Source organism: Promicromonospora aerolata, assembly GCF_042682255.1.
Classification (GTDB): domain Bacteria; phylum Actinomycetota; class Actinomycetes; order Actinomycetales; family Cellulomonadaceae; genus Promicromonospora; species Promicromonospora aerolata.
The window spans coordinates 4,683,507-4,798,100 of sequence record NZ_JBHUHF010000001.1 but is presented as its reverse complement, the minus strand read 5'-3'; the positions used below and the strand labels follow the sequence as shown (position 1 = coordinate 4,798,100).

Genomic DNA, 114,594 nt, shown 5'->3' with positions numbered 1-114,594 from the left:
ACGTGACCATGGACTGGCGCCACCGCGCAGCATGCCTCGAAGAGGACCCCGAGCTGTTCTTCCCGATCGGCAACACGGGCCCCGCCCTGCTGCAGATCGAGGAAGCAAAGGCAGTGTGCCGTCGCTGCGACGTCGTCGATACGTGCCTCAAGTGGGCGATCGAGTCCGGCCAGGACGCCGGCGTCTGGGGCGGTATGAGCGAGGACGAGCGCCGCGCGCTCAAGCGCCGCACTGCGCGCGCACGTCGCGCGGGCTGATCTCCGCACCACCCTTCTCCGCGAGCCGCGCCTGAGCACTCCCCCTTCGCCCAGGCGCGGCTCGCGTCATTCTTTTCCGCCGGCGCCGGCCACCCGCAGCACCAGCTGCAGCTCCACCTGGGTGCCGCCACCCGCACGGGTCGACCATTCGATGGTCCCGCCGAGCTCGTTGGTGACGAGCGTGCGCACGATCTGCGTACCCAGACCGCTGCCAGGACCCCGTCCGCCGGCGCTGCCGTTCTCGGGCAGCCCCACGCCGTCGTCGGCCACCACGACGCGCAGATCCGACTGCTGCCGCTCCACGCCGATCTCGATGGTCCCCACCGAGCGGCCCACGAACCCGTGCTCCACGGCGTTCGTGACCAGCTCGGTCAGGACGAGGGCGAGCGGTGTCGCGTCCTGCGCGGGCACCATGCCGAACGAGCCGTTGCGCACCGTACGGACCGACGTGCCGGCGGAGGCGACGTCGGCGGTGAGGCGCAGCGCCCTGCCCACCATGTCGTCGAGCTCCACCTGCTCGTCCAGGGTCTGCGACAGGCTCTCGTGCACCAGGGCGATGGTCGAGACGCGCCGCATGGCCTCCTCGAGGGCTTCCTTCGCGGCCGGCACGTCCATGCGCCGGGCCTGCAGCCGCAGCAGCGCCGCCACGGTCTGCAGGTTGTTCTTCACCCGGTGGTGGATCTCCCGGATCGTCGCGTCCTTGGTGATGAGCTCACGCTCGCGCCGGCGCAGCTCGGAGACGTCGCGGCACAGCAGCACGGCGCCGATGCGCTGACCACGGTCGGTGAGCGGCATCGCGCGCAGCGACAGCGACACCCCGTGGGCCTCGATGTCCGTACGCCAGGGCGCCCTGCCCATCACCACGAGCGGCAGGGACTCGTCGACCGGCTTGAGCTGTTCGACCATCTCGGCCGTCACCTCGACCAGCGACTGCCCCACGAGCGGACCGATCACGCCGAGCCGGTGAAAGCACGACAGGGCGTTGGGGCTCGCGTAGAGCACCTCGCCCTCGGAGTTGAGGCGGATCAGGCCGTCGCCCACGCGCGGGGCGCCGCGCCGCGAGCCGGTCGCCGCGTTCGGCAGGGGGAACTCACCCCGCGGGATCATCGCGACGAGGTCGTCGGCGGCCTCGACGTAGTTCAGCTCCAGCCGCGACGGCGTGCGCCCCGAACCGAGGTTGGTCTGTCGCGCGATCACCGCTACCGCCGTGTCCTTGTGGACGACGGGGATCGCTTCCTCCCGCACCGCGTACGCGCCGAACCAGCGCGGCTCACGGGCGCGCTGCGCCTTGGCCTCCGCCATCGCCTTCGCGAGCTGCGGCCGCTGCCCTTCCGGCGCGAAGGAGCCCACGATGTCGTCGTAGTGCACCGTCGCTCCCGTCGAGGGGCGGCACTGGGCGATCGCGACGAACCGGCCGTCGTCGGTGGGCAGCCACAGCACCAGGTCCGCGAACGCCAGGTCCGAGACCACCTGCCAGTCGCCGACCAGAAGATGCAGCCACTCGACGTCGGCCGGCTCGAGGTCGGCGTGCTCAAGGATCAGGTCACTCATCGCGGACACGCACCCAGCCTATGCCGGAACCGTCCATGGCCCGTTGCAGGCGCCGGCCGCACCCCCGCCGGTGGCGCCGGCTCCGCAGACCGGACGCGCGCAACGCGTCGGTTAGAGTTCCACCACCGGCATGCTCCGTCGGCGCGAGGAGGAAAGCCCGTGCACCTGACAGTGGACCTGACGTTCCCCGCGAACATCGAAGACGTCTCGGCGATGCTCGCCGACGAGTCGTTCGTGCGATGGCGTGCCCAGCGTTCCACCGGATCCGTGAACGGCGCGGTCGAGCAGGCCGACGTCACCGGTACCGCTGCCACCGGCTTCACCGTGGTGGTCCGGCGCACGCTCCCGACCGACATCATCCCCGTGCAGGCCCGTCCGTTCGTGGGCGCCCACCTGGAGATCCGCCAGGCCGAGGCCTGGGAGGCGGCGTCCGAGGGACGGCGCACCGGCACCGTGGCCGTCGAGATCCTCGGGGCCCCGGTGCGCGTCACCGCCACCGCAGCCCTGACCGCCCTGCCCGACGGCGGGACGCGGCTCACCTACGCGGGAGAGGTACGTGCGACCGTGCCACTGTTCGGCACGGTGATCGAGGAGGCGGCGGTCAGCGCGGTGCGCACCACGCTCGAGACCGAGGCGGAGGCAGGCCGGGACTGGCTCGCGGCCAAGCACCCGGGTACGGCCTGAACCGACCCGCTCCGGACGCCCCTCGGGGGTCGCCCGCCGCCGGCCGCATCGAGCACCACGGCCGGATTCACCCCTGACCAACGCTGCCCTCGACCTGGCGCAACCTCGCCATTTCGGACATAGTTTGCCAATCGCAACCTATGGTTCGTTCAGCCTCCGCCCATCTCGCCGGCGAGTGCTGGAACCTGAGCGAAACATTCGTGTCGGGCAGGGCAACTTTGTGCTCTCATATCGCTTTCCAGCCCCGACACACAGCGTCCCGAACACGAGGAGTCCCAGTGCCCAGCAAACACGGACCGGTCCGAAGCCGGACCGTCGCCCCCAGACACGCGGCCGTCGCCGCCGTCGCGGCCGTCGTCCTGCCCCTCACCGCCTGCGGCTCGCTGCTGGGCGAGAGCCCCGCGAGCACCGAGGACGACGGGGCGCCGATCACGCTCACGGTGTCGACGTTCAACGACTTCGGCTACACCGACGAGATGCTCGCGGCATACACCGAGGAGCACCCGAACGTCACCGTCGAGCACATCGTGGCCCCCACCTCCGACGAGGCCCGCCTGCAGATGCTCAAGGCCTTCACCACCGGTGACGGCGCCGAGCTCGCAGACATCGTCGCGGCCGAGGTCGACTGGATGCCGGAGCTGATGCAGCACCCGGACCTCTTCGAGGACCTGACCGATCCCGCGGTCACCAAGCGCTGGGTGGACTGGAAGGTGTCGCAGGCCACCACGCCGGAGGGCAAGCTGCTCGGTTACGGGACGGACATCGGCCCCGAGGCCATCTGCTACCGCGCCGACCTGTTCGAAGCGGCCGGCCTGCCGAGCGAACGCGCCGAGGTCGCGACCCTGCTCGGCGGCAAGGACGCGTCGTGGGAGCGCTACTTCGAGGTGGGGCGCCAGTTCGCCGAGCAGTCCGACGTCGCCTGGTTCGACGGTGCCACGGGCACGTTCCAGGGCATGGTCAACCAGCTTCCGGCCGCGTTCGAGGACCCGGCGACCCAGAAGCCGACCGATCTCTCGACCAACAACGAGGTGCGTTCGGTCTACGACCAGATCACCGCGGCGATCGACGACGGCCTCTCGGCCGGGCTGGTCCAGTGGACCCCCGAATGGGCCGCCGGGTTCCAGCAGGACGCGTTCGCCACGATGCTGTGCCCGGGCTGGATGATGGGGCCGATCCAGACGAACTCGGAGGGCGTCGAGGGCTGGGACGTCGCCAACGTCTTTCCCGGCGGGGGCGGCAACTGGGGCGGCTCGTTCCTGACCGTCCCGTCGGCAGGGGCCTACACCGAGGAGGCGAAGGAGCTCGCCGCGTGGCTCACCGCTCCCGAGCAGCAGACCGAGGCGTTCACGACCGCGGGTGTGTTCCCGTCGCAGATCGAGGCGCAGAGTTCCAAGGCCGTCCAGGGTTACACCAACCCGTTCTTCAACGATGCCCCCGTGGGCAAGATCTTCACCGACCGGGCGCAGTCCATCGACGGCGCGCCGTACAAGGGGCCGTACTACTTCGCCATCCGCGACGAGGTGAACAACGCCCTGACGGCGGTCGACACCGGGACGAGCGGTCCCGAGATCGCCTGGAACCAGGCGGTGCAGACCGTCGGAGACTTCCGGGTGAAGGAATGAGCGAGACAGTGTTCGCCCAGCGCTCCCCTTGACACGGGACCTTCGACACCGCAACCATCAGTGCCGTGGAAGCGCTACCACCCATGGAGATGGGAGCGCTTCCAGCGCAGGTGCGCCGACGTGCCTGCACGTCGCGCCCGCGACAGAGCTTGACCGCAAGCCCAGACCGCACGACAAGGGAGTCCCCAGTGCTGAGCAGTACCCGACCCACGCGGCGCGCCGCCGCCCGCACCCTCCAGGCGACCGCCGGTGCCGCCGCCGTCGCCCTCGCCCTCACCGCCTGCGGTGGGGCTGCCGAAGGATCCGAAGAGGGATCCGGCGAGGACGGCCCCATCACCCTGAAGGTCGCGACGTTCAACGACTTCGGCTACACCGAGGAGATGCTCGCCGAGTACACGGACGAGCACCCGAACGTCACCGTCGAGCACATCACGGCCGCCACGACCGATGACGCCCGCAGCAACATGACGACCAAGCTCGCCGCGGGTGGCGAGGGCCTGGCCGACATCGAGGCCATCGAGGTCGACTGGCTGCCGGAGCTCATGCAGTACCCGGACCTGTTCACCGATCTGGCCGACCCCGCGCTCGACGGCCGCTGGGTGGACTGGAAGGTCCAGCAGGCCACGACGCCCGAGGGCAAGGTCATCGGCTACGGCACGGACATCGGCCCCGAGGCCATCTGCTACCGGTCCGACCTGTTCGAGGAGGCCGGCCTGCCGACCGACCGTGCAGAGGTCGCCGAGCTCCTCGGTGGCGAGAGCGCCACGTGGGAGGACTACTTCGCCGCGGGCCGCGAGTTCGTGAAGAAGTCCGACGCCGCCTGGTACGACAGCGCAGCGGGCACGTTCCAGGGCATGGTCAACCAGCTGCCCGCCGCGTTCGAGGACCCGGAGTCGGGTGAGCCCAAGGCGCTCGGGGACAACACCGAGGTCAAGGACATCTACGACGAGATCACCGCGTCCGTCGAGGACGACCTGTCCGCAGGTCTCGAGCAGTGGGGCGGCGACTGGGACGCTGGGTTCCAGAACGACGCCTTCGCCACGATGCTCTGCCCGGCCTGGATGACGGGCCCGATCGAGGAGCGCTCCGGTGGCGTGGAGGGCTGGGACGTCGCCGACGTCTTCCCCGGTGGTGGTGGTAACTGGGGCGGTTCGTTCCTGACCGTCCCCGCCTCGGGCGAGAACACCGAGGCCGCCAAGGAGCTCGCCGCGTGGCTGACCGACCCCGCGCAGCAGACCAAGGCGTTCGAGTCCGCCGGCACGTTCCCGTCGCAGCTCGAGGCGCAGGACTCCGAGGCCGTCCAGAGCTTCACCAACCCGTTCTTCAACGACGCGCCGGTGGGCGAGATCTTCTCCACCCGTGCCCAGAACATCGACGGCGCCCCGTACAAGGGCGCCCACTACTTCGCCATCCGTGACGAGGTCACCAACGCGCTCAACCGCGTCGACATCTCCAAGTCGCAGGACGCCCAGAAGTCCTGGGACGAGGCCGTCGAGAAGGCCGCGGCCCTCGGCTGATCCTGACCGACCCTGACGTGTCAGACACACAGGTCACGCCCGTGACCTGTGTGTCTGACACGTCAGCGGGCAAGTAACCCACACCGACGATGACGCGGCGGAAGATGACATGGCTGTCCTGACACCTCAACGATCGGCACCGGGCTCCGGTGCACCCCAGCGCGAGTCGCGCAGACTGGGCTTCTCCCAACGGCTGGGCCGCTGGGACGTGAAGCTCTCCCCGTACCTGTACATCTCGCCGTTCTTCATCCTGTTCGCGGTGACCGGCCTGTTCCCCCTCGCCTACACCGCGTTCGTCTCGGTGCACGAGTGGAGCCTGCTCGGCGGGCAGGGCGAGTTCGTCGGCCTGCAGAACTTCGCGGACGTGCTGGCCCACCCGACGTTCTGGAAGTCCCTGGGCAACACGCTGTCGATCTTCGTGTTCTCCTCCGTGCCGCAGGTGATCATGGCGATCACGATCGCCGCGCTGCTGGACCAGAACCTCCGCTCGGCCACGTTCTGGCGCATGGGTGTCCTGATCCCCTACGTCGTCGCACCCGTCGCCGTCTCGATCATCTTCGGCCGCCTGTTCGCCGACCAGTACGGGCTGATCAACTCCCTGCTCAACACGATCGGCCTGGACTCCATCGCCTGGCACGGAGACCGGATCGCCAGCCACATCGCCATCGCCTCGATGGTCAACTACCGCTGGATGGGCTACAACGCCCTGATCTTCCTCGCCGCGATGCAAGCGGTACCCCGCGAGCTCTACGAGGCCGCCGTGATCGACGGCGCCGGCCGCGTACGCCAGTTCTTCTCCATCACCGTGCCGCAGATCCGCGCCACCATCATCTTCGTCGTCATCACCTCCACGATCGGCGGCCTGCAGATCTTCGACGAGGTCCGCCTGTTCGACCCGATCGGCCTCGGCGGCCCCGACCGCAACTGGATGACCACCGTCGTCTTCCTCTACGACACCGCATGGGGCAACCAGCACAGCCTCGGCCGCGCGTCCGCCGTCGCCTGGCTGCTGTTCCTCCTGATCGTCCTGATCGGCCTGGCCAACTTCCTGATCACCCGACGGATCTCCTCAGCCGGCCCCACCAAGAAGTCGAAGCGCAAGAGCACCACCACCACCACCACGAGCCGGGGGGACGCATGAGCTCCGTCGCCGTCACCGCCCAGACCGCCGGGCCAGCAGCCGCCAAGACCGCGGTGCGCCGCCGCGCCCGCAAGACCGGCAGCGCCACCCACCGCGCCGGCCCCCTGGTCTACCTCCTGCTCGGCATCACCCTGCTGATCTCCGCCTTCCCGCTGTACTTCACCCTGCTGCTCGGCTCGTCCGACCCCGTGGCGATCTCGCAGAACGCGGTGCCGCAATGGCTGCCGGACCTGTCGCTGTTCACCCAGTTCCGCACGGTCATCGAAGCCACCCAGATCAACTTCTGGCTCGCGCTGGCCAACTCCCTGATCATCGCGATCCTCGTCTCCGCATCGGTCGTGCTGTTCTCCACGCTGGCCGGCTACTCATTCGCGAAGCTGCGCTTCCGCGGCCGCGGCCCCCTGCTCGTGTTCGTCATCGCGACCATGGCCGTACCCACCCAGCTCGGCGTGATCCCGATGTACATCCTCATGTCCGACCTCGGCTGGATCGGCAAGCTGCAAGCCGTCATCGTGCCCGCCCTGGTGGCCGCCTTCGGCGTCTTCTGGATGACGCAGTACCTCGCCGAGGCGCTCCCCTACGAGCTCATCGAAGCCGCCCGCGTCGACGGCGCCTCCATGATCCGCACCTTCTGGTCCATCGCACTGCCCGCCGCACGGCCCGCGGCAGCGATGCTCGGCCTGTTCACCTTCGTCCAGCAATGGACCAACTACTTCTGGCCCTCGATCGTCCTCAACTCCGAGAACCCGACCCTGCCACTCGTCGTAAAGTCACTGCAGTCGAACTACTTCGTGGACTACTCGTTGGTCATGGGCGGCGTGTTCCTCGTGACACTCCCCCTGCTCGTGATCTTCGCCTTCGTCGGCAAGCAGCTCGTAGCAGGCATCATGCAAGGAGCCGTGAAGGGATGACTCAGGAGATGACGCTGAACGTCAAGAGCACGGGGACGCTGCGGGTCCCGGCCCCCGGCACCGCCCTGCCGTACACACCGACTGCCCCGCGCACGGCGCCGACGTCGAACACGACCGGCACCGTCCCGTTCCCCGACGGCTTTCTCTGGGGCGCCGCCACGGCCGCCTACCAGGTCGAGGGTGCCGCACACGAGGACGGCCGCGAGGACTCCGTCTGGGACGTGTTCGCCAAGGTCCCGGGCGCCGTGCTCGGCCAGGACGACGGCGAGGTCGCCTGCGACCAGTACCACCGCTACCCGGCCGACGTCGCCCTCATGAAGGACCTCGGCATCAAGGCCTACCGGTTCTCGACGTCGTGGGCCCGGGTGGTCCCCGGCGGGCGCGAGGTCAACCCGGCCGGTGTCGCGTACTACGACCGGCTCGTGGACGAGCTGCTCGGTGCCGACATCCTGCCCTGGCTCACGCTGTACCACTGGGACCTGCCGCAGGCGATCGAGGCCGAGTCGAACGGCTGGGTGAACCGCGACACCGCCTACCGGTTCCGCGACTACGCCGTGACCATGCACGAGGCCATCGGCGACCGCGTCGACGTGTGGACCACGCTCAACGAGCCGTGGTGCGCCGCGTTCCTCGGCTACACCGGTGGTCAGCACGCGCCGGGCCGGCAGTCCCGCGAGGACGGGCTGGCCGCGGCGCACCACCTGTCGCTCGGCCACGGCCTCGCCGTGCAGGCGCTGCGGGAGCGCGCCCCCGACGCGAACCTCGGCATCACGCTCAACTTCGAGGTCGAGGACCCGCTGAACCCCGACGACCCCGCCGACGTCGACGCCGCACGTCGCCTCGACGGAGGGTTCACCCGGATCTTCGCCGACCCGATCCTGCGCGGCGCGTACCCCGACGACGTGCTGGAGGACGTGCGCGAGTACGGTCTCGAACGGCACATCCACGAGGGCGACCTCGAGATCATCTCGACGCCCATCGACTCGCTCGGCGTGAACTACTACCACGGCAACGCCGTCTCGGCGACGCCTCCCGAGCACGCCCTGGACGGCGGCGCACCGGTGACGCGACCGTCGTCGTCCCCGTTCCCGGGCGGTGACGGCGCGTACACGCACCCGCGTGGTCTGCCCCTCACCGACCAGAACTGGGAGGTCCAGCCCGAGGGCCTGACCCGGCTCCTCCTGCGCCTGCAGCAGGACTACACGGGACCGCGGGGCATCGCGCTGTACGTGACGGAGAACGGCAGCGCCTACGAGGACGTCGCCGGTCCGGACGGGTTCGTGGACGACCAGGAGCGTCTCGGCTTCATCGACGTGCACCTGCGGGCCGTCAAGGACGCCATCGACGAGGGCGCCGACGTGCGCGGATACTTCGGCTGGTCGCTGCTCGACAACTACGAGTGGGCGTGGGGCTACGGAAAACGCTTCGGTCTCGTGCGTGTCGACTACGAGACGCAGCAGCGCACGGTGAAGTCGTCCGGCCGCTGGTACGGTCAGGTCGCGCGGGCCAATGCCGTTCCGGAGCGATCGGCGTCGCCCGTGTCGCACTCGAGCGACGACAACGGCGGAGACAAGGCGGTTTCCCAGGCGTGACGACCTCAGGCCCACCCACTCTGGACGACGTGGCCCAGGCGGCCGGGGTGTCCCGGTCGACCGCGTCGCGCGCCATCAACGGTGGCCTGCGAGTCTCTCCCGAGGCGCAGGCGGCGGTGGACGACGCCGTCGCCCGCCTCGGGTACGCACCGAACCGCGCCGCCAGGTCCCTCGTGACCCGGCGGACCGACTCGATAGCGCTCGTGGTCCCCGAGCCGGACCAGCGCATCCTCACCGACCCGTTCCTCAGCGGCACCCTCGCGGGGGTGAGCGAGGGGCTGGCCGGCACGGACCTGCAGCTCGTGCTGCTGCTCGCCCGGCCGGGCGAGCAGCGCGGGCGCGTGGGCCGCTACCTGCGCAGCGGCCACGTGGACGGCGTCATCGTGGCGTCGCACCACCAGGGCGACCAGCTCGAGACGGAGCTCGGCCCCACCATGCTGCCGGCCGTCTTCGTGGGACGGCTCTTCGAGCCGGACCCGCAGTTCTCCCGCGGCCTGCGCTACGTGGACGTCGACAACGTCACCGGCGGACGTATCGCCACCCAGCGGATGATCGACCGCGGGCGCCGGCGGATCGGAACGATCACCGGACCGCTCGACATGCCTGCGGGCGTGGACCGCATGCTCGGGTGGCAGGAGGCCCTGCGCGACGCCGGGCTGCCCGACGATGCCGTGGTCGAGGGCGACTTCACCTCGGCCGGGGCTGTCGTCGCGGCCGGCCGCCTCCTGGACCAGCACCCCGACCTGGACGGCATCTTCGCCGCCTCCGACCTGATGGCGGAGGCGACGCTGCGCGTGCTCGCCGACCGCGGCCGGTCCGTTCCTGATGACGTCTCCGTGGTCGGGTTCGACGACCTCGGCATCGCCGAGACGACCTCCCCGCGCCTCACCACGGTCCACAACCCGGTGGTGCAGATGGTGGGGGCGGCCACGAGCATGCTCGTCGACCTGGTGGCGGGCCGCCCCGTCCGCGACGAGCGCCGCATCTTCGCCCCCCGCCTGATCGAGGGCGACTCGGCCTGACCGCCCCCCACACGCCGTTGAGTGCTGGCTATTCGTTGCTTCAGAGGCTTGAGAGCAACACATGGCCAGCACTCAACGGAAGGGTCAGGCTGTGCGGAGGTGGCCGTAGCGGTGCATGGTGCGGCTCACCGCCTGCTCGCGGAGCATCGTCAGGAGCTCGCGGCGACCGCTCGCCAGGACCGGGGCGTCCAGCACCGTGGCCGAGCCGAGGCGGCTCGCCGCGGCGTCCCGCAGGCCGGGGGCCTCGCCCACCACCCGGATCCGGCCGGTCACCTTGCCGTCGGCGACGGCCTCGGCGAACGCCTCGTCCGTCATCTCCCGCTGCCCGACGACGGTCGCGGGAACGTCCGCCCGGGCAGCCGCGGCCAGCACGCGCTGCACCTCGACCTCCGGCGCGTCGGCGCCGACCCGCACCGTGATGCCGGGGACGGGCCGGTAGCGGAACACGTTGGTCTCGACGCCGAGCGCCGACGGGTCGTGCTCCGGAGCGAACTCGGTGGCCCACGCGCGTTCGTCGTCCGCCCGCGCCCAGGCGAGCCACGCGGCGGGGTCGGCCGTGCGCGACGGCACGTCGGGCGCGTCCTCCCAGCGGCCGAGCTGGGCGATGTAGTTGGGGCCGCCCGCCTTGGCGCCCGGTCCCACCGACGAAGCCTTCCAGCCGCCGAACGACTGCCGCTGCACGATGGCGCCGGTGATGTGCCGGTTCACGTAGGCGTTGCCGACCTCGACCCGGTCGAGCCAGCGGTCCACCTCGGTGTCGTCCAGCGAGTGGATACCGCCCGTGAGGCCGAACGACACGGCGTTCTGCAGCGCGAGCGCCTCGTCCAGGTTGCGGGCGGTCATGATGCCCAGCACCGGGCCGAAGCACTCGGTGAGGTGGAAGAAGGATCCCGGGCGGACCCCGGCGCGTACCCCGGGAGTCCAGAGCCGGCCGCGGCCCAGGCCCGCGTCCTGCGCCACCGGGTCGAGCCGCCGCGGCCGCACGAGCCAGCTCTCGCCGGGCTCCAGCGTGGTCAGCGCGCGCAGCAGCTTGCCCTGCGCCGGTTCGGTGAGCGGTCCCATCACGGTCGCCAGGTCCGTCGCGGGCCCGACGGCGAGCGAGGCCACGGCGTCGACCAGCTGGCGGCGGAACCGCTCGCCCGTCGTCGTGCGCGGGTCGCCGACCGAGCCGACGAGGATCACGAGCGACGCCGCCGAGCACTTCTGTCCCGCGTGTCCGAAGGCGGAGCGCACGACGTCCGCAACCGCCAGGTCGAGGTCGGCCGACGGGGTGACGATCAGCGCGTTCTTGCCGGAGGTCTCCGCGAGCACCGGCAGCTCCGGCCGCCAGGAGGCGAACATCTCGGCGGTCTCGATGGCGCCGGTCAGGATCACCCGGGAGACACCGTCGTGCGTCACGAGCCGGCGGCCGAGGTCGCCGTCGGGCACGCGGACGAACTGCGCGACGTCACGGGCGAGCGCCGAGTCCAGCCCGATCTCGGGGGCGACCTCGTCGAGCGCGGCGTGCACGGCCTCGACGGCGAGCTCCAGGCAGCGGGGCGTGGGCGGCGCGGGCTTCGCGATGACCGCGGTCCCGGCTGCGAGACCCGCGAGCACGCCGCCGATCGGGATGGCGACGGGGAAGTTCCACGGCGGGGTGACCAGGGTGACGCCGTCCGGCGTGAACCGGGCACCCGGCCAGGCCTCCGACGTCGGGTCGAGCGCCTCGGCCGCCTGCGCGTAGTACGCGGCGAAGTCCACGGCCTCGCTGACCTCGGGGTCCGCCTCCGCCACCGTCTTGCCGGCCTCGTGGACCATCGCGGCGACCAGGTCGGTGCGGGCGGCCTCGAGGTGCTTGGCGGCCGCGCGGAGCACGCGGCCCCGGTCCGTCGCGGAGACCTTGGACCACGCGGCGGCGGCGCGGCGGGCGAGCGCCACCACGTCGTCGACCTGGGCGGACGTCGCCAGCGGCTCCGCGAGCACCGGGACGTACCCGGAGCGGGAGCTGGTGACCTGCTGCGCCCATGTGCGGTGCGCGTCCACCGAGGGGTCGGTGTCGGCGGAGTTGTGGAACGGTCCGGTCACGGGCTGCGGTGCGGTGCGCGGACGGCGGCGCGGCGTGACGTCACTGGGCGAGTAGTGCACGCCCAGGGTGACCGACGCGCGGAACGCGGCCTCCTGCCGGTCCATCGGGACCTCGGTGGCCGAGGTGGTCGGCGTCGGGGCGAACGCCGCGTGCAGGAAGTTCTGCTCCGTCGCGTTCTCCTCCAGGCGGCGCACCAGGTAGGAGATCGCCACGTCGAAGTCCTCGTCGCGGACCACGGGGGTGTACAGCACCACCCGGCCGTCGTCCTTGGCGACCTCGTCGCGGACCGCCGCGGCCTCGGTGGGGGCCATGCCCTGCAGCATCTCGACGTCGAGCGCCTCGGAGACGCCACGGGCGCGGCCGAGCAGGATCGCGAGCGCGACGTGGAACAGGTTGTGCGACGCCGCGCCGATCCGGACGGCCCGGGCGCGCTCGGGGCGCAGCGCGTGGTCGAGCATGCGCACGTAGTTGGCGTCGACGTCGGCCTTAGTCGGGTACGGCGCCTGGGCCCAGTCGTGCAGGGTGGCCTCGACGTGCTCCATGGCGAGGTTCGCGCCCTTCACGATGCGCACCTTGATGCGCGCGCCGCCGTCGGCCACCCGCCGCGTGGCGAACTCGGTGAGACCGTCCAGGGCTCCGAGGCCGTCCGGCAGGTAGGCCTGCAGCACGATGCCGGCCTCCAGGTCGCGGAACTCGTCGCGGCCGAGGATCTCGGTGAACACCGCGGTCGTCAGGGCGAGGTCGCGGTACTCCTCCATGTCGAGGTTGAGGAAGACACCGTGGTCGCGAGCTGCGCGGTACAGCGGCAGGAGGCGCTCGACGACGCGGTCGCGGGAGCCCTCGAGGTCCCACGTGACGAGCTGTGCGGCGACGCTGGAGACCTTGATCGAGACGTAGTCGACGTCGGGGCGCTCCACCAGGGCGATGGTGCGGGCCAGGCGGGCGGCTGCCTCGTCCTCGCCGAGCACCGCCTCGCCGAGGAGGTTCACGTTGAGGATGTAGCCCTCGGCCCGGGTGCGGGCGAGGTGGGCCGTGAGGCCGGAGCCGGCGTCGGCCACGAGGTGTCCGACGAGCTGGCGGAGCCGGATGCGCGCGGCGGGCACCACGATGCCGGGGAACACGGGTGCGGCCAGGGCGCCGGCCCGGAACAGCGCACGGTCGGCCGGGCTGAGGAACGTGGCGCTGCCCGCGCTCTTGCCGAGGCGGGCCAGGGCCTTCGCGGCGACGTGGGTGTCCTGCGGGCGGGCGACGTCGTCGACGAACCCGACGGCGAGCTCCAGCCCGGCAGGGTCGGACACGAGGGCGCCCAGTGCGGCCGAGGCGCGGGCCACGGCCTTGTCGGTCTTCGTACTGCCGGCAGCACTGCCGGTGGTACCGGCGGCTGCGCCGGTGGCGGTGCCGATCCACGTCCTGGCGAGGGCTACGGCGTCCTCGACCAGCGTGTCGGCGGCGGGCTTCGCGGGCGGCTCGGTCGGAGCCGGTGGCGTGGCGCTGTCCGGTGCGCCTGCGCCCCCGGTCGGGACTGCGGCGGAAGCGGCGCTCTCGCGCCGAGCAGAGGTCTTCATCCTTCCAGGGTGCACCCGAACGAGGTTGTATGTATTGGCGGGATCACTCGCTCTTCGCACCGGTTTTCGCCAAGAGGGGCGCGTAGCATCAGGTCGCGATGAGCAACCCGTCGAACGACGCCGCTCGGCCTGAGACGAAGGCCCTGCTGGCCGCGCTGAACCCTGCCATGGTCTCCCTCATGGACGAGCTGTCCGGGGTCATGTTCTGCGCCAAGGACGCCGACGGGCGGTACGTGCTCGTCAACCAGGTCTTCGTGGGCCGCACCCGGGAACGGTCCCGGCGCGACGTGATCGGCAAGCGTGCCGCCGACCTGTTCGTCCCGGAGCTGGCCGAGCGCTACGAGAGCCAGGACATCCGGGTGCGTACCACCGACCAGCCGTTGCGGGGTGAGCTCGAGCTGATCCGGCACGTGGGCGGTGCGCCCGGCTGGTTCCTCACCTCGAAGCTGCCCCTGCACGACGAGGCGGGTACCTACGTGGGGCTCGTGTCGGTGTCGCAGGACCTGCGTTCCGGTGACGCCGACGACGCAACCATCCAGGCGATGGCCCGGCTCCGGGCCGACATCGAGGGCTTGCTGGAGCAGGGCGAGGTGCCGTCCGTCGCCGATCTCGCCGTCCTCGCCGACTGCACCGCCGCGTCGCTGGACCGCCGGGTGCGCCGGGTGTTCGGGCTCTCGCCCCGGCAGCTCGTGCTGCGGCTGCGGGTCGACCGCGCGGCGCACCTGCTGACCTCCAGCACGGTGCCGCTGGCCCAGGTCGCGGCGGCCGCGGGCTTCTACGACCAGCCGTCGTTCTCCCGGACCTTCGCCCGGCTGACCGGCGAGACCCCGTCGTCGTTCCGCAACCGGTCGAGGCGCGGCTGAGCCTGCCGTCAGCAAGCGACCGCACCCAGTCCATGCGTAAAATTCCAGGTACGGAGGCGCGGTGACGGCAGACTTTCGCCGTGTGAGCCCTGCGACCACCGAATCATCACCGAACCGGTTCTCGCCGTAGAGCAAGCAGGGCCATCGAAGCGATACGGTGATACCCGAGGCGCAAACCCCGCGCCGCGCAGCCCGCGCCCCGCTCGCAAGGCGGCAAGCGCCGTTCTCCCCGGAGGACCCACGTGACGACGACAACGACGTCCATACCCGCATCACCACCCAGCTTCGCACCGGCCGGATCCCCTTCCGAGGGTTCCGCCCTGGCGACCGCGCACGCACAGCTCGCCACAGCGGCGGAGATCCTCGGCTATGACGAGGGCCTGCATCGCATGCTCGCGACCCCGCGACGTGAGATCCACGTCGCGGTGCCGCTGCGCCGCGACTCGGGCGAGACGGTGCTGTTCCACGGTTTCCGTGTGCAGCACAACGTCAGCCTCGGCCCCGGCAAGGGCGGCCTGCGCTACCACCCCTCGGTCGACGTCGACGAGGTCCGGGCGCTGGCCATGTGGATGACCTGGAAGTGTGCGGTGGTCAACCTGCCGTACGGCGGCGCCAAGGGCGGTGTCGCCATCGACCCCCGCGGCTACTCGCAGAGCGAGCTGGAGCGCGTGACCCGGCGGTACACGTCGGAGATCATGCCGATGATCGGTCCCGACACCGACATCATGGCTCCGGACATGGGTACCGACTCCCAGACCATGGCCTGGGTCATGGACACCTACTCGGTCAACCGCGGTTACACGATCCCCGCCGTCGTGACCGGCAAGCCTCTCGAGGTGGGCGGCTCGCTGGGCCGCGGTACGGCGACGTCGGCGGGCATCGTGCACGTCACGTCGGCCGCTCTCGCCGAGGCGGGTGTCGGTCTCGGCGACGTGTCCGTCGCCATCCAGGGCTTCGGCAAGGTCGGTTCGCACGCGGCGGCCATCTTCGCGGCGCGCGGCGCGCGCGTCGTCGCCGTGAGCGACCAGTACGGCGGCATCCGGGCCGACGGCGGTCTGGACGTGCCCCGCCTCATGGAGCACATGCAGCGCACCGGTTCGGTCATGGACTTCCCCGACGCCGACCGGATCTCCAACACGGAGCTCCTCGGGCTCGACGTCGACGTGCTGGTCCCGGCCGCGATCGAGGGTGTGCTCGACGAGACCACCGCGAGCAGCGTCAAGGCCCGCTGGGTGGTCGAGGGAGCCAACGGTCCGACGACCGAGGCCGGTGACGCGCTGCTGGCCAAGAACGACGTGACGGTGGTCCCGGACGTCCTCGCGAACGCCGGTGGTGTGGTCGTCTCCTACTTCGAGTGGGTCCAGGCGAACCAGACGTACTGGTGGACCGAGGCCGAGATCGCGGACAAGCTGGAGCACCGCATGACCACCGCGTACGCGGAGGTCTCGGCCCTGGCACGGCGCGAGGGCCTGTCCCTGCGCGACGCCGCCCTCGTCATCGGCGTCAAGCGGGTCGCCGAGGCGCACCAGATCCGGGGCCTGTACCCCTGATCACGGCGTGGTCAGATCCCCAGGACGCTCCGGTGACCTGGGGATCTGGCATGTCAGGTGTGGGTTTGCCCGGACCGGTCTCATCCAACGACCCTGCGCTCGCCTACCCTCAGGTCATGGACGAACTGGTGGCGCGGCTTCGAGCTGCCGGCTGTGTCTTCGCCGAGGACGAGGCACGGATCCTGGCCGAGGCGGCCGGCGACGACGCGGCGCGGCTCGAACGGCTGGTCTCCGCGCGGGTCGACGGGCTGCCGCTGGAGCACCTGGTGGGCTGGGTCGAGCTCGACGGTCTGCGCTGGCTGGTCGCGCCGGGGGTGTTCGTCCCGCGCCGGCGGTCCGAGCTGCTGGTCCGGGAGGCGGCGGAGCGGGCGGCCGCCGTCGCCACCAGAGCCGCGGCCCGGGCAACCGGAGCGACGGGCACGCTCACCGCGGCGACCGCCGTCGGCCCGGTGCTCCTGGTCGATCTGTGCTGCGGCTGCGGCGCACTCGGCGGCGCGGTGGCGAACCGCCTCCGCGTCGCGGGGCACGACGTCGAGGTCCACGCCGCCGACGTCGACCCGGCGGCCGTCGCCTGCGCACACGAGAACCTCGAGGCACTGTCCGATGCCGACGCCGATGCCGCGCCGGGCCTCGGCCGACTCACCGCGCACACCTACGCGGGCGACCTCGCGGACCCGCTCCCGGCCGAGGTGTGGGGCCGCGTCGACGTCCTCGTCGCGAACGCGCCGTACGTACCGACGGCCGCGATCAGCCTGATGCCGCCCGAGGCCCGGGAGCACGAGCCGCACGCGGCGCTCGACGGGGGTGGCGACGGCCTGATGATCCTGCGCCGGGTGATCGACCTGGCCCCCCGGCTCCTGCGCCCGGGCGGACACCTGCTCGTCGAGACGGGCGACGGCCAGGTGAGCGCCGCCGTCGGGCACCTGACGGCGGCCGGGCTGATCACGACCGTCCTGACCGACGACGAGCTGGGCGCCACGGCCCTGGCCGGGACCCTGCCGGAGCAGTCGCGCGGCACGGGCGCGGCGGATGAGCCGGCGGGGTGACTCTACGCATTCGGGGTCTCTCCCTGAGCCCGACACGCCGTCCGCGACACGCGCTCACGGCGCCGAGCACGGGGCCGGGCACGGGATCAGCTCAGGGGCTGGCGGGACGCCCACGCCTCCAGGCTCGTGCGTGGGCCCGTGAAGAACGGGACCTCCTCGCGCACGTGCCGGCGGGCCTCGGTGGCACGCAGGTCGCGCATCAGGTCGACGATGCGGTGCAGCTCGTCCGCCTCGAACGCGAGGATCCACTCGTAGTCACCGAGCGCGAACGCGGAGACCGTGTTGGCCCGGACGTCCTTGTAGCCCGCGGCCGCCATGCCGTGGTCACGCAGCATCGTGCGGCGCTCGGCCTCGGGCAGCAGGTACCAGTCGTAGGAGCGCACGAACGGGTAGACGCAGATGTAGTCGCGCGGAGCCTCCCCCGCGAGGAACGCCGGCACGTGCCCCCGGTTGAACTCGGCGGGGCGGTGCAGCGCCGCGACCGACCACACCGGCTCCAGGGACCGGCCCAGCTCGGACGCACGCAGTGCCTGGTAGGCGCCCTGCACCGCCTCGATCGACGGCCCGTGGGTCCAGAGCAGGAGGTCGGCGTCGGACCGCAGACCGCCCACGTCGTACCAACCGCGGGTCACGAGGTCCCCGGTGGTCGCTGCCGGGTCACCGGCGCCACCGACGGCGGCCTCGGCGTCGGCCACCACCGCCTTGCGCTCCGCCTCGTCCGCCGGGAGCGTCTCCGTCACGGAGAAGACCGAGAACATCGTGTACCGGATGCTGTCGTTGATGGCGGCGGTGTCGATCTCGTGTCCGGTGTCCCCGTGCACGTGTGGCTCGTTCATGTGATGCCTCTCGCTCGTGGCCGTCCCGCAGGACTCAGGAGTACAGGTCGGTGCTGCACAGCGCCGGGACGCCGCTCGGCTCGCCGTCCCGACGCAGGCAGCAGCCCGGGGCGCAGACGGAACGGAGCGCGGGCAGCGAGCCGACGGTCGCCTCGGTGATCTCCTCGTCACGGGCCAGCGCGGCCCGTTCGAGCAGCAGGTCCACGAGGCCGGAGACGAACGGCTCCCGGGTGCCCACGGTTCCGGCGCGGACCGCCGTCATGCCGAGGCCCTTCGCGGTGGCGAGCGCCTCGGTGTCGAGGTCGTAGGCCACCTCCATGTGGTCGGAGATGAACCCGATCGGAGACAGGACCACGCTGCGCAGCCCCTCGCCCGCGAGAGCCTCCAGGTGGTCGTTGACGTCCGGCTCGAGCCACGGTTGGCTCGGTGGGCCGGAGCGCGAGCAGTACGCCAGGTCCCAGGGCACGTCGTGCCCGAGCCGTTCGGCGACCTCCGCCGCGACGACCGCGGCGAGATCGAGGTGCTGCTCGGAGTACGTGGCGTGCGAGATCCGCGACGCCGCCTCCATGGTGTCGGGGATCGAGTGCGTCACGAACACCAGCTTCGCGTCGGCCCCGGAACCGCCCTGCGCCGCCAGCTCCCCGTAGGCCTCGACGACGGCGTCGACGTTGGCGCGCGCGAAGCCGGGGTGGTTGAAGTAGGAGCGGATCTTGTCGAACTGGACGCCCGTGGACCCGTCGGGGCCCAGCTGGCCCCGCTTGTCGAGCGTCACCGCGAGGTCCTCCCGGTACTGGCGGCAGCCGGAGTACGAGGAGAACGCGCTGGTCACGAGCGCGACGGCGCGCTGTGCTCCCAGCTTCTCCAGCTCGTCGAGCGCGTCGCTGGTGTACGGCTCCCAGTTGCGGTTGCCCCACACGACCGGCAGCTCGATGCCCCGGGCGGCGAGCTCGGCCTCGAGCGCCGCCTTGAGCTCCAGGTTCTGCTCGTTGATGGGGCTCCTGCCGCCGAACCCGTAGTAGTGCTCGCCCACCTCTTCGAGGCGCTCGTCCGGGATGCCCTTGCCCGCGGTGACGTTGCGCAGGAACGGCACCACGTCCTCCGGCTTGTTCGGTCCACCGAAGGAATAGAGCAGCAGGGCGTCGTACGGCGCGGCGTCCTGCGCCGCAGGCTGGGGGAAGTTCGCGGGCATGCTCCCATCCTTCCATCGACCGGGGCGCCGGTCCGCCCAGAGAGGGGCGAACGGGACGTGACATCGATGCGACGTCCTGTCAGGAACTCTGGCCGGTCGCCCGCGCACGGACCGGCCGGCCACATCGGCCGCCCACCAGTCGGCGTGGTCCGGCGCACCCGACGCGCCGCACCGGCGCCGGCTGCTGATCGCGCTCGCGGCCGGGTCTGCGGGGCGGCGCCATGACCCGCTGCTACGAGTGCTGTCGCGAGTACATCGACCACCGGCGCGCCCACGTGGGCGACGAGGTCTACCGGTCCGTGGAGGTCCTGGTCCTGGAGTACGGCGACCAGGCGGCGCGCCGGGCCCGCTGACCCGCGCTGCCCCGCGGAGCCCCGCGCGGGAACGTCGGCTCAGGACGCCCGCCCGCGCGCGTGCACGTTGCCCCGGTCCAGCCGCTCCCGCAGGCTCGGCAGCGCCTCGACCAGGTCCGACGGCGCCGGGCTACGCGTCACCAACGACAGCCGTACCCGGGACCGGACGGGCGCCGGTTCGATCCGGTCACCGGGTGCCGCGTACCAGTGCGCCACCAGGTCGGGCACGACGACGGCACAGCGCCGCTCCCGTGCCGTCCGCACCGCCGACTCCGCGGTGGCCGAGTGCCGGGCGTGCGCCCCCAGATCGGTCAGCCGGCGCAGCAGGACGTCGCGGGACAGGTCGAGCGCGCAGCAGATCACAGTCTGCCCCACATACGGCCGGCGACCCTGCCCCCGCCCGGGCACGCCGTCGGGCAGGAGCGTGACGAGGTCGTGCTGACCCACCTCCGTGACCAGCAGACCCCTGGCGATCGGGACCTGCTTGGCGATGGTCACGAAGGCCGCGTCGAGCGTTCCGCGCTCGACCCACTCCAGCAGGCGCGGTCCGTGCTCCACCTCCGGCTGGACCACCACGTCGTCGAGCAGGACGTCCAGCACGGCGAACAGCGTGCCCGCGAGGCTCGGGATGGTGCCCACCGACACCGTGCGCGACTGCGCCGCCACGAGGGTGCGCTCCACCATCGCGCCCAGGTGGTCGAGCACGTGCGTGGCCTGGTCGCAGAACACCAGCCCCGCCGCCGTCGGCCGCGCGCCGGTGGTGTCCCGGTCGAACAGGGTGGCACCCACGCGCCGCTCGAGGGCGGCCAGCCGCTGGCTCGCCGCGGGCTGGCTCACGAGGAGCTCACGCGCCGCCGCGCCGAGCGAGCCGTGCCGCACGACGGCGTCGACCAGCCGGAGGTCCTCGACCGTGGGATATGAGGTCATAGTTCCAGCCTATGTCCGCTCATGCTCGACCAGCGTCTACCCGAGCGCCCTGGGACCGGCGCAGGATGACGCTGTGCGTCACCCTCACCTCGTCACGCTGACCGCCACGACCTTCGTCACCTGGACCGGCCAGCGCATCACCGCCGTCGCGCTCCCGCTCGTGGCGCTCGACCAGACCGGCGATGCCTGGACCACCGGGCTCGTGGGCGGCTTCGCCGGCCTGCCGCTGCTGACCTCCGCGTGGTGGGGGCGGCGCTTGCGGTCCCACCTGACGTCGGGCCGCGCGCTGGCCGCCCTGCTCACCGTCCAGACGATCGGGCTGCTGCTCGTCCCGGTGGCGGCGGCGACCGTCGGCGTCGGCGCCGTGGTCCTGTGCGCGGCCGGTCTGGTCACGGGGGCGACGTCGGCCATGCTGGCGCCGGCGCAGCGCGCCCTGACCGCGGACCTCGCCGAGCTGCCCGGGAACGGACCCGACGTCGGCGCGCGAGCCCTCGCCTGGCAAGATCTCGCGCACCGGTCGTCCATGATCTTCGCACCCCCGCTCGGGGCCTGGCTGCTCGTCATGTGGGGCGCCGAGCCGCTGCTGTGGTGCGAGGCGGCGGCCGTGGCACTGAGCGCGGTGGCGATGCTGACCGTACCGGCGGCTGCGGCGGCCGAGCCCGTCGCGAGCCCCGCGCCCCGCGCACCCGCCCCGTCCATGCGCACCGTCCTGCGCGCCCACCCGGACCTTGCCGTCGGCATCGGTCTCGCCGGCATCGGAGGCATCACGTGGTTCGCGTTCACGCTGGGGCTGACCCTGCTCGGCGCGGAGCTCGACCGGCCGGGCGAGCTGGTCGCGGCCGGCCTGGCGGGCTACGGCACCGCGACGGTCGGTATGTCGTTCGTGGCACCGCTCGTGGTGCACCGGGTGCCCCGCATCCCGGCGATCGTGGTGTCGTGGGTGATGATGGGCGTCGCGTACCTCGCGCTGCCCGTTGCCGCGCCGAACCTGCTCGCCGTCGCCCTGGTGTCCGCCGTGGGCGGGGTGACCATGCCGTTCGGGATCGCGGCTCTCAACGCGCTCGTCGTGGACCGCACGACGGGCGCGGAGCGGCGTACCGCGTTCACCGCGGAGACGGTGCTGCACAGCGGTGGTGCCTCGGCCGGACTGCTCGTGGGTGGTGCGCTGATCGGCGCGTTCGGCGCAGGACCGGTCCTGGTCGTGACCGGCCTCCTGCAGGTGGTCGCGGCGGTCGCGGCCGTGCTGTGGCTGCGCCTCCGCTCACGGTCGGCACTCCCCTACGACGTCGGCAGTGAGCAGGCTCCCGACCCAGCCGGTGCAGACCGGCCGAGCTAGCGGCGCCCGGCACCGACCAGGCTCGTCACGGCCGCCGCCAGGTCGCGCAGGCGCGGGGCGGTGCGCGCGATCAGGTCGTCCAGCTCCACCGGGCCGGGAGCGATCGAGAAGGCGGCGGCGATACCCGCAGCGCGTGCCTGCGCCTCCGGGAGCAGCACCTGGCCGGCCACGACCACGACGGGCGGCCGGGTGGGCGACGCGGCGGCGAGCCGCGCGACGCCGTCGGCCACCTTGCCGTTGACCGACTGGGAGTCGAAGGAGCCCTCCCCCGTGATCACCAGGTCGGCGTCGGCGAGGGCGGCGGGCAGACCCACCGCGTCGGCGACGAGCACGGCGCCCGGAGTGTTCTCCGCGCCGAGCACGGCGATCAGCCCGGCCGGGACACCGCCGGCCGCACCCGCACCGGGCACCTCGGCGACGGCGGCGCCGGTCTCGCGCTCGAGCACGTCGGCCCAGTGCCGCAGCGCGTCGTCGAGGAACTCCGCCGCGCCGTCGCGCGCACCCTTCTGCGGTCCGAAGACCTGGGCCGCACCGTGCTCGCCCACCAGGGGGTTGGTGACGTCCACGGCGAGCCGCCAGCGCACCTCACGAGCCCGCGGGTGCAGGCCGGACAGGTCGAGGGTCGTGACGGAGGCCAGACCTTCGCCACCGTCGGGCACCTGGGCGCCGTCCGCGTCGAGGAGGCGGGCGCCGAGCCCGGTCAGGATCCCGGAGCCGCCGTCCGTGGAGGCCGAGCCACCCAGGCAGACGAGGATCTCGGCGACCCCGGCATCGAGCGCGGCGCGCGCGACGTCCCCGGTACCGCGGGTCCCGGCGTGCAGCGGCTGGAGCGGTGCGTCGGACACCCCGGGCAGGCCACTGGCCTCGGCCAGCTCGACGACGGCGGTGCGGCCGTCGGGCGACACTGCCCACCGGGCCGACGTCGGCCGGCCGATCGCGTCGACCGTCTCGGTGACCAGCGCCTCGACCCCCCAGACGGCGAGCAGCGCGTCGAGGGTGCCCTCGCCGCCGTCCGCCATGGGCAGCCGGGTCACGACGGCGTCCGGGGCGGCGTCCAGCACCCCGTCGGCGACGGCGGACGCGACCTCGGCGGCAGACAGGCTGCCCTTGAACGAGTCGGGACAGACAACGACGTGCAGCGGTTCCACGCGCTGATCGTAGGCGGTCCGCGCCGTCAGGCCGCCAGGATTTCGGCCACTGGAACCGCGTCGGCCCCGAAGGCCTCGGCTACGGCAGTGCTGGTGATGCGCCCCGCGTGCGTGCTCAGGCCGTGGGCGAGCGCCGCGTCGGCGCGCAGCGCGTCCCGCCAGCCCTTCTCCGCGATCGCTGCGACGTACGGCAGCGTCGCCGCGGTCAGCGCCCTGGTCGCGGTCACCGGTACGGCCCCGGGCATGTTCGCCACGCAGTAGTAGAGCGTGTCGTGCACCGCGTAGGTCGCGGCGTCGTGCGTGGTGGGGTGCGAGTGCTCGAAGCAGCCACCCTGGTCGATGGCGATGTCGACCAGCAGCGCACCGGGCTTCATGGCCTTGACCATCGAGTCGGTCACGAGCTTGGGTGCCGCGGCGCCGGGGATGAGGACCGACCCGATGACCAGGTCGGCGGACTCCACCTGCTCCGCCACCTCGTACGCCGTCGACGCCCGTGTGGCCACCGCGCCGCCGAACCGCACCTCGAGCTGGCGCAGCCGCGGGATGGAGACGTCCAGGATCGTGACGTCCGCGCCCATCCCCAGCGCGTTGGCCGCCGCGTGCTCGCCGGCCACGCCGCCGCCGATCACGACGACCTTCGCCTTGGGGGTGCCGGGCACCCCGCCCATCAGCACTCCGGCGCCGCCCTGGGGCCGGAGGAGGTGGTAGGCACCGACCTGCGCGGACAGGCGTCCGGCGACCTCGCTCATCGGGCTGAGCAGCGGGAGCGAACGGTCCGCGAGCTGGACCGTCTCGTACGCGATGGCGGTGGTGCCGGCCGCGAGCAGCGCATCGGTGCACGGCGCGGACGCCGCGAGGTGCAGGTAGGTGAAGAGGGTCATGTCCGGTCGCATCAGCGCGTACTCGGGCTCGATCGGCTCCTTGACCTTGATCAGCAGCTCGGCCGTACCCCACACCTCCTCGACCGTGTCGACGATGCGCGCACCGGCAAGGCGGTACGCGTCGTCGTCGAAGCCGGAGCCCTGCCCGGCGCCGGCCTGCACCAGCACGTCGTGGCCGCGGCGGACCAGCTCGTGGGTGCCGGCGGGCGTGAGCGCGACCCGGTTCTCGTTGTTCTTGATCTCCGTGGGGACGCCGACGTTCATAAGGTGACGGTAATCACTGTTCCGTGTACGGGTCCAGGCTCCATTCCCGAATAGAATGTTCGGCAGTTCTGCACAAAGATGGGTGCATGCTCAATCCCTGGCGGCTCCGCCTCCTGCACCAGCTCCACCTGCTCGGCACGGTCCGCGCCGTGGCCGAAGCAGCCCACATGAGCCCGTCGAGCGTGTCCCAGCAGCTCGCCACGCTGGAGACCGAGGCGAAGGCCCAGCTCTTCGAGCGGGTGGGACGGCGCATCCGGCTGACCCCCTCCGGCGTCACGCTCGCGGCCCACGCCTCCGAGATCCTCGACCGGATAGCGGCCGCGGAGGCCGACCTCGCGGGCCTGCACTCCGAGGCCACCGGCGTGGTGCGGGTGGCCGCGTTCACCAGTGCCTTCCACGGCATCGTGGTACCCGCCGTCGCCGCTCTCGCCCGGGAGCACCCGCGTATCCAGGTGGAGCTCACCGAGGCGGAACCCCTGGTCAGCCGCCCTGCCCTGCAGCGCGGCGAGGTGGACGTCGCCGTGTGCGCAGACTTCCCGGACGCCCCCGTCCCGCCCGACGCCGGCCTCGCACGCCTCCCCCTGACGGGCGACCGCGTGGTGCTCGTGACGGCGCGCGAGACGGCGACCGGCGAGCGCACGGGACGCGTCGACCTGGCCACGCTGGCGAACGAGCCGTGGGCGTTCGAGCACCCCGGAGCCCACCTGGCCGACCTCGCCGAACGCCTCTGCGGGCGGGCGGGCTTCACGCCGAGAACGGTGGCGCGGTTCGAGAGCTACGGCACGCTCCTGGGTCATGTCGAGGCGGGCCTGTCGGTCACGCTGCTGCCGCTGCTCGCCGTCCACGACCGGTACGCCGTGCGCACGCTCGACCTGGTCGACCCGCCGCGCCGCGACATCCATCTCGTCGTGCGGCGCACCACGATGGACCGGGCCGCCGTGCGGGTGGTGGTGGACGCGCTCCGCCACCAGGCACGGTCGGCCTGAACCGGTCCCTGCGCAGGTCAGCCGGGTTGTGGGCCGGCAGGTTCCGGCCGACGAGGGGTGCGCCGGCCGGGCCCGGTCAGAAGTCCTCGATGTCTCCCTGGGCCGCCCGCAGCGTGTCCGCCAGCTCACGCAGCCGGTTCAGGTCCTCCGCGTCCATCGCGGGTGCCACGTAGTGCGCGATGGACCGCACGTGGCGCCGACCGAGCTCCTTCTGGGTCACCGTGCCCTCCGCGGTGAGGCTCACCAGCACGCCTCGGCCGTCGTCGGGTGAGGGGTGTCTGCGCACCAGACCGCGCTTCTCCAGGCGCTCCACCATGCGCGACAGCGAGGACTGCGCCATGAGGATGTTCTCGTTGAGCTCGCGCAGCCGCAGCGTCTCCCCCGGGGCGAGAGAGAGCGTGAACAGCACGTCGTACTCGCGCATGCTCAGGTCGCCCCAGATGTCGTCCGCCAGCAGCCGGCGCATCACCGTCACCTGGGTGCGAAACAGCGACTCCCATGCTTCGGCGGCCTCGCGAGCCGACGGCACACGTCGCTCGGTCATCAGCGCGCCTTCCTCGTCATCCACGGCACGCTACCTGACTGAACTTTCGCTCACCTACCTGCATGTGTGGTGGCGAATTTCACCATACGAATATACGGCGACCCGGGGTCCCGGGCGCTGATCGACGACCAGGGTCAGCGCCCGAGACGGCGCTCACGGAGCGAGAAGTCGCGCAGCGCGCGCAGGAAGTCGACGCGCCGGAACGCCGGCCAGTAGGCCTCGCAGAAATAGAACTCGGTGTGCTGGCTCTGCCACATGAGGAACCCGCCGATGCGCTGCTCACCGGAGGTCCGGATGACGAGCTCCGGGTCGGGCTGCCCCTTCGTGTACAGGTGCTCCGCGATGTGCTCGACGTCGATCGACTCGGCCAGGTCCGCGAGCGTGGCCCCGTGCTCCGCGCGCTCGGCGAGATACGAGCGGACGGCGTCGGCGATCTCCGTCCGTCCGCCGTACCCGACCGCCACGTTCACCTGCAGCCCTTTGACGCCCGCCGTCCGGTCGGCCGCCGAGCGCAGCGCGGTGGCCAGGCGCGCCGGGAGGAGGTCGAGCCGCCCGATGACCCGCAGGCGCCAGCGACCCGACTCAGCGAGGTCCGACACGGCGTCCTCGATGATGTCGAGGAGGTGGCCGAGCTCGTCGGCCGACCGGCTCAGGTTGTCGGTGGACAGCATCCACAGGGTGACGACCTCGATGCCCAGCGACTCGGCCCAGCCGAGGAACTCGGTGATCTTGTCGGCGCCGCGGCGGTGTCCCGTCGCCGCCGTCTCTCCGAACGAGCGCGCCCAGCGGCGGTTGCCGTCGAGCATCACACCGATGTGCCGGGGCAGCGTCGCGCCCTGCAGGGCAGACGCCAGGCGTAGCTCGTAGAGGCGGTACAGCGGGCTGGGCAGACGCACGGATACCTCAGTGGGTCGGGCTGTGGGAGCCGCGAGGGGCGGTCCGCACGGCAGCTCTTGCGCTGGGTCGGGGACCCGGCAGGACGTGGACAAAGGTACCCCTCGAAGCCGGAGGTTCCCGCGCGCTTGCCCCTCTCCGGGCAGCCCGGCGGGCGACTCCCGCCAACCCAGCGCAGGATCTTCACAAGGCCCCTGTCCAGCGGGCGATACCCGAACCTACGCTAAAGTAAGTTACGCAACCGTAGGTTGCGCCCCGGCACCAGGAGGGCGCCCGGTTGCCGAACGGAGAGGAGAACCGCGTGCGAGCTCACCCCCACGAGCCGGACGACTCCGCCGGCCGCTCGGACGATGCGGCAGGCACGTTCAGGGACAGCCTCGACGACGTGCGCGACACGGCGGGCGACCTCGTCGAGCGGGCCGGTCGGAAGATCAAGCCGCGGCTGCGCGGCTGGATCCACGCCGGGACGTTCCCGCTGGCCCTCGCCGCGAGCATCGTGCTGATCGTGCTCGCTCCCACCGTGCCGGGCAAGGTCTCCGCGTCGGTGTTCGGCCTGAGCGCCTGCCTCCTGTTCGGGGTCTCCGCGGTCTATCACCTCGGCAGCTGGTCACCCCGCACCGACGCCGTGCTCCGGCGTCTCGACCACACCAACATCTTTCTCATCATCGCGGGGACCTACACGCCGCTCGCGGTGCTGCTCCTGCCGCCCGACCAGGGAACGGTGCTGCTCTGGCTGGTCTGGAGCGGCGCGCTGCTCGGGCTCCTGGCCCGCGTCTTCTGGCTGAACGCGCCCCGCTGGGTCTACGTGCCGGTCTACCTCGCGCTCGGCTGGGTCGCGGTCGCGTACATGGGCCAGTTCTGGGCCACGGGCGGGCCCGCGGTCGTCTGGCTCATCCTGGCCGGCGGTCTCGCCTACACGGTCGGCGCCGTCGTCTACGCCACCAAGAAGCCCGACCCGAACCCGGCCTGGTTCGGCTTCCACGAGATCTTCCACGTGTTCACCGTGATCGGCTTCCTGTGCCACCTGGTCGCAATCTACCTGGCGAACCTCGCGGTGTGAGGTTCGCTGCGAGGGTGCGCTGTGAGGGTGCGCTGTGAGGGTGCGCTGTGAGGGTGCGCTGTGAGGCGCGCTCAGATCGGCAGCGGTCCGGTCACCTCCCGGTGGGCACGACCGTGTACCGGCGGTTCGCCAGCGACGGGTTGGCCGTGCGGACCGCGCCGAGCGCGGCGGGATCGAGGTCGACCGTGCGGTACGCCTGCTCCTCCTCCAGCTCCAGCCCGACGACGCCGTCCGGTCCCGCCAGGAGCGAGCGCCCCGTGACGCCGTGGCCCGTCATCCCGACGCCGAGCACCATGGCGGTGTTCTCGATCGCGCGCGCCCGGAGCAGGGTGCGCCAATGGTCGGCCTTGAGCGGCCCGGCCACCCAGGCGGCCGGGTACACCAGCACGTCCGCTCCCGCGTCGACGAGGCGGCGGGCCGCTTCGGGGAAGCGCAGGTCGTAGCAGGTGAGCACCCCGAACGTGAACCCGCCGAGGCGAAGGGTGACCGGCTCGGCGTCGGCCGGGCCCGGTTCGAGGCGGTCCGACTCCCGGTATCCGAACGCGTCGTACAAGTGCACCTTGCGGTAGACGCCGGAGATCTCGCCGGCGCCGTCGACGACGACGAGCGCGTTCACCGAACGGGCCCCGTCGGAGCCCGGCAAGGTGGTGCCGGCGATCACGGCGACCTGGTGCTCACGTGCCCTGGCCCGCAGGAGCGTGACGAACGGACCGTCGAGCGGTTCGGCATGCTCCGGACCGACGCCGTGCGGGTCGTAGGCGGACGCGTACTCCGGCAGCACCAGCAGGTCCGCCTCGGCCCGCTCCGCCACGTCGAAGGCGTCGAGCACGGTCTGCCGGTTGGCCTCGTGATCGCCGGTGACGGCCACCTGGGCGACCGTCACGCGCACGACGCCGGCGGGGGTACTCGACGCGGCCACGTCAGCCACCGGACCCACCGCTGCTCGACGAGCTGCCCGAGTCGGACGGTGAGGCGCTCGCGTCCGACGTGCCGGTGGCCTCCGGGTCCCGCGCGCCGGAGCCGGAGTCGGCGTCGGCGCGGCGGAAGCTGATCACCTCCGGCTCGGGGACCGGCAGACCCTGCTCGCGGGCGTTGTGACCGGCCTTGCGCAGGTGCTTGCTCAGGTTCAGGAACAGGAGCACGCACGCGATCGCCAGCGCGAAGGTGACGACGAAGCCGATGAGCCCCGGTGAGACCTCCCACTCCTCCAGGCCCGGGCGGAGCGTGCCCTCGGTGGGGTTCGGCGACGGGTCGGTCGCGAAGGACAGCGCGCCGGCGACCAGGGGGCTCATGCTGGCACCTCCGACCGGACACCCTCGAACAGGTCGTTCTCGTACTCCCCCGTGGCACGCTCGGGCAGCGGCACGCGGGACTCGGCGATCTCGTACTCGTCCCACGGCCACACGTCGACCTCGAGGTCGCGCGGCACCGCGAAGAAGAACCCGGTCGGGTCGATCTGCGACGCGTGCGCCCGCAGGGCGGCGTCCCGGTTCGGGAAGTAGTCGGCGACCGGGACCAGCGTGGTCACCTGGCGCTCGGGGATCTCGCGCGCGTCGCGCGACTCGACCCAGTCGCCGAACGGCGACTCGAGCCCCGCGCCCTCCATGGCCTCGTGCACGGCGCGGATGCGGTTCATCGAGAAACCGTGGTTGTAGTAGAGCTTGAGCGGCTCCCAGGGTGCGCCCGTGCCCGGGTAGCGGTCGGGGTCGCCGGCCGCCGCGAACGCCTCGTACGACACCTCGTGGCACTTGATGTGGTCGGGGTGCGGGTAGCCCCCCGACGGGTCGTACGTCGTGATGACGTGCGGCCGGAACTCGCGTACGGCCTGTACCAGCGGGGCGGCGGCCTCCTCCAGCGGAACCACCGCGAAGCAGCCCTCGGGGAGCGGGGGCAGGGGGTCACCCTCCGGCAGGCCCGAGTCCACGAAGCCCAGCCACTGCTGCCGCACGCCCATCGCGGCGGCGGCCTCGGCCATCTCCAGCCGGCGCACCGCGCGGCGGCCCTCGATCGTCTCGAACTCGTGCCCGGCCGGCACCTCGAACGACGGGTTGAGGACGTCGCCTCGCTCGCCCCCGGTGCACGTCACGATGAGAACCTCCACCCCCTCTGCGGCATAGCGGGCCGTCGTCGCGGCCCCCTTGCTCGACTCGTCGTCCGGGTGCGCGTGCACGGCCATCAGACGGAGCGGCTCGCGCTCGGGTACGGACACTGGGTCCTCCTGTGTGGGATGAGGCTGCGTGGGATGACTACTGGGACAATCACTCACATGGACCATGATGGTCCAGGGACAATCTTGCTACGAACCACCGACACCTCGATCCAAGCGAGCCGTGATGACCGACCCAGACCCTGCCGCCCCGACCGGTACCGCGCCCGAGCGGGCGCCCGGCCTCGCCGAGCGGTACGGCCGCGCCAGGCCGGGATCGCGGCAGGCAGCGGCACTTTCCGCGGGCGACGACCCCTGGGACGAGTCCGACGACGTCCGCCCCCGGCCGAAGCTGTCGGTAGGTGCCCGGATCGCCGTCACCCTCGCGCTGGCCGCCGGTGTGGCCCTCGCCGCGTGGTTCACGATCGTCGACACCCAGCGCGACCCCGTGACCTTCACCGACGTCGGCTTCTCGGTGTCGAGCGCCGAGGCGGTCGAGGTCACCTTCGAGGTGAGCATGCCGCCGGGGACGGAGGCCGTCTGCACCGTGACCGCGCTGAGCAAGAACTACGCGGAGGTGGGCGCGATCGACGTCGAGGTGGGTCCCGACACCGCGCGTACCGCACGCCACACCGTGACGATCGCCACGACGGAGCTCGCGACCACGGGCATCGTCGACCACTGCGACGTGCGCTGAGGCCACGGTCCCGGAACGGGTACACCGTCCGCTCAGAGCGGAACCCAAGGCACTTTCGGCATGTCTTTCCCAGGAATTGGTATTCTCGTCGTTTCACACGCTGTGTTGACCGGCTGACGCGCGTGCCCGATCCGCTCCGTCGGTCGGGATTTGTGCGCGGCCGTAACTGTGGCTCGATCGAGCAACGACGAAAGGAGAGCCCCCGTGGCCGACGCTTCTGTCACCTGGCTCACCCAGGAGGCGCACGACAAGCTCAAGGCTGAGCTGGAGCATCTCTCCGGCCCCTATCGGGCGGAGATCACCGAGCGCATCGCGGCTGCCCGCGACGAGGGCGACCTCAAGGAGAACGGCGGGTATCACGCGGCGCGCGAGGAGCAGGGGAAGAACGAGCTGCGCATCCTCGAGCTCACCGAGAAGCTCCGCAACGTCCAGGTCGGCACCCCTGCGGACGACGGCAAGGTCGAGCCGGGCATGGTCGTGACCGCCGTCGTCGCCGGCGACGAGATGAGCTTCCTGTTCGGTTCGCGAGAGATGGCGGGCTCCACGGAGCTCGACGTCTACTCGCCGACGTCGCCGCTCGGCGCTGCGATCGACGGCAAGTCGATCGGCGCGAAGACGAGCTACCAGGCCCCCAACGGCCGCGACATCCCCGTGGAGATCACGGGGGCGAAGCCCTTCCAGGGTTGAGGAACGAGGCACTCACCCGAAGCGGAACCGCAGGCTCAGCCTTGTTCATAGAGCCTGAGCCCGACCGCAGCGCAGACCGACGGGCCTGTCAGACGCTCGGATCACCTCGGTGGCCGGGCCGTCCGGCGGGCCCGTCGGCGTGTCCGGGCCCGTCGGCGGACGTCAGGTCGGCGAGGCGACGTCCCAGCAACCGCCGGTCCCCCTCCCGGTCCGCCTGACCGAGCGCGCGCCGGTACTCCGCCGCGGCCTCGACGGGCCGGCCCGCGCGGCGCAGCAGGTCGGCCCGGGTCGCCGGCAGCAGGTGGTACGCCGCGAGCTCGGGGGCCGACGCGACGTCGTCGAGCGCGGCCAGGCCCGCCTCCGGGCCCCGGGCCATGCCCACAGCCACCGCCCGGTTGAGCGCCACCACCGGCGAGCGCGTCATCCCCGCCAGGACCGCGTACAACGCCTCGATCTCGGCCCAGTCCGTCCGGTCGGGCGACTCCGCCCGTGCGTGCAGCGCCGCGATCGCCGCCTGCACCTGGTACGGCCCCGGACGACGCGCGGCGAGCGCGTCGTCGAGCACCGCCAGCCCCTCGACGATCTCGTCGTGCTGCCAGAGCGAGCGGTCCTGCTCCTCCAGCGTGCGCGGCACCGCATCGACGCCGGCGTCCAGGCGAGCGCGTCGGCGCGCGTGCTGGAGCAGCAGCAGGGCGAGCAGCCCGCGCGCCTCGGGTTCCTCGGGCAGCAGCCGCGCGACGAGTCGGGCGACGCGGAGCGCGTCGTCGGCCAGGGCCCGTCGGTCCTGGGCACCGGCGACGTCGTCGGCCGGCTCCGCCCACGCGTCGTAGCCCTCGGTGAACAGCACGTACAGCACGGCCAGCACCGCTGAGACCCGCTCGTGCAGCAGCTCGGGCGGCGGCACCCGGAACGCGATGCCGGTGGTCCGGATCTTGCGCTTGGTCCTGGTCAGCCGCTGGGCCATGGTCGTCTCCGGCACCAGGAAGGCCCGAGCGACCTGCGCCGTCGTCATCCCGGTGAGCGACCGCAGCGTCAGCGCCACCCGGCCGTCCAGGGGCAGGGCCGGGTGGCAGCACGTGAAGACGAGGCGCAGCAGGTCGCCGTCGGGGTCCTCCGGCTCCACGGCGGCCCAGCCGGTGCCGTGGGTGCCACCGTCCACGGCGTCGGCGGCCGCGGACGCCGGATCGCTCAGGGGCGGGCCCAGCCGCTCGGTCAGCCGCGCCGCCTGCGCGACCTTCTCCGCCTCGACCGCGCGGCGCCGCAACCGGTCCAGCGCCCGGTTCCGCGCCGTGGTGGTGAGCCAGGCGCCGGGACGTGCGGGCACGCCGTCGCGCTCCCAGGTGCGCAGGGCCGTCGCGAAGGCCTCCTGGGTGCAGTCCTCGGCGAGGTCGAGGTCACCGGTGCTGCGGGCAACGGCCGCGAGCACGCGGCCCCACTCGTCGCGGAAGGCCGCCGCGACGGCCCGCCCGACGTCGGTCACGCCTCGGTGTCGCCGTCGAGCCCGAGCGGCCAGAACGGACGGAGCTCGATGGCCCCCGTGTGCGCCATCGGGTGGGCCGCGGCGATCCGGATGGCCTCGTCGAGTTCGGGCGCCTCGAGGATGTCGAAGCCCGCGATCACCTCTTTGGTCTCCGTGAACGGGCCGTCCGTGACCACCACCTCGCCGGTGCGCACCTGGACGCCGACGGCGTCGGCGGGCGGGCGCAGCCGGTCGCCGATGATCGCCCGGCCCGAGTCGTAGGTGTCCCGCACCCAGGTCTCGATGTCGGGCACGCCCACGGGATCGGCCGGTGCGTCGGGCGTGTCCAGGACGAGCATGAGATAGCGCATGGTGTGCTCCCTCCCGGGGAGTTCCCCGGTGTCATGTCGCGCGACCGGAACGGCCGCGTCACTCCGACGACGAACGGGAGGGCCCGGCCACGACACCCGCCCCGGAACTCAGTGGGCGACGACCTCGTAGCCCTCGGACTGCAGCCGCTCCACGACCGCGGCCCGGTGGCCCGCGCCCTTGGTCTCGAGCTGCAGGTTGACCCGGACCTCGGACACGGCGAGGGACACGTCGGTGCGGGTGTGGTCGACGGCCACGATGTTCGCGCCGGCCGCCGCGATCGTCTCCACCAGCCGCGCGAGCGCTCCCGGCTTGTCCATCAGCCGCACCTGCAGCTTCAGGTACCGGCCGGCCGCGACGAGACCGTGCTGCACGACGCGGAGCAGCACCAGCGGGTCGATGTTCCCGCCCGACAGGACGGCGACGACCGGACCCTTGAACGCGCCGGCACCGGCGGCCATGATGCCGGCGACACCAGCGGCTCCGGCGGGCTCGACCATCAGCTTGGAGCGCTCCAGCACCGCGAGCAGCGCGCGCGAGAGCTGGTCCTCGGTGACGGTCCGGACCTCGACGCCCTCCTTCTGCACGATCCCGAACGGGACGTCGCCGGGCAGGCCCACGGCGATGCCGTCGGCCATGGTGGAGCCGAGCGTCCCCGCCAGCGGCTTGCCCGCCTTCAGCGAGCCCGGGTACGCCGCCGCGGACGCCGCCTGCACGCCCACCACCTTCACGTGCGGTGCGACCTCGGCCAGCACGGCGGCGATCCCGGCCACCAGCCCTCCACCGCCCAGCGGCACGACGACGGTGGCGACATCCGGCACCTGTTCCAGGATCTCCAGGGCGATGGTGCCCTGACCTGCCACGACGTCGACGTGGTCGAACGGGTGGATGAGCACGCGGCCGGAGCGCGCGGACTCGACGCGGGCTGCCGCGAGCGCCTCGTCCACGGAGGAGCCCACCATCCGCACCTCGGCGCCGTACCCGCGGGTCGCGGCGACCTTCGGCAGCGCGGCGTCGAGCGGCATGTAGACGACGGTGTCGATGCCGAGCATTCCCGCGGCGACCGCGACGCCCTGCGCGTGGTTGCCCGCGGAGGCGGCGACGATGCCGCGTTCGCGTTCGGCGGGTGAGAGGCGTGCGAGGCGCACGTAGGCGCCCCGCACCTTGAACGAGCCGGCGCGCTGCAAGTTCTCGCACTTGAGCAGCACCTTCGTACCCGCGATGGTGGAGAGCGCACGGCTCTCGGTGATCGGTGTCCGCGTGATGACACCGTTGAGCAGGTCGGCGGCGGCGCGGGCGTCGTCGGCGGTCACCGTGAGGTGGCCGCCGTAGGACTCCAGGTCGAACGGATCCAAGGGCACAGCGGGCATGTTGCCCGACTGCGCCGCCAGATGCACGTTCAGCGCTTCGGATCGCCGTCCGGCGCGTCGCCGTCCTCGTCGATGCCGACGTCCACGACGGCCGCCTCGGCCGCCACGCCGGGCGCGCGCCGCAGGCGGAGCGGGATCGGTGGCGCGTCCGCCGCGCGCCACCTGATGGGCAGCGCGTCCTCGTCGCCGAGCTCCGGGAACTTGTCGTGCCCGTTGAGGTAGAGGATCACGGTGTTCAGCACGGCGGCGAGCGGCACCGCGAACAGGGCACCGACGATGCCCGCCGCGTACGACCCGGCGGCCACCGCGAGGATGACGGCGACCGGGTGCAGCGAGACGGCCTGGCCCATGAGGAACGGCTGCAGGGCGTGCGACTCGATCTGCTGCACCAGCAGCACGACGCCGAGCATGATCAGGGCGGCCACCCAGCCGTTCGACACGAGCACCACGACCACCGCGATGGCCCCGGTGACGATGGCACCGACGACCGGCACGAACGAGCCGACGAACACCAGGATGCTGATCGGCAGGGCGAGCGACGGCACGAAGAACACCGCACCGATCCCGATGCCGACCGCGTCCACGGCAGCGACGAGGATCTGCGTGCGGGTGTAAGCCGCCAGGGTCACGGCACCGCGGCGACCGGCCTGGTTGACCCGCTCCCGGGAGGACTGCGGCAGCAGGCCGACGATCCACGTCCAGATGCCCCGCGGGTCGTGCAGGAAGAAGAACGTGCAGAACAGCGCGATCAGTGCGCCGACGAGCACGCTGCCCGCGGTGGCGGCGGCGCCCAGGGCGCCGCTCACGATCGCGCCCTGCTGCGCCTCGAGCTGGTCGAGGATGTCCTGGCTGTAACTGTTCAGCTGTTCCTCGAGCCCGAACTGCGAGGAGAGCTGCGCCCACAGCTCCTCGAAGCCGCTGATCGCCTGCGCCGTCAGGTCGGCGAACCCGTTCGCGATGGACTGTCCCGCCAGGGTGATCAGGCCTGCCACCACGAGGATCAGCCCGACCAGCGAGAGACCGGCCGACAGCCCGCGCGGCAGCCGCAGCCGTTCGTTCAGCAGGCGGCGTACGGGTGTCAGCATGATCGTGAGCAGCAGGGCCACCGCGACCGGGATGACGATCGTCTTCAGGAGCGTGAGGAGCCACAGCGCGGCAGCGATGAACGCGCCGATGAGGAGCATGCGCCACGACCACGACGCGGCGGCCCGGATGGCTGGCGGGACCGCGCCGGACTCGTCGGTGGGCGGCGCGGTGGTCGGGGCTGACGTCACGCTGGTCTCCTCGGTCTGCGACACGGATAACACCCTAGGGGAGCACATGGACGCGCTGGTGGCGTGTTCACGCGCCGCACGAAAGGTGCACGGAGCGCGCACCGATCCGACAGATGTCGGACGAACGCCCGACACCTGACCGATGACTCGGCGGCCTCCTGCTCGTAGCCTCGCGGCACGGCCCGTCCTGGGTCGTGTCCCGGACGATCCCGGAGGGCGGCACCCACATGAGGCTCCGATCAGGCCCACGACCGACACGACCGACACCAGGACGCAGGGCGACGGGCCGGCTGGCCCGGCGGACGGTGGTCGCCGCCGCCGCCGCGCTCGCCGTCCCGCTGACGCTCCCCCTCGTGGGGACGACGTCGACCGCCGACGTGACCACCCCGGCGTCGGGCAGCCCGATCACGGCGCCCGACCCGCAGGACTGGACCGACCAGGCCGAGATGACCTGGGACGACTACTCCCCCGTGCGGCCGGCGGACTGGGACTCCGCGGACACCTCCGAGGGCAGTGACGTGCAGTACCGGACGGCGGTGATCCTGCTCGAGTTCGCCGACCAGCCGTTCCTGATCACGCAGGACCCGCTGACGCACCCGTTCGGCAACCCGGCCAGCGGTTTCCAGCCGGTGGGCAGCGACGACGTGAACCAGTGGTTCTACGACTACTACGCCACGCCCAACGAGTACAACGGCGGTCAGACCCTGCACGGGTACTGGATGGAGGACAGCCACGGCCGGATCGGTGTCGACGTCGAGGTGTTCGGCCCGTACACGCTCCCGGGCAAGCTGCACGAGTACGGCTACGACCGGTTCAACGAGCCGATCGAGGAGTTCTGCCCGCTGGGGGACGAGTGCGGGAAGAACATCCGCCAGGCCGGGTTCGAGGCCTGGCACGAGGACCTGGGCGGTTGCGAGGAGCAGCTCTGCGGGTTCGACAACGGCTTCTGGGTGACCGCCGGGCACGACGAGACGTCCACGTGGGAGGAGTTCGGGCAGATGATGTTCGAGTCCCCCGAGGACGTCCCGGACGAGCTGGGCCCGCCCCGCACGGAGAACGGCGAGGCACCCCTGAACCAGAACGGCGACCCCATGCCGAACTGGGCCGCCACCCGGTACGTGGACTGGACGTCCTGGCAGTCGGCGGCCAACCACTGGCCCAACGCGGGCGGCGGCACCTCGACCCAGGCGGAGAGCTCGGGCCTCGGCGTGTTCGCGCACGAGTTCAGCCACCTGCGCGGCCTGCCGGACAACTACAACAACCCGTTCGCCGACAACACCCGTAACTACACGGGCTACTGGGAGATGATGAGCCGCGGCTCGTTCAACGGCCCGGGCGGCACCCACAACAGGTGGCAGATCCCGAACGCGGGCGGTTCCGCCCTCGGGCCCCACCACATGCTCCACTACAAGCAGGACCTCGGGGTGCTCACCGCCGACGACCAGGTGCTGCTGACCCGGTCGGAGCTCGCCGAGCAGGGCCCGGCCGTCGCCACCCTGAAGGCCCGTTCCTCGGTGCCGGAGTCGCGGGGCGGCAGCAGCGGCAAGGTGGGTCTCGAGGTCACGCTCGACGGCGGGTACACCTCCGGCCAGTGCGCCGCGGACACGCCGGAGGACCCCGAGTTCTGGTGCCCCGACGGCACGGGTTGGACGGACTACACGATGGAGGTCGTGGACCGGGTGGGCAACGACTCGTTCACCGCCGGCCACGGTGTGCTCCTGGCCCAGAACCAGCCGCGGGGCAACCCGCGCGAGTGGCTGGTCGACGCGAACCCCGAGAACATCGGCCGCATCGACTACTACCGCCCGGACGGCACGCCCGTGCCGGTGGTGCGCGGCGACCCCCGCCAGCTCGACGACGGCACCTTCCACGCCGGCACCGGATCGGGCAGCGCGTACGAGTACGTGGACGAGCCCAACGACGTGCACCTGTACGTGCTCGACGCGGCACGGGGCGCCGACGGCGAGCTGACCTACGACGTCGCCGCGCGGCACCTCGACGCCTCCGGGTCGGTGCAGCGCGGGGTACGGCTCGGCCGGCCCGAGCAGCACCCGGTGGGCGACGGCACCACGCTGGTCAACGTGCCGGTGCGGAACACGGGCGAGGCGGGCGAAGGCATCTTCGACTCGGACGTGTACCGGGTCTCGGCGTCCGTACGGGGTGACGGCTGGGACGTCTCGCTCCCGTACGAGGTCACGGCCGTCGAGGCGGGTGGCACACTGCCCGTGTCGGCGTACGCGACGGCGACGGACGGTGCCGCACGGGCCGCCCTGCTGACCCTCACGGTCACGAGCGAGTCCGACCCGAGCGTCACGCGCACGGTGCGGGTGCCGCTGCGGGCCACGGCGCCGACGACGCGTTCCCTGTCCACCCTCGTGGCGGACTACCGGGACCGTGACGTGCTCACCGGTGACGAGGCCAGTCAGCTGAGCGCCCTCCTGCGGACGGCGGACCGGTCGCCCGCCGGCGCGGACGCCGCGCTCGCGCGGTTCGTCCAGGACGCGGAGGCCCTGGCCGACGTCGGACAGCGCAACCTCGCCGCCGCCGCGCTCGCCGCGTCGGCGGGTGAGCTGCGGGACACGGAGTGACCCCCGAGACCCCGAGGTCGGTCCTGTGCTGACCCCGGACTCCGAGATCGGTCCGTTGCCTCGAGATCGGTCCATCGATGGACCGATCTCGAGACATCCGACCGACCTCACCGAGCCGGCCCGCCCTCGCGGACGCGTACCCGCTGCCTGCATAGGGCTCGCGGGGTTGCTGGCGGGATGCCTGGTGGCGTGCTCGGGTGGGGCTGCAAGCACCCAGGACACCCAGGCCGTGCGCCTCGTGGTTCCCGACGCGAACATCCGCGAGCCGTCCGTCCCGTGCTCGGGTGCGCGTGCCTTCCGGTACGCGCATCCAGAGGCGGCCTACGAGGTGCTGGCGGACGGTGACGTGCTCGCCGCCGGGTCGCTCCCGGAGGGTCGCGCCGAGAAGGCGTTCTCGATCGACCTGGGTTCGGACGGGCAGCCCACGGTGTGCGTCATGTCGCTCGACGTCCCTGCCTCGGTCGACCTGTCCGGCACGGAGCTCATGATCGGCGAGCACGGCCCCGTGCCGATCGAGCCCAACCCGGCCTTCGACGACGCGCCCGAGGCGGTGCTGCGATGAGAAGAGCCGTCGCCGGCCTGCTCGCTGCCGGGCTCGCCGCGGGGGCGCTCGCCGGGTGCTCCGAGGCCGACCGCGGCCGCATGCCGGGGCCGGTGCCGTCGGGCGTGGAGTTCCGAACCGCGCCCGACGACGCGCCCCCGGCGCCGCCGCTCACCCTGGAGCTGACCGACGGCACGACCCTGGACCTCACGGAGCAGTGGGGCGAACGGCCCGTGGTGCTCGTGTTCTTCGAGACCTGGTGCACGCGCTGCGCGGACCAGCAGCCGCCGATCAACGACGTGGTGGAGGAGTACGAGGACACGGTCCTGTTCGTCGGTATCGCGAACCTCTCCGACCCGGCGGACGTGGCGACGTACGTCGAGGACCACGACATCACCTACCCCGTCGCCGTGGAGCCGAGCGGGGACGCGATGCTGCGGTACGCGGTCGCCGAGCCGCCGCTCGTCGCGCTGGTCGGCAAGGACGGGAGCCTGCTGCGCGGCTGGCCGGAGGGGGTGGAGGGTGACGAGCTCGCCACGGCCATCGCCGACCTGGCCGTGCGCTGATCCGCGCGCCCGGGACGGGGACGGGCGCGGCCCGGGGCCCGGGCGGGTCAGGACGCCGCAGCGTCAGGGCCCGGCCAGGCGCCCCGCGGCTCGGGCGACCTTCAGCGCCAGGTGGAGCGCGAGGCGCTCCGTACCGTCCTTGAGGTCCGTGCCGGCGAGCACCTCCACGCGCTGCAACCGGTAGTACAGCGAGGTGCGGTGCAGGTGCAACGCCTCGGCCGTCGCCTGAGCACTGCCCGCGAGCTCGAGGTAGGTCTCCAGCGTGTGCAGGAGCGGGGCGGAACCCGGCAGATCGAGCAGCGCCTCCAGACCGGGGTGCACCGGGACGCCGTCGGCGGCGAGGCGCGCGGCCACGGCGGCGAGCGGATCGCCGGCTGTCGGGGCCTGGCCGTGGACGGGCGGCGAGCCGGCCGGGAGGCGGACGTCCGGGTCGTCGGCCGCCCGCCTGACGTCAGGCAGCGTTTCCGGGATCGTGGGGACGAACGTGACCAGCACGTTCCCCGAGTCGAGCCGCAGTACGACCTCGCTGTGCACGGCCCTCCCCGGTCTCGACGTTGCCTGGGGACCCTATGTGAGCCGTCTTGTAAATCTCAAGGGCAACTCCTGGGCAAATCGTGGTCAATTCTCAAGTTTCGAGCGTCCGCCTCTGCGGGTGCACCGTCTCGCCCCGCTCCAGCATGGCGACGAACTTGGCGATGTTCCGCGCTCGGGTCTCTGGCTTCTTGACCCCCGTGATCCGGAACAGGATCGCGTACCGGTTCTGGGCGGTGAGGATGCCGAACATCGCCGTCGCCCGTGGGCTGGCCGCGAGCGCCTCGACGAGGTCGGGCGGCACCTCGATGTTCTTGCTGCCCTCGTACGCGGCGTCCCAGCGCCCGTCCGCCTTGGCCTTGTCGACCTCTTCCTGGCCACGGGGTCGCATGCGCCCCTCGGCGGTCAGCCGGCCCACGATCCCCACGTTCCGTGCCGACCAGCGGCTGCGCGGTCTGCGCGGGCAGTACCGCTGCAGCGCGGTCGCGTCGTCCCGGCTGCGCGCCTGTGCGTCGATCCAGCCGCTGCACAGCGCCTCCTCGAGCGCGGAGCCGCGGGTCAGGCTCGTCGGGGTGTCCTTGCCCTTCTTCGCGAGGATCAGCCAGACGCCGTTCGACGTCGCCTCGTTCTCGTCGAGCCAGGCGCGCCACGCGGCGGTGTCGGGCAACAGGAGCTCAGGATCGTTGTCGGCCATGAACTGGACGCTACGCCGAGCCACCGACACCGGCATCGATATCGCTCAGTCCCACTTTCGCGACGGCGCCGCGTCAGACCGTGCTGCCGCAGAAGGCCCTTCATCCCGACCAGGTACGGCCGTCGCGCGGCCCGAACGCCCGCAGCGCGTCGGCGTCGCTGTTGGCCGAGGTCACGTACTCCCGTGCCCACTGCTCCGCGCCGGGGAACGTGCTCGCCGTCGCGACGGCGGCCACCGCCGCCTCGACGTCGACGGGCGTGTGCCGCAGCTCGACCTGCCCGTCCCGCAGGAGCGCCCAAGATCCGCCCGCCCGCCCGTAGGGCATGCCGACGCTGCCGGGGTTGAGGCACAGGCGACGGTCGACCAGGCGCACGAACGGCATGTGGGTGTGCCCCATGACGACGGTCCCTACCGCGGGGTCGAGCCCGCCGAGCACCTCGGCCCAGCGTTCCAGGGAGGAGTCGACGAGCACCACCTCCTCGTCGTCGCGCGGGGTGGCATGACAGAACACCACGCGGCCGAAGCCGCGCACGGTCAGCTCGGCCGGGTACGGCAGGCCGTCGAGCAGCGCGACGTCGTCGGGCCGCAGCTGGGCGGCCGCCCAGGGGGCCACCGGATCCGGGATGTCCGTGTCTCCGCCGCGCGCGAGCGCGACCAGCTCGCGGTCCGCGTTCCCCCGGACGAGGAGCGCCCGCTCCCCCAGGGACCGCAGACGGTCCAGCACCGCGACGGGCTGTGGCCCGGCGGCGTGGTCGCCGGTGACGACCACCCGGTCGGCGGCCAGCACGTCCGGTTCGGCGAGCACGGCCTCCAGTACCGGGAGCACCCCGTGGACGTCCGACAGGACCGCGACCGTACCTACCTCGCTGCTCATGTGCCGACGATCTCGTGTGCCGCCCGGGACGGCCACGGGGATCTGCCGACCGCAGAACGCGAGCGCCGGAACACCGCCGCGGACGGCAGTGTTGTGCTGACAGACGTGCTACCGCACGAAGCAGACCCTTAAGGATGTGTCCATGACGTTCCTCAATTCTCTCTTCGGCCCTGGATCCGGCAGCGCGAAGTCCACGATGGTCGCGCCGGAGGACGCTCTGCGGGGCCGTTCCGCGCCAGTGCTGCAGGCGCCGCGCCCGCACACGGTGCTGGGCTCGTCGATCACGGGCCCGTGGGAGCCCGGCACCCGCGTGCTGTACCTGGCGATGGGCTGTTTCTGGGGCGCCGAGGAGATCTACTGGCAGGTCCCCGGTGTCGTGAGCACCGCCGTCGGCTACATGGGCGGCACCACGCCCAACCCGACCTACGAGGAGGTCTGCAGCACGCGGACCGGCCACACGGAGACCGCGCTCGTCGCGTACGACCCGACGAAGGTCACCGAGGCGGAGCTGCTCAAGATCTTCTGGGAGCGGCACGACCCCACGCAGGGCTTCCGCCAGGGCAACGACGTCGGTACGCAGTACCGCTCGGCGATCTACTGGACGTCGCCGGAGCAGGCCGAGGCCGCCAAGGAGACCGCCGCGCGCTACGCCGAGGTGCTCAGCGCCAAGGGCTACGACGCGATCACCACCGAGATCGCCCCCGCCGCCGAGGCAGGGCCGTTCTACTACGCCGAGGACTACCACCAGCAGTACCTGTCCGCGGCCAAGAACCCGAACGGCTACCGCTGCCACGCGACGACAGGCGTCCCCTTCCCCGACCCCGCCTGACGACCCCGTGGTCGTGGGCGCGACCGTTGCGACCGTTCGAGGCGCGACGGCCGCGCCCACGACCGAGCCCCAGGCAGTGTCAGCGGGTACCCGTAGGGTCGGCCCATGATTCGGATGCCCGCGACCGAGCTCACCGTCACCGGCGAGGACTGGTACGCCCGCGACCTGTCCGGTGCGGACCACCTGGCGACGTTGTTCGCCGACGTGGACCTGACGGAGGCCTCGGGAACGGGAGCCACGTTCGACTCGTGCGTGTTCCGTGGTGTGCGCTTCAACAGCGCGCACCTCACCGAGTTCGCCTTCACGTCGTGCGTGTTCGACGGGTGCGTGTTCTTCGACGCGAAGCTGGAGCGCTGCAAGCTGGTCGGTTCGCAGTTCGCCGACTGCCGGTTCGACCTCCTCAAGGTCGAGGGCGGCAACTGGTCCTTCACCGACCTGCACCGCGCCGCCCTCGCCGGCGCAGAGCTCGACGGCGTCCGCTTCCGCGAGGCCGACCTGGCCGGGATCAAGGCGACCGGTGCCGTGCTGATCGGCTGCGACTTCTCCGGTGCCGATCTCGAACAAGCCGACCTGGCCAACGCCGACCTGCGCGGCAGTGACCTGTCCACGCTCGACCCGCTCGCGGCGAACCTCACGGGTGCGGTGGTCAGCGAGGCCCAGGCGATCCTCCTGGCCGAGTCGCTCGGCCTCGTGGTCCGGCCGGACTGAGTGGTCCGGCCGGGTTGAACGGTCCGGCCGGACTGAGCGGTCCGGCCGGACTGAGCGAGAACGGCGACCCGCTGCGCCAGGTCCTGGCGGGCACCTGGGGCTAGACCCGTCGGTCGGGACTGTCCGGTGGGGCGCCGCCGTCTTCCTGCATCCGCGACCTGAGCACGTCGAACTCGCACCCCGGCGCGTCGGGGTCGAATCCGTGCTCGATCAGCCAGCGCGACGCCACCAGGCTGCGCAGCGACCACCACGCGCGGATCACGTCCCGGTCCGCGCCGCCGTAGCCGGCAAGCAGGTCGTCGAGGCGTTCCTCGTGGCCGAGCGTCAAGGTGGCGAGGTCGTACATGGCGTCCCCGGGGGCGGCCTCGGACCAGTCGATGACGCCGGTGACCTCGTCGCCGTCCACGAAGACGTGGGTGATCTGCAGGTCACCGTGGATGAACGCCGGTCTCCACGGCCGGAGCGCGCCCGCGGCGATCTCCTGGTTGCGCCGGACCACCTCGGCGGGCAGAACGCCGTTGGCCAGCAGCCAGGCGCACTCGCCGGCAAGGTCCGCCGCCACGTCGTCGAGCCGGGGCCCCTGCCACGGCGGCAACGGCGCGTCGTGCAGCCGGCGGATCGCGGCGCCTGCCGCCGCCCACGCCGCCGGTGACGCGTCCGAGGGTGCCCCGAGGACGCCGAGCGCCTTGCCGGGCACGGCCGCGATCGCGAGCACGGGCGGTTCGCGCCAGAGGACCGCCGGCGTCGGGATCGGCGCCAGGGCCATCGCGCGCACCTCGAGGTCCGCATGCACCGGGTCACCGTCGACCTTCAGGAACACGTCGCCGACGCGCAGCGTCGCACGCTGGCTGGGGGCAACGACGACCTCGACCTCGTCCATACCGGCCATCCTGGCGGGGACGCCCGCCGAAGTCGCCTGTTTTGCGCCGGCGGGCACGGGTCCGCACGGCACGGTGGTATCGGTTCGATCCGACACGACGCCCGGCCTATGCTCGGGACCGCTCGCACACGCACCGGAGCACCTGCTCCAGAGGGACGAGGATCGATGAAGATCAGCCGCGACCTGACCGACTGGACCCTGACCCCGACGGGTGGACCCGTGCCGGCGGACCTTGCCGGAGTGCCCGTCCCCGCGACCGTGCCGGGCACGAGCCACACCGCCCTTCTCGAGCAGAACCTCGTCCCCGATCCGTACCTCGGCACCAACGAGAACGCGCTCGCCTGGATGAAGCGCACGGCCTGGCGGTACGCGACGGTGCTCGACGAGCCGCCCGCGGCAGCCGACGAGCGTGTCGACCTGCTGTTCGAGGGGATCGACACGGTGTCCACCGTCCTGGTGGACACCGACGTGGAACGAGCCGGTGTCACCCAGGGCCGTGTCGAGCTGGGCCGCACCAGGAACATGCACCGTTCCTACCGGTACGACGTGCGGGAGCTCGTCGGCACGCCCGCCAACCTCGTCGTCGACCTCGACTCCGCGCTCGAGACGGCCGAGGCCGAGGCGAAGCGCCTCGGCACGCGCCCCATGGCCTACGACCAGCCGTTCAACATGGTCCGCAAGATGGCCTGCTCGTTCGGCTGGGACTGGGGCCCCGACCTGCAGACGGCCGGCCTGTGGAAGCCCGTCCGGGTGCAGCGCTGGCGCGTGGCGCGCCTCGCGCGGGTCACACCGCTGGCCACCGTGTCGGACGACGGCGCGGGGCTGGTCGACGTACGCCTCGAGATCGAGAGGTCCGGGCTGTCCGACCTCGGACGCCTCACCGTCGACGTCTCCGTCGGCGACCGCGGCGTCAGCTCGATGGCCTCGCCCAGCTGGTCCGGCGGCACCCTGGACGTGCAGGTCGAGGTGCCCGACGTCGACCTGTGGTGGCCCGCCGGACACGGCGACCAGCCGCTGTACCCGATCGTGGTGACCCTCTACGAGGGCGACGGCGAGGACCGCTCCGAACCGCTGGACTCCTGGTCCGGCCGGATCGCCTTCCGCACGGTCGAGGTGGACCGCACACCCGACGAGCACGGCACGCCTTTCACGTTCGTCATCAACGGCAAGCCGGTCTTCGCGCGCGGGGCCAACTGGATCCCGGACGACCACCTGCTGACCCGCATCACGCGCGAACGCCTCGAACAGCGTGTCGACCAGGCGCTCGGCGCCAACCTCAACCTGCTGCGGGTCTGGGGCGGTGGCATCTACGAGTCGGACGACTTCTACGACGTCTGCGACGAACGGGGGGTCATGGTCTGGCAGGACATCCTGCTGGCGTGCGCCGCCTACCCGGAGGAGGACCCGCACTGGGCCGAGCTCGAGGCGGAGGTGCGGGAGAACGCCGCCCGCCTGGCGCCGCACCCGTCGCTCGTGCTGTGGAACGGCGGCAACGAGAACATCTGGGGGCACGAGGACTGGGACTGGAAGGAGCCGCTCGGCGACCTCACGTGGGGCGCCGGCTACTACTACGAGCTCTTCCCCCAGGTCCTGGCCGAGGTGGACCCGACCCGGCCGTACGCGGCCGGGTCGCCCTACTCCCCCGGCTTCACGCCCGAGGAGATGCACCCCAACGACCCGGACCACGGCACGCACCACCAGTGGGCCGTCTGGAACCAGGTCGACTACACGCACTACCGCGACGACGTGCCGCGGTTCCCGTCCGAGTTCGGCTTCCAAGGTCCGGCGACCTGGGCCACGATGCGGCGCGCGATCCTGCCCGGATCCGGTGACCCCCGCGACGTACCGCAGCACAGCGAGGACACTTCGTGGGGTGGAGGCGCCGATGCCGTGCCCCCGGGGTTCAAGGAGTCCGAGACCTTTCTGCTGCACCAGAAGGCCATCGACGGCAACGGCAAGCTCGACCGCGGTCTCGCCCCGCACCTGGACGTGCCGGACGACTTCACCGACTGGCACTGGGCCACACAGCTCAACCAGGCGCGTGCCATCCAGTACGCCCTGGAGCACTACCGGTCGTGGTGGCCGCGGACCGCCGGGGCGATCGTGTGGCAGCTCAACGACTGCTGGCCGGTGACCTCCTGGGCCGCCGTCGACGGTGACGGCCGGCGCAAGCCGCTCTGGTACGCGATGAAGCACGCGTTCGCCGACCGGATCGTGACGGTGCAGCCGCGCGGCACCGACCTGGTCGCCGCCCTCGTGAACGACACGGACGAGCCGTGGACCGGCCAGGTCGGAGCGGCCCGGACCACGCTCGGTGGCACGGTGCTGGCGGCGTCGGACCCGGAGTCGGTGACCGTCGCACCACGCTCTGTGGCACTGATCCCGCTGACCGGCGAGCTGGTCGCCGTCACCGAACCGGCGCGCGAGGTGCTGGTGGTGACCCTCGGCGAAGCGCGCGGGATGCACACGTGGGCGGAGAGCAAGGACCTCGAGCTCGTACCCTCCCCGGTACGTACCACGGTGACCGCGGAGCACGGCGGCTACCGGGTGGACGTGACGGCGACGTCGCTGGCCCGCGGCGTGACGCTGCTGGCCGACCGCCTCGATCCGGACGCGCAGGTGGACGAGCAGGTCGTGGACCTGCCGGCGGGTGCGACGGCGGTGTTCCACGTGACGAGCCGCGGCCTCGACCAGGAGGCGCTCACCTCCCGGCCGGTGCTGCGCACCGAGAACGACCTGGTTCACCCGGCGGGCTAGGGTCGGGCCCGGTTCGAAGTCAGCGACCGCGCACACGGTGTGGTCCAGGGGGTGGAGGGACACCACATGAACGAACGTGCCGAGGACTCCAGCTGGTCGGTACTGCGCCGGGACGGTGTCTCGGTCGTGGTGGCGCATCCGGAGCGCGGTCTGCCGCTCGTGCTCCACTGGGGGCAGGACCTGGGCGACCTCTCACCCGCCGAGCTCCAGGGGCTCGACGCGGCGACCAGCCGGCAGACCGCACCGGGCACGCTCGACGCCGCCTGGCGCCCATCGGTGCTGCCGCAGGAGTCGGACGGGTGGGCAGGCCGACCCGGTCTGCTCGTGGTGTCGGACGGCATCCCCGTCCATCCCCGCTGGACCGCCACCCACGTGGAACGCGACGCGGCCGAGCTGTCGGTCACCGCGCGGGACACCGGCCTGGGGCTCACGCTGCGCACGCACCTCGAGATCGGCGCAGGCGGACTGGTGCTGCTGTGGCACGAGCTCACCAACGACGGTGCCGCCGGCGCGGACGTGCACTGGCTCGAGGCCACCCTCCCGGTGCCCCGGTCGGCGGACCACCTCACCCAGTTCAGCGGGCGCTGGTCCCGCGAGAAGGTGCCGGTCACCACCGCCATGCCCGCCGGCAGCACCGCCCGCCAGACGAGGCGCGGGCGGTCCGGGCACGACGCGCCCTGGGTGACCGTGGCGTCGGCGGGCACGCCGAGCAACCGGACCGGCGAGGTCTGGGCCACCCACCTCGGGTGGAGCGCCGACGTGACGCACCGGATCGACCACCTGACCGAGCACGCCACGCTGCTCGGCGCCGGTGAGCTGGTCCGGCCGGGCGAGATCCGGCTCGCGCCCGGCGAGACCTATCGCACGCCGGTCGCGTACTTCGCCTGGTCGGCGACAGGGCTGGACGGCGTCGCGGACCGGTTCCACACATGGCTGCGGGCCCGTCCGCAGCACCTGACCAGCCCCAGGCCGCTCGTGCTGAACACCTGGGAGGCGGTGTACTTCGACCACTCGCCGGCCAAGCTGGAGCGGCTCGCACGCCGCGCCGCGGCCGTCGGCGTCGAACGCTTCGTGCTCGACGACGGCTGGTTCCACTCCCGGCGCGACGACACGACGGGCCTGGGCGACTGGGTCGTGGACCACGATGTGTGGCCGGACGGCCTGGACCCCCTCGCCGGGCTCGTGCACGAGCTCGGGATGCAGTTCGGCCTGTGGTTCGAGCCCGAGATGGTGAACCTCGATTCCGACCTGGCCCGCGCCCACCCGGAATGGATCCTGTCGAACCCGGCAGCGGTCCCGTCGCCGGACGGCCTGTCGTTCCGCACGCAGTACGTGCTGGACCTCGCGAACGCCGCCGCCTGGGAGCACCTGCGCTCCCAGATCTCGACGCTGGTGACGCAGCTCGGTATCGACTTCATCAAGTGGGACCACAACCGCGACCTCACCGAACCGGTCCATGTCGGCGCGGACGGTCTGGCGCAGCCCGGTACCCATGTCCAGACCCGGGCCGCGTACGCGCTGATCGCCCGGCTCAAGGCCGACCATCCGGGGCTGGAGATCGAGTCGTGCTCCTCGGGTGGAGCCCGGACCGACCTGGGGATCCTCGAGGTCACCGACCGCGTGTGGGCGTCGGACTCCAACGATCCGCTGGAACGTCAGGACATCCAACGATGGACGGCGCTCGTGCTGCCACCCGAGCTGGTCGGGGCGCACGTCGGCCCGTCGCCGGCACACTCGTCGGGTCGCGTCACCGATCTCACGTTCCGGGTGGCCACGGCCCTGCAGGGCCACGCGGGCTTCGAGTGGGACCTGTTGACCTGCACCGACGACGAGCTCGTCGCGGTCGCGGCCTACGCCGCGCTCTACAAGGAGCTCCGGTCCCTGGTGCACACCGGCACCGTGGTCCACGCCGACACGGTGGACCCGGCACTGCGGGTCACGGGCTTCGTCGCGCCCGACCGGACGGCCGGGGTGTGGACCCTCGCGGCTGTGGCGTCACCGCAGGACGCACTGACCGAACGGGTGCGGCTCGACGGGCTCGACCCCACCCGGCGGTACAGCGTTCGGGTGCGTGACGAGGTCGGATCCGCGAAGTGGCTGAGCGGCATCACCCCGGGCTGGCTCGGCAAGGAGCCGACCGACATATCGGGTGCCGTGCTGACCGGCGTGGGGCTGCAGCTGCCCACGCTGTGGCCGATGCAGGCGTTGATCATCCACGTGACGGCCACCACGCCACCAGCCTGACCTCGACCCCGGCCGAACTGGGGGAAGCACGAGGGCGAGCAGCCGCCGACCTTCCGGCGGCTGCTCGCCCTCGTGCTGCGTCAGTCCCGTTCCCGGGAGTGGTGCGACTCAGGCGCGGGAGGCTCAGGCGAGCCGCCGCCGAGCGAGGACGACGAACGCCGTGCCGCCCCCGATCAGCGCCAGCGCGATCATCGAGTAGCCGATCGCCTCGGCCGGGCCGGTCGAGGCCAGCTCGGTCTGCTGCGGCGCCGTGGTCTGCTGGCCCACGGGAGCGGGCTCAGGCGACTTGGGCAGGTCCGGTCCCTTCGGCACCACGGGCTCCGGCTTGTCGGTCGGCTCCGGCGTCGTCACCGGGGTCGGCTTCTCGGAGGGCTCCTCCGACGGTTCCTCGGACGGCTCCTCTGAGGGCGTCGGCGTGGGCGTCGGCGTAGGCGTTGGCTCCTCTGAGGGCGTGGGCGTCGGGGTCGGGGTCGGCGTGGGCGTCGGTGTGGGAGTCGGCGTCGGCGTCGGGGAAGGCGTCGGGGCATCAGCGTAGAACACCGTGTAGTGGCTGATGTCCTTGCCGCCCGGGTAGGTGATCGTCACCTCGGTAACGGGCGGATCGAATTCCACGTACTCGGGGCCGTCACCCTGGTTGGCGGATCCAGCCTTGACGCAGTAGCCGATGATGACCTTGCCGTCCGGCGCGGTTACCGGGACGGACGTTGTGCCTTCTCCAGGCTCGATCTTCCCCTCCTCGGGGCAGACCTGCTCGACCTCCGTTGCCAGAGGGCTTGTCGCTACAGGGCTCGCCATAGCGGAAGCCGTGCCATAGAGCCCCAGCCCCAGGAGCGCGGCGGCGCCCAACGCGTATATGCGTCTCATCTCGGTGTCCTTTTGTCCGTGGCCGTGGCGCCACAGAAATGGGGGTGCGGCGCGTCTGTTATTCGCGACGTTAGATCCGAGGAACACTCCCTGCAATGGCATCGGAACGACATTCATCGCGGCGGTATCAGCCGATGCAACCGACGGAAAACCGGTTTCCGACGCAATCGCCGAGCGATGCGGCCACGAGCTTGACCACGCGCTGACGCGGGAAGCTTTTCACCCGCTCCCACCAGGACGGACGCTGGTGCGGGCCCAGCACCTGGGACGACACGACGACCCCGGTGCCCGACGGCAGATCGGCACGCGCCACCGGCGCGCAGCTGCAAAAGAGAAATGTCCGAAGAATGCTCCCGACGTGCCAGTACGACAACACGAACAATGAGGCAGGCGGCGCAGCGACGAGAGGGTGAATCTTTGGCCGGACAAAGGCGACAGTCGGGTCAGGAAGTTCACCCGCTCCGGGCAGAAATCACCCCCGGTCCGCGCACAAAAGGGCGGGCGCCCGGTCGGCACCCGGTCAACCGAACCACAGTTCGAGAAGACCAAGAGCCGACCGGGCGCCCGCCCTGAGCGTCGCGCGGTGAGCTGGGATCAGCTACCGAGCACGCCCTTGCGACGGAGCACGATCAGGGTCGCGCCACCACCCACGAGGGCCAGCGCGATGAGCGTGATGCCGATGGCGGTGCTGGCACCGGTCGCGGCGAGCACACCAGGCGCCTCGGCAGCGGCCGAGGGGGAAGGCGTGGCGTCATCCTCGGCCGGGGCCGCGGACTCGTCGGCCGACTCGGTTGCCTCCGTGGTCGGCTCGTTGGTCGGCTCTTCGCCCGGAGCGGTCGGCTCCTCCGTGGGCTCCTCCGTGGGCTCGTCCGTGGGCTCGTCAGTCGGCTCTTCGCCTGGCTCGGTCGGCTCGCCCGTCGGGCCCTCGGTGGGCTCCTCCGTCGGGCCCTCGGTGGGCTCGTCGGTCGGCTCTTCCGTCGGCTCTTCGCCCGGTGCGGTGGGCGCGTCGATGTAGACCAGCGCATAGTGGCTGATGTCGCGGCCACCAGCCCACGGGTACGTGATGGTCACCGAAGCGGTGGGCTCGTCCAGCTTGACGAAGTACGCGCCACCGTCGCCCTCCCCCTGCTTCTCCGAGCCCGCCTTGACGCAGTAGCCGGAGATGAGCTGGCCCTTAGGAGCCGTGACTGTGACCTCTGTGGGATCACCGGTCGTGTCCTGCTTGCCGGAGTCGTAGTCCTCGCAGACCTGCACGTCGTCGAGGTACTCCGCGTCATCGGGCGACACAGTCGTAGCGAACGCAACTACCGGGGTGGTCATGAGGCCGGCGACGAGGAGCGCGGAGGCTCCCAAGACGGTCATCTTGCGCACTGAGCGCTCCTTCGAGACGGGGGTACTTTCCGTGCCGAGAAATCGGCACGCCTCCCGGAGCGTAGCGACAATGGTGCAGATCGCCAATATGCCGTTACCTTACCGAAATGACTTACATGGGCTTGAAACTATCCCTACCTTCCTTTGCCCTTTTTCTTCCCCTTCGGCGCCGGGCGGGCACCCCTGGTCCGCTGTGCGTCCCCGCGACCAGCGGCCTTCGTACCGCCGCGGCCGCCACCGGAACGCCCTCCGGATCCGGTGGACGCACCCTTCCCCGGCTTCTTCCCACCCGCCTTCGCCGGCTTTCCGGCAGCCTCGCCACCTGACGGCCCGGCCTGAGCCGTTCGTACGGACGGACCGCCCCGGCCGCGCGAGCTGTTGACCGTGCGCCCCCGGACGATCCCGATGAGCTCCTCGACCAGGTCCGTGGTGCGGTCGGTGGGCCAGACCAGCCCCACCGGCGCCGTCGGACCGTCCACGAGCGGGCGGTAGGTCACGTCCTTGCGGCGGTGCAGTCGCGCGAGCGACATCGGCAGGACCGCCACACCCACGTTCGCCGCGACGGTCGCCACGGCATCGGCAGTGGTCGGTACGGGGTCGAGGGGGTTGCCCTCCGGATCTGCCGGCGCCACGCCGGGCACCGGGTGCGCGGCGAAGAGGACGTCGTCCGCGGGGACCCAGACCGGGTCCTCGGCGAGATCCGCGCTGGACACCTCCTCGTCCTCCGCGAGGGCGGCAAGCAGGTGATCCCGCGAGAAGCAGACCACCGACGTCTCCTCGTAGAGCGGGATCGCGGAGAACAATTCCTTGTCCACGGGGAGCCGACCGATCGCGGCGTCGACCTCCCCCGCCACGAGCGCGGGCGCGACGGCCGGCGCCTCGAGCTGCACCAGCTCAAGGGGTACGTCTGGCAGCCGCTCACGCCAGACGCTCGCCCACTTGCTCGGCGTCGCGCCGGGCACATAGGCAAGGCGGAACGGCTCCAGGGCCTCAGGGTGGTTCACGCCCCCAGGCTACGGGCCCACCCGGTCCAGCCCCCGCCGACTGCAGACTCCGCCACCACCGTTGGTCGACTGCAGAACTAGTTGCTGCTTCGAGTCCTGCAACCGCAACAAGCTCTGCACTGGCGCTCACCCGTCCAGGTGCACCGCCGGGCCGATGTGTGCACCAGGCACCCAGCCGAGATGGTGGAGCCGGTCGGCGACCTGGCTTCCGATGTCGCCATCCGAGCTGTCCCTGGGGGCAGGGAACCGAAGGACGATCACACGGTCGGTGGCCACCAGGCCGTTCTGCCGCTTCGCGTCGTCCGCGAGCATCTCGTCGCCGGAGTGGAACTCCCGGCCGTCGATCTCGACCACGACATAGCGCCCGTCGGCGAGCATCCACGCGAAGTCGACCCGGCCGAGGAACTTGTCACCCGACCGGAAGACGATCTGCTGCCCGTCGGGCGGCACCCCGTGGTCGATGAGCGACAACCGGGTGAACGTCTCCGCCGGCGGGGCGTCCCGACCGGGTACGAGCTCGAGCCATGGCCGCACCGCGACAACCCCTCGCCGACCGCGGATCAGCCCTCGGATCCGTCCGAGGTCTGCCGCGCAGATGCGGTCTTGACGCAGAGCGTCGCAGATCGCCGCCACGGCATGGTCGCGTGGCAGCGTCAGCAGCCCCTGAGCCAGTGCGTGCACGAGCGTCGCGACGTCGCGCCCGTGACACTGCACCACTGGGAAGGTCCCGTACCGACGGAGCACCGTTCCAGGCCGCAGGCCGGCGTCCATTCGGGCGGGCCGCGAGACCTCCGGCGCCAGCTCGGACGGCAGACCGCCTACTCCGAGCAGCGCCAGCGCGCACCCACCGGTCGCCGCGCCGTCCGGGTAGGCAAGGAGCCCGATCCATGCGGCCCGACGACGGACGTGGCCGTGATAGTCATCGCATGCCCGGTCCCGGACGGATACCGGGTTGGTGTCGTAGACCCCGCGGGTGATCCGCGCCCAGGCTCCGGAACGAACCAGCCGCAGCACCGCATGCTTGCTGATCCCGGCCGCGGCGCACTGTGCAATGCTCACCAGCCCTTCCTGGCACGCGGCCAGGGTCCAGAACTGCGCGTGGATGGTCTCGGGATGCCTCACACACAGATCACAGCGCGATCGACGCCACAGCGGAGCCCCGACGGAGCGCCCTGTGGACAACGGCACCCTGTGGAAGCGCTCAAGGCCTTGTGCCGCCGTCGACCGGGTCCGTTGCCCGTCGCGGAATTCTGCCCCTGAAGGCCGGCGAGCCCCCGCCGCCCTGTCAGGGAAATGCGCCAGAGGGCTGCCGTCTCCTGTCCCGCAAGGCAAGACCCGACACACCCCGCCCCCGCCCCCCTCCCCCCTCCCCCAACTGCAGACATTGACGCGGCCCCGGTCGTCGAGTGCAGTCCTGGTTGCGGATCTGGTGGCTGCCACCGCAACAATGCCTGCAGTCGCCAGCTGGCACTGCCACTAACTCTGCACTCGGCGCCGGTGTAATCCGGCCAGGCAGCGCAACCCTGGCCCGCAGCGCAACCCAGCCCCGCAGCGTCAGCCCGGCAGCCCGGCAGCCCGGCAGCGCAGCCAGCAGCACCGCCCAACCTCACAGCGTCGTCCAGCCCATCAGCGGGATGCCTGGGCCGACGCCCAAGTACCCTGGGAACATGAGCTCCTCCTTCGCCTCGCAGCGGTTCAAGCCGTCCAACGCCGCCAAGCGACTCGGCGTCTACCTGCCTGCCACGCCGCAGGAGTTCCAGGACTCGTCGATCACGCGCGCCGAGCTCGAGGAGCTGGAGACCAATCCGCCCGAGTGGTTGGCCGACCTGCGCCGCAACGGACCGCACCCGCGGCCGGTCGTGGCGGGTCGCCTCGGCATCTCGATCGCCGGTCTGGCCCGGGGCGGCATCACCGACCCGCTGACCACAGAGCAGATCAACGAGCTGCGCGACGACCCGCCGGCGTGGCTGGTCCAGGAGCGCGAGATCGCCACGCAGGTGCGCGCCGAGGAGGAGCGGGTCGAGGAGGCCCGTAAGGCAGCGGAGAAGAAGGCCCGCTCGGCGCGGTGAGTCCCGAGGCCGACGCCGTCCTGGCCGAGCTCCTCCCCTACCCCGAGGACGGCTCACGCCCCGACGGCCCCGTCGCCGTCGACGCCACCGACCGGCTGCTCCTCGACGAGGCCGCCCCGCTGATCGCGAGCGATCCCGAACGGGTGGTGGTGATCGGCGACCGGTTCGGCGCACTCAGCCTGGGCGCGCTGGCGCTGGGCGCCCGCCACGTCGACGTCTACCAGGACGCGATCACCGCCGAGGCCGCCCTCTCCGACAACTCTTCGCGCGTGTCGCAGGCTCTGTGGGCCGCGCACCGGCACCGCGCCGAGAACGCACCGGTCCCGTACGAGCCGGACCCGGTCGGGCTGACAGTGCACGACGATCTCGGTCCTGGCCTGCTGGCGGGTGCGCGGCTCGTCCTGCTCCAGCTGCCGACGTCGCTGGCGGAGCTGACCGAGATCGCCGAGCACGTGGCCCGGCACGCCGACCCGGCGGTGACCCTGATCGCCGGCGGCCGGGTCAAGCACATGACCCTCGCGATGAACGACGTGCTCCGGGCCTCGTTCGGCCAGGTCACGGCGTCGCGAGCCCGACAGAAGTCGCGTCTGCTGATCGCGCGCGAGCCGCGGTCCGACGTCGGGCCGCCCACCTATCCCGTCACCGCCCGGCTCACCGACCGCGAGATCCTGGACGCGATCGGCGCCTCGGCAGAAGCGCCGGACGCGGGGCTGACCGTCGTCGCGCACGGGGCGGCCTTCGCCGGCGCCACGCTCGACGGCGGTACGCGCTTCCTGCTGGCGCAGGCCCACCGCTGGCCCGACCTGTCGGGTGCCGAGCCTCTCCCGGCGGATCCCGCGCAGAGCCCGGACTACGCGGACGGCCGGCCCATCGCGGTCGACCTCGGCTGCGGCACCGGCATCCTCGCCACCGTCCTGGGGCTGCGGTTCCCCGGCGCCCACGTGATCGCGACGGACCGGAGCACCGCGGCCTGCGCCTCGACGCGGGCGACGCTCGCCGCGAACGGCATCCCGGCCGCCGTCGTGCGGGGTGACGCCGGGGACCTGCTCCCCGTCCCCGACGGCTGGGCGGACCTCGTGCTGCTCAACCCGCCCTTCCACGACCGTGCCGCCGTGAGCACCGACGCCGCGCACCGCATGTTCGTCGCGGCGGGACAGGTCCTGCGCGACGGCGGCGAGCTGTGGACCGTCTTCAACACGGCTCTGCACTACCGCCGCGCGCTGGAGCGCGCCGTCGGGCCGACGGAGCACGTGGCCCAGAATCCCAGGTTCACCGTGACCCGGAGTCTGCGGAAAGTACTTACAGATGAGTCAGTAGCTGGCGGCTAGCCTGGCTGGGCGCTCACCCGGGCGCATCCGCACCGGCAGCACGCCCGGTCATTGCCGGCCTGCCCCGAGCTCGAAGGATCTGTCGATGAGGACACTCCGGACCACCCTGCGCGGCGCCGCCGTCGCGGCCGTCGCGGCATCGCTCGCCGCGGGAGCCGCGGTCACCGCGCTGCCCGCCACGGCCGCGCCGACCGACCTGGACGAGGGCAGAACCATGGCGAAGGCCTCCACGGCACAGGCAGAGCAGGACAGGACGTCGAAGGCCAAGCCGAAGACCAAGAAGCCGAAGGTGAAGAAGCCGAAGAAGGCGGTCGCCGACCCCGACTTCGGTGCCAACGTGACGTTCATCGACCCGACGTGGTCGACCGACCGGATCAACGCCCTCCTCGACTCGGTGAACGACGAGGAGGAGATGAGCCAGGACCGGCACCAGGTGTTCTTCGAGCCGGGCACGTACGGCAGCGCCGCCGGCCAGGACGACCCGGCCACGGCGACCGGCATCATCAACCAGACCGTCGGGTACTACGAGTCGATCTCGGGCCTCGGCGCGCAGCCGGGCGCCGTGCAGATCAACGGAGCCCTGCACGTGGAGCCCGTCGTCGGCTGCCCGGAGCGGCCCTGGGAGTGCGCCGCCCCCGGCTCCCTGAACAACTTCTGGCGTTCGATGTCCAACATGGCGATCAACCCGATCCAGCGCCCCGTGGGCGCCGACGCCGCGCTGCCGTTCCCGGCGGGCGTGACCGACCCGCACCAGATGCGCTGGGCCGTGTCGCAGGCCGCGCCGATGCGTCGCATGGACATCCAGGGCAGCCTGACGGTCTTCGGCCGGTACGGCGAGTTCGCGTCCGGCGGCTACCTCGCGAACTCGCGTGTGGCCGGCACGATCGCCACCGGTTCGCAGCAGCAGTGGTTCACCCGCAACAGCCAGGTGGGCACCTGGGACGGCGGGGTCTGGAACATGGTGTTCTCCGGTGTCGAGGGTGCACCGGCCACCGACTTCGGCCAGGACCTCGGCGACGCCGTCAAGGGCGTCAAGACCACCGTCGACAGCACTCCGGTCAGCCGGGAGGCTCCGTTCCTCTACCGAGCCGACAACGGCGAGCTCGCCGTCTTCGTCCCGAACGCGAAGACCGACAGCAGCGGCACCGACTGGTCCACGTCCGCCGAGTCGGGCACGTCCATCGGCATCCGCGACTTCTACGTGGCCCGCGCGGACGTCGACGACGCCGCGTCGATCAACGCCGCACTGGCCGACGGCAAGCACCTCATCCTCGCGCCGGGCGTCTACGAGCTGGACGCGGCGCTGCGGGTCGACCGTGCCGGCACGGTGGTGCTCGGCCTCGGCTACGCGTCGCTCACGCCGACGGCGGGCAACGCCGTGCTGGAGATCGGCGATGTCGCGGGCGTCAAGATCGCGGGCATCACCGCCGACGCGAACGTGCCGGAGTCGGCCACGCTGATCCAGGTCGGCCCGGAGGGCGCGAGCGTCTCCGACCCGGCCGACCCCACCACGCTCACCGACGTGTTCGTCCGCGTGGGCGGACCCTGGGAGGGCAAGGCCGTCACCTCGATCGAGGTGAACAGCGACCACACCCTGCTCGACCACATCTGGGCCTGGCGTGCCGACCACGGCCACGGCGTGTCGTGGGACGGCAACACGGGGGCGCACGGTGTGGTCGTCAACGGTGACGACGTCACCGCCACCGGGCTGTTCGTGGAGCACTACCAGGAGCAGCAGACGATCTGGAACGGCGAACGCGGCCGCACGGTCTTCTACCAGAGCGAGATCCCGTACGACCCGCCGTCGCAGGCCGCCTACATGGACGGCGACCGCCTCGGCTACGCCTCCTACCGGGTGGCGGACCACGTGACCAGCCACGAGGCGACCGGCCTGGGCGTGTACTCGTTCTTCAACCAGGGACAGGACATCCGGGTCGAGTCCGGGATCCAGACGCCGCACACCGCCGGTGTGACATTCCGGTCCATGACCAGCGTCTTCCTCAACGGCTCGGGCGGGATCAACCACGTCATCAACGACCGCGGCGCTCCCGCCGTCGGCTCCTTCGCCTCCCCGCAGGTGATCGCCTACCCGTAACCCGTTGAGTGCGGGGTATCTGTCGGCCAGCACCCGCTGAGCCAACACATACCCCGCACTCAGCTACTCGGTCACTGGACCCCGACGATGTCCACGACGAAGACCAGCGTGTCCCCGCCGGCGATGCCGGCCTGCGGCACGCCGCGCGCACCGTAGCCGTGCTCCGGCGGGATCGAGAGCATCAGGCGCGAGCCGACGTTCTGGCCCACCATGCCCTTGTCCCAGCCACCGATGACGGCGCCGACGCCGATCGGGAAGTCGATGGTGGTGCCACGGTCGTAGGAGTTGTCGAAGACGTGGCCGCCCCAGGTCTGGCCCAGGTAGTTCACCACGATGGTGCGCCCGGACTCGACGACCGGACCGTTGCCCTCGGAGAGCACCTGCACCTGCAGGCCGGCGGGTGCGCCACCCTCGGGGAACGTCAGCTCCGGCTTGTCACCGAAGGCGCCGGAGGCGGTAGGAAGCGTGGTCACGAGGATTGCCTCTCGATCGGGATGGCACCGAGCAGTCCCGGTGCCGTTACCCGCCCACCCTATGCGGCCACCACGGCTGCCCGCGAAGCGGCCGCGGTCTGCCGGAGGGCCTCCAGAGCCGCCACGGCGGGCGGCGTGTGCGCTACCGCGTCCTGCAGCACCGCGTAGATGGAGCGCACGGGCGTGGGGCGCACCACGGGCACCGCGACCGTCGCGCTCGGCAGGTGCACGGCACCGAGCTCGGGCAGCACGGTCATGCCGATGCCCGCCTCCACGAACGCGACCGCGGTCGGGTAGTCGTGCGCCTCGACGCGGAATGCAGGACTGAACCCCGCCGCCGTGCACGCCTCCAGGAGGTTGCGCCGGCACCAGCCGCGCGCGAAGTCGTTGTCGACCCAGGACTCGTCCGCGAGCTCGGCCAGCTCGATCTCGTCGCGGCCCGCGAACCGGTGGCTCCGCGGCAGGACGGCGACGTACGGGTCGTCGAGCAGGTGGTGCGCGGTGAAGCCGCTTCCGGCCTCGAAGCCGGCCTGTGCCACGACGACCTGCAGGTCCGCCCGCTCCTCCGCCTTGTCCGGGATGTGCTCGGCCAGCTCGAGATCGAGGCGGACGCCCGGAAACTGCGTGGTGACCGCACGCACGACGTCGGGCAGCCAGGCCGAGCCCACGGACGCGAAGTAGGCCACGGAGAGCGAACCGGTACGGCCCGCCCGCAGGTCGGCCACCATGGACTCCGCCTCGCCGAGGCGTTCCAGCACGCCGTCGGCCTGGGCGGCCAGGGCATGCCCCGCGGCCGTGGGGCGCACGCCGCGGCCGTGCCGCGCCAGGAGCTTGAGCCCGGTCTCGCGCTGGAGCGCGGAGACGTGCTGGCTGACGGCGGACGGCGTGTAGCCGAGGTTCGCGGCGGCCGCACCGATGGAGCCGGAGGCGACGACGGACCGGAAGACACGGAGGCGATGGACGTCGAGCATGACCCCACACTACAGCGGGACTGAATCCAGATGAAGAAAGAATCGCTGGTGCTTCACAGTGCTCCGGGGCCACCATCGCACCATGACGAACGCCACGGCCGACAGCCGCCAGCCACCACCGCCCGCACCGGGCAGAGTCTCGGACATGTCCCGCACCGCCGCGACGGCCTCGCGCGGAAGGCCCGCCCCGCCCGTCACGCACCGCTTCCTCGTCCCGGCGGCGGCCGCCGTGACCGTCGTGCTCTGGGGCTCCGCGTTCATCGGCATCCGGTCGGCAGGGTTCGACTACTCGCCGGGCGCTCTCGCCCTCGGCCGGATCCTCGTCGGCACCCTGACACTCACCGTCATGGCCGCCCTGGCCCGCAAGCTGCGGCTGCCGCGAGGCCGCACCCTGCTCGGTGTCATCGTCTGGGGCGTGCTCTGGTTCGGGCTCTACAACCTGGCCCTGAACGCGGCGGAACGCACGCTCGACGCGGGCACCGCCTCTCTCCTGGTCGGCCTGGCGCCCATCCTCATCGCGGTGTTCGCGGGGATCTCGCTCGGCGAGGGCTTCCCCGCCCGGCTGCTGCTCGGTATCGGCATCGCCTTCGCCGGCGTCGCCGGGATCGCCCTGGCCACGTCGAACGGCTTCTCGAGCGGGCTCAGCGTCGCCCTGGGCCTGGCCGCCGCCGTCGTCTACGCGGGCAGCACCATCATGCAGAAGCGCCTGCTGCCCCAGGTCGACTCCCTGACCATGACCTGGCTGGGCTGCCTCGCCGGCACCGTGGCGTGCCTCCCGTTCACCCCGGTGCTCCTGGACGAGCTCGCCGCCGCACCGACGTCGGCCACGCTGAGCGTGGTCTACCTGGGCGTGTTCCCCACCGCCATCGCATTCGCTACCTGGGGCTTCGCCCTCACCCGCACGACGGCGGGCCGGCTGGGCGCCGTCACCTACGCCGCCGCGCCGCTCGCCGTGCTCATGTCGTGGGCGCTGCTGGGTGAGGTGCCCGCCCCCGTCGCCCTCGTCGGCGGCACGCTCTGCCTGGTGGGTGTGCTGGTCGCGACGCTGCGGCTCCGCTGAGGACCGTTGGTGCACCGATAAACCACGTAGGATGGCGCTCGAGATGAGCGCCCGATGACAGCACCGAGAACGCCGCAGAAGCCGCGTGGCAGCGGCCGCCCGACCATCAGCGACGTGGCCGCGCTCGCCGGGGTCTCACCCGGTGCGGTCTCGAAGGTCTTCAACGGCACCGGCCGTATCTCCGAGGCGACGTCGGAACGCATCCGCGAGGCCGCCCGGAAGCTCAACTGGCGGCCCAACGCCGCCGCGATCGCCCTGCGCACGGCCCGCGCGCAGGCGATCGGGCTGGTACTGACGAGCGACTCCAAGGTCCCCGGCGTCGGCGCGGGGAACATGGACTTCATCTCGGGGATCGAGTCGGTGCTCAGCCCACGCGAGTACGGGCTGCTGCTCAACGTCTTCATCACCGGGCAGCACGAGGAGGGGCACTTCTACCGCACCCTCGCCGAGCGCCAGCGGATGGACGGGATCATCCTCACCAACTCGATGGTCGGCGACACGCGGCCCGAGCTCGTGTCCCAGCTCGGGCTCCCTGCCGTGCTCGTCGGCGCCCCGTGGAAGCCGGGTGCCATCGAGTACGTCGACGCCGACCCGCCGAGCGCCGGGATCGCGGAGACCGTGGACCACCTCGTGGCGCTGGGCCACGAGCGCATCGCGTTCATCAGCGGTCCCCGGGACTTCGTGCTCCCGGTGCTGCGGCGCGAAGCCTTCGTGCAGCGCCTGGCGGACCACGGCCTGCGACCCCACACCGTCGTACCGGTCGAGTACTCCCCGGCGCGCGCGGCCGAGGAGACCACCGCGCTCCTGGCCGGGGACGTCCGCCCGACCGCGATCCTGTACGGCACCGACACCATGGCGATCGCCGGGATGCGCACGCTGCAGGCGGCCGGCCTGCGCGTACCGGACGACATCTCCGTCGTCGGCTTCGAAGGCCTCACCCTCGGGGAATGGGTCGACCCCCCGCTGACGACGGTCCAGCGGTTCGCCTTCCAGCGCGGGCGCGCGGCCGCCGCCAAGGTGCTGACGCTGCTCGGTGAGACCGTGGACGAGCCGGTCCCGCTGGAGCGGCCCACCCTGATGGTCCGCGGCTCGACGGCCCCGCCCCCGCCCGCCGTCGGCTGACGAGGGCGGGGGCCGGCCGGGGTGTGACCGACGAGCGGCCGTCACCAGGTCAGGCGGACCGCGGCCAGCTCGTGGACCGGGGGCAGTGCCACGCCGACCGCTCCGGCCGACACGTTCGCCTCGACGTCCGCCCACTCCTCGCCGACGAGCACCTGCGCCCGCACGCTCGCCTGCTGACCCGGCACCGGCCCGCCCAGCACCGGCCCGCCCGCCAGGGCCGCGACGCGGTCGAGGTCGACCACCACCCGCACGCCGTCGAGCGGCGAGACCGCCCGGCGCTGCCCGCGCATCATCATCGGATCCGTCAGGTTGGCGGCGAGCACGGTGAACGAACGGTCGCCGGACCAGGTGGCGACGTCGAGCACGCCCGTGCCGTGCACCTCGACGGACCGCCGTCCGCCGAGGCCACGGCGCACGAGATTGTCCAGCAGGGTCAGGTGGTCGGCCTGGAGCGCCTGCCAGTACAGCTCGGCGACGTTGAAGCCGACGACGTCGACCCTGCCCTCGCCCACGGCGGCCCCGAACACCGCCGGTTCGGTCGGGCTCGATCTCGGGTAGACCTCCTCCATCGGCAGGTCGGGGTGGTCTGGCACGAATCGCCAGGACACGTCGAGCCCGTCCGGCGTCGAGCCGAACCGCACGAGCCGGGTGCCGCCGACGATGCGGCGGGCGTCGCCGAACCCGTCCTGCACCGCCCCGCCCGGCTCCCGCTGGACGTAGTTGTTGCGCACGATGCCCTCGCGGCGCTCGGCGACGTCGACACCCAGCAGGTCGGCAACCAGCGCCCCGCGCCCGACGACGTCCGGCCCTCCGCCCGTGAGCAGCAGGGAGCCGCCGCCCTCGACGAACACGCGCAGGGCGTCCGCCGCCGCGGCGTCGAGCGACGGCACCTCGGGCAGCACGACCAGCCGGACGCCGGGCCGCGCCAGCGCCGACAGGGACCCCGGGCCGACGTACTCGAACGGGACGCCCAGCTCGACCAGCACCTGGTAGACCCCGGAGGCGGCGTCGCGCACGCGGGCGGTGGCCGTGTGCTCGTCCGCGTCCCACACGAGCACCTCGGCGACGGGGCGCGCGTCGGCCCGGACGTCCGCCACCGCCCGGTGCAGCCCGTAGGCGCGCTCCACGGCGGGTATCCACCGCGGGTCGTGGATCCGCGCGGCGAACTTGGTGAACCAGGGGAACGCACCGTGGACGAAGCCGTCGACGATCCACCCGGTGGTCTCGACCGCGGCGTTGACCGAGTCCTTCCAGCGGAAGTTGTGCAGCTCGGGCCCTACCGAGGTGATGAGCCCCACCGGCTTGCCGGGGTGCAGGGCGCGCACCCGTTTGGCGTCCCGGCCCGCCGCCCAGAGGGCCTCGCCGTCGCCGCGCGCCTGATGATCCACCAGCAGGAACGGCACGGTCCGGGCGACTCGCGGGTCCAGGTCCGCCGCCGTGAAGGAACCGAGGTTCGGCACGAACCGCACGGCCGGCGCGACGTCCTGCACCGCCTGGTCCCAGTGGGCCACGAGGTCGCTGAGCCGGCTGCGCCGCCAGGCGCGGTAGGTCGTCCACGCCTCGCCGTCGGCGGGGTCTGCGGCCCGGGGCAGCGCGCGACCGGTCGCGGCCCGGAAGTCGCGCGCGGTCGCCTCGGAGTACCCGGGGCCGTGCCCCTGCCACCGGTTCGCGAACAGGGCGTCGACGTCGTAGTCCCGCGCGATCTCACGGAGCACCTCGGTCGTCAGCTCCCAGCTGTAGCCGCCGAACGCGTCGGTGAGGTAGATGCCGGGCATCGCCCAGTGCTCCAGGAGCTCGCCGTCCTCCGTCCGGGCGATCCACTCCGGGTGCTGCTCGACCACGTCGTGGTGCACGGCGTGGGGGTCGACGCGGGCCATGACCGCCATCCCCCGCGAGCGGGCCAGGTCCACCACCTCGCCCAGCAGGTCCCGGTCACCCAGGTGCACGCTGCGGTGGTGCAGCGGCACCTTCGTCGGGTAATAGGCGATGTAGCCGCCCGCACTGATGCACACCGCCGTCGACGCCGTACGTTCCATGACGTCGGCCCATGCGTCCAGGTCGAAGTCGAGGGGGTCGTTCTCCACGAAGGTCAGCTGGGTCCAGCGGTGCTCGCCGTCCAGCCCTCTGCGCGCAGCACTCATTTGATTCCCGTCGTCGCGATGCCCTTGATGATGTAGCGCTGGGCGAAGATGAAGAACAGCAGGATCGGCACCAGCGAGACGAGTGACATCGCGAACATCGTTCCGATACCGCTCTGTGTCTCGGTGTCGACCAAGGACTTCAGCGCCACCGGGACCGTGTACAGCTCGGTCCGCGTCAGGTAGAGCAGCGGCCCGAAGTAGTCGTTCCAGGTCCAGATGAAGGTGAAGATCGTCGTGGTGATCAGCGCGGGCTGCATGAGCGGCAGGATCACCGACCAGAAGATGCGGAACGGTCCGGCGCCGTCGATCATCGCCGCCTGGTCCAGCTCCCGCGGCAGGGCCCGGATGAACTGCACCATCAGAAAGATGAACACGGCGTCCGTGGCCAGGAACTTCGGCAGCAGCAGCGGGATGTAGGTGTTGATCCACCCCAGCTCGGCGAACAGGATGTACTGCGGGATCACCAGCACGTGGAACGGCAGCATGATCGTCATCAGGGTCAGGGCGAGATACAGCTTGTTCGCCCTGAAGTTGAGCCGGGCCAGGGCGTAGGCCGTGAGCGAGCACGAGAACAGGTTCCCGAGGACGGACCCGACGCCGATCAGCAGCGAGTTGCCCAGGAACAGCGTGAACGGTGAGCCCAGTGCGCCCCACCCGTCGCCGTAGTTCTCGAGGGTGACCTCGCTGGGGAACAGCCCGGTCTGGGAGAGGATGAGGTGGCTCGGCTTGAACGAGCTCACGAGCATCCACAGCAGCGGATAGATCATGAGCAGCACGAACACGATGAGCACCACGTGCCGCGTGACGCGGCTCAGGGTCGAGGTAGAGGCAGCCATCATTCGTCTCCGTAGTAGACCCAGCGCCGCGACACGATGAAGTTCGCGGCGGTGGCGGCGGCGATGACCAGGAGCAGCACCCACGCCATCGCGGACGCGTACCCCATGTCGAAGTTCACGAAGCCGCGCTGGTAGATGTAGAGCGTGTAGAAGAGCGTCGAGTCGAGCGGTCCACCGCTCCCGCCGCTCACCACGTGCGCCTGGGTGAAGGCCTGGAAGGCGCTGATCATCTGCAGGATCAGGTTCAGGAAGATGATCGGCGTGAGCATGGGGATGGTGATCGAGACGAACCGCCGCACCCGCCCCGCGCCGTCGATCATCGACGCCTCGTAGAGCTCCTCGGGGATCTGCCGCAGCCCGGCCAGGAAGATCACCATCGGGGACCCGAAGGTCCAGACGTTGAGCACCACCAGGGTGGACAGCGCCAGCGACGGGTCCTGCAACCAGGAGCCGAGCTCGATGCCGAACCAGCCCAGGACGTGGTTCACCAGGCCGCTCTCCCCGAAGATCTGCCGCCACAGGATCGCGATGGCGACACTGCCGCCGAGCAGGGACGGCAGGTAGAACGCACTGCGGTAGAGCGAGAGGCCGCGCAGCCCCTTGTCGAGCACGACCGCGAGGAAGAGCGCGAACCCGAGCTGCAGCGGCACCGACACCAGGACGTAGACGAGCGTCACCCGGACGGCCGCCCAGAACCGCTCGTCGCCCGCCATCCGCACGAAGTTGTCCAGCCCGATGAACTGCGGCGGGCTCAGCAGGTCGTAGTCGGTGAACGCGAGGACGGCCGAGGCGATCAGCGGGCCGGCGGTCACGGCGACCATGCCGATCATCCAGGGCAGCAGGAAGAGGTGCGCCACAAGCCCCTGTCCCCGCCTGCCGCCCGGCCGCTTCGCGCGCCGGCGCGGCGGCCCCTCCCCGGCCGCGCCCGGCGCTTTACGCGCCGGGCGCCCGGTGTCCTTCGATGACGTCAGCGTCATCATGCGCCCGCTATCTCGCCCTCGACGGCCTCGACGAAGGCCGCCGCGGCGTCGGGCACGCTCTTCTCCCCGAGCGTGACCTCCTCGAGCTCCCGGATCAGGAGGTTGCGCCAGTTGCCCGAACCGGCCGGCGCCTCGAACCGCGCACGCTGCTCGGTCCCGGCGATCTCGCGGGTGATGGCGATGACCTTGCGCTCGTCCGGCGTCGCGTCGGGCTCGTACTGGTCGAGCAGCTCCGCGTTCGGCGGCGCCCCGGCCGACAGGCCGACCAGGCTCAGCAGCTCGGGCGAGTTGAGGTTGAAGCTCATCAGCTGGGCCGCCGCCTCGACCCGCTCGTCCGGCACCCCCTCGTACATCGCGAACCGGCTGTAGTAGGTGAAGTGGTAGCCCGCGGCGGCATCCTCCAGCGCCGGCACGTCCCGCTGGTCGAACTCGTAGTCCGGGAACGCCTGTGCCTCGTCCACGATGTGGTTGGAGTTGGCGAACGTCGTCAGCACCTTGTCGCCGACCTGCGCCCAGGAGGGTTCGATCCCGTCCTGCTCGCTCATGGTCGTCGTCGCTCCGGCACCCCGGAGCTTCTCCCACCAGTCGATCCAGGCGCCGACGCCGTCGACACTCGCCCCCAGCGTGCCGTCCTCGGTCCACAGGTCCTCGCCGTGCTGCCGCAGGAACGACTCGAACGGCATGTCGTGGTACGGGCCGTAGCTGACGCCCTTGCGGCCGTCCGCGTTGTTCGCCGAGTAGTCGACCAGGAACTCGGCCAGGTTGTCCCAGGTGAGCTGCTCGGGCAGCGCGACGCCGGCGTCCTCGAGGAAGGTGTTGTTGTAGCGCAGCACCGGGCTGAACAGGGACTTGGGGAGCGTGTTGAGCTCTCCGCCGAGCCGGAAGCTCTCGATCTGCTCGGCACTGAACGCGCCCAGGTCCAGGCCGGACGTGCCGTCCAGGTTCCGGTAGAGCCCCGCGTCGCGGTAGGTCAGGACGGCGGCCGACGGGATCCAGAAGACGTCCGGCACGTCCCTGGCCGCCATCTGCGTGGTCATGCGCTCCTGATAGGCGTCGTAGTCACCGAACTCCGGCGCGACCTTGATCTCGGGATGCTCCGCGGTGAACGCGTCCAGCGCCTCCAGGTAGGCCTGCTGCCTCTCGGCGCCGCCCCACCACGCGAAGCGCACGGAGCCGTCCCGGCCGGAGCCGGACGGTGAGCAGCCGGCAAGAGACATGGCGGCGACGGAGAGCGCCCCCACACCGGTCCAGGTCAGGAACGACCGTCGAGTGAGATCTGACATGGTGTCCTTCTTTCAGTACGTCGTTGTACGGACTTCGGCCGCGCGGCGCGCGGTATCGGAAGCTGCGCGGTGTCAGGGCAGCTGCGCCGTGTCAGAGCAGCTGCGCCGTGTCAGGGCAGCTGCGCGGTGTCGACGACGTTGCGCAGCGGCCGCCGCGCGAGCCATCGGTCCAGGTTGTCGAGAAAGATCGCCGTACCGCGGTCCGCGGTCGACGACGTCGTCGCCCCGTTGTGCGGGGTGACGATCGTGCGAGGGAGGTCCCACAGGGGCGAGTCCGTGGGGAGTGGTTCGTCGGCGTGGGCGTCGAGTCCGGCGCCGCCGACGATCCCGTCGCGCAGGGCGGTCACCAGGTCGACCTCCCGCACGATCCCGCCGCGGGAGACCACCACGAGGTGACCCGCCGGGCCGAGCTCGCGCAGCGTGCGCAGCCCGATCGCCCCGGCGGTCCGGTCGGTCAGCGGCGCGGCGACCACCAGGAAGTCGCTGAGCGCGGCGAGCTCGTCCACGGCGTCCGGGGGCAGCATCCGGTCCACCGGGTCGTCAGGTGCGGCAGGCCGACGGCGGAGCCCCACCACCGTCATGCCGAGGGCCCGGGCCCGGATCGCGAGCTCCCGCCCCACGTTGCCGTACCCGTAGATGCCGACCGTGCGGCCGTACAGCTCGCCGTGCGTGAACCGCTCCCAGCGGTGCTCCCGTTGCGCGGCCGCCCAGCGCGGGGCCTGACGGCTCAGCATCAGCATGAGCAGCAGCGCCTGCTCGGCCAGGGGGATCGCCCCGTTGCCCGCCGACGACGTCACGGTCACCGCTTCCGGGCCCGCCACCGAGGCTCGCCGGCGCAGCGCGGCGCCGACGTCGGACTCCACGCCGGCCGCCCACGAGTGCACCCATGCCAGCCGCGGCATCCGCGCCACCTCGTCGTCGGTGAGGTGGCCCGCCACGACGGTGGCGGTGCGCAGCGCGTCGGCGTCGTCCGCGGGAGCGACGACGACCTCCGGGTGCGCCGCGCGCACCCGCTCGGCCACCCGTTCGCCCTGACCACCCCTGACGACCACGATCTCAGGCACGAGAGCCTCCTTCGTCCTCGATGACGACGACCTCGAGCTCGGTCACGGTAGCGATCCGCACCACCAGGTCGTCGCCGTCGTCCAGGACCGTCGCCGTGCCCGCGAGGGCACGCGCCGGGCGACCGGCGAGGCCCGTCGCACGCAGCACCACGTCGCGCAGCGGCACCACCGGCCCGAAGCCGTTACCGCGCTGCCCCGAATGGTTGAGCAGGTGGACCACCAGCCCGGCCGCCGAGCGTCCGACGACCACCTCGAGCTGTTCGGGCCCGTCGACGGTGATCGGCAGGCGACCACCGGGCCGGTCCACGAGCCGTTCGACCACGAGGTCGACCACCAGGTCGCGCAGCCGGGTCAGCCGGGTGTCGTGATAGGCGGTCCCGGCCGTCCAGGGCAGCTGGAGCACCGTGCCCGCGCCGTGCCGCCGCGACCCGCAGGCGAACTCCGCTCCGGGCACGTGGCCGTACGCCTTCTCGGGCGGACCGTAGGGCGCGCGCTCCACGAGGCCGTGCCGCAGCGCGGCGTCGGGACGCCAGGCGAGCCGGTGGTGCCGTCCGGGCCGCGGCACCAGGACGGCGCCCTCGACCTGGGCGCTCTGGTCCAGCTGTACGTAGCTGGACTTCAGGGTCTCCCGGTCGGCGTCGACGCGGGTCACCCGGAGCCCGGGGAACCACTCGACGACCGAGCCGTCGGCACGGATCCCGCTGCGGCCGGTCGCCACGAGCGAGCCGCCGGCCAGCACGAAACGTTCGAGAGCCTCGACCGCTCCGGGCGACAGGGACGGCACGTCGGGCAGCACGAGCACCCGGAACCGGTCCACCGACAGGGCCTCCAGCACCCCGGCAGGTACAACGTCGAAGGGCACGTGCCGTTCGACCAGACCCGTCAGGAGACCCCGGTGCTCGGCGGTCCCCGTGCCGAACCGGCCGTCGTCGTCCAGCGGGTCGGGCCGGACCAGGCCCACCTCGGCCGCGGGGGCCAGTCCCGTGTACTCGCGCCGGTGGTCGCGGTGGAACCGCGTGACCGCCGCCGCCGCGGACAGCCCCGCGTACGCGATCCCGTCGGTGGGCCCCATGATGTAGGTCGAGGGGTTGGCGCCGCGGGAGATCGCCTGAGCCAGGTACTGCGAGAGCATCTCGGGCTGCTCGTCGGCGAGCCGGTACGGCATGTCCCAGAACGCGACGGCGTTGACCATGACCGGCTTGCCCGGCTGCGCCGACCGGAGCGCGCTGACGGCCTCGCCGGTGGCATACGGCCACAGCGGGCGCCCCATCGCGTTGTTCGCCTCGTGGAACAGCACGTCGGCCGCGGTACCGAGGATGAGCCCGGCGTCAGGCCGACGCGCGGCGATGTGCGCCCGCACCCGGGTGGTGAGCGCGTTGATGGTCGCGGTGGCGTAGCCGCGCCACTCCCGGTAGCCGGGCTCGCCCGCCCGGTCGGGCAGCCGGTCCAGGCCGGTGTGCTCGGCGAACCCCGCCCGGCAGGCCGCACAGTGGCAGACGCCGTGCACCCGGCCGGCGTAGTCCACCTCGTTGAACCCGAACCAGTTGAAGAAGAACCCGTCCACGTCGTAGCGGTCGAGCACCTCGTCGAGGACGTCGAAGATGCGCCGCTGGTAGTACTCGGCGCTGGGGCAGACGCTGACGAGCCCCTCGAACTCCTGGCGCTCGCCGGACGGCGACACGAAGCACCACTCCGGGTGCGCGTCGGCGAGCGCCGGTGCGACCTTGGAGAAGTCCATCCGGGCCAGCAGCCGCACGCCCCGCCGTCGTGCGGCCGTGAGGGCGTCGCCGACGAGGTCGCCGCCGGGCCGCTCGGCCAGGTGCGGGTTGCGGGTCTGGACGTCGAGCGCGGTCGGGTAGTGCGACAGGATCCCGCCGACGTTGAGCAGCCAGACGTTCGCGCCGTGCTCCTGGACGGCGTCGAGCGTGCCCTCGACGTCGAGCCCGGCGTCGATCTCGCGGAGGTTGGTCTGGAAGACCTGGAACGGTTCGTCCCACCAGCCGGGGCGCACGCGCTCCTCGGCGTCGGTGTCGGTGTGCCGGGCGGTCACGCTCATCGCGTCCCCGTCCCGTGCCGCACGTCGGCTACCCGGCTGCCCGCGGTCCCGTTGAGCTCACGCGCGAGCGACACCAGCGCCGAGTGGTCGAGGTCGCCGTCCCCGCGCTGCACGAGCGACTGGACGAGGCGGCCGACCAACGCCGTGACGGGGAGGACCGCCCCGCGGGAGCGTGCGGCGGCGTCGACGATGCCCAGGTCCTTGTGGTGCAGCTCCAGGCGGAAACCCGGGCCGAAGTCGCCGGCCAGGATGCCGTCGGCCTTGCGGTCGATGACGGTGCTCCCACCGAGCCCTCGCGCGATGACCGCGAGGCCGGTGGCGACGTCGGCGTCGTTGGCCTCCAGGAACACCACCGCCTCGGCGAGCGCCTGCAGGTGGGTGGCGACCACCAGCTGGTTGGCCGCCTTGACCACCTGTCCCCCGCCCGCCTCGCCGACGCGGACGACCGTGGTGCCCATCGCCCCGAGGAGGTCCTGCCAGCGTTCGACCGTTGCGGCCGGGCCGCCAACCATGATCGACAGCGTGCCCTCGCGGGCTCCGGCCTCGCCGCCCGAGACGGGCGCGTCGAGCACGTCGTTGCCGGCCCGGGCGAACTGTTCGGCGATCTCCCGGGCGGCGTCCGGCTCGATGGTGCTCATGTCGATGTAGGCGCCCGCCGGCGCCAGGTGCTCGAGCACGCCGTCCGGGCCGAGCGCGACGGCTCGTACGTCGGGGGTGTCGGGCAGCATCGTGATCACCACGTCGGCGCCCCGGACCGCCGCGGCGATGCTGCCGACGACCGGTACGCCCAGTGCGGCTGCCCGTTCGCGGCCGGCGGCACCGCGGCTGAACGCCTGAACCTCATGTCCTGCCCGGACGAGGTTCGCCGCCATCGGCCGCCCCATCACGCCCAGCCCGACAAAGCCCACGACTGCCATACGACCGAACTCCCTCGTTCGCTGATCTATCGATTGATCACTGCAACTTTGCTAGCGATCGGGTACTGGCTTGACGAAGGGTATTTCGATATACCTGTCGTGGTCAATGCCGACGATCGGAGATTTTCATGCCCAGGTTCACCGCCAACGTGTCGCTGCTGTTCAGCCAGGTGCCCTTGCTCGAACGGTTCGCCCTGGCTCGCGCTGCCGGGTTCGAGGCGGTGGAGTGCTGGTGGCCGTTCGCCACCCACCAGCCCTCCGCCGCCCAGGTCGGCGCGTTCGTCGACGCCCTGGGCGCGGCCGAGGTCCGGCTCACCGGGCTCAACCTCTTCGCGGGCGACATGCCCGGCGGCGAGCGCGGCATCGTGTCGCACCCGCACCGGGCCGCCGAGTTCCGGGAGAATCTCGCCGTGGTCCGGACCGTCGTGGAAGCCACGGGCTGCGACCGCGTCAACGCCCTGTACGGGCAGCGGCTACCGGGGGTCGCAGCGCGGGTCCAGGACGAGGTGGGCGCCCAGAACCTGCGGCTCGCGGCGGACGCTCTCGTCGCAGCGGGCGTCACCGTCCTGGTCGAGCCGCTGACCATCGGCGAGAACGGGGACTACCCCGTGCAGACCCTGCAGGACGCGCTCGCCGTGGCCGGCCAGGTGGGCGACGGCGTCGCCGTGCTGTTCGACGTCTACCACCTGCACAACAACGGGTCGGACGTCGTCGCCGACATCGGGCGCCATATCGGCGCCGTGGGTCATGTGCAGGTCGCGGACTCGCCCGGGCGTGGCGAGCCGGGTACCGGGACCATCGACTTCGACGCGTTCTTCGCGGCGCTCGACGCGTGCGGGTACGACGGCTGGGTCGGCTGCGAGTACCGCCCTACGGGCCCGACCGCCGAGACCCTGGCCTGGCTCCCCCGCTGAGTGCTGAAGTGCTGAGTGCTGGCCATCTGCGCCCTCGGAACGTTCCGAGGGCGCAGATAGCCAGCACTCAGCGGTCGGAGGCGAGGGGTGGGGGGCCGGCCTTGCGGATCAGGACCGTTCGTTCCGCTGCGTTGCCGCACAGCTCCGCCGCGCGCAGGAACTCGCCACGGGCCTCCGCGGTGCGGCCGAGCCGGGACAGCAGCTCACCCCGCACGCCGGGCAGCAGGTGCGACCCCACCAGCGCCTCCTGGTCCACCAGCCGGTCCACGATGCGCAGCCCCAGGTCGGGGCCGTGCGCCATCGCGACCGCCACCGCCCGGTTCAGGTCCACCACGGGTGAGGGAGCGACCCGGCCGAGCGCCTCGTAGAGCACAACGATCCGCCCCCAGTCGGTCTGCGCCACCGAGCCGGCCGCCGCGTGACACTCCGCGATCGCGGCCTGCAGCGCGTACACCCCCATGCCCGACGCACCCACGGCGCGCCGCAGCGCCGCCCTGCCCCGGATGATCGCGGCGCGGTCCCAGCGACGCCGGTCCTGGTCCTCCAGGAGGACCGGCTCGCCCGACGGCCCCACCCGGGCCGGGAACCGTGCGGCGGTCAGCTCCAGCAGCGCGAGCAGGCCGAAGGTCTCCGGCTCGGGTGCGAGCCGGGTGAGCACGCGGGTCAGGCGCACGGCCTCGCGTGCCAGGTCGTGCCGGATCCAGTCGTCGCCGGACGTCGCGGACGAGCCCTCCGTGAAGATCACGTACAGCACCCCGCGTACCGACGAGAGCCGGGCGGCCCGGTCCGCGCCGTCGGGCGGCTCGAACGGGACCTGCGCCGCGGCGATGGTCTTCTTCGCACGCGTGATGCGTGCCTGCACCGTCGCGACCGGCACGAGGAACGCGCGGGCGATCTCGTCGCTCGTCAGGCCGCCCACCACCCGCAGCGTCAGCGCGATCTGCGCCTCCCGCGACAGCACGGGGTGACAGGCCACGAACATGAGGGCGAGCACGTCGTCCTCGATCCGGTCCGGGTCGAAGGCGGCCGGGTCAGAACCCGGCTCACCTGCGACGATGCTCGTACCGGGCGTTACGGACGGACCTCCGGCACCCGACGTCGCCTCCCCCTCGGCCAGGCCGTGCGCGAGCGCCGCGTACCGCTCGTCGCGCCCGGCCCGGCGCCGGTAGGCGTCGATCGCCCGGCGCCGGGCCGTCGCGATGAGCCAGGCCGCGGGATCCCGGGGCGTGCCGTCGCGTGGCCAGGAGACGAGCGCCGCGGCGAGCGCCTCCTGGGCCACGTCCTCGGCGAGCTCGAAGTCGCGGGTGTAGCGGGTGAGCGCGCCCACGATGTGCGCGGACTCGATCCGCCAGACCGCCTCGACGGCCCGCCGCGCGGCGTCCTCGCCGATCAGAGCTGGCCGGTCGACTCGCGCCACGCCCGCTCCTTCTGGACGTGCTCGTTGTCCTGCGGGAAGTCGTCCATCTGCTGGACGCGACGGATCTCGAGCTTGCTCCCCGGCCCGGCCAGCGGGGCCCGCTTGGCCCACTCGACGGCTTCCTCCCTGGATGCGACGTCGACGATCCAGAAGCCGTTGAACAGCTCCTTGGTCTCGCCGTAGGGACCGTCGGTCACGACGGGCGTCTCGGACGAGTAGTCGACGACGACGGAGTCGGCCGCGTCCGTGAGGCCCTCGCCGGCGACGAGCACGCCCGCCTGGATCATGTCCTCGTTGAACTTGCCCATGTCGTTCATGATCTTCTCGAAGTCCATGTTCTCGTAGACGGCCATCGTCTCGTCGGTCGAGCGCATGATCAGCATGTACTTCGTCATGGTTTCTTCTCCTGTGCCTCGGGGCCCCCTTGTTGGGACCTTCTCACTCACAGGTCGAACGGGAAACCGCTCGATCGACACCGACGAGAAATTCGTTCCACGAACTTTTCGGGGCGGCTGCGTCGACCGCTCGCGCAGGGGCTGTGCAGGGCCCGTGTACGGCACGACAACGGGTTCCGCGCGTCACACAGGTACGGCTTGCCACGTGCGCTCGACGTGCGGAACCCTTGAGTCTCATGACGCTCGAATCGATTGAGCCACTGGGCGCCGACGCGGCCTCCACGGCATCCGGCACGTCCCCTCGGCGCCGCCAGACCTCGAAGCCCTCGAAGCCCCAGAGCTCGGGTCCGGTCAAGGGACATACGTCGAGCGACGGCGCCTCCCCGCGCGCCTGGGACGGCCGCAGCAAGTTTCCGCACATCGGGGAGTACGGGTTCCTCTCGGACTGTGAGACCAACGCACTGATCGCGCCCTCGGGCAGCGTCGAGTGGATGTGCGTACCCCGACCGGACTCACCCAGCATCTTCGCCAAGATCCTCGACCGGGGAGCCGGCTACTTCCGGGTGGGACCGCACGGGGTGCGGGTGCCCGTCGCCCGCCGCTACCTGCCCGGCACGCTCATCCTCGAGACCACCTGGCAGACGCCGACGGGCTGGCTCGTCGTGCGCGACGCCATGCTGATGGGCCCGTGGCACGACCTCGAGTCACGTTCCGGCACGCACCGCCGCACCCCCACCGACGACGACGCCGAGCACATCCTGCTGCGCACCATCAAGTGCGTGTCGGGCACGGTGGACCTCGACGTCGTGTGCGAGCCGCGTCCCGACTACGCGCGGTCCGAGGTCGACTGGGAGTACGAGAACAGCGGCTACTCCTCGGTCGTGGCGCACACCGGCGACTCGAACCCGGACCTGCACCTGCGCTCCAGCCTGCGGTTCGGCCTGGAGGGCAAGCGGGCCACCGCACGCACCCGGATGACGGAGGGCGCCACGCACTTCGTCGCGATGTCGTGGGGCTCGCAGAGCGCACCGACCACCTATGCGGGCGCGCTCGACGCGATGTGGCGCACCGAGCGGTTCTGGCGCGACTGGATCACGCAGGGCGAGTTCCCCGACCACCCGTGGCGCATCTACCTCCAGCGGTCGGCACTCACCCTGAAGGGCCTGACCTACTCCCCGACCGGCGCGCTGATCGCCGCGGCGACCACGTCGCTGCCGGAGACGCCCGGCGGTGAACGCAACTGGGACTACCGGTACGCCTGGATCCGTGACTCGACGTTCGCGCTCTGGGGCCTGTACACCCTGGGGCTGGAACGCGAGGCCGACGACTTCTTCGCGTTCATCCAGGACGTCTGTCGGGACAACCGCCAGCTCCAGATCATGTACGGCGTGGGCGGCGAGGAGACCCTTGAGGAGTTCGAGCTGCCGCACATGTCGGGCTACGAAGGGGCGCAGCCGGTCCGGGTCGGCAACGCCGCGTACGACCAGAGCCAGCACGACGTGTGGGGCGCGGTGCTCGACTCGGTGTGGCTGCACGCCAAGTCGCGCGAGCAGCTCCCCGAGTCGCTGTGGCCCATCCTGAAGCGACAGGTCGAGGAGGCCGCGAAGCACTGGCACAAGCCGGACCGGGGCATCTGGGAGGTGCGCGGCGAACCGCAGCACTTCACCAGCTCCAAGCTCATGTGCTGGGTGGCGATGGACCGGGGCGCCAAGCTGGCCCGGCTGTACGACGAGCACGACTACGCCAAGTCGTGGCAGAAGATCGCCGACGAGATCGCGGACGACATCTGCACCAAGGGCGTGGACGAGCGTGGGGTGTTCACGCAGCGCTACGGCGACCCGGCGCTCGACGCGTCGCTGCTGCTCGTGCCGTTGCTGCGGTTCCTGCCGTCGGACGACTACCGGGTCCGGGCGACGGTGCTCGCGATCGCGGACGAGCTCACCGAGGACGGTCTGGTGCTGCGCTACCGCACCGAGGAGACCGACGACGGCCTGCAGGGCGAGGAGGGCACCTTCACCATCTGCTCGTTCTGGCTGGTGTCGGCGCTGGTCGAGATCGGCGAGGTCGAGCGGGCCAAGTCGCTGTGCGAGCGGCTGCTCGGCTACGCGTCCTCGCTCAACCTCTACGCCGAGGAGATCGAGCCGGGCACCGGACGGCACCTGGGGAACTTCCCGCAGGCGTTCACGCACCTGGCGCTGATCAACGCCGTCATGCACGTCATCAAGGCGGAGACCGGCGAGGCGGAGAAGGGCTACTTCGGAGTCCACCGCCCGGTCTGACCCCCCTCGTTGAGTGCTGGGTATCCGCGAGTCGGCTGCGTCCGGTCCCGCAGATACCCAGCACTCAGCGTGTCCCGGGGGGGTTGTGTCCTCTGGCTAATAGGCGTAGCTTTACGGCTATGACAACCAGCCAGAGTGGTTCGCTCACCTTCCTGCCCAGGCTCGAGGGGCGCATCGCCTACCGAGACACCGGGGCCGGCCCCCTGGTCGTCGCCGTGCCCGGCATGGGCGACCTCCGGTCCACCTACGACGACGTCGCACCGGCCCTCGTCGACGCCGGCTTCCGCGTCGTCGTCACCGACCTGCGTGGCCACGGGGACTCGGACACCACGTTCCGCACGCACGGCGACGACACGACCGGCGCGGACCTCGTCGCACTCGTCGAGCACCTCGACGCCGGGCCGGCGGTCCTGCTCGGCAACTCGATGGGAGCCTCCGCCGCGGTCTGGGCCGCCGCGGAACGTCCCGAGCTCGTGCGCGGCCTGGTCCTGCTCAGCCCTTACCTGCGGCAGCCCGGCTCGGCGGCCATGCAGCGCGCCCTGCGGGTCGTCTACCGGATCCTGTTCGCCCGCCCGTGGGGTGCGGCGTTCTGGGGTTCCTACTACTCCATGATCTCCAAGGGACGTCGCTCGCCCCGGCACGCCGAGCACGTGCGCGCCGTCCGGGACGCGCTGCGCGAGCCGAGCCGGCTGCACTCCCTCCGCGACCTCGCCGTGGCGCTCGACCACTCCGTCGTCGAGGCCCGGCTGCCCGCGGTCCAGGCGCCGGCCCTCGCGGTCGTCGGCGCGCTCGACCCCGACTTCTCGGACCCTGCGGCCGAGCTGACCTGGGCGACCGACACGATCGGCGCCCGCGGCGTCCTGATCCCCGACGTGGGCCACTACCCGCAGCACCAGGCGCCCGACGTCGTCGTGCCCGCCGTGCTCGAGTTCCTCGCCGGGCTGCCCGCGCTGCCGGACGCCGGGCACGCCACGCAGGCCCCCGCCACGCAGATCCCCGGCACGCAGGCCGAGGACGGTGGTCGACGTGCCTAGGGCCGGCCTGTCCCCGGACGCGGTGGTGCGCCTGGCCCTCGAGGTCGTCGACGCGGGCGGGCCGAGCGGGTTCGCCGACCTCACGCTCGCCAAGGTGGCCGCGCGGGCGGGCGTCGCGGCCCCCAGCCTCTACAAGCACGTCGGATCGCTCGCCGACCTGCGGCGCGAGGTCACCATCATCGCCGTCCGCGAGCTCACGGCCGCCGGCACGTCGGCGACCGTGGGCCGCGCCGGGGCCGACGCGCTCCACGCCCTCGCCGAGGCCTGGCGCCGCTACGCACGGGCCTACCCCGGCCGGTATGTGGCCACCCAGATCGGCGCGGACCCGGACGACCCGGCCGATGACCGACACCGTGCGGCCGGTGAGGAGGGCGTCCAGACGGTGGTCGCCGTACTGCGCGGCTTCGGCCTGCCGGACGAGCGCGTGATCGACGCCGTCCGCGCGGTCCGCGCCGGCGTGCACGGCTTCGTGACCCTGGAGCTCGGCGCCGGCTTCCGCAGGCGGGAGGACCTGGACCAGAGCTTCGCCGTGCTGCTCGACATGCTCGTGGCGGGCGTGGCAGCCCTCGCGACTCCCGCGGCACCCCAGGCTCCCGCGGCACCCCAGGACTCCACCACGCCCCAGGACTCCACCACGACGAGGAGCCCCCGATGACCGTTGCGCGCTGGACCGCGGTCGCCTTCGGCGCGGCCGGGGTGGCCTTCCTCCTCTTCCCGCTGCTGCGCCCCTGGCCCGACGAGTCCGTCGCCACGACGGACCTGGCGGTGGCGTTCGCGTCCGACCGCTGGGTGCTGTCGCACCTGTGCGGGATCCTCGGCCTCGCCCTGCTCGCCCCCGCGCTGCTCGGCCTGCGGACGGTACTCGCCCGTGGCGGCGCGCCCGACGACGGCGGTGCGGGTCCGGGCGGCAGGGCCGGCGTCAGCTCGGCGACGTGGGCCCTGATCGCCGCCTGGGTCGGCGCCGGCCTCGCCGCCCTCTACTTCGGCGCCGAGATCTTCGGCCTCCGCACCATCGCGGAGGCCGCCCTGCGGGAGGACGACCTCGGCCTGCTCGCCGACGTCGAGGTGCTGCGTACGCAGCCGTGGGCCATCACCCTGTTCGGTGCCGGGCTGCTCCTGATCGCCGGGGCCGGGGTGCTGGCCGCGGTCGCCTTGTGGCGGGCGGGAACGCGTCCGAGGTGGGCGGGCGTGCCGCTCGCGCTCGGCCTGGTGCTCGTACTCCCCCAGTTCTTCGGTGGTCCCGAGCTGCGCATCACGCACGGCGCCCTGGTCGCGGCCGGATGCCTGCTGGCAGCTGTGGCGGTGCGCCAACTCTCTCGCCCGAGTGCAGACATGGTCGCGGCTTGACCGAGTGCAGTCATGGTTGCGGTTTAGCGGCGTGAAACCGCAACCATGTCTGCACTGGTCGAAGTCTGCAGCTGGCCGGATCACGACGACGGCCCGGCGTCTTCCGCGAGGAAGGCGCCGGGCCGTTGTCTCGTACAGCGAGTGGTATCAGTCGCTGAAGAGGCTCTGCAGGATCGTCAGGAGCCGCAGCATCTCGATGTACAGCCAGATCAGCGTCACCAGCAGACCGAAGGCCGCCGCCCACGCCATCTTGGCGGGGGCCCCGCCCTCGACACCACGCTTGATGGAGTCGAAGTCGAGGATCAGCATCATGGCGGCCAGACCAACGGCCACGATGCCCACGACGACGCCGAGCCAACCGGAGCGCATGCCCCAGCCGTCCAGCACGCCGAACATCACGAGGCCGAAGTTGACCAGCGAGAACACCGCGTAGCCGGCGACCGCGATCAGCAGCCAGCGCGTGAACTTGGGCGTGACACGCACCCGGCCGCTCTTGAACAGGAACAGCGCGGCCGCGAAGGTCGCGATGGTGCCGAGCACCGCCTGCACCACGACGCCAGGCGCCATGGACTCCATGACCTTCGAGATGCCACCCACGAAGGCGCCCTCGAAGACCGTGTAGGCCACGATCAGCGCCGGGCTCGGGTTCTTCTTGAAGCTGTTCACGAGGCCCAGGACCAGGCCGCCGATCGCGCCGACGATCATGACCGTGAACATCAGGGGGGTCGGTACCAGCGTCCACGTCGCCGCGGCCACCACGACCAGGAGGGCGAGCAGCCCGCCGGTCTTGATGATCACGTCGTCGTAGGTCATGCGCCGGGTGTCCGCCGTGGTGGCGGACGGCGACTTGTACATCGCGTCGAGCTCCGACGCGTCCATGGGCTGTCGGCCCGCGGCGCCGTACTGACCATACTGGCCAGGCTGCGGCGGAGTGCCATATGCGGGAGTCTGGTTGGGGTAGGTGGCGGTGCCGCCGCGGCGTGCGCCAGCTGCACCGGTGCGACGGGGCTCACCGAAGACGTCGCTTCTCGAAAAGACGGGGTTGCTCATCTGCTCCTCCTGGTCTGTCTGACCATCCTAGGGAACGCTGGGAAGGCCTCAGGAGTTCCCGGGTCATACCTTCGGATGAACTACGTCCGTCCAGGGGATGATCCGTGCCGGTTATGGGTGCGGAGCGCGCCATCGGCTCCCTAGTCTCGTAGTGACCGGACTTTGCAGTGACCGCCAGTGACCGCAAGCCACCCCGCATGCCACCAGATGGAAGGGCAAGCAATGATCGAGGCCAGAGGCCTGACGAAGAGGTACGGCGCGAAGACCGCCGTGGACGGTGTCACGTTCACCGTGCAGCCGGGCCAGGTGACGGGCTTCCTGGGCCCGAACGGCGCCGGCAAGTCGACCACCATGCGGATGATCGTGGGCCTGGACCGGCCCACCGCCGGGACGGTCACGGTGAACGGCAAGCCGTACGCCGAGCACCGCCGTCCGCTGGCGGAGGTGGGCGCGCTGCTCGACGCCAAGGCCGTGCACACCGGCCGCACCGCACGCAACCACCTGCTCGCCATGGCAGCGACACACGGCATCCCGACCACCCGCGTCGACGAGGTGATCGAACTCACCGGCCTGCGGCCCGTCGCGACCAAGCGCGTGGGCGGATTCTCGCTCGGCATGGGCCAGCGCCTGGGCATCGCCGCGGCCCTGCTCGGTGACCCGCGCACGCTCATCCTCGACGAGCCCGTCAACGGGCTCGACCCGGAGGGCGTGCTCTGGGTGCGCAACATCGCGAGGTTCCTCGCGTCCGAGGGCCGCACCGTCTTCCTGTCCAGCCACCTCATGAGCGAGGTCGCCCTGACGGCCGACCACGTGATCGTGATCGGCAAGGGCCGCATCCTCGCGGACGCCCCCGTCTCGGAGATCGTCGACGGCGCCGAGCGCAAGCTCGTGCGGGTCCGGTCACCGCAGGCCACGGAGCTCGCCGAGCTCCTCAAGCGCCAGGACGCCCAGGTGGACGACGTCGAGCCCGGCCTGCTGGAGGTCCGCGGCACCGACGCGGCCGCCGTCGGCGAGCTCGCCGCCACCTCGAAGATCGTGCTGCACGAGCTCACGCCCGTCGCGTCCACGCTCGAAGAGGCGTACATGTCGCTGACCGCTGATTCGGTCGAGTACCAGTCCGAGGACATCGCGGCCCACGCGGGCACGCAGTCCGATCTCGAGGGGAGCAAGGCATGAGCGCGACGGTCACGGCTCCGGCGGGCGGACCGGCGTCGGGCACGACGGCGGGGCACACCCCGGTGCAGAACGTCACCTTCTGGCGCGTGCTGCGCTCGGAGTGGATCAAGCTGTGGACGCTGCGCTCGACGTGGTGGACGCTCGGTTCGACCGTCGTGGTGATGGTCGGTTTCGCCCTGATGATGGCGCTCATCGTGCAGCTCGTCGGGAACGAGATGGAAGGTGCGGCGCCCGAGGACCAGGCCGCGATGGGCGGGATGCTCAACGGCACGATGGTCGTGAGCGCGGGCTTCGAGATGGCGGCCCTCGTGGTCGCGGTGCTCGGTGCGCTCATGATCACGGGCGAGTACTCCACGGGGATGATCCGGTCGACGTTCGCCGCGGTGCCCGGGCGGCTCAGCGCGTTCTTCGGCAAGGCAGTGGTGCTGCTGGGGGTGACGGCGGTACTCATCGCGGTGTCGCTCGCACTGGGCTGGCTCATCACCTTCCCGATCCTGGACGCCAACGGCGCCACGGTGGACTTCGGCGACAGCACCCAGGTGCGGTCGCTGCTGGGTACGGTCCTGTACGTGACGCTCGTGGCGCTGTTCGCGCTGGGGCTCGGCGCCCTGCTCCGGCACACCGCGGGTGCGATCTTCACGGTGGTGGCCGTCTTCCTCGTGGTCCCGACGATCTTCCAGATCGCTACGTTCGCCGCCGCCCAGCTGGAGTGGGTCGGCGTGGTGAACAAGCTGCTGCCGAGCGTGGCGGGCGCACAGATCACCCCGAACGCCGGTGCGTTCGCTGACGTGCTCGACCCCTGGGTGGGCATCAGCGTGCTGGCCGGCTACACGGCGCTGGTCCTGGCCGGCGCCGCGACGCGCCTCAAGCTCCAGGACGCGTAGCACACCTGCCCTCGCGGCCCCGCGGCCCGCACCGACGTCCCACGGACGCACGGTGCGGTCCGTGGGGCCGAGTCGTTCCGGTCGCAGGCCGCCACGCGCTGCGCCATCGTAGTTTGCGGACCTGAAGAAGCCGGGCCCCGATCCTGAACCCGATCGGAGGGGCGCACCATGGCGCGCGACAGCAACCCCGTCCACCACGCACCCGACCTGCACGCCCAGGAGGGCGATCGCCTGACGACGGCGCAGGGCGTAGGCGTGGACGACACGGACCACTCCCTGACCGCCGGACCTCGCGGCCCCGTGCTGCTCGAGGACCACCACCTGCGCGAGAAGATCACGCACTTCGACCACGAACGCATCCCGGAACGGGTGGTCCACGCCCGTGGCGCCGGCGCGCACGGCGTCTTCCGGGCGTACGGCAACGCGGCGTCCGTGACCAAGGCAGCGTTCCTGGCCACCCCGGACGAGGAGACCGAGGTCTTCGTCCGCTTCTCCACGGTGCTCGGCTCCCGCGGCTCCGCCGACACGGTGCGCGACGTGCGCGGTTTCGCCACCAAGTTCCACACCCGCGAGGGCACCTTCGACCTGGTGGGCAACAACTTCCCGGTGTTCTTCATCCAGGACGCCGTGAAGTTCCCGGACATCATCCACGCGGGCAAGCCGGAGCCCGACCGGGAGATCCCGCAGGCGCAGAGCGCGCACGACACGTTCTGGGACTTCATCGGCTCCCACACCGAGTCCACGCACATGGCGATGTGGGCGATGTCCGACCGAGGCATCCCGCGCAGCTATCGCACGATGGAGGGCTTCGGCGTCCACACGTTCCGGATGGAGGCGACCGACGGGACGACGTCGCTCGTGAAGTTCCACTGGAAGCCGCACCTGGGCGTGCACTCCCAGGTGTGGGAAGAGGCCCAGATCACGCAGGGCGCCGACCCCGACTTCCACCGCCGCGACCTCTACGACGCCATCGCGGCAGGCGCCTACCCGCAGTGGGAGCTGGGGCTGCAGATCATGCCCGACACCACCGACGAGACGTTCGAGGGCATCGATCTGCTGGATCCCACCAAGATCGTCCCGGAGGAGATCTGCCCCGTGCAGACCGTCGGGCTCCTGACGCTCACCGAGGCGCCGGAGAACTTCTTCGCGGAGACCGAGCAGGTCGCGTTCCACGTGGACCACGTGGTGCCAGGCATCCAGGTCACGAACGACCCGCTCATGCAGGGCCGGCTGTTCTCCTACCTGGACACGCAGCTCAGCCGGCTCGGCGGACCCAACTTCGCCCAGCTGCCGGTGAACCGGCCCCGGACCCCCGTGAACGACATGTTCCGGGACGGGATGCACCAGCAGGCGGTGCACTCGGGGATCGTGGCCTACAAGCCGAACCAGATCGACGACGACCTCCCGCGGACCTCGCCCGAGGGTGAGGACGCCTTCGTCACGGTCCCCACCCCCGTGTCGGGCGAGAAGGGCCGCCACCACCCGGTGTCCTTCACCGACCACTTCAGCCAGGCCCGCCTCTTCTGGCTCTCACTGACACCGGTCGAGCAGGCGCACGAGGTCGAGGCGTTCACGTTCGAGCTCGGCAAGTGCCTGCGCCAGGAGGTCAAGGAGGGGGTGCTCGCGTCGCTGGCGTGCGTGGACACCGACCTCGCCGCGCGGGTAGCTGCGGGCCTGGGCCTGCCCGTCCCCGACGGGGAGGTCCCCGACGGCGTCGTCGCCTCTCCCGCGCTGTCCCAGATCCCGGCCGAGCCGGGCCGCGTCGACGGCCGGGTGGTGGGCGTCCTGGTGGCGGACGGCGGTGACCTCTCGCCGGTTGCCGACCTGCGGACCGCGTACGCCGACGAGAACGTGGTAGTCCGGGTCGTCGCGGCCCACGGCGGGGAGATCTCGGGCGGGTCGGGCGAGACGGAGACCGCGGAACGCACGCTGCTCACCACGCGCTCGGTGGAGTACGACGCCGTCGTGGTCGCCCCGGGCGTCGCCGGCAGCCCGGTGGCGACGGAGCCGCGCACCGCCGTCCTGCTCCTGGAGGCGTATCGGCACGGGAAGGCGATCGTGGCCCTCGGCGACGGCGACGGCGTGCTCGCCACCGCCGGCGTCGACACCTCTGCCCCGGACGTGCTGACCTGCGACAGCGTGCGGGACTGCGTGCAGCCGCTGCGCGACGCGCTCGGGATGCACCGCTCGTGGGAGCGGCTGGCGATGTTCGCCGGCTGAGCCGGACCGGCCCCTGGGCGGCATCCGGGCGCCGGCGGAGGCGCATCTCGATGACCAACACTTCTTTGCAAAGATTTCCTTGCAAAGAAGTGTTGGCCTGCGTAGAGTGCGGGTCACGGGCCAGCCCGGCCGACCATCCGCACCCGAGCCAGGGAGAACCGCGATGAGCACCTACGCACCGACCGTCCGGACCGCCGTACCGCAGCCCGTCGGGATCCTGCTGACACTGGCGGTCGCCACCCGTACGCGTCCGGCGACGCCGAGCCCCGACGACCGCGCGGCGCGGCGTCGGGAGAGGGAGCGTGCCGAGAGGCAGCGCGCCCAGGCCGAGCGGGTGCGCGACAACTCGGCGGCGCGCCACCCGCTGGCACTGCGCTGACCCGACGGGCGTCTGCGCTGACGGACGGGCGTCTGCGCTGACGATCCGATCTCGTCGACGGCGAGTGGGTAACGTCCTGCCTATGGCGACAGCACGCAAGGACCCCCCGGACAGGCAGGCGGACCGGGACGCCCGCTCATCGTCGGGGCGGCCGGCACCCCGGGCGGCGCCGGACCCGTCCGCGACCGCAGGCCCGCCGGCCGAGCTCGGCCCGGCGGCTCTGCGCGCGCTCGCTCATCCGCTGCGCATCCGCATCCTCGACCTGTTGCCGATCCGCGGGCCGCTCACGGCCAGCAAGCTCGGCGAGATCGTCGGGGAGTCCAGCGGATCGACGAGCTATCACCTCCGCCAGCTGGCCAAGCACGGACTCGTCCGCGAGGTCGAGGGCAAGGGCACAGCCCGCGAGCGCTGGTGGGAACGCACGCCGGGCGGGTTCAGCATCTCCAACGCGGGGAAGGACTCCCCCGCCGGCCGACAGACTGCCGAGGCCGTCAACATAGAGTTCTTGCGCCTGCGCAACGAACGCGCGATGCACTTCCTCCGCGCGGGTCAGGAGGCGGACGAGGAAACCGTGGCGGCATGGTCAGGCAGCGTCACGTTCGCCACGGCGAGCAGGTGGGCCACTCCGGAACAGATGAAGTCGCTCGTCCAGGCGTGGGACCGCTTCACGATGGAGCACCTGGAACCGCTGAGCCGGCACGAAGGCGAACCCGGCGCCATCCCGTTCGAGATCCACTTCGATGTGTTCCCGACCATCGACCCCCAGGGCAACCCGCTCTGAGCCGCCCGGTCTGCCGTCAGCAGATCTGCGACGGGCAGAGTCCACTCCCCCGCGGCGCCGTCCGGCGCGATGGTGGAGGCATGACCGAGACGAGCCACAGCCAGCCCTTCGACGATCATCTCGCGACGCGCCTCCTGCACCAGCGGATCGTGCTGATCGGCAGCGAGATCGACGACACCGTCGCCAACCGCGTGACCTCCCAGCTCCTGCTGCTCTCCGCCGAGGACTCCGACGGCGACATCAGCCTCTACATCAACTCGCCCGGCGGATCGATCAGCGCGGGACTCGCCGTCCACGACACGATGAAGCTCCTGCCGAACGCCGTCTCCACCGTCGCCGTCGGGTTCGCGGGCAGCATGGCCCAGTTCCTGCTCAGCGCGGGCACCCGGGGCAAGCGGTTCGCGCTGCGGCACGCGCGGATCATGATGCACCAGCCGTCGGGCGGCATCGGCGGCACCACGAGCGACGTCGTGATCCAGGCCGAGAACATCCGGCACGTGAAGGACCTCGTGACCCGGCTGCAGTCCGAGCACACGGGTCAGCCCGTCGAGACGGTCGCCGCGGACTCGGAGCGGGACCGCTGGTTCACCGCCGAGCAGGCGCTCGCCTACGGCATGGTCGACAAGATCGTGGACCAGGTGGACGACGTCCGGCCCGGCGGGAAGCGGCGCGCCGGGCTCTGACCCGGCCTCAGGCCGCCAGCAGGACGACCTCCGCGCGCTGATCGGCGCCCGAGGCGCCGGCCGGCGCCGCATGCTCCGGCTGGAGCGGGTGCCGCGACGACGAGAATCCCGCCGCGCGGCGGGCACCGGACGAGAGCACCCGAACCCGGCGGCTCTCGTCCTGGGCCGCCAGCGCGAGAGCCAGCTGGGCCCAGGCGCGCTCCACGAGATCGACCAGACGCATGCCGAGCGCCTCGCAGACGGCGGCCAGCACCTCGGAGGACGCCTCCTTGCGGCCCCGCTCGATCTCGGACAGGTAGGCGGTGGAGACGCGTGCGTCCGTGGCGACGTCGGCCAGCGTACGGCGCTGCTCGCGTCGGGTGGTCCGCAGGATGCCACCCACCAGATCACGGAGCAGTGGTTCGCGGGTGTGCTCGAGCGTGCCGGGTCTGGTGCCGGTGCTCTCGTTCGCGGTGCCGAGCCCAGCAGTACGTGCGGTACCCCTTGAGATCATTGCCATCTGCCCACTCCCGCCGTTGGTACCCGTCACGCTACCCAACCCCGCCGAGGTCCCGAGTCGTTCCGCCGTCTGCTCGTGGCGTAACGACGGAGGGCGAGCCACGGTGCGTGTCAGTGGCTGCTGGCACCATGGGACCACCGACCAGGAGAGGACAGTGGTGTTCGGATCTATCGAGGTGCGCGGGGCCCGCGAGAACAACCTGCAGGGTGTCTCCATCGACATTCCCAAGCGGAAGCTCACCGTCTTCACGGGGGTCTCCGGATCGGGCAAGAGCTCGCTCGTGTTCGGCACCGTCGCCGCGGAGTCGCGGCGCCTGATCGACGAGACGTACTCCGCGTTCCTCCAGGGGTTCATGCCGTCCCGTCCACGTCCTGACGTCGACATCCTGTCCAACCTGTCCGCGGCGATCGTCGTGGACCAGGAGCCGATGGGGGCGAACGCCCGCTCGACCGTCGGCACCGCCACGGACGCCTACACGATGCTGCGGGTCATCTGGTCGCGGCTCGGCCGGCCGCACATCGGCGGCTCCAACCTCTTCTCCTTCAACGACCCGCAGGGCATGTGCGGCACCTGCGAGGGCCTGGGCCGCGTCTCGGCCGTCGACACGGAAGCTCTCGTGGACCGCGGCAAGTCGCTGAACGAGGGCGCCATCACGTTCCCCAACTTCGGCGTCGGCTCCTGGTACTGGAAGGTCTACGCCGACTCCGGTCTGTTCGACGTCGACAAGCCGCTGGCGGACTACAGCGACACCGAGTGGCACGACCTGATGTACGGCGCCGAGCGAAAGATCGTCTCGGGCGGCATCAACGTCACCTACGAGTCGCTCGTCCCCAAGATCACCCGCCTCTACCTGGTCAAGGACGTCGAGTCGATGAAGGGGGCGATGCGCGCGGCGGTGGACCGGCTCGCCACGTTCACGTCGTGCCCGGCGTGCGGCGGCACGCGGCTCAACGATCGGGCGCGGTCGTCGCTCGTCAAGGGCACGCACATCGGCGAGGCGGCCGCCATGCAGCTCACCGACCTGGCCGAGCTGGTGCACGATCTCGCCGACCCCCAGGTCCAGCCCATCCTCGACGGACTCAACGACCTGCTCGCCACGTTCGACCAGATCGGCCTGGGGTACCTGTCGCTGGACCGCGAGTCCTCGTCGCTGTCGGGCGGAGAGGCGCAGCGCACCAAGATGGTGCGACACATGGGTTCGGCACTCACCGACATGACCTACGTGTTCGACGAGCCGACCATCGGTCTGCACCCGCACGACGTGCGGCAGATGAACAACCTGCTGCGGCGCCTGCGGGACAAGGGCAACACGGTGCTCGTCGTGGAGCACAAACCCGAGGTCATGGCGGCGGCCGACCACCTCGTCGACATGGGGCCGGGCGCAGGGACGCACGGCGGCACCGTGGTGTACGAGGGCGACCTCGACGGCCTGCGCACCTCGGGCACGGCGACGGGCAAGCACCTGGACCAGGCGATCACGCTCAAGAGCACGCCCCGCACGCCGACCGGGATGCTCCGGATCGAGCACGCGAACCTGCACAACCTCCAGGACGTCTCCGTCGAGGTCCCGCTCGGTGTGCTCGTCGCGGTGACCGGTGTCGCCGGCTCGGGCAAGAGCTCGCTCATCCACGGCTGCCTGCCACGCGACGGCGTGACCTTCGTGGACCAGTCGGCGATCCGCGGGTCGCGGCGCTCCAACCCCGCCACCTACACCGGGATCCTCGAGCCCATCCGCAAGCAGTTCGCCCGCGCGAACGGCGTCAAGCCCGCGCTGTTCAGCGCGAACTCGGCCGGGGCCTGCCCCGAGTGCAAGGGCGTGGGCCTCATCTACACCGACCTCGCCTTCATGGCGGGCGTCGCGAGTGTGTGCGAGGTGTGCGGCGGCAAGCGGTTCACCGAGGAGGTGCTCGGCTACACCCTGCGCGGCAAGAACATCGCCGACGTCCTCGCCATGTCCGTCGAGGAGGCGCTGGGCTTCTTCACGGAGAAGTCGGTGCTGCCCATGCTGTCCCGGCTGTTCGACGTCGGCCTGCACTACATCTCGCTCGGACAGCACCTCAACACGCTGTCCGGCGGCGAGCGGCAGCGGCTCAAGCTCGCGATCGAGATGGGCGGCGACACCCCGGCCTTCGTGCTGGACGAGCCGACCGCCGGTCTGCACATGCAGGACGTGGACAACCTGGCCGGCCTGCTCGACCGGCTCGTCGACTCCGGCCGGTCGGTCATCGTCGTGGAGCACAACCTGTCGGTCGTGGCGCGCGCCGACTGGGTGATCGACATGGGACCCGGTGGTGGGCACGACGGCGGGCGAGTCGTCTTCGAGGGCACCCCTGCCGACCTCGCCCGTGCGGAGCGGTCGCTGACGGGCCGCCACCTCGCGGAGCTGGTCGGCTGAACCGCGGGTACCGCGTGCCCCCACCCGGATTCGAACCGGGACTGTGCCGGGTTTAAGCCGGCTGCCTCTGCCAGTTGGGCTATGGGGGCGCACCGCAGAGACTACCGAGGTCACGTCACCGAGACCCAGGGCGGAGCAGGAGCAGAGCGAGACAGAAACCGGAGCGGTCTACCCTCCGAGCGGTGCTCGGCAGAGCTCAGTCTCGCTGCGGTCCTGTCTCGCCCTGTTTCTTCTCCGGCGGAGCGGGTGTCAGTCCTTCGCGCCCGTCTCGGCACGGGACGCGGACGACTCCGCCTTCTGGTCGACCTTCTCGCCCTGCGGCTTCGGCGGCACGGAGGCGTTGCGGAACTCCTGGCGCGGGTCGTGCAGCGAGCCGAGCGAGACCAGCTCGCGACCCATCAGGAACTGGCCGATCCAGCCGATCAGGATGCGGATCTTGCGGTTACCCGTGGGCATCGCCATGACGTGGTAGCCACGGTGCGCCACCCAGGCCGGGAACCCGCGCAGCTTGACGAAGCCGAACAGCTCCGCGACCCCCTTGTACAGGCCCAGCGATGCGACGACGCCCAGGTTCTTGTGGTCGTAGTCGACTGCGGGCTTGTCCTTGTAGAGCGCGACGATGTTGTCGGCCAGGCGCACGGCCTCACGGATGGCGTGCTGCGCGTTCGGCGGGCAGAACTTGCCCGGGTTGTGCACGTCGGGCACGGCGGCGCAGTCGCCGGCCGCCCAGGCACCCTCGATGACCTCGCCGTCCTCCGTCGCCATCTGCAGCGTCGGGAGCACGATGGCGCGGCCCATCTTGTCGGCCGGGAGGTCGGACGACTCCTTGATGACCGGATTCGCCTTGACGCCCGCCGTCCACACGATCGTCTCGGTGTCGAACTCGACGCCCGTGGAAGTCACCACGTGCCCGTCCACGCAGGACGAGAGGAACGTGTTGAGGTGGAACTCGATGCCGCGCTTCTTCAGCTCGGCGAGCGCGTACTCGCCCATCGGCTCCGTGACCTCGGGCAGAATGCGGCCGGCGCCCTCGATCATGACGAACCGCAGGTCGGAGGCCTCGATCGTGTTGTACTGACGCGTCGCGTAGCGCGCCATGTCCTCGATCTCGGCGAGAGCCTCGATACCGGCGAACCCGCCACCCACGAACGTGAACGTCAGCATCCGCTTGCGCAGGTCGGCGTCCCACGTGGAGGACGCGACGTCCAGGCGGTTGATGACGTGGTTGCGGACCGCGATGGCCTCTTCGACGTTCTTGAAGCCGATGGCCGCTTCCGCGAGGCCCGGGATGGGCAGCGTGCGCGACACGGAGCCGAGGCCGATGACCAGCTGGTCGTACGTCACCTCGTACTCGTCGCCCGACTCGGGCTGGATCTTCACGGCCTTGCGGCCGTGCTCGATCGTGGTGACCTTGCCCTGCAGCACGTCGATGCCCTTGAGCGCCTTGCGGTGCGGTGCGACGACGTCGCGGGCGTCGATCGACCCCGCGGCCGCCTCGGGCAGGAAGGGCGCATACGTCATGTACGGCCGCGGGTCGACGACCACGATGGCCGCCTCCCGCTTCTTCAGCTTCTTACGCAGGCGGCGCGCCACGTAGAGGCCGACGGACCCGCCGCCGAGCACCACGATGCGCGGCACCTTCCGCGGGCGCGGCGTGCTCGCCGCATCGGAAGCATGGCTGACCGAGGTCAGGTCGTTCTGAGGCATGATTCCCAGGGTACCGCGCGGTTCGCATCCGTACTGACACGACGAAGAGCGGCGTGGGCGTGATGCACACCACGCCGCCATCGCCGCTGCAGGAACTTCCTCGATCCTCTGGCCGTCACAACGGACCACTGCCACCGGAGGTTCCCGGTGGACGGAAGTCCGCCGCGACCAGCCGGCCCGGGTCAGCCGACCCGGGCCGGTCGGCCCGCTTCGATCGGCACGAGTCAGTCGGCCTGCGTCGCCTCGAGCGTCGGCTCCGGGAACTCGGTGCCCGACGCCGGACGCTCGCGCGGGTGCACCGGCTCACCACCGGTACCGCTCATCGGGCGGTCGGCGCCGGGTCGGCCCTGAGCCGGCTCGTCGGACGCGTCGGTACCCGAGCCGGCACCCGAGTCGGCTCCGGCGTCAGTACCCGAGCCGGCATCGGCGTCGGAACCCGGCACGGGGCCGTCGTCCTCGATGGCTGTTGGGGCCTTGAGGAACGGCCACGGCATGTCCTGCGGCCGCACCCCCGTGGGCGGCAGCGGGTACGGGGCGAGGTCCTGTCCGGGGCCGTTGTAGTCGTCCAGCTCCGGCCCGTAGTAGTCGTCCTGCTCGGGCCCGTAGTAGTCGCCCTCGGAGCCGAGGCCCACCTCGTCGGCAGGTACCGCGCTGAGGGGGAAGACGTTCCACCGGGTGCGACCGTCGGACGAGGTGGTGGGCTGGAAGTTCCACGAGCCGGCGACGTCGGGCACGGACCAGGTGTTCCAGGTCGCGCTGTCGCTGATCGTGCGAACCGGCCGGCCCCGGTCGTCGAAGAGCTGCACGTCGCGGATCGGGTCACCCGCGGCGTCGTAGGCGAAGATGTTGCTGACCTGCATGCCCTCGACCCAGATGCCGTCGGTTCCGGCCATGCGCCCGTCGCCCCCCGTGCTCGCCTGGGAGAACTGAGCCTCGTTGAACCCGTCGGCCCAACCCGCGTCGTAGCTCCCTGAGGTCACGACCGAACTGCTCTCGGCCGCGACGTCGGACACCAGGGGGATCGCGAGGACTCCGGCGGCGACCGACGCGACCGCGACGGCACGGGGGAACCACGCCCAGCGCGGGACCCACCTGCCGCGTCCCCACTGGACACTGACGACGATGGCCGCGACGACGAGGATCCGACCACCGGTCGAGGACGGCCAGAGCGTGACGTCCATCCCCGCCGCCCACATGACGACCTGTGCGCCGACCCAGCCGCGCAGGATCCACCATGCCGGAGCGAGGGAGCGCGCGAAGTCCGCGAACGCGGCCCAGCCCGGCGTGCTCGTCACCGGTCGCCAGGCGGCACGCCACCGCTCGGCCACCACGGTCCAGGCGTCGCCGATCACGCGGCCCGGTCCACGCCCTGTGCGCCCCGCCGGCGCCGGCGCCGGCAGCCCGGCCGCCGCGCGCAGCTCGGCCGCGTACTCGTCGGCGGGCCCGAACTGATCCGCGAGGTCGAACGCCTGGGTCCCGACCGCGTCGGCGGTGGCGACGTCGGCGTCCAGGACCGCCTCGGTGAGATCGGCCTCGAGCCCGTCGGTCAGGTCGTCCGCCACGTCCGGACCGAGGTCGACGAGGTGCCGACGCACCGCCTGTGCGTAGCTCCGAACGTGCGCGGACAGGGCGTCGCTGCTGGTGATGGTGTTCATCGAGCTTCCTCGTTCCTCTCGCCGAGAAGTCCGGCCACCGTGTCGGCGAACTCCTGCCACTCCTTGCGCTGGGTCTTCAGGGCCTCCCGCCCATGCGGGGTGATGCCGTAGTACTTGCGGTGCGGCCCGGCCTCCGAGGGCACCACATAGCTGGTGAGCGAGCCGCTCGCGTACAGACGGCGCAGGGTGCCGTAGACGGAGGCCTCACCCGACTCGACGCCGCTGGCACGCAGACGCCGGACGATGTCGTACCCGTACCCGTCCTCCCGCTCGACGACCGCGAGCACCGCGGCGTCGAGCACTCCCTTGAGCAACTGCGTTGTATCCACGAGATGCACGGTACCGCGCAATGCGCGATAGCGCGACGATGCGCCGCACCTCGTCCGGCGATGCCGCGGTACCGGGTCCGTGCGGGGCGACCGGTCCGGTCCCCGTACCTCACGCCATGGACAGCGCGATCCCGTCGAGGATGTCGTGCTCGCTCGTCACCACGCTGGTCAGCGATCCGCCGGCCGCCTGGACGTCGGTCGCGACCCGGCTGATCACCTCCGACCAGACGAGCGCCCCCGCTGCGATCACGTCGACCCGGCCCGGATGCAGAAAGCCCATCGCCGTCCGTTCCGCACGCGGCGCCGCGAGCAGGGCCTCGCAGGAGGCCAGCACCGCTGAGACGGGGAGCTCTGCCTGGTTCACCCGCTCGCGCCGGTACTCCGTCAGCCCCAGCGCGTGCGCGGTAACCGTGGTGATCGACCCGGCCAGCCCCACCAAGGTGGCGGTCTTCGCGAGCGGGACCACGCGGGCGGCGTCGTCCAGGTGGGCTCGCACGTCCGCGCGGGCCGCCTCGATCTCGCCGGCCGACGGCGGGTCGCCGTGCAGGTGCCGCTCCGTCATCCGCACCGATCCGACGTCCATCGAGACGCTCGCGTCCACCGAGCCCGTGCCGAGGACCAGCTCGGTGGATCCGCCGCCGAGGTCGACCACGAGAAACGGGCCGCCGTGCGCCTCGGCGACCGCCCCGGTGGCGCCGCGGAACGACAGCTGCGCCTCCTGGGCGCCGGTGATGACCTCGACGCCGACGCCGAGCGCGTCCCGGACACCGCCGAAGAACTCGTCCCGGTTGCGGGCGTCACGTGTGGCCGACGTTGCCACGAACCGCACCCGCTGGGCTCCGGCCGCCTCGATCGCCGCCGCATAATCACGGGTCACGGCGAGGGTGCGGCCGAGCGCCTCCGGCGCCAGCTCGCCCGTGCGGTCCACGCCCTGGCCCAGCCGCACCACCTCCATGCGGCGGTCGAGCTCCGTGAGGTTTCCGGCGGCGTCGACGTCTGCGACCAGCAGGCGGATCGAGTTGGTGCCGCAGTCGATCGCGGCTACGCGAGTGGAAGTCACACGAGGATTCTTCCAGGCGACCCGGCCGTCGGAGGCCGACGTGCCGGGTTCGCGAGAAACCTCACGTGATCGTGGACGCGGCGACCCCGCACGGGCGAGTGGGTCAGCAGGTGCAGCGGTCGGGACGCCAGGTGTCCCTCACCATCGCCAGCGCCTCGTCGCCCAGCGGGTTCACACCCGGACCGGCGGCGAGGGCGTGCGCGAAGAGGACGTGCAGGCACTTGACCCGAGTCGGCATCCCGCCGGCGGAGATGCCGGCGATCTCGTCCACCTGAGCGATGGCCTCGCGCTGCGCGAGATAGTGCTCGTGCGCCTTCTGGTAGGCGGCGGCGAGCTCCTCGTCCGACTCCAGCCGCGCCGTCATCTCCTTCATCACCCCGTTCGCCTCGAGCGTCGAGGCGGCGGCGACCGCGCCAGGGTGCGTCAGGTAGAAGACCGTCGGGAACGGGGTGCCGTCCGGCAGGCGAGGCGCGGTGCGCGCCACCGTCGGACGGCCGCACACGCACCGCGCCGCGATCCCCACGACGCCGCGCGGCTCGCGGCCGAGCTGCTCGGCCAGGACCCGCAGGTCGTCGTCGGACACGGTTTCAGTCGCGGTGTTCACTCACCCATTGTGGCCCAGCCGGTGGGCTGGACCCAGCCGACCTACTCGTCGCCGCCCGCGATCCGCACGGAGTCCCACACGCTGGTGTACCAGGGAGCCCCCGCATCCTCGGACGCACCCGGTGACGGCTCGACGACGCCGGGCGCCTGTTCCTCCTCCTGCACGGAGTCCGTGTCGAGCGGGCGCCACACCTTGTCCCCCGGCATGACGAACCGGAACCGCGACCTGGCCTGCTCGATCACGTACGACCGGTCGTCCCAGCGGGCCAGCTCCGTCTCGAGCTCCGCCTTCTTCTGCTGCTGCTGGCTCAGCTCGGCGCGCAGCTCGCGCAGCTCGGCCTGCTGTGTCACGACGGCACGCACGGTCGGCAGCAGCAGCACCACCGCGAGGAGCAGCACCACGGACAGCACCATCGCGCGGACCGTCAGCACCTCGGGCAGCACGAGCCCGAAGCTGCCCCGCTTGCGGTCGGCGCGAGCCGGCCGGGTGGGGGGCGCGACGCTGCCGGTGACCGCGCTGCGACGACGCGGCTGCGTGGGCCGCTTCGCCCCACCGCCGGCCGTCGACTTCGCCCCGCCGCCGGAGGTCGATCGGGCGCCCCGCGGAGCGGCACCCGAGCGGGCGGCCGCGGGCCGGGCTGCCGGCCGGGCGGAGCTGGTCCGGGCCGCGGGCCGGGCGGCGGTCGTTCGCGGGGCCGCGGCACGGCGGCTCGCCGACGACGGCGCGGCGGGCTTCCGACCGGCGCCCTTCGCCGTCGTCCCCTTCGGCGTCGCGCCCTTCGCAGCCGTCCCCTTCGTGCCCTTGGCGGTCGAGCCCTTCGCACTCTTCGCCGCAGAGCCCTTCGCCGCCGCACCCCTCGGCGTCGCACCCCTCGGCGTAGCACCGGACGGCTTCCTCGGCGCGGCCTTGCCCTGCGCCGACGGCGGCGTCCGTGCCGCTCCCCGGGCCTTCTTCCCCCCGGCGGCGCCGGTGCCCGAGGCCGCACGCTGGGTCGACGACGGGCGCGCACCCGGGTCGCGCGCCGAACCCGAGGGCCGCGCCGGGCGACGTGAGGAAGGCATGGGTCGATTGTGCCGATTCGCCGGGCCTTTGTACCGGCATTACCTCCGGCGCGCCGTGTGTCGAACCTGTGGAACCCAAAAAGTTGTCAGACACACCAAGACGTGTCAGACGTACAGGTCACTCACGTGACCTGAGCGTCTGACACGTCCGGGGTGCCTGACAGCTCCGCGCAGCTGGCCGCGCGCGGCTCAGCCCGCGGTGCGCGGGGCCGGTATCAGCCCTGGAAGCGCGGGAACGCCGACCGGCCGGCGTACGTGCCGGCCTCGTCGAGCGCCTCTTCGATGCGCAGCAGCTGGTTGTACTTGGCGATGCGCTCGCCACGGGCGGGGGCACCGGTCTTGATCTGGCCGGCGTTGGTCGCGACGGACAGGTCGGCGATGGTGGTGTCCTCGGTCTCACCGGAGCGGTGCGAGGTCATCGTGGTGAAGCCGTTGCGCTGCGCCAGCGTCACGGCGTCCAGCGTCTCGGTGAGCGTGCCGATCTGGTTGAGCTTGACCAGCAGCGAGTTCGCCGACTTCTCGGCGATGCCGCGGGCGAGGCGCTCGGGGTTGGTGACGAACAGGTCGTCACCCACGATCTGCACCTTGTCGCCGACCTTGCTCATGAGCCCCGCCCAGGAGTCCCACTCGTCCTCGGACAGCGGGTCCTCGATCGAGACCAGCGGGTAGTCCGCCACGAGCTGCTCGTAGTACGCGATCATCTCGTCCGGCGTCTTCTTGCCGCCCTCGAACGCATACACACCGTCCGAGAAGAACTCCGTGGCGGCGACGTCGAGCGCGAGCGCGACGTCCTTGCCCGGCGTGAGGCCCGCCCGCTCGATCGCGACAAGGATCAGGTCGAGCGCCTCGCGGTTGCTGCCGAGGTTCGGCGCGAAGCCGCCCTCGTCGCCCAGACCGGTGGCCAGGCCCTTCTCCTTCAGCACGGACTTGAGGGAGTGGTACACCTCGGTGCCGGTGCGCAGCGCCTCGCGGAACGTCGGGGCACCGATCGGCGCCACCATGAACTCCTGGACGTCCACGTTGGAGTCCGCGTGGGACCCGCCGTTCAGGATGTTCATCATCGGCACGGGCAGCACGTGGGCGTTCGGGCCGCCCACGTAGCGGAACAGGTCCAGGCCGGCGCTCTTGGCGGCAGCCTTCGCGACGGCGAGCGAGACACCCAGGATCGCGTTGGCGCCCAGCTTGCCCTTGTTCGGGGTGCCGTCCAGGTCAAGAAGTGCCTGGTCGATGATGCGCTGCTCTTCGGCGTCGTACCCGACGAGCTCGGGGGCGATCTCGTCGTTGACGGCCGCGACCGCCTTCTCGACGCCCTTGCCCAGGTAACGGCCCTTGTCGCCGTCACGCAGCTCGACGGCCTCGAACGCGCCGGTCGATGCGCCGGACGGGACGGCCGCACGGGCGAAGGTGTCGTCGTCCAGGACGATCTCTACCTCCACGGTGGGGTTGCCGCGAGAGTCGAGGATCTCGCGTGCTCCAACGGCTTCGATGCTAGCCACGGAATCTCCTTCTAAGGATGTTGCTCGGAGGTTACGGCCCTCAGCCTAGAACGTCCGTCGAGCGGGCGGGCAACCGTCCACCGTCCGCCCACCGCCCGGCACGCGGGCCGCGGGGCGAAGCGCTACGCCCGCGATTCACAGGGTCACCACAGGTCGACGACAGGTCCACCACAGTGAGCCGACCTAGCGTTCCGATCGTCCGGCGCAGACCGCCCCGCGGAGCTACCCGCTCCGCCCGCTCGCCCGTTGCCCGGGCAGATCGGCAGAGCCCGCGAGGCGGTCCGCGCGGACACCAACGTCCCCGCACGTCCACTCCGGACCCCAGGCAGGAGCCCATGTTCTTCACCTATCTGCGCAGAGAGCTGCGCAACCGACGCAAGCAGACCGTCGTGGTCGCGATCGGTCTCGCGGTCGCCATCGCGCTGGTCATCGTCGTCAACGCGGTCTCGACCGGTGTCAAGGAGGCCCAGGCCGAGGTGCTCGAGTCGGTCTACGGCGTCGGCACCGACATCACGGTCACCCAGGACCCCGGCGCACCCGGAGAGGGCGGCGGCCGGAGAATGGAGCTCGGCGCCCCCATGGCCGAGGCGCTGGACACCCGTGTCGACGAAGACCACCTCACTACCGCGATAGGGGCGATGCCCTTCGACGACGCCGCGTTGGAGCAGGTCTCCGGGCTCGACCACGTGTCCGGGGTCGCCGGGGCGCTCGACCTGCAGAACCTGTCGTTCTCCGGCGAGATGCCCAGCGCCCCGGTCGGCGGCGGTGACGGCAGCGGCACCGTCACGACGGAGCCGGGCGACGACGGCGGCCCGTCCAGCGGTGCCCCCTTCGAGATCGAGCAGTTCACGGTGACCGGCCTGGACCCGGAGGCCGCCGCCGTCGGACCGCTGACCACCGCCGAGGTCACCGAGGGCCGCACGCTGGAGGCGGACGACAAGAACGTCGCCGTCGTCGACAGCGCCTACGCCACGTCGGAGGAGCTCGCCGTCGGCGACACGATCGCCGTGGGTGGCAGAGGCCTGGAGATCGTGGGCATCGTCGCGTCCTCGTCCGGCGAGGGTGTCGCGACGACGTCCGACGTCTACGTCCCCCTCGCCGTCGCCGCGACCCTCGCCGACCTCTCCGACCAGGTCACCGACCTCTACGTCCAGGTCGACTCCGCGGAGAACGTGGAGGCCGTCGCCGCAGCGATCGAGGCGGAGCTTCCCGACGCCTCGGTGAGCACCCAGTCCGACCTCGCCGAGGGTGTCACCGGGTCGCTCGCCACGGCGTCCGACCTGATCGGCACGCTGGGCACATGGCTGAGCGGCATCGTGCTCGCGGCGGCGTTCGGCCTCGCGATCCTGTTCACGGTCTCGGGCGTGAACCGGCGGACCCGCGAGCTCGGCACGCTCAAGGCGATCGGCTGGAGCCGGAACCGCGTGGTGGGCCAGGTCGCCGGTGAGTCCGTCGTCCAGGGACTGATCGGCGGCGGCGCGGGCCTCGCGCTCGGGGCGTTGGCGGTCTGGGCCGTCAACCTCGCCGGCATCACGCTGAGCGGCGCGTCGGGCGGGGGCTTCAGCATGGGTGGCCCCGTCGGGCGGGCGCCCGAGGGCGCGCTGCCGGACGGCGGGGCGGCGGCGGCAGGCGACAGCTTCGGTGCCGCCCCCATCGGCCTGGCGGACGCCGCGGGCAGCGCCGTCGACGTCGTCCTCCAGGCGCCGGTGAGCCTGTGGATAGTCCTCGCGGCCGTCGGGCTGGCGGTGCTGGGCGGGCTGCTGGCCGGGATCGTCGGCGGGCAGCGTGCGGCGAAGCTGCGCCCCGCCGAGGCCCTCCGTTCCCTCGGCTGACCAGTCGCCCGACCCGCCGCCCGACTCGACCGCCGCCTGAGAGGCAGACCGAACCATGTACCAGATCGACGACCTGACCAAGACGTACCGCCAGGGCAAGCGCGTGGTGCGCGCGCTCCGGGGCGTGTCCCTGACCATCGGCGACGGCGAGCTCGTCGCCGTCCAGGGCCCCACGGGTGGTGGCAAGTCCACCCTGCTGCAGATGCTGGGCGGACTGGACCGGCCGACGTCGGGCACCGTCCAGCTCGACGGGACCGACCTGGCCGGCATGAGCGACGCACAGCTCACCGCCGCACGGGCCGAGACCATCGGCTTCGTGTTCCAGAACTTCAACCTGATCCCGACGCTCACCGCGCTGGAGAACGTGGAGACGGCACTCGTGCCGTCACGGCTCGCACGCCAGAGCCGCACGGCGCGCGCCCTCGCCGCGCTCGACTCGGTCGGTCTCGGCGACCGGGGCGACCATCTGCCCGGCGAGCTGTCGGGCGGGCAGCAGCAGCGGGTCGCCATCGCCCGGGCGCTCGTGAAGAACCCGAAGGTGCTGCTGGCCGACGAGCCCACCGGCAACCTCGACGAGGAGACCCGCGACGAGATCGTGGACCTCATCGAGGGGCTCTGGAAGGAACAGGGCCTGACGATCGTGCTGGTCACCCACGACTCCGTGGTCGCGAGGCGGACCCCGCGCCGCCTACGCATAGCAAAGGGCGCGGTCAAGACCCTGACGCCCTAACCCGCCCCTCCGCCCCGTCTACCCCGTCTACCCCGTCTACCCCGTCTACCCAGTGATTGGGCCCGAACTTTGCACGATTTCGGGCCCGATCGCTGGGTAGAGACGAACAGCCTCCCTCTCGACGGCGGCGCGCGCTATAGATACGCTGCCCTCGTCCGCCGTGGCACTGTCGCCCGGCGTTCGACCTCACCCGGAGACACGCGCAAGGGAGCGCAGCATGCCTCGTCGAAATCGTTTCATCACACCATCTCGTAGATCGCGAAATCGTTTCACAGCCGCCGGTGTGGCGGCGCTCCTCGCCGCGGGGGCGTTGGCAGCTGCCCCCGCCTCAGCGACCGCGGCCAGCACGAGCACCAGCACCCCCACCGGCACCGGCACATCCGCCACCACCGTCACCGCCGTCGACTTCGAGGACGGGACCACCGGTACCTGGACACCCAGCGGCAACGCCGGCCTCGACGTCGTGCCCGACCCCGCGCCCGACGGCGCCGGCAAGGTCCTGGCCATCACCCGGGCGGCCGACTACGAGGGCATCCAGTCCCCCACCGGGATCTTCGAGCCCGGCAGCACCTACACGTTCAGCATGCGCGCCCGCCTCCCCGATCCGAGCGAGCCGGCCGACCCGACAGGGCCCGCGCCCACGCCCGCGCCCACCACCGCAGACGTCCGCTTCGTCATGAAGCCGTCCTACGCGTGGATCGGCAACACGACCATCGGCACGGACTGGACCACCGTCACCGGCACCTACACGGCCGACGGCGATCCCGCCGAGCTGCAGGCCTATCTCGGCAGCACCGACCAGGACGCGCCCTACACGATCCTCGTGGACGACATCATGGTGACCACCTCCGGCCCCGACGCACCCGACGACGTCGTCCCTGGCGGCGCCATTAACCCGACGCCCACTCCCGCGTACCTCGCGGAGGGCAGTGGCGACGTCTCCGCCTTGACCTTCGACGACGGCCCCAACCCGGGCACCACGCCCGCCCTGCTGGACTTCCTCGCGGAGCACGAGATCAAGGCGGTGTTCTGTGTCATCGGACAGAACATCCAGGCCGACGGCGGGGCCGCGATCCTGCGCCGGATCGTCGCCGACGGCCACGTGCTGTGCAACCACTCCACGGGCTACGCCGACATGGGCTCCTGGACGGCGGAGCAGGTGCGCACCGACCTGGTGGCCAACCTGGGCATCATCCGCGACGCGCTCGGCGACCCGGACCAGAAGGTCCCGTTCTGGCGGGCACCCAACGGTTCGTGGGGCGTCACGCCCGAGGTAGCCGTCGAGCTGGGCATGCAGCCGCTCGCGGTGCGGAACACCATCGCCGACTGGGAGACGCAGGACGTCGGCACCCTCACCGCCAACCTGCGCGCCGCGATGGTCCCGGGCGAGCTGGTCCTGGCGCACGACGGTGGCGGCGACCGGTCCGGCACGCTCGCCGCCGTCCGCACCGTGGTCACGGAGCGGCTGGCCGACGGCTGGGAGCTCACGCTCCCGCAGGGCACGCCGCCCGCTACGGGCCCCGTGATCAGCACCGACTTCGAGGACGGCACGCTCGGCGGGTGGGAGCCGCGCGAGGGCACCGACGCCTCGGACTTCTCGCTCGCGGTCACCGAGTCGGACGCGCACGACTCCACCCGGTCGGCCGCCCTGACCGGCCGGGACGCCACGGGCGACGGCATCGGCCGCGACGTCACGGGCGTCCTGCGGGCGGGTGTCGCCTACGGCGTCTCCGCGTGGGTCCGCTACCCGGAAGGACAGACACCTGGCGACATCTGGCTGAGCCTGGCGAGCACCGCCGCCGACGGCGCCCAGACCTTCGCGACGCTCGACCAGTTCGACGGGATCACGAGTACCGGCTGGACCCGGGTGGCCACCACGTTCACGATGCCGGCCCACGAGAGCGCCCTGCTCTACTTCGAGACCGCCTACAACGGTGGCGTCACCAGCGACTGGCTCATCGACGACATCGTGGTCTCGGTCCCCGAGCCGCCCCTGATCGAGGACCTGACCGGCATCAAGGAGACCACCGACTTCCCCGTGGGCGTCGCGATCGACAGCCGCGAGACGTCCGGCGCGGCCGCGGAGCTGGTGAACCGGCACTTCGGCCAGATCACGCCCGAGAACCACATGAAGCCGGAGGCCTGGTACGACGCCGACGGCACGCTGCGCCGGCATCCCGAGGCGACGGCGCTGATGGACTTCGCGCAGGCGCACGACCAGCGGGTCTACGGTCACGTGCTGGCGTGGCACAGCCAGACCCCGGACTGGTTCTTCCAGGACGACGCCGGCGAGCCGCTGGCCGCCGACGAGGCGGGCCGGACGGTCCTCCGCGAGCGCCTGCGCGCCCACGTGTTCGGCATCGCGGAGAACCTCAGCACGGACTACGGTCCGTTCGGCTCGGACACCAACCCGCTGGTCGCGTTCGACGTGGTCAACGAGGTCGTGTCGGACGGGGGCGAGCACCCCGACGGCCTGCGCCGCAGCGAGTGGTTCCGGATCCTGGGCGAGGAGTTCATCGACCTGGCGTTCCGGTACGCGGACGAGGCGTTCAACGAGACGTACGCCGCGCCGTCGGCCGGTGCCGACCGGCCGGTGACCCTGTTCATCAACGACTACAACACGGAGCAGGGCGGTAAGCAGGACCGGTACCGCGCGCTGGTGGAGCGGCTGCTGGAGCGCGGCGTGCCGGTGGACGGCGTGGGCCACCAGTTCCACGTGTCCCTCGCGATGCCGGTCGGCGCGCTGGAGGCCGCCATCGAGCGGTTCGCCGACCTGCCGGTGACGCAGGCGGTCACGGAGCTGGACGTCACGACGGGCACGCCGGTGACCGAGGCCCGGCTGATCGACCAGGGCTACTACTTCCGGGACGCGTTCGACGTGTTCCGCGCGCATGCGGCAGACCTGTTCTGCGTGACGGCGTGGGGGCTCACCGACGGACGGTCGTGGCGCGTCGACAGCGGTGCGCCGCTGCTCTTCGACGACCAGTACCAGGCCAAGCCCGCCTACTACGGGGCGGTCGGCGCGGAGCTGCCCGCGCGCCTGCGGACGGCGAACGTGTTCGCGGGCGACGTGCCGCTGGACGGCGCGGCGACGGCCTCCCCGGTGTGGGACCGGCTGCCGCGGCACACGTTCGACGCGCCGGGTGGTGGCGAGGCCGCCTTCCAGCTGCGCTGGGCGCCCGACCACCTGACGGCGTCCGTCGCGGTGGACGACGCCGATCCGGCGCCGGACGATGCGGTCACGCTGGTGCTCGGCGGGGCCGAGGCGGGGGCGGGCACCGCGTACGTGGTGGGCCGGGACGGTTCGGTGACCGGCGGGGCCGAGGGTGCTGACGCGGTGGTGACCGAGCGGGAGGGCGGCTACGACGTCGTCGTGCACCTGCCGGCGGCCCTCGAAGAGGGCGCGACCGTCGCCTTCGACGCCCGGGTGACCAGTGTTGACGGCACCGGCAGCCGGACCACGGGCTGGAACTCGCCGGGCGCTCTGGGCACCCTCACGCTGGTCGAGGAGCTGTCGTACCTGGAGGTCGCGGAGGCGGCCCAGGCGCCGGTGGTCGACGGCGAGGTCGACGACGTGTGGGCCTCGGCCGGCGCGGTGACCACCACCAAGGAGATCGAGGGTTCCGGCGGTGCCGTCGCCACCGTCCGGACCTTGTGGCACGAGGGTGCGCTGTTCGTCCTGGCCGACGTCGCGGACCCCGTGGTCGACGTCTCGGGGTCCGACCCGTGGGTCCAGGACTCCGTGGAGATCTATGTGGACGGCGGCAACGCGAAGAACGGCGGCTACCGGGCCGATGACACGCAGATCCGCGTCTCGGCGCAGAACGCCGTGTCGTTCGGGACGGGAGACGAGGCGGCGCAGCGCGCGCGGGTGGCGAGCGCGACCACGCCGACCGACGGCGGGTACCGCGTCGAGGCGTCCGTCGACCTCCTGTCCTACGGCGGGCCCGGCACGTTCCACGGCCTGGACTTCCAGGTGAACGACGCGGCCGACGGCGCACGGACCGCCGTGCGGAACTGGGCCGACCCGACCGGGGCCGGCTACCAGTCCACCGCCCGCTGGGGCGTGGGCCGGCTCGTGGCCGACCCGGGGCTGACCAGCCTCACACCGCCGGTGGTCGAGGGGCGGCCGGCGAAGGGCAGGATGCTCACGGCCGACCCGGGCACGTGGTCGCAGGAGGCGACGTTCGCCTACCGGTGGCTCCAGGACGGGGAGCCGGTGCGTGGCGGCGGCAAGTCGTCCGGCCACGGCGCGACCTACAAGGTCAAGCCCTGGGACGTCGGGCACGAGCTGTCCGTCGAGGTGACGGCGCGTACCGCGGACGGCACCACGGCGTCGGCGACGAGCGATCCGGTGGCCGTCCGACGCTGAGCAGGGTGCCGGAGTTGTTTCCGCCTCCAGGCCTGGGGGCGGAAACACTCCGGCCCGTGCGCGCCTCACGCTGCGTTCGTCCGGCCCGTCCATGGAAAGGGCCCTGACGAATCGTTACAGACGGTTTACACGAGTTTCCACGCAACCGGCCTGCTCTGGCGATATGGTCCAAACCTCCCCGTCCCCCGGATCGGGGAGCCGACATGGGGAGGCAAGCAGTGAGGCAAGCACGAGTAGGACGAAAGGCGCCGCTCGCCACGGTCGCCGCGTGTGCCGCCGTGGCTCTGACCGTCGCCGGGTGCAGCCCGAACGACACCGAGTCCCAGAGCGACGGGCCGGTCACGCTGGAGACCTGGATCAGCCAGGACATGGAGACCCTGTTCCCCGGCGATGCGGGCAGCTACGACAACATCAGCATTCTCGACGTCGTCTACGACGGCCTGGTCCGGTACGACCCGGAGACCACGGAGCCGTACAACTATGTGGCCGAGTCCATCGAGCCGAACGACGACAACACGGTCTGGACCATCAAGATCAAGCCGGACCTCACGTTCCAGAACGGTGAGCCCGTCGACGCCGACGCGTTCGCCCGGTCCTGGAACTACACGGCCGACGGCGACAACGGCCTGTACTCCAACTACTTCTTCGGCATCATCGAGGGCTACGACGAGATGCAGCCCGAGACGAACGACGACGGCGAGATCGTCAAGGAGGGCGCGGCGGACGAGCTGTCCGGGCTGCAGGTCATCGACGACCTGACGCTCGAGGTCACGCTGAGCTCGCCCTTCGCCGGCTTCGCGACGATGCTCGGCTACACCGGGTTCTTCCCGATCGCCCAGGAGTGCCTGGACGACGTCGAGAAGTGCTCGACCGAGCCCATCGGCAACGGTCCCTTCCAGGTCACCGAATGGCAGCAGAGCCAGGAGCTGACCGCCGAGAAGTGGGCCGACTACCCGCTGGAGGAGACCCCGGGCTACGACGCGATCCACTGGACCGAGTACTCCACCGGCGAGACCGCCGGCTGGGCGGACTTCCAGACCGGCAGCCTGGACCTGTCGTTCCCGCCGACGGCCGAGGTCGAGGCGGCGGCGAACGACCCGGAGCTGGCCGAGCGCTACGTCGAGCAGCCCGGCTCCGCCCTGACGTACCTGGGCTTCTCCGGCTACACCGAGGGCCCGTGGAACGACAAGGAGTTCCGCAAGGCGATCTCGATGGCGATCGACCGCGAGGGCATCATCTCCTCGCTCGGCAGCGGCCGGGCCACCCCCGCCGACTCCTGGGTCGTTCCCGGCGGTGTCCCCGGGGGCGAGGCCGGCACGTGCGAGTGGTGCACCTACGACCCGGAGGCCGCGAAGGCAGCGTTGAAGAAGGCAGGCGGCTGGCCCGACGGCGAGAAGCTCCAGATCAGCCTGGGCGACGACGAGGCCGAGGTGGAGTACTTCACCGCGATCGGCAACTCCATCGAAGAGGTCCTGGGCATCCCGTACGAGCTCAACGTCGACCCCGACTACTTCACCACGCGTGCGGAGCACGGGTACGACGGCATGTTCCGGAACAACTGGTTCCCGGACTACCCGCTCAACGAGAACTACCTGAGCTTCTACGCCTCGGGTGAGCCGGGCGCGGGCCACTGGGGCTGGTACAGCAAGACGTTCGAGGACAAGCTCGACGAGGCGGCCGCCGCGCCCACCCTCGACGAAGCGGTGGTCCTCTACCAGGAGGCCGAGGCCATCCTCGCCGAGGAGTTCCCGACCATCCCGTTCCGGTGGAGCTTCAGCGCCACCTACTACAGCGAACGGCTCGACAACGTGATCCTCAACCCGTTCTCGGGTGCGCCGATCCTGCGCGACATCGAGATCACCGAGTAACCCCTTCGTCGTGGGCGCGACCGTCGTGACGACGTGTCCGTACGAGGCGCCACGGTCGCGCCCACGACAAGACCACAGCGCGGAAGCAAGAGGTTCACCTAGGCCATGGGTCGCTACATCCTGAGGCGCGTGCTGCAGGCCGTCGGCACGCTCCTGCTCGTGATGTTCGTGCTGCACCTGCTCACGACCGTCGCCATCCAGCTCAACGGCAGCCCGGCGCAGGCCTTCTTCGGCGACCGCGTCGCGTCACCGGCGCAGATCGCTGCCGTCGAGCAGCGCTTCAACCTCGACGACCCCTGCTTCGACCAGCCCGGCAACCCGTGCCTCGGCCCGTTCGTCGAGCGCCTCGGCCAGTACGCGAGCGGCGACCTCGGGACGAACCTGCGCGGCCGCGAGATCTCCGACATCGTCGCCAGCGCGGCACCCAACACCCTGCGGCTGTTCAGCGTGGTGCTGGTCACGTGGCTCGCCCTCGGCATGCTCCTCGGCTCCGTCGCCGCACGCTGGCGCGGGTCCCCCGGCGACCACGGGATCCGGCTCACGTCGGTGCTCATCGACGCGTTCCCGGTCTTCGTGCTGCTCGTCGTGTACCGGTACGTCGTCGCGGTGCCGCTGAACCGCTGGTCCGAGGCGACGTTCGGCGAGAACTCCTGGCCGCCGTACTGGTTCCGGCCCTCGTTCGACTCGAGCCACCCGTGGGCCACGATCATCGTTCCCGGCATCCTGCTCGGCCTGGCCGGCTCCGCCGCGTTCATCCGCCTCGTCCGTGCCAGCCAGCTCGAGTCCTACCAGGGCGACCACGTCCGCACCGCCCGGTCGAAGGGCCTCGGCGAGCGGCACGTCATCCTCAACCACGTCGTGCGCAACTCCTCGGTGCCCGTGGTGACCGCCATCGGCCTGGCCTTCGTCGAGGGGCTCGGCGGCGCCGTCATCACCGAGGGGATCATGAACATCTACGGCATCGGCGGCGTGCTGTGGCAGGCGGTGCGGGACGACGACGTCGCGCTCGTGATCGCCGTCGTCACCCTGCTGACCGCCGTGACCGTCGTGGTGATGATCATCGTCGACATCGCCTACGCCCTTCTCGACCCGAGGATCCGCTATGAATGACGTCGGCCTCCTCTCCGCCGCGTGGCGCACGCTGCGCCGCCGGCCCGACGTGATCGTCGCCGCCCTGATCGTCCTGTTCTTCGCGGTCATGGCCGCGTTCCCGCTGCTGTTCACCACGACGAGCCCGCGCGCGTGCAACATCCGCGAGGCCCGGCTGGACCCGCAGGGCTGGGGCGCCGCCCACCCGCTCGGCACCGACGCGCTCGGCTGCGACGTGCTCGCCACCATGGTGGCCGGCGTACGGCCGTCCCTGCTGCTCGCGTTCGTCGTCGTGGGCGCCTCGCTGCTCATCGGCGTCACGCTCGGCCTGCTCGCCGGCTACTACCTGGGCTGGGCGGACTACCTGATCTCGCGCACCATCGAGGTATTCCTCGTCGTGCCGCTGCTGCTGGCCGCGCTGCTGCTGCTCTCGCTGTTCAAGAACGTGGACCTGGGCGCCGGCACCTTCAACGTGATCCTGCTGCCCGCCGTCGTGCTGATCCTGTTCAACTGGATGGGCTACGCCCGGTACGTCCGCGCCAGCGTCCTGGAGGCGAAGAACCTGGACTACGTGACCGCCGCCCGCTCGCTGGGCGCCTCAGACCTGCGCATCATGTTCCGCCACGTCCTGCCCAACGCCATCGGGCCGGTCACGGCACTCGTACCGACGTCCATCGCGGCAGTCATCGGCACGGAGGCAGTGCTGTCCTTCCTGGGCATCGGGGTGCGCCCGCCCGCGACGAGCTGGGGGATCCAGATCTCGCAGGGCTCCGAGTGGGTGCTCGGCGGTGCGCCGCACATCCTGCTCGCCCCGCTGATCTGCCTGATCGCCGCCGTCCTGTCCCTGGTGGTGCTCGGCGACGCCCTGCGCGACGCCCTCGACCCGAGGCTCACCGCATGAGCGCCGTCACGCGGCCGGCGTCGAACGGCACACCGGACTCGGCCCCCGGTACGGCATCGAGCAGCGCGCTCCTCGAGGTCACCGACCTCGCCGTCGAGTTCCGTACGCCGGACGGGCCGGTCCGCGCCGTCGACGGGCTGTCCTACCGCGTGGAGGCCGGCCGCACCCTCGCCATCGTGGGCGAGTCCGGCTCCGGCAAGTCCGTGTCGTCGCTGGCCGTGATGGGCCTGCTCCCGGACACGGCCCGCGTCACGAGCGGCAGTGTCCGCCTGGCCGGCACCGACCTGCTCGGCATGAGCCGCAAGGAGCACCGTGCGCGCTGTGGCGACCAGGTCGCGATGGTGTTCCAGGACGCCCTGGCCGCGCTGAACCCCGTGCACACCGTGGGCTACCAGCTCACCGAGGCGCTGCGGGCGCGGCGCGGGATGTCGCGGGCCGAGGCCCGCAAGCGGGCCGTCGAGCTGCTCGACCTGGTCAAGGTGCCGAACGCGAAGGCGCGCGTCAAGGAGTACCCGCACCAGTTCTCGGGCGGTATGCGCCAGCGCGTCATGATCGCCTCGGCCCTGGCCATGGACCCCGACGTGCTCATCGCCGACGAGCCCACCACCGCCCTCGACGTCACCGTGCAGGCACAGGTGCTGCGGCTCCTCGCCGAGATCCAGGCGGAGCGGCGGATGGGGCTCGTGCTGATCACGCACGACCTCGGCGTCGTCGCCGGCGTCGCGGACGACGTCACCGTCATGTACTCGGGGACCGCCGTCGAACAGGCGCCGGTGCTGCCCGTCTACACGACACCGGCGCACCCCTACACCCGGGCGCTCCTGCGCTCGATCCCGTCCGCGTCCGGCGCGGCACGCCTGCCCATGATCCCCGGCCGCCCACCGAGCCCGGCCACCATGCCGTCCGGCTGCCCGTTCCACCCCCGCTGCGACGCGGTCCGCGACGTGTGCCGCACGGACGTGCCACCGGCGGCCGTCCCCGCCGCGGGCCGGATGGCGACGTGCCACTTCGCGGCCGACATCATGGCGGGCCGGGAGCCGGCGGCCGACGACGGCGCGACACCCGACACCGACACGGACACCGGAGGCCGCGATGACTGACCCCGTGCTCGAGGTGCGTGACCTCGTCAAGCACTACCCGGTGCGCAACGGCCTGCTGCGCCGCTCGGTCGACGCGGTGAAGGCGGTCGACGGCGTCTCGCTCACCCTGGACCGCGGTCGCACCCTGGGCCTGGTCGGCGAGTCCGGTTCCGGCAAGTCGACGCTCGCCCGGGTGCTGGTCGGTATCGAGAAGCCGACCAGCGGCGAGGTGCTCGTCGACGGCGAGGACGTGCTGCACCTGTCGCGCGCCGGGCGCAAACAGCTGCGCCGCGACGTGCAGATGGTCTTCCAGGACCCGTACACGTCGCTGAACCCGCGGATGTCGGTGAGCGAGATCGTGGGCGAGCCGTTCGCGATCCATCGCACGGACCCGGCGGGCGGACGGCGGGCCGCCGTGGGCGAGCTGCTGGAGCTCGTCGGCCTCGACCCCGACCATGCGAACCGGTACCCGCACCAGTTCTCGGGCGGCCAGCGGCAGCGTGTCGGAATCGCCCGGGCGCTCGCGCTGCGGCCCAAGATCCTGGTGTGCGACGAGCCCGTGTCCGCCCTGGACGTGTCGGTGCAGGGACAGGTCATCAACCTCCTCGAGGACCTCCAGGCGGAGCTCGGGCTGTCCTACCTCTTCGTCGCGCACGACCTGGGCGTGGTGCGGCACATCGCCCACGAGGTCGCGGTGATGTACCTCGGGCGCATCGTCGAGCAGGGGTCCGAGGCCGACGTGTACGACACGGCCCAGCACCCGTACACGCAGGCGCTGCTGTCGGCGGTACCCGTGCCCGATCCGTCCGTCCGGCTGGTCCCGGCGGGCACGAGCGACGGCGCGGCCGACGGCGCGAGCGGCAGGCGCAGCGTCAGGGCGATCGTCCTGGAGGGCGACCCGCCGTCCCCCGTGGACCCGCCGGTGGGCTGCCCGTTCCATACGCGCTGCTGGCTCGCCCCCACGCTGCCGGAGGCGCAGCCAGAGCAGGCCGGAGCCCCGGCGGGGGATCCTGAACGGGGCCTGCGACGCGTGCCCACGGTGTGCGAGACGGAGGCGCCGGCACTGGTCCCGCGCCTCGACGCACCCGCTGCTGGCGTGTCCGGAACTTCCGGTGGCACGCCTGATCGGCACCTGACCAGCGCAGACGCCGGTGCCCACGTGGTGGCCTGCCACTTCGCGCGAGAGCTGGCGGCACCTAGGGTCGAGGTATGACGCGTGTCCTGGTTGTCTTGAACTCGCCCACCAGCCTGATGGGCCGGCTCGCAGAATGGCTCCCCGAAGCCGGCCTCGAGCCCGTCCTCACCCCCGGCGCCGAGCTCCCCGAGACCCTGGACGGGTTCGCGGGACTGGTGCTGCTCGGTGGCGGCTTCATGCCGGACGACGACCTGCACCACCCCTTCCTCGCGCGGGAGCGCAGGCTGACCACCGAGGCGCTGGCCGACGGCGTACCGGTGCTCGGCCTGTGCCTCGGCGGACAGCTGCTGGCGCACGTCACGGGTGGCGGCGTGACGGCACGGTCGGGCGAGACGGAGCGCGGCATGTGCCCGCTCACGGTGCTCCCCGCCGCGGCGGACGACCCGGTCTTCGGCGACCTGCCGGGCGTTCCCGACGAGCCGTTGTGGATGATCGAGAACCACGAGGACTCGGTGACCACCCTCCCGCCGTCAGCGACCCTGCTGGTCTCGAGCGGGGACTGCCCGATCCAGGCGTTCCGCGTGGGCGACCGGGCGTGGGGCCTGCAGTTCCACCCGGAGGCGCGGCCGGAGCGTGTCGCGACCTGGGACGAGGCCGCGCTCTCGGAGCAGGGCATCGACCGGACGGCGCTGGCCGCGGCGGCGCTGGTCCACGCGGCCGAGAACGAGGCGCAGTCACGTGCGCTGGTCCGGGCCTGGGCCGACGTGGTGCACACGACCGCGAAGTAGACCCGCAGCGCAGTAGACCCGCAGCGCAGTAGACCCGCAGCGCAGTAGACCCGCAGCGCAGTAGACCCGCAGCGCAGTAGACCCGCAGCGCAGTAGGACCAGAGCGCAGTAGGACCAGGGCGAGGATCGACGAGAGGACGGACCGAGATGGTGTCGACAGGAACCCATAGTGACGGGGTCCCGGTGGTGGCCTACCGGATCGCCCGGGCGTCGGGCGAGGTGCTGGCCGCGCGCCAGGACCACCTGGACTTCTACGCGGCCTCCACCGTGAAGCTCGCCGTGCTCGTCGCGGCGGCACGCGAGCTCGACGCCGGCACCGCGCGCCTCGACGAGACCCGCACCGCCACCCGCACCTTCACCTCGCAGGTGCCCGGCGCGGGCGAGTACACCATCGAGCCGGACGACGTGGACAGCGAGCTCCCGCCCGACGGCACCCCGATGCCGTTCGGCGACGTCATCGAGCGCATGATCACCGTCTCGTCCAACGAGGCGACCAACATGGTCGCCGACCGCGTGGGCCTGCCCGCCGTCAACAAGGTACTGGCCGACGCCGGCGCGACCGGCTCCGTCTTCGGCCGCAAGTACTCGGACCTGGCCGCCGAACGGGCCGGCGCCACGCACCGGACCACCGCCGCCGACCTGTGCCTGCTCATGTCCGCCCTGGTCACGGGCAAGCTGGCCGGCGTGGAGCGCACCGCCTGGATGTGCGAGCTGCTCGGGCGCCAGACCGACCGGCAGCTCACCGCCGCCGTACCGCACGGCATCCCGTTCGGCTCCAAGTCCGGGTGGGTGGACGGTATCCGGCACGACGTCGCGTTCGTCGGCGAGCCGGGGCCGAGCACCCTGGTGATCTCCGTCTGCACGCGCGGCTACGACGAGCAGGCCGCCGAGGAGACCCTGAGGTCGCTGGGCGCGCTGGCCCTCTCCCTCACCTGACCGTCGCGCTGACGCGGCCCTCCCCTCCCCTTCGAGGCCTAAGTTTCTTCGCTCTGAGCGGCCGCAAAGCGAAGAAACTTAGGCCTCGAAGGAGATCTCAGCACTCGACGAAGCCGGTCAGGTCAGGAGGGTGCGAATCAGCCAGAGGCCCTGCGCGACCTCCTCGAAGCTGGTGCTCAGCGGGGAGAGGCCTACACGGAGGCCCTGCGGCGGGCGGAAGTCCGGGATCACGCCACGCTCCCAGGCCTGCGCCACCACGCGCTTGAAGTCGGGGTGGTCGAGCATGATGTGGCTCCCCCTGCGCTCCGGCGCACGCGGCGAGGCGACCCGGACCCCGGGCAGGTACTCGTCGGCGATCTCCATCGCGAACCCGGTCAGCGCCAGCGACTTCGTGCGCACCGCCGGCATCCCCGCCTCCTCGACGAGCGCGAGCATGTCGCGCATCGGCAGCATCCCGATCACCGGCGGCGTGCCGCTGATGAGCTGCCTGATCCCGGTGGCGGGCTCGTAGTCGGATCCCATCGCGAACGGGTCGGCGGCACCCATCCAGCCCTGGACCGGCTGGCGCACCTCGTCCTGCAGGCCGGCGGCCAGGTAGGCGAAGGCGGGCGAGCCCGGCCCGCCGTTCAGGTACTTGTACGTGCAGCCGACGGCGATGTCCACGCCGTCGGCGTCCAGGTCCAGCGGGACCGAGCCGGCCGAGTGGCACAGGTCCCACAGGACCAGCGCGCCGGCGTCGTGCACCACCCGCGTGATCGCCGGCAGGTCGGCGACGTACCCGGACTTGTAGGCGACATGGCTGAGCAGCACCAGGGCGGTGTCCTGGCCGATGGCGGCCGCGACGTCCTCCGGTGTCACCCCGGCCTCGGGGTCGGGCGTGATCCAGCGCAGCTCGAGGTCCCGCTCGGCGGCGATGCCCTGCAGCACGAACCGGTCCGTGGGGAAGTTCTCCGTGTCGGCGACGATCACGCGGCGGCCCGGCCGCGCGTCGACGGCGGCGCGGGCCAGCTTGTAGAGCAGCACCGTCGTGGAGTCGGCGACGACGGTCTGGCCCGGGGCCGCGCCCAGGGCGACCCGGCCGAGCGTGTCGCCCAGCTCGGTGGGTGCGTCCATCCAGCCCTCGTCCCAGGACCGGATCAGCCGCGCGGCCCACGGTCCGTCCACGAAGGACGCGAGGCGTTCGCGCGTGGCGCTCAGCGGCCGGCCCAGCGAGTTGCCGTCGAGGTAGGCGACCAGCCCCTCGCTCGGGACGAAGCGGTCGCGGTACCGGGCCAGCGGATCGGCCACGTCGAGCGCGGCGGCCCGCTCACGCAGCGCGGCAGGCAGAGCGACGGGCGGCGCGGCGGCCGGGTCGGCAGGAGATACGGCGTCGGTCACAGGGTGCTCCAGGTCGTTCGGCTTCGGCCCGAGCGTACGTCCTGAACCTCCGCGCCCGGACCTGCCCGCCGAACCCTTGACGGTCCAGTACCGCCCTCAGTACTGTCCATGCCAGTCGATTGCAAGAATTCGACAGAGTCGCGCTTGTTTCTCTACAGCAACATGGCAAGTACCGAAGTTCCATCCTGGTGACGACGCCCGTCAAGGACGACGGGAGATCGGGGACGATGATGTTCCGCTCCGCAACGCCACGCCACGTACCGGGCCATCTCCGCAGACCGGGACCCGCTCCCGCGTTCGTGTCCGTACTCGCGGCCACCGCCCTCACGGCGGTGACGCTGGTGCCCACACCCGCCGCCGCAGCGCCCGCCGTCCTCTCCTCGGGCGCACCTGCGGCGGCCAGCAGCAACAACGCGCCCTACCTGGCCGAGAACCTCACCGACGGCGACCAGGCCACCTACTGGGAGTCGACCAACGGCGCCCTCCCCCAGTGGGCACAGGTCGACGTCGGTGCCGGCGCGACCGTCGAGGAGGTGGTGCTCCGGCTTCCCGCCACGTGGGAGGCCCGGACACAGACGCTGTCGGTCCAGGCGGGCACCGACGGGTCGGCCTTCACCACCCTGGCGGCGAGCGCCGAGCGGCGCTTCGACCCGGCGTCGGGGAACACGGTGACGATCGACGTGCCGGACACGGAGGCGCGCTACGTGCGGGTCGCCGTCTCCGCCAACAGCGGCTGGCCGGCGGGCCAGCTGTCCGAGCTCGAGGTACGCGGCACCAGGGCCGCTCCCGACCCCGACGAGCCGGTGGAGGGCACGGACCTCGCGGCGGGCCGGGACATCCAGGCGTCGTCGACCCAGTGGACCTACGTCGCCGCGAATGCCAACGACGGTGACACCTCGACCTACTGGGAGGGTGCGGGCGGGCAGTACCCGAGCACGCTCGCGGTGGCGCTGGAGTCCCCGGCCGAGCTGAGCGCCGTCGTCGTGCAGGTGCCGCCGGCCGCGGCCTGGGGACCGCGCACGCAGACGTTCGAGGTGCAGGGCCGCACGGGGGCCGGGGACGCGTGGAGCACGCTCGCGCCGTCGGCCGATCATGCCTTCTCCCCCGCCACGGGCAACTCCGTGACCGTTCCCGTCACCGGCACGGCGCGCGACGTGCGGCTCCGGTTCACCGGGAACACGGGTGCGGGCAACGGACAGGTGGCCGAGCTGCAGGTGTTCGGCGTGCCGGCTGCGAACCCCAACCTGACGGTCACCGGCGTCGCGGCGGACCCCGCGTCGCCCACGGAGTCGGACGACGTGACCCTGTCGGCCGTCGTGAAGAACATCGGCACCGAGGCCTCGGGCGCGACGGACGTCTCCTTCACGGCCGACGGCGACGAGGTGGCCACCGGCCAGGTGGGGGCGCTCGACGCGGGCGCGGAGGCCACCGTCACCGCGGACATCGGCTCACAGGCCGCCGGCTCCTACGAGCTCGGGGCGGAGGTGGACCCCGCGGGCGCCGTCGCCGAGCAGTCCGAGAGCGACAACACCTACACGCACCCGGACCCGCTGGTGGTGACGGAGGTCGCGAGCTCCGACCTGGTGCCGACCGTGTCCTGGACACCGACCACGCCCGCCGCGGGCGAGACGGTGACGTTCTCGGCCCGGATCGCGAACCGCGGCACGCTCGCCACGAGCTCCGGACCGCACGACCTCACGGTCACCGTGCGGGACGACGCCGGCGCGGTCGTGCGGACGCTGACGGGATCGGTCTCCGGCACGATCGCTGCGGGCGGCACCAGCCAGAGTGTCGACCTGGGTTCGTGGCCGGCCGCCGACGGCTCGTTCGACGTCACGGTGACCGCGGCCACCGACCCGACGGAGGTCGCGGCCAAGCGGGCGAACAACGAGGTCACCCAGCCACTGTTCATCGGCCGCGGCGCGAACATGCCGTTCGACACCTACGAGGCGGAGGACGGCGTGTCGGGCGGCGGTGCGATCGCCGTCGGGCCGAACCGGGTGGTCGGCGACCTCGCGGGCGAGGCGTCCGGCCGCCGGGCGGTGACGCTGGACCGGACCGGCGCCTACGTCGAGTGGACCACGCGTGCGGTGGCCAACTCCCTGGTGGTGCGGTTCTCGCTGCCCGACGCCGCGGGGGGCGGCGGCACCGAGGCCACGCTGGCCGTGTATGTCGACGGCGAGTTCCTCAAGAACATCGACCTCACCTCGCGGTACGCCTGGCTGTACGGCAACGAGGCGAACCCGGGCAACCAGCCCGGCCAGGGCGCGCCGCGGCACATCTACGACGAGGCGAACGCCCTGCTCGGCACCACCGTCGAGGCGGGCTCGACGATCCGGCTGCAGAAGACGGCGAGCAACACCAGCAGGTACACCGTCGACTTCGTCGACCTCGAGCAGGTGACGCCGCAGGCCAACCCTGACCCGGCCCGGTACGTCGAGCCCGACGGCTTCTCCCACCAGGCCGTCCA

The 114,594-nt window shown here is 71.7% G+C and carries 98 protein-coding genes and 1 tRNA gene (1 of these 99 cut by a window edge); 52 read left to right on the top strand and 47 right to left on the bottom strand.

The features are described from left to right. Positions 1-8: 8 nt before the first annotated feature. Complete coding sequence (locus ACFSL2_RS21440) at positions 9-257, top strand: WhiB family transcriptional regulator (protein ID WP_026365970.1); 249 nt, start codon at positions 9-11, stop codon at positions 255-257. 66 nt (positions 258-323) lie between these two features. Here the strand turns inward: ACFSL2_RS21440 and ACFSL2_RS21435 are convergent, their stop codons facing one another. Next, positions 324-1,808, bottom strand: coding sequence for a sensor histidine kinase (locus ACFSL2_RS21435; protein ID WP_377200869.1), 1,485 nt, complete (start codon positions 1,806-1,808; stop codon positions 324-326). Positions 1,809-1,967: 159 nt separating this feature from the next. On the opposite strand from ACFSL2_RS21435, the gene ACFSL2_RS21430 reads away from it, so the two are divergent. The 7 genes from ACFSL2_RS21430 (at position 1,968) to ACFSL2_RS21400 (ending at position 10,297) form a co-directional block, all read left to right on the top strand. Then, the gene (locus ACFSL2_RS21430) at positions 1,968-2,492 is read left to right on the top strand and encodes a DUF2505 domain-containing protein (RefSeq protein ID WP_377199780.1); all 525 of its coding nucleotides are present in this window, start codon (positions 1,968-1,970) and stop codon (positions 2,490-2,492) included. 278 nt (positions 2,493-2,770) lie between these two features. Then, positions 2,771-4,114, top strand: coding sequence for an ABC transporter substrate-binding protein (locus ACFSL2_RS21425; protein WP_377199779.1), 1,344 nt, complete (start codon positions 2,771-2,773; stop codon positions 4,112-4,114). A 188-nt stretch (positions 4,115-4,302) separates the two neighbouring features. Further along, entirely contained in the window at positions 4,303-5,631 is a 1,329-nt protein-coding gene (locus tag ACFSL2_RS21420) for an ABC transporter substrate-binding protein (protein ID WP_377199778.1), read from the top strand. A gap of 109 nt (positions 5,632-5,740) precedes the next feature. Next, positions 5,741-6,772 (top strand): carbohydrate ABC transporter permease, encoded by a 1,032-nt coding sequence (locus ACFSL2_RS21415; RefSeq protein ID WP_377199777.1) that lies wholly within the window; start codon positions 5,741-5,743, stop codon positions 6,770-6,772. Beyond that, positions 6,769-7,683, top strand: a complete 915-nt coding sequence (locus tag ACFSL2_RS21410) for a carbohydrate ABC transporter permease (protein ID WP_377199776.1) — start codon at positions 6,769-6,771, stop codon at positions 7,681-7,683. The genes ACFSL2_RS21415 and ACFSL2_RS21410 overlap by 4 nt, the downstream gene beginning before the upstream one ends. Beyond that, positions 7,680-9,275, top strand: coding sequence for a GH1 family beta-glucosidase (locus ACFSL2_RS21405; protein ID WP_377199775.1), 1,596 nt, complete (start codon positions 7,680-7,682; stop codon positions 9,273-9,275). The genes ACFSL2_RS21410 and ACFSL2_RS21405 overlap by 4 nt, the downstream gene beginning before the upstream one ends. Then, a complete protein-coding gene (locus ACFSL2_RS21400) occupies positions 9,272-10,297 on the top strand; it encodes a LacI family DNA-binding transcriptional regulator (protein WP_377199774.1) in 1,026 nt (341 codons plus the stop codon). Before ACFSL2_RS21405 ends, ACFSL2_RS21400 begins: the two co-directional genes overlap by 4 nt. An 84-nt stretch (positions 10,298-10,381) precedes the next feature. Here ACFSL2_RS21400 and ACFSL2_RS21395 read toward each other — a convergent pair whose 3' ends face one another. Continuing rightward, the gene (locus tag ACFSL2_RS21395) at positions 10,382-13,927 is read right to left on the bottom strand and encodes a bifunctional proline dehydrogenase/L-glutamate gamma-semialdehyde dehydrogenase (RefSeq protein WP_377199773.1); all 3,546 of its coding nucleotides are present in this window, start codon (positions 13,925-13,927) and stop codon (positions 10,382-10,384) included. Between the two features lie 98 nt (positions 13,928-14,025). On the opposite strand from ACFSL2_RS21395, the gene ACFSL2_RS21390 reads away from it, so the two are divergent. The 3 genes from ACFSL2_RS21390 to ACFSL2_RS21380 all read left to right on the top strand — a co-directional run bounded on the left by ACFSL2_RS21390 (position 14,026) and on the right by ACFSL2_RS21380 (position 17,386). After that, a complete protein-coding gene (locus ACFSL2_RS21390; protein WP_377199772.1) occupies positions 14,026-14,790 on the top strand; it encodes a helix-turn-helix domain-containing protein in 765 nt (254 codons plus the stop codon). Between the two features lie 242 nt (positions 14,791-15,032). Continuing rightward, on the top strand, positions 15,033-16,340 hold the full coding sequence (locus ACFSL2_RS21385) for a Glu/Leu/Phe/Val family dehydrogenase (RefSeq protein ID WP_377199771.1): 1,308 nt from the start codon (positions 15,033-15,035) through the stop codon (positions 16,338-16,340). A 116-nt stretch (positions 16,341-16,456) separates the two neighbouring features. Beyond that, positions 16,457-17,386 (top strand): putative protein N(5)-glutamine methyltransferase, encoded by a 930-nt coding sequence (locus tag ACFSL2_RS21380; protein ID WP_377199770.1) that lies wholly within the window; start codon positions 16,457-16,459, stop codon positions 17,384-17,386. Between the two features lie 86 nt (positions 17,387-17,472). Here ACFSL2_RS21380 and hemQ read toward each other — a convergent pair whose 3' ends face one another. Further along, on the bottom strand, positions 17,473-18,222 hold the full coding sequence (hemQ, locus tag ACFSL2_RS21375; protein ID WP_377199769.1) for a hydrogen peroxide-dependent heme synthase: 750 nt from the start codon (positions 18,220-18,222) through the stop codon (positions 17,473-17,475). Positions 18,223-18,256: 34 nt separating this feature from the next. After that, positions 18,257-19,411 (bottom strand): ferrochelatase, encoded by a 1,155-nt coding sequence (locus ACFSL2_RS21370; RefSeq protein ID WP_377199768.1) that lies wholly within the window; start codon positions 19,409-19,411, stop codon positions 18,257-18,259. Between the two features lie 221 nt (positions 19,412-19,632). On the opposite strand from ACFSL2_RS21370, the gene ACFSL2_RS21365 reads away from it, so the two are divergent. Further along, positions 19,633-19,764: a hypothetical protein gene (locus tag ACFSL2_RS21365; RefSeq protein ID WP_377199767.1), complete on the top strand. Its 132-nt coding sequence runs from the start codon at positions 19,633-19,635 to the stop codon at positions 19,762-19,764. A gap of 39 nt (positions 19,765-19,803) precedes the next feature. Here ACFSL2_RS21365 and ACFSL2_RS21360 read toward each other — a convergent pair whose 3' ends face one another. Continuing rightward, a complete protein-coding gene (locus ACFSL2_RS21360) occupies positions 19,804-20,691 on the bottom strand; it encodes a LysR family transcriptional regulator (protein WP_377199766.1) in 888 nt (295 codons plus the stop codon). A gap of 73 nt (positions 20,692-20,764) precedes the next feature. Between ACFSL2_RS21360 and ACFSL2_RS21355 the strand changes: the two genes are divergently transcribed. After that, entirely contained in the window at positions 20,765-22,027 is a 1,263-nt protein-coding gene (locus tag ACFSL2_RS21355) for an MFS transporter (RefSeq protein WP_377199765.1), read from the top strand. On the opposite strand, the gene ACFSL2_RS21350 is transcribed toward ACFSL2_RS21355, so the two are convergent. Both ACFSL2_RS21350 and ald read right to left on the bottom strand, forming a co-directional pair. Further along, a complete protein-coding gene (locus ACFSL2_RS21350; RefSeq protein WP_377199764.1) occupies positions 22,024-23,175 on the bottom strand; it encodes a glycerate kinase in 1,152 nt (383 codons plus the stop codon). The two genes, ACFSL2_RS21355 and ACFSL2_RS21350, sit on opposite strands and share 4 nt — an antisense overlap. Before the next feature lie 26 nt (positions 23,176-23,201). Further along, positions 23,202-24,320, bottom strand: coding sequence for an alanine dehydrogenase (gene ald / locus ACFSL2_RS21345; RefSeq protein WP_377199763.1), 1,119 nt, complete (start codon positions 24,318-24,320; stop codon positions 23,202-23,204). 86 nt (positions 24,321-24,406) lie between these two features. Between ald and ACFSL2_RS21340 the strand changes: the two genes are divergently transcribed. Then, on the top strand, positions 24,407-25,306 hold the full coding sequence (locus ACFSL2_RS21340) for a LysR substrate-binding domain-containing protein (RefSeq protein ID WP_377199762.1): 900 nt from the start codon (positions 24,407-24,409) through the stop codon (positions 25,304-25,306). Positions 25,307-25,382: 76 nt separating this feature from the next. Here ACFSL2_RS21340 and ACFSL2_RS21335 read toward each other — a convergent pair whose 3' ends face one another. Together ACFSL2_RS21335 and ACFSL2_RS21330 are read right to left on the bottom strand one after the other, a co-directional pair. Further along, positions 25,383-25,850, bottom strand: a complete 468-nt coding sequence (locus ACFSL2_RS21335; RefSeq protein ID WP_377199761.1) for a MarR family winged helix-turn-helix transcriptional regulator — start codon at positions 25,848-25,850, stop codon at positions 25,383-25,385. A gap of 134 nt (positions 25,851-25,984) precedes the next feature. Then, positions 25,985-26,746, bottom strand: coding sequence for an isoprenyl transferase (locus ACFSL2_RS21330; RefSeq protein ID WP_377199760.1), 762 nt, complete (start codon positions 26,744-26,746; stop codon positions 25,985-25,987). Positions 26,747-27,129: 383 nt separating this feature from the next. Between ACFSL2_RS21330 and trhA the strand changes: the two genes are divergently transcribed. Further along, positions 27,130-27,804 (top strand): PAQR family membrane homeostasis protein TrhA, encoded by a 675-nt coding sequence (gene trhA / locus ACFSL2_RS21325; protein WP_377200868.1) that lies wholly within the window; start codon positions 27,130-27,132, stop codon positions 27,802-27,804. Between the two features lie 91 nt (positions 27,805-27,895). Here the strand turns inward: trhA and ACFSL2_RS21320 are convergent, their stop codons facing one another. The 3 genes from ACFSL2_RS21320 to mca are packed head-to-tail and all read right to left on the bottom strand — an operon-like array spanning position 27,896 to position 29,980. Continuing rightward, positions 27,896-28,732 (bottom strand): carbon-nitrogen hydrolase family protein, encoded by an 837-nt coding sequence (locus tag ACFSL2_RS21320; RefSeq protein ID WP_377199759.1) that lies wholly within the window; start codon positions 28,730-28,732, stop codon positions 27,896-27,898. Continuing rightward, a complete protein-coding gene (locus ACFSL2_RS21315) occupies positions 28,725-29,096 on the bottom strand; it encodes a hypothetical protein (protein ID WP_377199758.1) in 372 nt (123 codons plus the stop codon). The genes ACFSL2_RS21320 and ACFSL2_RS21315 overlap by 8 nt, the downstream gene beginning before the upstream one ends. Then, on the bottom strand, positions 29,093-29,980 hold the full coding sequence (mca, locus tag ACFSL2_RS21310; RefSeq protein WP_377200867.1) for a mycothiol conjugate amidase Mca: 888 nt from the start codon (positions 29,978-29,980) through the stop codon (positions 29,093-29,095). The genes ACFSL2_RS21315 and mca overlap by 4 nt, the downstream gene beginning before the upstream one ends. Before the next feature lie 157 nt (positions 29,981-30,137). Here mca and ACFSL2_RS21305 point away from each other — a divergent pair, with 157 nt between their 5' ends. Together ACFSL2_RS21305 and greA are read left to right on the top strand one after the other, a co-directional pair. After that, entirely contained in the window at positions 30,138-30,647 is a 510-nt protein-coding gene (locus ACFSL2_RS21305; protein WP_377199757.1) for a DUF4307 domain-containing protein, read from the top strand. Positions 30,648-30,851: 204 nt separating this feature from the next. Further along, positions 30,852-31,334: a transcription elongation factor GreA gene (gene greA, locus ACFSL2_RS21300; RefSeq protein ID WP_253872106.1), complete on the top strand. Its 483-nt coding sequence runs from the start codon at positions 30,852-30,854 to the stop codon at positions 31,332-31,334. An 88-nt stretch (positions 31,335-31,422) separates the two neighbouring features. Here the strand turns inward: greA and ACFSL2_RS21295 are convergent, their stop codons facing one another. The 4 genes from ACFSL2_RS21295 to ACFSL2_RS21280 all read right to left on the bottom strand — a co-directional run bounded on the left by ACFSL2_RS21295 (position 31,423) and on the right by ACFSL2_RS21280 (position 35,830). Continuing rightward, positions 31,423-32,814, bottom strand: coding sequence for an RNA polymerase sigma factor (locus ACFSL2_RS21295; protein WP_377199756.1), 1,392 nt, complete (start codon positions 32,812-32,814; stop codon positions 31,423-31,425). Then, positions 32,811-33,164 carry a YciI family protein gene (locus ACFSL2_RS21290; RefSeq protein ID WP_377199755.1) on the bottom strand — a complete coding sequence of 118 codons (354 nt, stop codon included), beginning with the start codon at positions 33,162-33,164 and terminating at the stop codon, positions 32,811-32,813. The genes ACFSL2_RS21295 and ACFSL2_RS21290 overlap by 4 nt, the downstream gene beginning before the upstream one ends. A gap of 108 nt (positions 33,165-33,272) precedes the next feature. Further along, a complete protein-coding gene (gene ilvA, locus ACFSL2_RS21285; RefSeq protein WP_377199754.1) occupies positions 33,273-34,532 on the bottom strand; it encodes a threonine ammonia-lyase in 1,260 nt (419 codons plus the stop codon). Between the two features lie 29 nt (positions 34,533-34,561). Further along, positions 34,562-35,830, bottom strand: coding sequence for an AI-2E family transporter (locus ACFSL2_RS21280; protein WP_377199753.1), 1,269 nt, complete (start codon positions 35,828-35,830; stop codon positions 34,562-34,564). Between the two features lie 203 nt (positions 35,831-36,033). Between ACFSL2_RS21280 and ACFSL2_RS21275 the strand changes: the two genes are divergently transcribed. From ACFSL2_RS21275 to ACFSL2_RS21265, 3 genes are all read left to right on the top strand, one after another. Next, positions 36,034-38,394 carry a M6 family metalloprotease domain-containing protein gene (locus ACFSL2_RS21275; RefSeq protein WP_377199752.1) on the top strand — a complete coding sequence of 787 codons (2,361 nt, stop codon included), beginning with the start codon at positions 36,034-36,036 and terminating at the stop codon, positions 38,392-38,394. 184 nt (positions 38,395-38,578) lie between these two features. Beyond that, positions 38,579-38,956, top strand: a complete 378-nt coding sequence (locus tag ACFSL2_RS21270) for a hypothetical protein (protein ID WP_377199751.1) — start codon at positions 38,579-38,581, stop codon at positions 38,954-38,956. Continuing rightward, positions 38,953-39,501, top strand: a complete 549-nt coding sequence (locus ACFSL2_RS21265; protein ID WP_377199750.1) for a TlpA family protein disulfide reductase — start codon at positions 38,953-38,955, stop codon at positions 39,499-39,501. Before ACFSL2_RS21270 ends, ACFSL2_RS21265 begins: the two co-directional genes overlap by 4 nt. 63 nt (positions 39,502-39,564) lie before the next feature. On the opposite strand, the gene ACFSL2_RS21260 is transcribed toward ACFSL2_RS21265, so the two are convergent. The 3 genes from ACFSL2_RS21260 to ACFSL2_RS21250 all read right to left on the bottom strand — a co-directional run bounded on the left by ACFSL2_RS21260 (position 39,565) and on the right by ACFSL2_RS21250 (position 41,600). Then, positions 39,565-40,035 carry a PucR family transcriptional regulator gene (locus ACFSL2_RS21260; RefSeq protein WP_377199749.1) on the bottom strand — a complete coding sequence of 157 codons (471 nt, stop codon included), beginning with the start codon at positions 40,033-40,035 and terminating at the stop codon, positions 39,565-39,567. Positions 40,036-40,126: 91 nt separating this feature from the next. Next, entirely contained in the window at positions 40,127-40,726 is a 600-nt protein-coding gene (locus tag ACFSL2_RS21255) for a YdeI/OmpD-associated family protein (RefSeq protein ID WP_377199748.1), read from the bottom strand. Positions 40,727-40,826: 100 nt separating this feature from the next. After that, a complete protein-coding gene (locus ACFSL2_RS21250) occupies positions 40,827-41,600 on the bottom strand; it encodes a metallophosphoesterase family protein (protein WP_377199747.1) in 774 nt (257 codons plus the stop codon). Positions 41,601-41,742: 142 nt separating this feature from the next. On the opposite strand from ACFSL2_RS21250, the gene msrA reads away from it, so the two are divergent. Then, positions 41,743-42,429: a peptide-methionine (S)-S-oxide reductase MsrA gene (gene msrA / locus ACFSL2_RS21245; protein ID WP_377199746.1), complete on the top strand. Its 687-nt coding sequence runs from the start codon at positions 41,743-41,745 to the stop codon at positions 42,427-42,429. Positions 42,430-42,534: 105 nt separating this feature from the next. Beyond that, entirely contained in the window at positions 42,535-43,137 is a 603-nt protein-coding gene (locus ACFSL2_RS21240; RefSeq protein WP_377199745.1) for a pentapeptide repeat-containing protein, read from the top strand. Positions 43,138-43,237: 100 nt separating this feature from the next. Here ACFSL2_RS21240 and ACFSL2_RS21235 read toward each other — a convergent pair whose 3' ends face one another. Further along, the gene (locus ACFSL2_RS21235) at positions 43,238-44,017 is read right to left on the bottom strand and encodes a phosphotransferase family protein (protein WP_377199744.1); all 780 of its coding nucleotides are present in this window, start codon (positions 44,015-44,017) and stop codon (positions 43,238-43,240) included. A 165-nt stretch (positions 44,018-44,182) separates the two neighbouring features. Here ACFSL2_RS21235 and ACFSL2_RS21230 point away from each other — a divergent pair, with 165 nt between their 5' ends. Then, on the top strand, positions 44,183-46,774 hold the full coding sequence (locus ACFSL2_RS21230) for a glycoside hydrolase family 2 protein (protein WP_377199743.1): 2,592 nt from the start codon (positions 44,183-44,185) through the stop codon (positions 46,772-46,774). Positions 46,775-46,840: 66 nt separating this feature from the next. Further along, positions 46,841-49,018, top strand: coding sequence for an alpha-galactosidase (locus ACFSL2_RS21225; RefSeq protein WP_377199742.1), 2,178 nt, complete (start codon positions 46,841-46,843; stop codon positions 49,016-49,018). 123 nt (positions 49,019-49,141) lie between these two features. Here the strand turns inward: ACFSL2_RS21225 and ACFSL2_RS21220 are convergent, their stop codons facing one another. The 5 genes from ACFSL2_RS21220 to ACFSL2_RS21200 form a co-directional block, all read right to left on the bottom strand. After that, a complete protein-coding gene (locus ACFSL2_RS21220) occupies positions 49,142-49,882 on the bottom strand; it encodes a hypothetical protein (protein ID WP_377199741.1) in 741 nt (246 codons plus the stop codon). A 127-nt stretch (positions 49,883-50,009) separates the two neighbouring features. Then, positions 50,010-50,195, bottom strand: a complete 186-nt coding sequence (locus tag ACFSL2_RS21215) for a hypothetical protein (protein ID WP_377199740.1) — start codon at positions 50,193-50,195, stop codon at positions 50,010-50,012. 281 nt (positions 50,196-50,476) lie between these two features. After that, positions 50,477-51,253: a hypothetical protein gene (locus ACFSL2_RS21210; RefSeq protein ID WP_417629352.1), complete on the bottom strand. Its 777-nt coding sequence runs from the start codon at positions 51,251-51,253 to the stop codon at positions 50,477-50,479. A gap of 134 nt (positions 51,254-51,387) precedes the next feature. After that, positions 51,388-52,257, bottom strand: a complete 870-nt coding sequence (locus ACFSL2_RS21205; protein WP_377199739.1) for a LysR substrate-binding domain-containing protein — start codon at positions 52,255-52,257, stop codon at positions 51,388-51,390. A 126-nt stretch (positions 52,258-52,383) separates the two neighbouring features. Next, positions 52,384-53,379: a type IV toxin-antitoxin system AbiEi family antitoxin domain-containing protein gene (locus ACFSL2_RS21200; RefSeq protein ID WP_377199738.1), complete on the bottom strand. Its 996-nt coding sequence runs from the start codon at positions 53,377-53,379 to the stop codon at positions 52,384-52,386. Positions 53,380-53,924: 545 nt separating this feature from the next. On the opposite strand from ACFSL2_RS21200, the gene ACFSL2_RS21195 reads away from it, so the two are divergent. From ACFSL2_RS21195 to ACFSL2_RS21185, 3 genes are all read left to right on the top strand, one after another. Then, complete coding sequence (locus ACFSL2_RS21195) at positions 53,925-54,326, top strand: DUF5997 family protein (protein ID WP_377199737.1); 402 nt, start codon at positions 53,925-53,927, stop codon at positions 54,324-54,326. After that, positions 54,323-55,654 (top strand): class I SAM-dependent methyltransferase, encoded by a 1,332-nt coding sequence (locus tag ACFSL2_RS21190; RefSeq protein WP_377199736.1) that lies wholly within the window; start codon positions 54,323-54,325, stop codon positions 55,652-55,654. Before ACFSL2_RS21195 ends, ACFSL2_RS21190 begins: the two co-directional genes overlap by 4 nt. 85 nt (positions 55,655-55,739) lie before the next feature. Beyond that, positions 55,740-57,749, top strand: coding sequence for an adenylyl cyclase (locus tag ACFSL2_RS21185; protein ID WP_377199735.1), 2,010 nt, complete (start codon positions 55,740-55,742; stop codon positions 57,747-57,749). A gap of 71 nt (positions 57,750-57,820) precedes the next feature. Here ACFSL2_RS21185 and ACFSL2_RS21180 read toward each other — a convergent pair whose 3' ends face one another. Beyond that, complete coding sequence (locus tag ACFSL2_RS21180) at positions 57,821-58,222, bottom strand: FKBP-type peptidyl-prolyl cis-trans isomerase (RefSeq protein ID WP_377181427.1); 402 nt, start codon at positions 58,220-58,222, stop codon at positions 57,821-57,823. A gap of 59 nt (positions 58,223-58,281) precedes the next feature. Beyond that, positions 58,282-59,193, bottom strand: a complete 912-nt coding sequence (locus ACFSL2_RS21175; protein WP_377199734.1) for a LysR substrate-binding domain-containing protein — start codon at positions 59,191-59,193, stop codon at positions 58,282-58,284. Between the two features lie 82 nt (positions 59,194-59,275). Here ACFSL2_RS21175 and ACFSL2_RS21170 point away from each other — a divergent pair, with 82 nt between their 5' ends. Continuing rightward, a complete protein-coding gene (locus tag ACFSL2_RS21170; RefSeq protein WP_377199733.1) occupies positions 59,276-60,253 on the top strand; it encodes a DMT family transporter in 978 nt (325 codons plus the stop codon). Positions 60,254-60,307: 54 nt separating this feature from the next. Then, complete coding sequence (locus ACFSL2_RS21165; protein WP_377199732.1) at positions 60,308-61,375, top strand: LacI family DNA-binding transcriptional regulator; 1,068 nt, start codon at positions 60,308-60,310, stop codon at positions 61,373-61,375. 41 nt (positions 61,376-61,416) lie between these two features. On the opposite strand, the gene ACFSL2_RS21160 is transcribed toward ACFSL2_RS21165, so the two are convergent. The 7 genes from ACFSL2_RS21160 to ACFSL2_RS21130 form a co-directional block, all read right to left on the bottom strand. After that, positions 61,417-63,516 carry a family 10 glycosylhydrolase gene (locus ACFSL2_RS21160; protein ID WP_377199731.1) on the bottom strand — a complete coding sequence of 700 codons (2,100 nt, stop codon included), beginning with the start codon at positions 63,514-63,516 and terminating at the stop codon, positions 61,417-61,419. Beyond that, positions 63,513-64,352, bottom strand: a complete 840-nt coding sequence (locus tag ACFSL2_RS21155) for a carbohydrate ABC transporter permease (protein WP_377199730.1) — start codon at positions 64,350-64,352, stop codon at positions 63,513-63,515. The genes ACFSL2_RS21160 and ACFSL2_RS21155 overlap by 4 nt, the downstream gene beginning before the upstream one ends. After that, entirely contained in the window at positions 64,352-65,329 is a 978-nt protein-coding gene (locus ACFSL2_RS21150) for a carbohydrate ABC transporter permease (protein WP_377199729.1), read from the bottom strand. The genes ACFSL2_RS21155 and ACFSL2_RS21150 overlap by 1 nt, the downstream gene beginning before the upstream one ends. Next, the gene (locus tag ACFSL2_RS21145) at positions 65,329-66,615 is read right to left on the bottom strand and encodes an ABC transporter substrate-binding protein (RefSeq protein WP_377199728.1); all 1,287 of its coding nucleotides are present in this window, start codon (positions 66,613-66,615) and stop codon (positions 65,329-65,331) included. The genes ACFSL2_RS21150 and ACFSL2_RS21145 overlap by 1 nt, the downstream gene beginning before the upstream one ends. A gap of 110 nt (positions 66,616-66,725) precedes the next feature. Beyond that, positions 66,726-67,679, bottom strand: coding sequence for a D-2-hydroxyacid dehydrogenase (locus tag ACFSL2_RS21140; protein ID WP_377199727.1), 954 nt, complete (start codon positions 67,677-67,679; stop codon positions 66,726-66,728). After that, entirely contained in the window at positions 67,672-69,735 is a 2,064-nt protein-coding gene (locus tag ACFSL2_RS21135; protein ID WP_377199726.1) for a beta-galactosidase trimerization domain-containing protein, read from the bottom strand. The genes ACFSL2_RS21140 and ACFSL2_RS21135 overlap by 8 nt, the downstream gene beginning before the upstream one ends. After that, positions 69,732-70,652, bottom strand: a complete 921-nt coding sequence (locus tag ACFSL2_RS21130; protein WP_377199725.1) for an NAD(P)-dependent oxidoreductase — start codon at positions 70,650-70,652, stop codon at positions 69,732-69,734. Before ACFSL2_RS21130 ends, ACFSL2_RS21135 begins: the two co-directional genes overlap by 4 nt. 128 nt (positions 70,653-70,780) lie before the next feature. On the opposite strand from ACFSL2_RS21130, the gene ACFSL2_RS21125 reads away from it, so the two are divergent. Then, the gene (locus tag ACFSL2_RS21125) at positions 70,781-71,566 is read left to right on the top strand and encodes a hydroxypyruvate isomerase family protein (protein ID WP_377199724.1); all 786 of its coding nucleotides are present in this window, start codon (positions 70,781-70,783) and stop codon (positions 71,564-71,566) included. Positions 71,567-71,633: 67 nt separating this feature from the next. Here the strand turns inward: ACFSL2_RS21125 and ACFSL2_RS21120 are convergent, their stop codons facing one another. Together ACFSL2_RS21120 and ACFSL2_RS21115 are read right to left on the bottom strand one after the other, a co-directional pair. Next, positions 71,634-72,956 carry an RNA polymerase sigma factor gene (locus tag ACFSL2_RS21120; protein ID WP_377200865.1) on the bottom strand — a complete coding sequence of 441 codons (1,323 nt, stop codon included), beginning with the start codon at positions 72,954-72,956 and terminating at the stop codon, positions 71,634-71,636. After that, positions 72,956-73,378, bottom strand: coding sequence for a YciI family protein (locus ACFSL2_RS21115; RefSeq protein ID WP_377199723.1), 423 nt, complete (start codon positions 73,376-73,378; stop codon positions 72,956-72,958). Before ACFSL2_RS21115 ends, ACFSL2_RS21120 begins: the two co-directional genes overlap by 1 nt. A gap of 236 nt (positions 73,379-73,614) precedes the next feature. On the opposite strand from ACFSL2_RS21115, the gene ACFSL2_RS21110 reads away from it, so the two are divergent. From ACFSL2_RS21110 to ACFSL2_RS21095, 4 genes are all read left to right on the top strand, one after another. Beyond that, positions 73,615-75,657 carry a glycoside hydrolase family 15 protein gene (locus ACFSL2_RS21110; RefSeq protein WP_377199722.1) on the top strand — a complete coding sequence of 681 codons (2,043 nt, stop codon included), beginning with the start codon at positions 73,615-73,617 and terminating at the stop codon, positions 75,655-75,657. A 119-nt stretch (positions 75,658-75,776) separates the two neighbouring features. Next, positions 75,777-76,691 carry an alpha/beta fold hydrolase gene (locus ACFSL2_RS21105; RefSeq protein ID WP_377199721.1) on the top strand — a complete coding sequence of 305 codons (915 nt, stop codon included), beginning with the start codon at positions 75,777-75,779 and terminating at the stop codon, positions 76,689-76,691. Further along, entirely contained in the window at positions 76,684-77,346 is a 663-nt protein-coding gene (locus tag ACFSL2_RS21100; protein ID WP_377199720.1) for a TetR/AcrR family transcriptional regulator, read from the top strand. The genes ACFSL2_RS21105 and ACFSL2_RS21100 overlap by 8 nt, the downstream gene beginning before the upstream one ends. After that, complete coding sequence (locus ACFSL2_RS21095; RefSeq protein ID WP_377199719.1) at positions 77,343-78,038, top strand: hypothetical protein; 696 nt, start codon at positions 77,343-77,345, stop codon at positions 78,036-78,038. The genes ACFSL2_RS21100 and ACFSL2_RS21095 overlap by 4 nt, the downstream gene beginning before the upstream one ends. A gap of 147 nt (positions 78,039-78,185) precedes the next feature. Here ACFSL2_RS21095 and ACFSL2_RS21090 read toward each other — a convergent pair whose 3' ends face one another. Beyond that, a complete protein-coding gene (locus ACFSL2_RS21090) occupies positions 78,186-79,088 on the bottom strand; it encodes a Bax inhibitor-1/YccA family protein (RefSeq protein WP_377199718.1) in 903 nt (300 codons plus the stop codon). Between the two features lie 222 nt (positions 79,089-79,310). On the opposite strand from ACFSL2_RS21090, the gene ACFSL2_RS21085 reads away from it, so the two are divergent. The 6 genes from ACFSL2_RS21085 to ACFSL2_RS21060 all read left to right on the top strand — a co-directional run bounded on the left by ACFSL2_RS21085 (position 79,311) and on the right by ACFSL2_RS21060 (position 85,211). Next, positions 79,311-80,264 (top strand): ABC transporter ATP-binding protein, encoded by a 954-nt coding sequence (locus tag ACFSL2_RS21085; protein ID WP_377199717.1) that lies wholly within the window; start codon positions 79,311-79,313, stop codon positions 80,262-80,264. Next, a complete protein-coding gene (locus ACFSL2_RS21080) occupies positions 80,261-81,148 on the top strand; it encodes an ABC transporter permease subunit (protein WP_377199716.1) in 888 nt (295 codons plus the stop codon). The genes ACFSL2_RS21085 and ACFSL2_RS21080 overlap by 4 nt, the downstream gene beginning before the upstream one ends. Positions 81,149-81,316: 168 nt before the next feature. Then, positions 81,317-83,368 (top strand): catalase, encoded by a 2,052-nt coding sequence (locus tag ACFSL2_RS21075; RefSeq protein WP_377199715.1) that lies wholly within the window; start codon positions 81,317-81,319, stop codon positions 83,366-83,368. A 163-nt stretch (positions 83,369-83,531) separates the two neighbouring features. Next, positions 83,532-83,747: a hypothetical protein gene (locus tag ACFSL2_RS21070; RefSeq protein WP_377199714.1), complete on the top strand. Its 216-nt coding sequence runs from the start codon at positions 83,532-83,534 to the stop codon at positions 83,745-83,747. Positions 83,748-83,829: 82 nt separating this feature from the next. Next, the gene (locus tag ACFSL2_RS21065; protein WP_377199713.1) at positions 83,830-84,528 is read left to right on the top strand and encodes an ArsR/SmtB family transcription factor; all 699 of its coding nucleotides are present in this window, start codon (positions 83,830-83,832) and stop codon (positions 84,526-84,528) included. 80 nt (positions 84,529-84,608) lie between these two features. After that, positions 84,609-85,211 (top strand): ClpP family protease, encoded by a 603-nt coding sequence (locus ACFSL2_RS21060; protein ID WP_377199712.1) that lies wholly within the window; start codon positions 84,609-84,611, stop codon positions 85,209-85,211. 7 nt (positions 85,212-85,218) lie between these two features. Here ACFSL2_RS21060 and ACFSL2_RS21055 read toward each other — a convergent pair whose 3' ends face one another. Beyond that, positions 85,219-85,710, bottom strand: coding sequence for a helix-turn-helix domain-containing protein (locus ACFSL2_RS21055; protein WP_377199711.1), 492 nt, complete (start codon positions 85,708-85,710; stop codon positions 85,219-85,221). Positions 85,711-85,864: 154 nt separating this feature from the next. Between ACFSL2_RS21055 and ACFSL2_RS21050 the strand changes: the two genes are divergently transcribed. Then, positions 85,865-88,105 (top strand): excinuclease ABC subunit UvrA, encoded by a 2,241-nt coding sequence (locus ACFSL2_RS21050; RefSeq protein ID WP_377199710.1) that lies wholly within the window; start codon positions 85,865-85,867, stop codon positions 88,103-88,105. Between the two features lie 15 nt (positions 88,106-88,120). On the opposite strand, the gene ACFSL2_RS21045 is transcribed toward ACFSL2_RS21050, so the two are convergent. The 8 genes from ACFSL2_RS21045 to eno all read right to left on the bottom strand — a co-directional run bounded on the left by ACFSL2_RS21045 (position 88,121) and on the right by eno (position 96,017). Further along, positions 88,121-88,194, bottom strand: a tRNA-Leu gene (locus tag ACFSL2_RS21045). A gap of 160 nt (positions 88,195-88,354) precedes the next feature. Beyond that, positions 88,355-89,812, bottom strand: coding sequence for an NAD(P)/FAD-dependent oxidoreductase (locus ACFSL2_RS21040; protein ID WP_377199709.1), 1,458 nt, complete (start codon positions 89,810-89,812; stop codon positions 88,355-88,357). A 224-nt stretch (positions 89,813-90,036) separates the two neighbouring features. Further along, the gene (locus ACFSL2_RS21035; protein ID WP_377199708.1) at positions 90,037-91,467 is read right to left on the bottom strand and encodes a hypothetical protein; all 1,431 of its coding nucleotides are present in this window, start codon (positions 91,465-91,467) and stop codon (positions 90,037-90,039) included. Beyond that, on the bottom strand, positions 91,464-91,796 hold the full coding sequence (locus ACFSL2_RS21030) for a PadR family transcriptional regulator (protein WP_377199707.1): 333 nt from the start codon (positions 91,794-91,796) through the stop codon (positions 91,464-91,466). The genes ACFSL2_RS21035 and ACFSL2_RS21030 overlap by 4 nt, the downstream gene beginning before the upstream one ends. A gap of 109 nt (positions 91,797-91,905) precedes the next feature. Then, positions 91,906-92,856: a Ppx/GppA phosphatase family protein gene (locus ACFSL2_RS21025; RefSeq protein ID WP_377199706.1), complete on the bottom strand. Its 951-nt coding sequence runs from the start codon at positions 92,854-92,856 to the stop codon at positions 91,906-91,908. Positions 92,857-92,959: 103 nt separating this feature from the next. Then, positions 92,960-93,460: a DUF501 domain-containing protein gene (locus ACFSL2_RS21020; RefSeq protein WP_377199705.1), complete on the bottom strand. Its 501-nt coding sequence runs from the start codon at positions 93,458-93,460 to the stop codon at positions 92,960-92,962. A 41-nt stretch (positions 93,461-93,501) separates the two neighbouring features. Then, positions 93,502-94,521: an FtsB family cell division protein gene (locus tag ACFSL2_RS21015; protein ID WP_377199704.1), complete on the bottom strand. Its 1,020-nt coding sequence runs from the start codon at positions 94,519-94,521 to the stop codon at positions 93,502-93,504. Positions 94,522-94,736: 215 nt separating this feature from the next. Further along, positions 94,737-96,017: a phosphopyruvate hydratase gene (gene eno / locus ACFSL2_RS21010; protein ID WP_377199703.1), complete on the bottom strand. Its 1,281-nt coding sequence runs from the start codon at positions 96,015-96,017 to the stop codon at positions 94,737-94,739. Between the two features lie 335 nt (positions 96,018-96,352). Between eno and ACFSL2_RS21005 the strand changes: the two genes are divergently transcribed. The 10 genes from ACFSL2_RS21005 (at position 96,353) to ACFSL2_RS20960 (ending at position 110,747) form a co-directional block, all read left to right on the top strand. Next, complete coding sequence (locus ACFSL2_RS21005) at positions 96,353-97,849, top strand: ABC transporter permease (protein WP_377199702.1); 1,497 nt, start codon at positions 96,353-96,355, stop codon at positions 97,847-97,849. Positions 97,850-97,904: 55 nt separating this feature from the next. Then, a complete protein-coding gene (locus tag ACFSL2_RS21000) occupies positions 97,905-98,579 on the top strand; it encodes an ABC transporter ATP-binding protein (RefSeq protein ID WP_377199701.1) in 675 nt (224 codons plus the stop codon). Positions 98,580-98,862: 283 nt separating this feature from the next. Continuing rightward, positions 98,863-102,951 carry an endo-1,4-beta-xylanase gene (locus ACFSL2_RS20995; RefSeq protein ID WP_377199700.1) on the top strand — a complete coding sequence of 1,363 codons (4,089 nt, stop codon included), beginning with the start codon at positions 98,863-98,865 and terminating at the stop codon, positions 102,949-102,951. Positions 102,952-103,169: 218 nt separating this feature from the next. Next, a complete protein-coding gene (locus tag ACFSL2_RS20990) occupies positions 103,170-104,819 on the top strand; it encodes a peptide ABC transporter substrate-binding protein (protein ID WP_377199699.1) in 1,650 nt (549 codons plus the stop codon). Positions 104,820-104,924: 105 nt separating this feature from the next. Next, entirely contained in the window at positions 104,925-105,929 is a 1,005-nt protein-coding gene (locus tag ACFSL2_RS20985) for an ABC transporter permease (RefSeq protein WP_377199698.1), read from the top strand. Next, on the top strand, positions 105,922-106,809 hold the full coding sequence (locus tag ACFSL2_RS20980) for an ABC transporter permease (protein ID WP_377199697.1): 888 nt from the start codon (positions 105,922-105,924) through the stop codon (positions 106,807-106,809). The genes ACFSL2_RS20985 and ACFSL2_RS20980 overlap by 8 nt, the downstream gene beginning before the upstream one ends. Next, complete coding sequence (locus ACFSL2_RS20975; RefSeq protein ID WP_377199696.1) at positions 106,806-107,909, top strand: ABC transporter ATP-binding protein; 1,104 nt, start codon at positions 106,806-106,808, stop codon at positions 107,907-107,909. The genes ACFSL2_RS20980 and ACFSL2_RS20975 overlap by 4 nt, the downstream gene beginning before the upstream one ends. Beyond that, the gene (locus tag ACFSL2_RS20970; protein ID WP_377199695.1) at positions 107,902-109,101 is read left to right on the top strand and encodes an ABC transporter ATP-binding protein; all 1,200 of its coding nucleotides are present in this window, start codon (positions 107,902-107,904) and stop codon (positions 109,099-109,101) included. Before ACFSL2_RS20975 ends, ACFSL2_RS20970 begins: the two co-directional genes overlap by 8 nt. Further along, positions 109,098-109,811, top strand: a complete 714-nt coding sequence (locus ACFSL2_RS20965) for a type 1 glutamine amidotransferase (protein ID WP_377199694.1) — start codon at positions 109,098-109,100, stop codon at positions 109,809-109,811. The genes ACFSL2_RS20970 and ACFSL2_RS20965 overlap by 4 nt, the downstream gene beginning before the upstream one ends. A 147-nt stretch (positions 109,812-109,958) precedes the next feature. After that, the gene (locus ACFSL2_RS20960) at positions 109,959-110,747 is read left to right on the top strand and encodes a serine hydrolase (protein ID WP_377199693.1); all 789 of its coding nucleotides are present in this window, start codon (positions 109,959-109,961) and stop codon (positions 110,745-110,747) included. Between the two features lie 117 nt (positions 110,748-110,864). Here ACFSL2_RS20960 and ACFSL2_RS20955 read toward each other — a convergent pair whose 3' ends face one another. Beyond that, a complete protein-coding gene (locus tag ACFSL2_RS20955) occupies positions 110,865-112,124 on the bottom strand; it encodes a kynureninase (RefSeq protein ID WP_377199692.1) in 1,260 nt (419 codons plus the stop codon). Positions 112,125-112,423: 299 nt separating this feature from the next. On the opposite strand from ACFSL2_RS20955, the gene ACFSL2_RS20950 reads away from it, so the two are divergent. Continuing rightward, on the top strand, positions 112,424-114,594 hold the 5' portion of the coding sequence (locus tag ACFSL2_RS20950; RefSeq protein ID WP_377199691.1) for a discoidin domain-containing protein. It continues 1,123 nt past the right edge of the window; the window shows 2,171 of its 3,294 coding nt (coding positions 1-2,171); the start codon lies at positions 112,424-112,426; the stop codon falls past the right edge of the window.

Excerpts from the sequence above, each read along its gene's own strand:
- ACFSL2_RS21440 (WP_026365970.1), top strand. The coding sequence starts at position 9 with ATGGACTGGCGCCACCGCGCAGCATGCCTCGAAGAGGACCCCGAGCTG.
- ACFSL2_RS21435 (WP_377200869.1), bottom strand. The coding sequence starts at position 1,808 with ATGAGTGACCTGATCCTTGAGCACGCCGACCTCGAGCCGGCCGACGTC.
- ACFSL2_RS21415 (WP_377199777.1), top strand. The coding sequence starts at position 5,741 with ATGGCTGTCCTGACACCTCAACGATCGGCACCGGGCTCCGGTGCACCC.
- ACFSL2_RS21410 (WP_377199776.1), top strand. The coding sequence starts at position 6,769 with ATGAGCTCCGTCGCCGTCACCGCCCAGACCGCCGGGCCAGCAGCCGCC.
- ACFSL2_RS21405 (WP_377199775.1), top strand. The coding sequence starts at position 7,680 with ATGACTCAGGAGATGACGCTGAACGTCAAGAGCACGGGGACGCTGCGG.
- ACFSL2_RS21395 (WP_377199773.1), bottom strand. The coding sequence starts at position 13,927 with ATGAAGACCTCTGCTCGGCGCGAGAGCGCCGCTTCCGCCGCAGTCCCG.
- ACFSL2_RS21390 (WP_377199772.1), top strand. The coding sequence starts at position 14,026 with ATGAGCAACCCGTCGAACGACGCCGCTCGGCCTGAGACGAAGGCCCTG.
- ACFSL2_RS21380 (WP_377199770.1), top strand. The coding sequence starts at position 16,457 with ATGGACGAACTGGTGGCGCGGCTTCGAGCTGCCGGCTGTGTCTTCGCC.
- hemQ (WP_377199769.1), bottom strand. The coding sequence starts at position 18,222 with ATGAACGAGCCACACGTGCACGGGGACACCGGACACGAGATCGACACC.
- ACFSL2_RS21370 (WP_377199768.1), bottom strand. The coding sequence starts at position 19,411 with ATGCCCGCGAACTTCCCCCAGCCTGCGGCGCAGGACGCCGCGCCGTAC.
- ACFSL2_RS21365 (WP_377199767.1), top strand. The coding sequence starts at position 19,633 with ATGACCCGCTGCTACGAGTGCTGTCGCGAGTACATCGACCACCGGCGC.
- ACFSL2_RS21360 (WP_377199766.1), bottom strand. The coding sequence starts at position 20,691 with ATGACCTCATATCCCACGGTCGAGGACCTCCGGCTGGTCGACGCCGTC.
- ald (WP_377199763.1), bottom strand. The coding sequence starts at position 24,320 with ATGAACGTCGGCGTCCCCACGGAGATCAAGAACAACGAGAACCGGGTC.
- ACFSL2_RS21340 (WP_377199762.1), top strand. The coding sequence starts at position 24,407 with ATGCTCAATCCCTGGCGGCTCCGCCTCCTGCACCAGCTCCACCTGCTC.
- ACFSL2_RS21335 (WP_377199761.1), bottom strand. The coding sequence starts at position 25,850 with ATGACCGAGCGACGTGTGCCGTCGGCTCGCGAGGCCGCCGAAGCATGG.
- ACFSL2_RS21315 (WP_377199758.1), bottom strand. The coding sequence starts at position 29,096 with ATGAGCCCCCTGGTCGCCGGCGCGCTGTCCTTCGCGACCGACCCGTCG.
- mca (WP_377200867.1), bottom strand. The coding sequence starts at position 29,980 with ATGGCCGTGCACGCGCACCCGGACGACGAGTCGAGCAAGGGGGCCGCG.
- ACFSL2_RS21305 (WP_377199757.1), top strand. The coding sequence starts at position 30,138 with ATGACCGACCCAGACCCTGCCGCCCCGACCGGTACCGCGCCCGAGCGG.
- ACFSL2_RS21290 (WP_377199755.1), bottom strand. The coding sequence starts at position 33,164 with ATGCGCTATCTCATGCTCGTCCTGGACACGCCCGACGCACCGGCCGAT.
- ilvA (WP_377199754.1), bottom strand. The coding sequence starts at position 34,532 with ATGCCCGCTGTGCCCTTGGATCCGTTCGACCTGGAGTCCTACGGCGGC.
- ACFSL2_RS21275 (WP_377199752.1), top strand. The coding sequence starts at position 36,034 with ATGAGGCTCCGATCAGGCCCACGACCGACACGACCGACACCAGGACGC.
- ACFSL2_RS21265 (WP_377199750.1), top strand. The coding sequence starts at position 38,953 with ATGAGAAGAGCCGTCGCCGGCCTGCTCGCTGCCGGGCTCGCCGCGGGG.
- ACFSL2_RS21255 (WP_377199748.1), bottom strand. The coding sequence starts at position 40,726 with ATGGCCGACAACGATCCTGAGCTCCTGTTGCCCGACACCGCCGCGTGG.
- ACFSL2_RS21250 (WP_377199747.1), bottom strand. The coding sequence starts at position 41,600 with ATGAGCAGCGAGGTAGGTACGGTCGCGGTCCTGTCGGACGTCCACGGG.
- msrA (WP_377199746.1), top strand. The coding sequence starts at position 41,743 with ATGACGTTCCTCAATTCTCTCTTCGGCCCTGGATCCGGCAGCGCGAAG.
- ACFSL2_RS21240 (WP_377199745.1), top strand. The coding sequence starts at position 42,535 with ATGATTCGGATGCCCGCGACCGAGCTCACCGTCACCGGCGAGGACTGG.
- ACFSL2_RS21235 (WP_377199744.1), bottom strand. The coding sequence starts at position 44,017 with ATGGACGAGGTCGAGGTCGTCGTTGCCCCCAGCCAGCGTGCGACGCTG.
- ACFSL2_RS21230 (WP_377199743.1), top strand. The coding sequence starts at position 44,183 with ATGAAGATCAGCCGCGACCTGACCGACTGGACCCTGACCCCGACGGGT.
- ACFSL2_RS21225 (WP_377199742.1), top strand. The coding sequence starts at position 46,841 with ATGAACGAACGTGCCGAGGACTCCAGCTGGTCGGTACTGCGCCGGGAC.
- ACFSL2_RS21220 (WP_377199741.1), bottom strand. The coding sequence starts at position 49,882 with ATGAGACGCATATACGCGTTGGGCGCCGCCGCGCTCCTGGGGCTGGGG.
- ACFSL2_RS21195 (WP_377199737.1), top strand. The coding sequence starts at position 53,925 with ATGAGCTCCTCCTTCGCCTCGCAGCGGTTCAAGCCGTCCAACGCCGCC.
- ACFSL2_RS21185 (WP_377199735.1), top strand. The coding sequence starts at position 55,740 with ATGAGGACACTCCGGACCACCCTGCGCGGCGCCGCCGTCGCGGCCGTC.
- ACFSL2_RS21175 (WP_377199734.1), bottom strand. The coding sequence starts at position 59,193 with ATGCTCGACGTCCATCGCCTCCGTGTCTTCCGGTCCGTCGTCGCCTCC.
- ACFSL2_RS21170 (WP_377199733.1), top strand. The coding sequence starts at position 59,276 with ATGACGAACGCCACGGCCGACAGCCGCCAGCCACCACCGCCCGCACCG.
- ACFSL2_RS21165 (WP_377199732.1), top strand. The coding sequence starts at position 60,308 with ATGACAGCACCGAGAACGCCGCAGAAGCCGCGTGGCAGCGGCCGCCCG.
- ACFSL2_RS21160 (WP_377199731.1), bottom strand. The coding sequence starts at position 63,516 with ATGAGTGCTGCGCGCAGAGGGCTGGACGGCGAGCACCGCTGGACCCAG.
- ACFSL2_RS21155 (WP_377199730.1), bottom strand. The coding sequence starts at position 64,352 with ATGGCTGCCTCTACCTCGACCCTGAGCCGCGTCACGCGGCACGTGGTG.
- ACFSL2_RS21150 (WP_377199729.1), bottom strand. The coding sequence starts at position 65,329 with ATGACGCTGACGTCATCGAAGGACACCGGGCGCCCGGCGCGTAAAGCG.
- ACFSL2_RS21145 (WP_377199728.1), bottom strand. The coding sequence starts at position 66,615 with ATGTCAGATCTCACTCGACGGTCGTTCCTGACCTGGACCGGTGTGGGG.
- ACFSL2_RS21135 (WP_377199726.1), bottom strand. The coding sequence starts at position 69,735 with ATGAGCGTGACCGCCCGGCACACCGACACCGACGCCGAGGAGCGCGTG.
- ACFSL2_RS21130 (WP_377199725.1), bottom strand. The coding sequence starts at position 70,652 with ATGGCAGTCGTGGGCTTTGTCGGGCTGGGCGTGATGGGGCGGCCGATG.
- ACFSL2_RS21125 (WP_377199724.1), top strand. The coding sequence starts at position 70,781 with ATGCCCAGGTTCACCGCCAACGTGTCGCTGCTGTTCAGCCAGGTGCCC.
- ACFSL2_RS21115 (WP_377199723.1), bottom strand. The coding sequence starts at position 73,378 with ATGACGAAGTACATGCTGATCATGCGCTCGACCGACGAGACGATGGCC.
- ACFSL2_RS21110 (WP_377199722.1), top strand. The coding sequence starts at position 73,615 with ATGACGCTCGAATCGATTGAGCCACTGGGCGCCGACGCGGCCTCCACG.
- ACFSL2_RS21105 (WP_377199721.1), top strand. The coding sequence starts at position 75,777 with ATGACAACCAGCCAGAGTGGTTCGCTCACCTTCCTGCCCAGGCTCGAG.
- ACFSL2_RS21095 (WP_377199719.1), top strand. The coding sequence starts at position 77,343 with ATGACCGTTGCGCGCTGGACCGCGGTCGCCTTCGGCGCGGCCGGGGTG.
- ACFSL2_RS21090 (WP_377199718.1), bottom strand. The coding sequence starts at position 79,088 with ATGAGCAACCCCGTCTTTTCGAGAAGCGACGTCTTCGGTGAGCCCCGT.
- ACFSL2_RS21085 (WP_377199717.1), top strand. The coding sequence starts at position 79,311 with ATGATCGAGGCCAGAGGCCTGACGAAGAGGTACGGCGCGAAGACCGCC.
- ACFSL2_RS21080 (WP_377199716.1), top strand. The coding sequence starts at position 80,261 with ATGAGCGCGACGGTCACGGCTCCGGCGGGCGGACCGGCGTCGGGCACG.
- ACFSL2_RS21075 (WP_377199715.1), top strand. The coding sequence starts at position 81,317 with ATGGCGCGCGACAGCAACCCCGTCCACCACGCACCCGACCTGCACGCC.
- ACFSL2_RS21070 (WP_377199714.1), top strand. The coding sequence starts at position 83,532 with ATGAGCACCTACGCACCGACCGTCCGGACCGCCGTACCGCAGCCCGTC.
- ACFSL2_RS21065 (WP_377199713.1), top strand. The coding sequence starts at position 83,830 with ATGGCGACAGCACGCAAGGACCCCCCGGACAGGCAGGCGGACCGGGAC.
- ACFSL2_RS21060 (WP_377199712.1), top strand. The coding sequence starts at position 84,609 with ATGACCGAGACGAGCCACAGCCAGCCCTTCGACGATCATCTCGCGACG.
- ACFSL2_RS21055 (WP_377199711.1), bottom strand. The coding sequence starts at position 85,710 with ATGGCAATGATCTCAAGGGGTACCGCACGTACTGCTGGGCTCGGCACC.
- ACFSL2_RS21040 (WP_377199709.1), bottom strand. The coding sequence starts at position 89,812 with ATGCCTCAGAACGACCTGACCTCGGTCAGCCATGCTTCCGATGCGGCG.
- ACFSL2_RS21035 (WP_377199708.1), bottom strand. The coding sequence starts at position 91,467 with ATGAACACCATCACCAGCAGCGACGCCCTGTCCGCGCACGTTCGGAGC.
- ACFSL2_RS21015 (WP_377199704.1), bottom strand. The coding sequence starts at position 94,521 with ATGCCTTCCTCACGTCGCCCGGCGCGGCCCTCGGGTTCGGCGCGCGAC.
- ACFSL2_RS21005 (WP_377199702.1), top strand. The coding sequence starts at position 96,353 with ATGTTCTTCACCTATCTGCGCAGAGAGCTGCGCAACCGACGCAAGCAG.
- ACFSL2_RS21000 (WP_377199701.1), top strand. The coding sequence starts at position 97,905 with ATGTACCAGATCGACGACCTGACCAAGACGTACCGCCAGGGCAAGCGC.
- ACFSL2_RS20985 (WP_377199698.1), top strand. The coding sequence starts at position 104,925 with ATGGGTCGCTACATCCTGAGGCGCGTGCTGCAGGCCGTCGGCACGCTC.
- ACFSL2_RS20980 (WP_377199697.1), top strand. The coding sequence starts at position 105,922 with ATGAATGACGTCGGCCTCCTCTCCGCCGCGTGGCGCACGCTGCGCCGC.
- ACFSL2_RS20975 (WP_377199696.1), top strand. The coding sequence starts at position 106,806 with ATGAGCGCCGTCACGCGGCCGGCGTCGAACGGCACACCGGACTCGGCC.
- ACFSL2_RS20970 (WP_377199695.1), top strand. The coding sequence starts at position 107,902 with ATGACTGACCCCGTGCTCGAGGTGCGTGACCTCGTCAAGCACTACCCG.
- ACFSL2_RS20965 (WP_377199694.1), top strand. The coding sequence starts at position 109,098 with ATGACGCGTGTCCTGGTTGTCTTGAACTCGCCCACCAGCCTGATGGGC.
- ACFSL2_RS20960 (WP_377199693.1), top strand. The coding sequence starts at position 109,959 with ATGGTGTCGACAGGAACCCATAGTGACGGGGTCCCGGTGGTGGCCTAC.